This window comes from Vreelandella gomseomensis (assembly GCF_031451645.1).
Lineage (GTDB): Bacteria > Pseudomonadota > Gammaproteobacteria > Pseudomonadales > Halomonadaceae > Vreelandella > Vreelandella gomseomensis.
Genome location: NZ_JARWAI010000012.1, coordinates 57,672 through 149,639, shown reverse-complemented (window position 1 = coordinate 149,639; position 91,968 = coordinate 57,672). Strand labels below are relative to the sequence as shown.

Genomic DNA, 91,968 nt, shown 5'->3' with positions numbered 1-91,968 from the left:
GGCACGTTCTTCAGTGCAGAGTTCAGAATATGACATGGATACAACACCCTACCGGTTTGGTCAGGTGTTGCACTCAGAATTTGCGGCCGAGTTGTTTTCTAGGCGCAATAGTGCTCCCGGCGTGATGAATCGGCAGTGCCAAAGCTACATTAGTAAGTAACGAAATTAATGCCGTTATAGTCCATACACACATGATTGAATATTATTCGATAACATAGGTTAAGTTTAAAACTTTGTTCATAGATTAACAGTTCCTGATTATTGACTGGTTGCAAAGAGTTGGGAGTTTAAATAATTTTGGGTTTTCGCTAAAGTGGCATTTATCTTGGCCGATAAAGTTTTGCGTACAAGATAAAAGATTGTTCTTATAATCCAAGCCATCGGTCAGTCTGCGGCTAGGTTATCAAGATCATCTAAAGTGAATATACCTAGCCAGGAGCAGTACCGCACCATGAATCGTCTACTCAGCAATGTGTCCGTCAAGATGGGGTTAACCCTCGTTCTTGCTGTCTTTTCGTTATTAATTATCGTTATCGGCTTTCTTGGTTATCGAGCGGGCGAAGAGGGTAGCGCTTCGCTTAGAGAGGTTGACCGTGCGGCGGATCAAATGCGCGAGGTTAACCAAGGCCAGTTATCGGTAGCAAACGCACAGCTTTTTTATGTAAACAGTTTTGTCGCGAGTTATGAAGGCGATGCTCGCTCGGCCCGTCAATACCTGGCGGAAGCCCAGGACATGCAGGAAAATGCGCGAGATCATTTTGACCAATTTGAATCGATCGCCGTGCCGGCGCCCCGTGTAGACACCTTGATAGCAAGCTTCGAACGCTTGATCGAAGAGGGGCTGTTGCCCCAGGAAGCGGCGCTGGCCGCCGGTGACGAGGACGCTTTTCGCAACGCAAGAGAAACGGCCAGTGATTTGAATCAGCAGTTCATCGAGGCGAGCAGGGCTTACAACGATTACATGGCGGATCAAAACAAGCTCATGGTCACCGATTATGAAAGTGACATGCAGCTGCTTGGCTACATCGATATCGCCGTGTTGGTACTGGCGGCATTAATGGTGCTGTTCGTTCGCATCGCCATGGTAGGGGCGATTGTCAAACCGCTCAACGAGGCGGTAGAGCACTTCGAGCGCATCGCGCAAAATGATCTTTCCGGCAACGTCACCGCCCGGGGCCGCAATGAAATCGGCAAGCTGTTCAGCGCCATGCAGTACATGCAGGGCAACCTGGCCAAAACCGTCTCTGAGGTACGCGATAGCAGCGGCTCCATTCATATCGGCGCGCGTGAAATCGCCTCCGGGAATGCGGATCTGTCATCGCGAACCGAGCAGCAGGCGGCATCGCTTCAGGAAACCGCCGCCAGCATGGAACAGTTGACCACCACCGTTAAACAGAATGCCGATAACGCCCGCCAGGCGAGCCAGTTGGCGAACGATGCCTCAAGTACCGCAGGGCGTGGCGGCGAGGTGGTCGAAAACGTCATTACCCACATGCACGGGATTTCCGACAGCTCCCAGAAAGTGGCCGATATCATCGGGGTGATCGACTCCATTGCCTTCCAGACCAATATCCTGGCGCTCAATGCGTCGGTGGAGGCAGCACGCGCGGGCGAGCAAGGGCGTGGTTTTGCGGTGGTGGCAAGCGAAGTGCGTAATCTCGCCAGCCGCAGCGCCGACGCCGCTAAGGAGATCAAGACACTGATCGAGGCGTCATCCAGTCAGGTCAAAGAAGGGTCGGCACTGGTCGAAAGCGCGGGTGACACGATGCGTGATGTCGTCTCCTCGGTGCGCCGTGTGACGGACATCATGGATGAAATTTCATCGGCGTCTCAGGAACAGAGCGCGGGGATCGAGCAGGTCAACCAGGCCATTACCCAGATGGACGAGGTGACGCAGCAGAACGCCGCGCTGGTTCAAGAGGCCTCCTCGGCGGCAAGCTCGCTGGAAGAGCAGGCGGCCAAGCTGGAAAGCGTCGTGTCCGCCTTCCGTCTGGCGGAAGGCGAAAGCCGCACCCAGCATGCCCCGCTTACAGCGCCCCAAGCGCAACCGGCGTTAAGGCAGCCTGCCGCCCAAAGTGGCAAAAAGGCGAAGGCCGAGCAAACCGCCGACCAGGACTGGGAAGAGTTTTAAGCTTCGCGGCTGACGCTGGATAACGATAAAGCGGCAACAAAAACGCCACCGCCCTCACTCAGTGGGGGCGGTGGCGTTTTATGGGGCGTTGATCAAGAGGCCGCGCGGAAGGGGTTGCGCGGGTCGTCATCCCAGGCCAGGAAGGGCTTGCCGGTTTCCTGGGGCACCATGGTGATGCAGTTCTCCACCGGGCAGGTGATCTGGCACAGGTTGCAGCCCACGCACTCTTCCTCGATGACTTCGTAGCGGCGCGCGCCGTCCTGTTCGGTGAGCTTGGCAATCGACTGGTGAGAAGTATCCTCGCAGGCGATATAGCAGCGGCCGCACTCGATACACAAGTCCTGGTCGATCTTGGCGATGGTCTTGAAGTTGATATCCAGATGCTTCCAGTCGGTGGTCTGGGGGATCGCCTTGCGCGAGAACGCTTCGATCGAGTCGTAACCTTTTTCCGCCATCCAGCGGGAAAGCCCGTCTTTCATCTCTTCCACAATGCGAAAGCCGTTGAGCATCGCCGCGGTACATACCTGCACACTGCCTGCGCCGAGGGCGATAAACTCCGCCGCATCCCGCCAGGTGGCAATGCCGCCAATGCCAGAGATTGGCAGCGTGGGCGTCGCCGGGTCGCGGGCAATTTCCGCCACCATGTTCATCGCGATGGGTTTGACGGCGCTGCCGCAGTAGCCGCCGTGGGTGCTCTGGTGGCCCACGGTGGGTTTGGCGACCATATTGTCCAGGTCGATACTGGTGATCGAGTTGATGGTGTTGATCAGCGACACCGCATCCGCACCGCCGCGCAGTGCCGCTTGGGCGCCCACACGAATGTCGGTGATATTGGGGGTCAGTTTCACAATGACTGGCTTCGAGTAGTGCTTCTTGCACCAGTAGGTGACCTTCTCGATCAGGTCGGGGTTTTGGCCCACCGCCGCGCCCATGCCGCGTTCGGGCATACCGTGGGGGCAGCCCAGGTTAAGCTCGATGCCATCGGCGCCGGTAGCTTCCACTAACGGCAGAATATAGGCCCAGGCCCCTTCATTGCAGGGCACCATAATGGAAACGATTAATGCCCGGTCGGGCCAGTCCTTCTTCACCTGGGTGATTTCTTCGAGATTGATCTCAAGCGAGCGGTCGGTAATCAGCTCGATATTGTTAAAACCGATCACTTCGCGGTTCTTGCCGTAGTGGGCCGAATAGCGCGACGACACGTTCACTGCGGGCGGCTCTTCGCCGAGGGTTTTCCACACCACGCCGCCCCAGCCCGCTTCATAGGCGCGTACCACGTTGTAGGCCTTGTCGGTGGGCGGGGCGGACGCCAGCCAGAACGGGTTGGGGGCTTTGATGCCGGCGAAATTGACTGATAGATCAACGCCGTTGACCACGCTATCGCCGCTGTCGTGCTTGCCTGGTGGGGTAAAATTGAGGGTGTTCATGCGGCCTCCTGCTTGGCGACGAGCGCCTGATGAATGGCGTGGGCGGCAAGCTTGCCGTGCTGCACGGCCTGAACGGTGAGATCCTGGCCGGGTTTTACACAGTCACCGCCGGCGTAAACGTTGGGCAGCGAGGTGCGCAGCATGTCATCCACCTGAATGCGCTCGCCGTCGCGGGCGAGTTCGGCGGCGGTGGCGTCGCGAAGGCTTGCCCCTTCAAAGCCCTGACCAATCGCCTTGAAGATGGCGTCGGCGGCAATCTCGAAGGTGTCGCCGGTCGCTGTCAGTTGCCCCGCTTGTTCGCGGGTCTTGGCAAAGCGCATGCCGGCCACCCGGCCTTGGCTGTCCAGCAGAATGTCGTCGGGCTGTGCCCAGGTGACCATGCGCACGCCGTTGGCTTTGGCGATCTCCTGTTCGTGGTCGGTGGCGGACATCGCCTCGACGCCGCGACGGTAGACCAGCGTTACCTCGCTGGCGCCCAGGCGGGCCATCTGGGTCGCCATGTCGATGGCGGTATTGCCTGCGCCAATCACGATGCAGCGCTTGGCCACGGCGAGGCTGCCCAGGTCATCGGTTTGGCGCAGGGTCTTGATGTAGTCCACGGCGGGCATCAGGCCGGGTGCTTCATCGCCGGTAAGCCCCAGGGCGCGGCTGGTACCTAGCCCAAGGCCGAGAAATACACTGTCGTACTGCTGATGCAGGGCGGCCAGTTCCAGGTTGTCGCCCAGGCGCTGGCCGTACTGGATGTCGATGCCGCCGATCTCGAGCAGAAACTCGACTTCCTTGCGGGCGAAGTCATCGGTCATCTTGTAGCGGGCGATGCCGTACTCGTTCAGCCCGCCGGGCTTTTGCTCGGCCTCGAAGAGGGTCACCTGATGGCCGAGCATCGCCAGTCGGTGCGCGCAGGAGAGTCCCGCGGGGCCTGCGCCGACCACGGCAATATGCCGACCGGTGGTGGCAGCCCGCTTGAACGGGTGGCCATCGAACTGCATGTTGTCGGTGGCGTGACGCTGAAGCAGGCCGATCAGCACCGGTTGGCACTCGGCGTCGTGGTTGCGCACGCAACTACGCTCGCAGAGGATTTCGGTGGGGCACACCCTGGCGCAGCTGCCGCCCAGGATGTTGGCTTCCAGGATGGTTTCCGCCGCGCCGTTGATGTTGTTTTCGCTGATCTGGCGAATGAAGCTCGGGATGTCGATTTCCGACGGGCAGGCCTCCACGCAGGGCGCATCAAAGCAGTAAAGACAGCGCTGGCTTTCGATCATCGCCTGTCGGTGCGTCAGCGGTGGGTGAAGATCGCTAAAGTTGCTTGCCAGCGTAGCTGGGTCGTAAGTGCCGACCTCTTTGGCGCTGGGTAGATGGTTCAGTTGGCTAGTCACGGTAGAGCCTCCGCTGTTGTTATGGGCACAGCTGTTGGTCTTGGTCGTTCTTTATGGGTCAGCGCTTGACCGCCATCGGCGCATTCAGCTCGGCGCGCTTGGCCAGCAGCTCGAACATGCCGGGGTAGGCGGGGCGCTCCAGGTAACGGCCTGCGCCGCGCTCGGCGCGCAGCTCACCGTCGCGCCATACCCATTTGCCCTGGCTGATGGTGTGGCGGGCGATGCCGCGTACCGTCTTGCCTTCGAAGATATTGAAGTCGACGTTCTGGTGGTGGGTCTTGGCGGAAATCGTCCGCGTGCCATTGGGATCCCACACCACGATATCGGCGTCGGCACCCACCTGAATGGCGCCCTTGCGGGGGTAAAGGTTGAAGATTTTGGCGGTGTTGGTCGACGTCAGCGCGACAAACTCCTGGGGCGACAGCTTGCCGGTGTTGACGCCTTCATCCCACAGCACGGCCAGGCGGTCCTCGACCCCGGCGGTGCCGTTGGGAATCTTGGTGAAGTCGTCTTTGCCTGCGGCTTTTTGATCGGCACAGAAACAGCAGTGGTCGGTGGCGGTGGTCTGCAGGTTGCCGGACTGCAGACCATGCCAAAGCGCTTCCTGATGGCCTTTAGGGCGGAAGGGCGGGCTCATCACGTGGGCGGCGGCGCGGCCCCAGTCGGTATCCTGGTAGACGCTGTCGTCGATCAGCAGGTGGCCGGCCAGGCATTCGCCGTAAACCTGGTGCCCCTGGTCCCGGGCGTAGGCAATTTCGTCCACGGCGTCCTTGGTGGAAACGTGCACCAGATAAATCGGTGCACCCAGGGTGCTGGCGATACGAATGGCGCGGCTGGCCGCCTCGCCTTCTACCTGGGGCGGGCGCGAAAGCGGATGGGCCTCCGGTCCGGTAAGGCCCTGGGCGAGCAGTTTCTGCTGCATGTGGTAGACCAGCTCGCCGTTTTCAGCGTGAACCGTCGGCACCGCGCCCAACTCCAGGCAGCGCGAAAAGCTCTCCACCAGGATGTCATCGGTGGCCATGATGGCACCCTTGTAGGCCATGAAGTGCTTGAAGCTGTTGACCCCGTGCTTCTGCACCAGGGTGCCCATTTCCTCGCGCACGCTATCGTCCCACCAGGTAATCGCCACGTGGAAGGCAAAGTCGGTGGCGGCCTTTTCCGCCCAGCCTTGCCAGGTCTCAAAGGCTTCCAACAGCGACTGTCCGGGCTGGGGGATCACGAAATCGATGATGGACGTGGTGCCGCCCGCCAGCGCGGCCGCGGTGCCGGTATAGAAATCCTCACTGGCCACGGTGCCCATGAAGGGCAGCTGCATGTGGGTATGGGGGTCGATACCGCCGGGCATCACCAGCTGGTCGCTGGCATCGACGACTTCACAACCATCGGGTATGTCTAAATCAGTGCCGATAGCGTGAATCTTACCGTCAACGCAGAGCACGTCGGCGCGGTAGGTATCGGTATTGGTGACGACAGTGCCGCCCTTGATCAATAGGCTCATTGCTCGCTCCTTTGCTTATCAGGTGGCCGGGCTATTCGCCGTCGGTCAGGCGGGTGTAGGTCTCCGGGCGGCGGTCGCGGAAGAACTGCCAGTTGTTGCGTACCTCGCGAACCATGTCCAAATCGATTTCGTGCACCAGCAGTTCGTCTTCTGTTTCGCTGGCCTGGGCCTCGATCTTGCCGCGCGGGTTAACGATATAGCTGGAGCCATAGAAATTGCCGATATTCCAGGGTGCTTCGGTACCCACGCGGTTGATGGCGGCGATAAAGCAGCCGTTGGCCGCGGCCGAGGCGGGCTGCTCCAGCTCCCAAAGGTACTGGGAGAGCCCGGCGACGGTGGCGGAAGGGTTGAAGATCACCTCGGCGCCGTTGAGTGCCAGCGCCCGCCAGCCTTCCGGGAAGTGACGGTCGTAGCAGATATAAACGCCGATCTTGCCAAAGGCGGTATCGAACACCGGCCAGTTGGATTTACCCGGCTTGAAGAAGAATTTCTCCCAGAACCCGGCTACCTGTGGAATATGGGTCTTGTGGTACTTGCCCAGGTAGCTGCCGTCGGCGTCGAATACGGCCGCCGTGTTGTAGTAAACGCCGGTCTCGGTTTCCTCAAAGACGGGTACGATGATGACCATGCGGTGCTTGGCGGCGAGTTTCTGCATCATCTGGCAAGTGGGGCCTTCCGGCACCCGTTCGGCGGCGGCGTACCACTTGGTGTCCTGACTGGGACAGAAGTAGGGCTGGTTGAACACTTCCTGGAAGCAGAGTACCTGCACGCCCTGCTCGGCGGCTTGTTCGACCAGCGGCAGGTGGGCCTCGTTCATGGCATCGCGAATCGCCGCCGGTTCCAGGTCGGTGCTGGTTTTTAGCCCCATTTGGATCAGGCCGATTTTCATCTTCTGCATCAGACACGCCCTCTTAATCAGTATTAGGCCAAAGTATTAGTTTTATTTGATGTTCTGTTTCAGCGAGAAACTTCCAAAGCTGACTGTTTCGACAGCTTTTAAGAAAGTATCGTCAGGTTGTGCGTTTTAGCAAGTGAGTCGGTGGTTTTTTTAAGATGCAGCTTAACTCATTGAGTTAATTTGACTTTTTTATTCAAGCGTTGCGCGCTCCCTAATCTGGTGAGGGCGCGCACTGTTTTGGAGTTTTTAATTAATGATTATTAATCAGTTGGTTAGTGTGTATTATTGAAAATAAAGACAGTTTTTGATGTTTGAAGTTGGTGCAAATATTTTTTTTGATCTAGCCTTTTTTAGTCTGCTGGGTATTCGGTGACTCAGAAGTCGGCAAGATGACGACAACAATAAAATTCTTGTCCTGGAAGACAGTTTTTTGATCAATAAGTTAAGTGACTAGGGTGGCTTAGTCGGCACGCTTATTGCTTGAAACAACCTCAGACCGTGAGGGTTTTCTGGGAAGCGGATGACACTGAGGAGAGACCAATGACGAAAACAACCTCTCAGATGGTAGACCGAGAAGGGCTGATTGAATTGGATGTGGGAGACGATGTTCGCGATAGCTCGCGCTTCAACAAGGACATCGCGCCCACCCAGGCGAGTGAACGAACCTGGACTAAATGGAATATTGCTGCGCTGTGGGTGGGGATGGCGATTTGCGTACCCACCTACACACTTGGGGGTGTGTTGACCGCCTACTTTGGCTTGAGTGTGGGGGAGGCGTTGTTCGCCATATTACTGGCCAACGTGATTGTCTTGATTCCGCTCACGCTCAACGCTTTTCCGGGTACTAAATTCGGGATTCCGTTTCCCGTGGTCCTGCGCTCTTCGTTCGGGATCTTTGGCTCCAACGTGCCGTGTCTGGTTCGGGCGCTCGTCGGCTGTGGCTGGTTCGGGATTCAGACCATGTTCGGCGGACTGGCCATTCACCTGCTGCTTTCCGAATTAATCCCCGCTTGGGCGGCACTGGGCGGCGTCGGTGAAGTCATCGGCTTTTTCGTGTTTGGCGCGATGAATCTTTATGTGGTCATTCGCGGTGCGGAGTCGATCAAGTGGCTGGAAACCCTGGCCGCACCGTTGCTATTGGCGGTGGGTATTGGCTTGATGGTGTGGGCGTGGCCGCACACCTCGATGACCGAGCTGCTGGCGCAGCCGCCGTCGCGTCCCGAAGGTGCGTCAGTGTATGGCTACTTCTTTGCCGGGTTAACCGCCATGGTAGGCTTTTGGGCGACGCTGTCGCTGAATATTCCCGATTTCAGTCGTTTTGCCAAAAGTCAGAAAGATCAGATTGTCGGGCAGGTGATTGGCCTGCCGTTGACAATGTTTTTCTTTGCCTCACTGGGTGTAGTGATGACTGCTGCCTCCGAGACGCTTGTCGGTCAAACCGTGGCTGACCCGGTGCGGTTGATCGGCTATATCGATAGCCCGTTCTGGGTAGTGCTGGCGATGCTGCTGATCATTATCGCCACGATTTCTACCAACACGGCCTCGAATATTGTCTCGCCGACCAATGATTTTCAGAATATTGCGCCCAAAATGATCAATCAGACCCGTGGTGTACTGATGACCGGTGCGGTGGGTGTGTTGCTGATGGGCTATGACCTGCTCCAAAAAGCGGGCATCATCCCGCCAGGGGTATCGCTTGAACAGATGTACTCCAACTGGCTGCTGGGGTATTCCAGCCTGCTTGGCCCGATCGCGGGGATCATGGCGGTGGATTATTTCCTGATCAAGAAGCAGTGCCTGGACGTCCCCAGCCTTTACATGGATAACCATGCTTACCCCGCCGTCAATATCGCCGGCTTTATCGCCTTTGGCGTACCGGTGGCGCTGACCCTGATTGCGCTGACCACGGGGACGATGTACTGGTTCTACGACTACGGCTGGTTTACCGGCTCGGCGCTGGGCGCGATCGTTTATTACATCGCAAGTCAGTTACTGGCCACGGCCCCGATGGCCGGCCCCGCGCCGGTGGCTGACCGGGAGCCCAGCGAACAGCTCCCCTAGGAAGACGCTTGCCTTCCTGAGACACACCCGGCCACGCGCCGGGTGTTGGCGTTTTGGGGCCTAGGGCGACTCGATAAACTGCAGGAAGGCCTCCACCACGCGGTTGGGTCTTCGGTCGCGGCGGGAGATCAGCGCAAAGGGAATGCGATAGTGCTGGCGCGGGCTGTCCAGCGCGCGCATCTTGCCTGCCGAGACCCATTGCGCGGCCACGTGTTCGGGAAGAAACCCTATGAAACGCCCGGTGAGAATAAGAAAGGCCGCGCCTTCACGGTCGGAGGCCGAGGCACGCAGGCTTAGCGCATCGTGGGCTTGGCGCGCCTCCACCGGCAGCGGGTAGCGGGGTGAAATCGCCGGGTAGCGGGCCAGCGCCTCGAGCGTCAGCGCATCACCTGCCCGGTCAAACAGCGGATGCCCGGTGGCGCAATACAGATAGGACGGTTCGTCGTATAGGTGCTGGGTATCCAGGCTGGTGGGCAGGTTTACTGCAGGCACCACGCCGACGTGCAGGTGGCCGTCCATCACGCCGCGAATCACCGCATCCGAGGGCTCCATGTGAATGTGCAGGGTGACCTCGTGCTCCGGCGCGCTCAGCCGGGCCAGCGCATGGGTAACGTGCATGGCGGGCAGGGTCACCAGGTTGTCGGTAATGCCGATATTCAGCTCGCCCTTGATCGTCTGGTGCAGCGCGTTGACGTCGCTTTTGAAGGTTTCCAGCGCCGTCAGCAGCGTCAGTCCCGCCTGGTAGATTTCCTTGCCTTCCTCGGTCAGGCTGAAGCCGCCGCGGCCGCGCTGGCAAAGCGAAAAGCCGAGCCTACCCTCCAGGTCGTTCATGTGCTGGCTGATGGCCGACCGGCTGATTCCCAGCGTGGTCTCCGCCGCCGTAAAGCCACCGCACTCCACGACCGTCTGAAAAATACGGATCAGGCGAATCTCGTAGTCGCTCATTTGACCAAGCGCGGGCATGGCAGGCTCTCATGACGGATCATCAGTGGATTTATTGGTAGGCACGTTGAAAAGGGGCGATATACTTTTCACAAATAGCCCTTCAATATCATGTGTGTTTGGGCTTATGTTAAAACGTTATCGTCATCTTAATGCCACTTTATGACAAGGCGCCTGCGCAATGCCACAACCTGTTATCCCGCTCCCGGCCGATTTGGCGAAAAAATACCGTCAGCAACGCCATGGCGCCTTGACGCTTTACGGGGTGGCATTACTGCTGTTGCTGAGCATTTTTGCGTGGCTGCTTTACGAGCAATATCGTCAGGAAATTCATGTGATTCAGTCGCGCAACGCCGCCAGGGCCGATGTCGCGGCCGAGTGGGCGAAAGGCGTTTTTGCGCAAAGCGACCAGGCATTGATGGGCATTGCTGAGCTGATTGCCTATGAGGGCATGCCCACCCGGGGAGACGCCCAACCGCTACAGCGGGCATTGCTCAACCGCAGCCGCTATGTGGACTGGATCGATGATATCGGGATCATCGACGCCGACGGTATTGTGCGAGCCAGCGTGATCAGCACGGAGCAGGTCGGTCGCGATCTGAGCGGTTCGACGTTCTTTAAATCGTTTCGCGACCAGCAGACGCGCACCAATCTGGTAACGCCGCTGTATTCATCCTCTCAGGACGATCGCTACTTTCTGTATCAGGCGCGACGTTTGACCCTCGACAACGGCGAGTTCAACGGCATCGTGGTGGCGCGGATTTCCCCCCGGGTGTTCGATCGCGCCCTGCAGCGCCTGGGCGTGACCGAGGGTGAGAGCATTGCTCTGGTCGACAGCGAGCTCAAGCTGATCGCGCGCTTGCCCGCGCTGGAGGATCCTCTGCCCTCCGGTTGGCAGATCGACAGTCCCGAAACCCTGGACATGATCGAGCAGGGCGCCGAGGAGTGGATGCTGCAAATGACCTCGCCGCTGGACAGCCGCGAGCGGCTGTTCCAGATGCAGTGGATAGAGGGACTGCCGCTGCTGCTGGTGGTCGGCGAAGATGTTCAGCTTCAACTGGCCAGTTGGCGCCAGCGTGCGGGCATACTGACCGGGGTTGTGGTGCTGATCGCTCTGCTGGGCGCCTGGGGCGTGCGTCATTATCTGAATCGGCTAAGGGTCGAGCATCGCCTCTATCAGAGTGACGCCGAGCTGAGGATTTCCGCCACGGCGTTTCAAACGCACCTGGGCATGCTGATTACCGATGCCAAGGGGCACATCATGAAGGTCAACGATACCTTCACCCGGATCACCGGCTACAGCGAAGACGATGTCGTGGGCAAGCGTACTCGCATGCTCAACTCGGGGCGCCACGACGCCGCCTTCTATCGCAAGATATGGCGTCGTGTGCAGGCCACCGGGAGCTGGGAAGGCGAGGTCTGGAACCGGCGCAAAAACGGCGATGTGTTTCCCGACTGGCTGACCATCAGCGCCGTCTACGACCCGCAAGGCACCCTGACACACTATGTCGCGACAATGAGCGATATCAGCGAACGTAAGGCGGCGGAGCAAGAGATCCACCAGCTGGCGTTTTACGACCCGCTGACCGGGCTCGCCAACCGTCGGCTGTTCATGGATCGTATGGAGGCCGCACTCAAGGAGGCCAACCGTCATTCACGCTGCGGTGCCCTGCTGTTCATCGATATCGATAATTTCAAGCAAGTCAACGATACCCTCGGACACTTTGCCGGCGACCAGCTGCTGCAACACCTGGGTCGCCAGATGGGGCAGGCGCTGCGTGAAACCGATACCCTGGCGCGGCTTGGCGGCGATGAGTTCGCCGTGCTGATCGAAGGGCTCGGTCAACGTCGTGAGCACACCGCCGAGCTTGCCGAAAGCATTGCGCAAAAACTCCAGGATGTCATGCAGCAGCCCATCGCCCTTGAGGAAGATAGCGTCAGCGTCACGGCGAGCATTGGCATTACCGTGGTGAGTGATCCGTCCAGCACGGTCGACGACTACCTGCAGCAGGCCGACATGGCGCTGTTTCAGGCCAAACGCAACGGTCGCTCCTCGCTGAGCTTTTTCGACCCCACCATGCAGGCCGAGCTGCTGTCGCGGGTGCGTCTGGAAAACGAACTGCGCGAGGCGCAGGCCAACGACGAGTGGCGGCTTTACTACCAGCCCCAGGTCGATCAGGCAGGGCGCTGTATCGGCGTGGAGGGGCTGTTGCGCTGGCAGCACCCCGAGCGCGGCCTGGTCTCGCCGGGCGTTTTCATACCGCTGCTCGAAACCACCGAGCTGATCAATCCGGTGGGCGACTGGGTGCTGGAAACGGCCTGCCGGCAGCTGGCGCAGTGGGCCCATCACCCAGCGTTTGCCGAGCTCAGCGTGGCGGTCAACGTCAGCCCGCTGCAGTTCCGGCAGGTGGATTTTGTCGCCAAGGTGGAGGCCATCCTGCAGCGCACCCAGGCGCCGTGCCACAAGCTCAAGCTGGAGGTGACCGAGTCATTATTTCTTGAGGAGCGCGACGATGCCCGCGACAAGATGCTGCGGCTCAAGCAGAAGGGCGTGCGCTTCTCGCTGGATGACTTTGGTACCGGCTATTCATCGCTTGCCTATCTTGCGCACCTGCCGCTGGATCAGCTGAAGATCGATCAGTCCTTTGTCCAGCAGGTCATCCACAGCAAGGCCAACGCGGCGATTGTGGAAAGTACCATCGCGCTGGCGCAAAGCCTGTCGCTTGAGGTAATCGCCGAGGGTGTCGAGCGCGATGATCAGCAGGCCTGGCTGCTGACACATGGCTGCCGCACCTACCAGGGATATCGCTATGGCCGGCCGATGCCGCTGGACGCGCTGGAGGCGATGCTATCGGCCGAGTCGACGATCTAGGCGGTCAGGGTGCGCGCGAAAGTGGCTTTTAGGTTATCGGGAGTAGGTGCCCTGGCTACCGATGTCTCGGGGGCAATCACTTCGACGCGGGAATCCTGTCGCCAGGTGGCCGGCGTGACGCTCAGCGTGCCGCCGGCGCGGTTGAGCTGTCGCCAGCCGCTATCGGTATGGAAGACGCCTTTGACGCGCACGCCCGGGGGCATTTCGCCCAGTTGGGCTGCGAGGCGATCCAGGTCGAACACATCGCTTGGATGCCAGCGCAGTCCGGTGCTCGCGTAGCCAAGCGACGTGCCGGTCTCGCACTGGGGCGCGCCCGGTGCCGGCGGCATGTCGAAAAAGCCGCCCTCAAGGCTTGGCGGCGCGGAGAGCGGCTGGTGGGCCTCCGGAACGTTGCTGTTACCCTGCGCGTGCCCGCCTTCCAGCAGGCGGGCCAGCGGCAGGTTGCCATCCTGGACTTCGTGAACCCACTTGCGTGGTGGCCAGCGCTCGGCAATGAAGGCATGCGCCGCGCTGAGCTGCTGGGCGGTACTTTGATCGCGCATGGTCAGAGCGACCGCGTCGGCAATTTCCAACTGGTCGCGGAAGGTCTCGTGCGCCACCACGCGCGGCTCGTCCAGGCGGCGCGGATCGAGCGTTGCCAGAATATCGCGCACCTCGACGACCCCCTGAAAGGCGTCGCCGCGCAGCAGATCCACCAGGCCGGCGGGGTGACCCAGGCCGGAAGGCTCGATGATCACACGGTCGGGTTGGCTGCGCGCCAGCAAGTTGACCAGTGCGGCCTGCAGCACGAACGCCAGCTGGCAGCACAGGCAGCCACCGGGCAGGCCTTTGACGACGACATCGTGGCGGGTATCGAACATTGCCTGGTCGATACCGATCTGGCCAAACTCGTTGACCAGGATCGCCCATTTTTCATCCACAGGCTTCTGCTCGATCAGGCTGTGGATAAGCGTGGTCTTGCCGCTCCCCAGAAAGCCGGTGACGATATGGACGGGAACGTTCGACAGTGCCGCCATGCTCAGCCGCCGGTCATGTTCATGAAGCGTACCACCTGCACGTCGCCGTCGGTGGTGAAGTGATGGCGCTCGGGCTTGAGCGGCAGGGCGTTGATGATGGCATCTTTCAGCGCCTGCATGTTGCCCGGGTGACGGCGCAGTACGGCGCGCAGATCCACCGAGTGCTCGTTGCCGAGGCATAGCAGCAAGCGCCCTTCGACGGTCACACGCACACGGTTGCAGGTATCGCAGAAATTATGGCTGTGCGGCGAGATGAAACCGACGCGACTGTTGCTGTCGGCCATCCGGAAGTACCGCGACGGGCCGGGCGTGGTTTCCGGGGTGGCGATCAGCGGATAGCGGGTTTCGATCAGCGCCTGGACGTCGTCGCTCGAGTAGAAGGTTTCTGCGCGGGAGTGGTCGGACACGTCGCCCAGCGGCATCTCCTCGATGAAGCTGATATCCAGGCCTTCCCGGCGGGCGAACTCGACCAGGTCGAGCACTTCATCCTCGTTGCGCCCCTTGAGGATGACCGCGTTGAGCTTGATGCGCTCGAAGCCGGCTTCCTTGGCGGCACGGATGCCGTCGATGACTTTATCAAGATCGCCGGTGCGGGTGAGCTGCTTGAAGCGTTCCGCGTCAAGCGAATCCAGGCTGATGTTGAGACGCCGCATGCCGCCAGCGTATAGCTGCTTGGCGTGCTTGCGCAGGCTGGCACCGTTGGTGGTCATGGTGAAGTCGTTGAGGCCCGGCATCGAGCCGATTTCATCCACCAGCTGGGTGATGTCGCGGCGCACCAGTGGCTCGCCGCCGGTGAGGCGAATTTTCTCGACGCCGAGCTCGGTGAAGGCGCGGGCGACCATGGCCAGCTCTTCCAGCGTGAGCACCTGGGCGCGCGGCAGGAAGGTCATTTCTTCGCTCATGCAATAAACGCAGCGAAAGTCACAGCGGTCGGTTACCGAGATACGCACATAACTAATGCGGCGGCCAAAGTTGTCGATCAGTTGCTCGGTCATAGCCATTCCGTTAGTGGTTGTATGCTGACGACCTCGCCTGGTTGCACACCATCTTGGTCATCGGCTAGCTCAATCAAGCAGTTAGCTGCCACCATCGAGGTTAATATGCCCGACCCCTGGGCGCCGGTGCTACGTACGCGTAGCTGTCCCTGTTTGTCACTATGGTAGACCCCACGAAGGAAGTCTGTCCGTTGAAAACGGCTCTTCAATGCGTCGTCGGCAATCGCGTTGAGCCGGCGGGGCGGTGTAACGGGCTGTCCTTGCAGCCGTTGCAGCAACGGCACGACAAACTGCAGAAAGGTTACCATGACCGCAACGGGATTGCCGGGCAAGCCGACGAAAGGCGTGTGCGATGCGCCCAGCCAGCCGCAGGCCATGGGGCGGCCCGGTCGCAAGGCCACCCGCCAGAATGCCAGCCGACCCAGCTTTTCCAGGGCGTCGCGGGTAAAATCGGCGTGGCCTACCGAGACCCCGCCGCTGGAAATCACCAGGTCGCAGTGCGTCGCGGCGTGGGACAAGGTGTCCTTAAGCGCGGTCAGCTCGTCTGGCAGAATGCCCAGGTCGACCACCTCAGCGCCGTGTTCGGTAAGCAGCCCCGACAGCGTAAAACGGTTGGCATCGTAGATGCCGGCGCTGGGCAAGGCTTCACCAGGGGCGGTGACTTCATTACCGGTGGAAAAAATCGCCACCCTGGGGCGCCGGCAAACCGTCACGGCAGCGTATCCCAAGGAGGCGGCAAGGCCCAGCGCGGCGGCGTCCAGTCGCGTGCCTGCAGGCAGGGCGACGCTTCCCGCGGCAATATCCTCTCCCGCCTGGCGGACGTTCTGGCCGCGTTTGACGCGCTCAGGGGCGCCGATCACCACGCCTGTTGCCTGCTCGCTTAGCTGCTCGCGCATGATTACCGTATCGGTTCCCGGCGGCAGCGGTGCGCCGGTGGTGATGCGTATGCACTGCCCGGCGGCAACGCGGCCTGCAAAGGCCTGCCCGGCAAAGGCATCGCCGACCAGGGCCCAGTCGATAGGTGCGTCCTGTGTCCAGGCCAGCGCCACGCCATCCATCGCGGCGTTGGTATTCTGCGGCACGTTGATGGCCGCCGTGATGGGGTCTGCCAGCCGGCGGCCATGGGCCTCGGCCAGCGCCACCTGTTCGCTGCCCACGGATCGTTCGACCAGCGTGGCCAGTGCCGTCCGCGCTTCCTCCACGCTGAGCATCTGTTCGCCGAGTTCAAAGCAGGACAGGGTCATGGCGCGGCCGGTTTTGTCTGGGGGGCTAAAGCGGCTTCCAGGCGGAACTTTTCTTCCTCGGTGTTGAGGTTGGCAAAGGCGTCCGGGCAGTCGGACATATCCACCTTGCACCACGCATGGCGGGCGTACCAACGGTCGATCTTGCGTTCGCCTTCGCCAAGGGTTGCGGCGAGGTCATCGGCAAGCGAGGTGCGCAGCAAGGCCACCACGGGGTGAAGCCGCTCGCCGTCGAAGGCAACGCCGATATCATGTTCGCCAATGCCTGCGATCATACGTGCCACCAGGTCGTCGGGCAGGGCGGGTGAGTCGCAGGGGGCGACCAGCAGCCAGGGCGTTTTGGCGGCGCGCAAGCCGCTGTAGATGCCCATCAGCGGCCCCTTGAAGCCGCCTTCGGCGTCTGCAATGACGCGGTCGGCGAACAGGCCGTAAGCATCAGCGTTGCGGTTGGCGTTGATCAGTAGCTCGGCCACTCGGCCGTCGAAGCGCTGAACCACGTGGCCCACCAGCGGCAGCCCGGCGAAGGGCTCGAGGCCTTTGTCGCGGCCACCCATGCGGCGGCCTTCGCCGCCGGCGAGAATCATGCCGGTAAGATCATGCGTGGGGATCATGAGCGCGCCTCTTGATTGGCCGCGCGAGCGCGGGGCGGGCGCGGCGGAATGGCATCCAGGGAGAGTCGGCCTGCGGCATTGATAGCCTGGAAGTGCTTGCCCTTGGCGCGGGCAATCAGCATGACGCCAAATCGTTCGGCCAGCTCGACACCTTTCTGGGTGACGCCCGAGCGCGAGACCAGCACGCTGATGCCCATCTGGGCGACCTTGAGCACCATTTCCGACGTCAGGCGCCCGGTGGTATAGAAAATATCCGCATCGGCGCTGTCTGCCTGCTGCAGCCACTGGCGACCCGCCAGCGTATCCACGGCGTTATGGCGGCCCACATCTTCCACGAAGTCCAGCACGTCATGCTGGCGGCAGAGCGCGCAGCCGTGCACCGCTCCGGCGCTGCGGTAGGTTTCATTGTAGGCGTTGAGATTTTTCAAGAGCTGGTAGAGCGTTGCCTGGGTCAGGCGCGTGGCGGGCAGCTCGGTCAGATCGGTCTGATCGAGCAGCTTGCCGAACACCGTGCCCTGGCCGCAGCCGGTGGTCACGGTGCGCGTGCTGAGGCGCGCTTCAAGATCCTCGGGCAGGTGACCGGTTACCACCACGGCGGCTTCAACCTCCCAGTCGACCTGAACGACGGACAGGTCGGCGGCGGCGCGCAGCAGGCCCTGATTACGCAAGTAGCCGACCACCAGTGCTTCCGGGTCGTCACCCAGCGTCATGAGCGTGACGATTTCACGCTTGTTGAGATACACGGTCAAGGCCCGCTCGGCGGCGATGGCCTGCCGACGGGTATCGCCAAATTCGTCTACCACGTCAATCTCGGTGGTGGCCGGTAAGCGGGCTCGGCTTAGCTCCAGGGCGGGCATCCGCGATCCTCATGGTACGTACAATGTTTGAGTTGACGATGATGGCGCTCGAAAGGCTTACTTGTCTACCCGAACCTAGCTATCCGGACGGGACTTTTAGAACCACGCAGAAGGGTCTATGCGATGACCGATAATCTCCGCCCGTTAAGCATCTCGCTGGTCGCCGAGAAAAAGCAGGTAAGCCGTTTCAGCGAGACACAGTGGCGCATCAATGAGCTGACGCTGGGCGAGCAGGGCCCGCATGTGCTGTTTTTGCAGCTGTTCATGACCGAACGGGCGGCTTACCGCTTTAACCTGACCGCCGCGACGCCGCGCCTCTTCGTGCGCGCCGGCTTTACCGGCCAGGAACCCGCGCCTGCCGCCATCACCGCCAGCCAGGATGTCGCCGCCGGATGGATGGATGGCGAGCAGCAGGTGCTGGAGGTGGCCATGCCGATGGCGATCCAGATATGGATTGAAAGCTATCTGGCCCGCCATGGCGAGGCGCCGATGGAAATTCGCAAGAAGAAGCACAAAGGAGCCGGGCGCGCTAAAGAAACGCCTACCCAGGAGAAACCGCAATGAGTCGATTAGAACGCTGGTCGCGTATCAAGCGGGGCCTCGAGCCTGACGAACCATCGCCGGACGCAAGTCACGAGGTGCCCGCACCGCACGACGCTCAGCCGCCGCCTTCGGAAGCTCGCTCCTTTGACGACACGCTGGAAAGCGACAGCCGCGACGACGCCAACGAGACCGCCACTCAAGCCAAGGCGCCACCGCCCCCGGGAAGCCTGGATGACACCTTGCCCGACCCGGACACGCTGGCCGCTGGCAGCGATTTCAGCGGCTACATGGTGCCTGGCGTGAGTGCGGCGCTTAGGCGGCGGGCGCTGAAGCGCCTGTGGTCGACCGGTAACTATAACGTGCGTGACGGGCTGGATGACTACGACATGGATTACACTCAGCAGCTCAAGCCCATGGCCACCGACTTGGCCGGCAAGCTGCGCCGCTGGGTCAAGAAAGCCGATGAAAGCCTGGACACGGGTGAAGAAGACGCGTCGATAGATGAGCCGGCCGCATCCACGACCGCTGATAACCAGACCACGCCGTCAGAGGCTGGCGATGACGAGCCAGCGAGCGCGCAGAGATCGACACTAGACGACCAGTCTGATAACGCTCAGACCAAAGCATAAGGTGGGGTGTTAATCTATAAGAAACAAGATGTTGTGATGAAAGCGGGATAACAGCGTTGAAAGTGCCAGGTGCAAAAACCTTGGCAAAGCCTGCTCAGTCACCATACGCTTGAGCAAGGAACGAGCCGGCGATCAAAAGAGGACGGATCGACTGAGCAAGTGCTAGGTATTGGCACAGCCGTTATGCCACAATAGTAAAAAAGTATGATCAACTATTATAAAAAAATGATCCTCTGACCGTGAGAATGCATGAATCAACGAATCCAGCTGGCGTCGATAGACGATCAGCGTAACGCCGAAGCCCGAGAAGCGGTACGCCAGCGTATCTCGTGGCCAGCGAACCTAACGCCCGCCAACGTGACCTATCACAGTCGTGGTCACGCGCTCATCATTGGTGCGAGCGATACTGTCGAAGCGGCTGCCCGCGCCCTGCAGGGCAGCGGGCTCGCGTCGTTGACGCTGCTGACAGTGGGCAGCAACGAAGCAGCCGCGCCGTTGCCCGAGCCAGCATCGTCAGACGCGGCCTCACAGGATGCCTTGCCCCAAGGTCATGCTCAGCCGCTCGTCCGCCATGCCCTGAGCACGGCCCAGCGAGATGCCCTGCGTATCAGCGGCCATCTGGGTGCGTTCGAGGTTCACATCGACGACGGCGGCAATCTGCTCAATCTGGCCCGGGCGTTTATCGACCGTGACCATTTCGACGTAGTGCTGGATCTGAGTGTCTACCCGGTGATGGCGACCGAGCTGCCGCCGCCCGGCTATGTGCTACTCGACTGGACTGACGTCGACCGCCGCCGCGACGCGGTGGATGCGGTGGCTGAGTTGGTCGGTGAGTTCGACAAGCCGCGTTACTTCCAGGTCAACAGCGATCTCTGCGCGCATTCCGCAAGCGGCAACACCGGCTGCACCCGCTGCCTGGACGTGTGTCCCGCTGATGCCATCAGCAGTCATCAGGGGCGTATTGAATCGCAGATCGAGATCGACCCTTACCTGTGCCAGGGCGTCGGCAGCTGCACCAGCGCCTGCCCCACCGGCGCCATTGAATTTCGCCTGCCCGATACGCGCCGCCAGCAGGACACGCTGTCCACCTGGCTGGCCGCCTACCGCGAGGCCGGCGGTCAAGCGCCGGTGCTGCGCTTTATCACCCATGACGCCCAGGACGCTGAACAGGCGGCCGGCATTACCCCCGCCGGGCACGTGCTGGACATCCCTTTGGAAGAGCTCGGGGCGGCCGGTCACGACCAGTGGTTGACGGCCCTGGCCAGCGGTGCCGCCGAAGTGCGTATCCAGGCGCACCCCGAGATGCCTCCCCGCCTGAGCGCCTTCCTGGCGGATCAAGTGAGCCAGGCGCAGACACTGTTGACCGCCCTCGGGCACGACCCAGCCCGCGTGCAGCTGCTGGCCGTTGGCGATGCCGAGGCGCGCGACGCGCTGCCCATGCTGACTCCGTTGACCGATCAGCCGCTGACGCTGAACGAGCCCAATAAGCGCGCCCGCCTGAATATCGTGCTGGCTCGCCTGGCCGAGCTGGGTGCGCCGAGCGGTCAGCGCCACGCCATGCCGCAAGGCGCTGCGTACGGGAGCATTCAGGTCGACAGCGATGCCTGCACGCTGTGTCACGCCTGCGTCAGCAGCTGCCCGACGCCGGCGCTTTCCTCCGGGGGCAAGGTGCCGTCGCTGAACTTCCGCGAGGCGGATTGCGTGCAGTGCGGGCTTTGCGAACAGGCCTGCCCTGAAGATGCCATCACGCTGATGCCGGGCTTTCTGGCCGCCGAGACGCGGGAAACGCGCCAGGTGTGCCATGAAGAAGCGCCCTTCGAATGCATCGGCTGCGGCAAACCCTTCGCCACGGCCAGCACGGTCGCCAATATCAAGGCCAAGCTGGCGGATCACCCCTATTTTGCAGGCGACGCCATGCTGCGTCTGGAAATGTGCGAGGACTGCCGGGTGAAAGACGTCTGGAAAACCATGATTCGTGATCCCGACGCCCAGCTGAGGATATAAGCCATGACGCAATCTGTTCCCGCACTGAACGAAGCCGACGCGTTACGCGCTGATATCTATCGGCTTTTGGCAGCGCTGCTCCGCGAAGCGCCTAGTGACGAGCTGCTCGGCTGGCTGGCCTCGCTGGACATCGAGCAGGATGGCAGCCGCCTGGCCGAGTGCTGGCGCGGGCTTAGCCAGGCCGCTGACAGTGCCGATACGGCGCGTTTGAAGCGCGCGCACTTCGCCCACCTGGTGGGCGTGATTCAGGGCGACATCGTGCCCTATGCCTCCTGGTACCGTAACGGCGAACTGATGGAAGCGGCGCTGGTGGCACTGCGCCGCGATCTTGGCGCGCTGGGCTTCGAGCGCAGCGAGCACACAAAGGATCCCGAGGATCACCTGGCCGCGCTGTGCGAAGTGATGGCCATGCTGATCGACGCGACGAGCACGGATCAGGCGCACTTCTTCATGCACCATCTTGCCCCTTGGGCAAGCGATTGTTTCGACGACTTAGGGCAAGTCGACACGGCTTTTTATGCAGCGCTCGGACAGTTGGGTAGCGCTTACATGGAGAGCGAAGAGGCCCGCCTGGCCATTGAGGCGAGCCATGCCCCGGTAAGAATCGTAGAACCTTGACGTGACGCGCTTACGCGTTGATTCACCGTCGGGTGAGCGCGCGGCAGCCATAGCAAAAGATAAAACGGCCAAAGGCCATGGCAAGAGAGGAGAACACCATGCAACAGTCACACAATCCTGAGCGCCGCCGGTTTATGAAAACCGTGGGGTTGGGAACCGCGGCCGCAGGCGCGGCGGCCGCAGTAGGCCATGTCACCTTGGCGCAAGCCGATACCGCTCCCAGCGACGCTGAAAAACCGACAAAAAATTACCGTGAGACCGACCACGTCCGTGCTTTTTACGCCTCGTTGCGTGACTGACGGCGCAATGCCAGGAGAATTGCCATGCGTTTAACTCGCAAAACAGACACTCCCAAAGCACCCGGCCTGGGTATTTCGCGCCGCCAGTTCATCAAGCGCAGCGGTGCGGCTACCGGCGGTGTTGCCGCACTGGGTTTCATGGGCGCGCCCATGATGCGCCGAGCGGAATCGGCGGATAAGACGCCGGTGCTGGATTCCCCGGTGGAAACCAAGCGCACGATCTGCTCGCACTGTTCGGTGGGCTGTGGCGTCTACGCCGAAGTACAGGAAGGCATCTGGACCAAGCAGGAGCCGGCCTTCGATCACCCGATCAACCGCGGCGCGCACTGCGCCAAAGGCGCTTCGTTGCGCCAGCACGGCCATTCCACCCGTCGCCTGAAGTACCCCATGAAGTTGGTGGGCGGCGAATGGGAGCGCATGAGCTGGGAAGATGCCGTCAACGAGATTGGCGACAAGCTGCTCGAGTTGCGCGACGAACACGGCCCCGACAGCGTTTACTGGCTCGGTTCGGCCAAGTTCAACAACGAGCAAGCGTACCTGATGCGCAAGCTCGCCTCCATGTGGGGCACCAACAACACCGACCACCAGGCGCGTATCTGTCACTCCACGACCGTGGCCGGGGTTGCCAATACCTGGGGTTATGGGGCGATGACCAACTCGCTCAACGACACCCACAACAGTAAGGCGATCCTGTTCATCGGGTCGAACCCCTCCGAGGCGCACCCGGTGGCGATGCAGCACTTCCTGATTGCCAAGGAGCGTAACAACTGCCAGATCATTGTGGCCGACCCGCGCTTCACGCGTACGGCCGCCAAGGCCAACAAATACGTGCGCCTGCGTCCGGGTTCCGACGTTGCCTACGTCTGGGGTCTGCTGTGGCACATCTTTGAAAACGGCTGGGAAGACAGCGAATACATCAACCAGCGCGTTTACGGCATGGACGATGTACGCGCTGAAGTAGCCAACTTCCCGCCGAGCGTCGTCGAGGACATCACTGGCGTCAGCGAACAGGACATGTTCGACGTGGCCAAGACCCTGTCCGAAAACCGTCCGGGGTGTGTCGTCTGGTGCATGGGCGGTACCCAGCACACCACGGGTAACAACAATACCCGCGCTTACTGCATCCTCGAGCTCGCGCTGGGTAACATCGGCGTGGCTGGTGGCGGTGCCAACATCCTGCGCGGTCACGACAACGTGCAGGGGGCGACCGACCTGGGGCTGGGTTCCGATTCGCTGCCAGGGTACTACGGTCTCTCGGAAGGCGCTTGGCAGCACTGGTCCAACGTCTGGAACGTTGACTACGAGTGGCTGCAGGGCCGCTTCGACGATACCGAGTACAACGATGGCAAGCCCATGAACAGCGCCGGTATCACCGTGTCGCGCTGGGTGGACGGCGTGCTGGAGGAAGACGAGAACATCTCCCAGCGGACCTCGCTCAAGGCCATGTTCTACTGGGGCCACGCGGTCAACTCCCAGACCCGCGGCGTCGAAATGCAGCAGGCCATGAAAAAGCTCGAGATGATGGTCATCGTCGACCCGTACCCGACCGTGGCGGCCGTCATGCACGACCGCACCGATGGCGTGTACCTGTTGCCGGCAGCGACCCAGTTCGAAACCACCGGCAGCGTGACGGCGACCAACCGTTCCCTGCAGTGGCGCGACAAGGTCATCGACCCGCTGTTCGAGTCCAAGCCCGACCACGAGATCATGTACCTGTTTGCACGCAAGCTCGGCTTCGGTGACGAGCTGGTCGCCAACTATCAGATGAACGGCGACGAACCGCTGATCGAAGATATCCTGCGCGAAATCAATCAGGGTATGTGGACCGTCGGCTATACCGGTCAGAGCCCCGAACGCCTCAAGGAACACCAGAAAAACTGGCATACCTTCAGCTTCGAGAACCTGCGTGCCCAAGGCGGCCCGGCGGATGGCGACTACTACGGTCTGCCGTGGCCCTGCTGGGGAACCGCCGAGTTCAAGCACCCGGGGTCGCCGAACCTCTACGATCCGAGCGTACCGGTGATGGAAGGCGGTATGGGCTTCCGTGCCCGCTTTGGTATCGAGCGTGATGGCGTCAACCTGCTGGCCGAGGGCTCAGCGCCGGTTAACGGCGATATCGACGACGGCTATCCCGAGTTCAACGACCAGCTGCTCAAAGATCTGGGCTGGTGGAACGACCTTACCGCCGAGGAAAAGCAGGCAGCGGAAGGCAAGAACTGGAAAACCGACTTGTCCGGCGGTATCCAGCGGGTGGCTATCGAGCATGGCTGCGCGCCCTACGGCAACGCCAAGGCGCGTGCGGTGGTCTGGACCTTCCCGGACGCAGTGCCGAAGCACCGTGAGCCGCTCTACTCGACGCGCCGTGACCTGGTCGACAAATACCCGACCTGGGACGACTTCGACTCGATCATGCGCCTGCCGACCATGTACAAGAGCGTGCAGGACGGCGCCCCCTCGGTGGATGACTATCCGATCATCCTCACCTCCGGGCGTCTGGTGGAGTACGAAGGTGGCGGTGAAGAAACGCGCTCCATGTCGTGGCTTGCTGAACTGCAGCAAGAGATGTTTGTTGAGATCAACCCCGCCGATGCCAACGATATCGGCATCAGCGACGGCGATGAGGTGTGGGTTGAAGGCGCCGAAGGGGGCCGCGTGAAAGTCAAGGCGATGGTGACACCGCGCGTTGATCGCAAGGTCGCCTTCATGCCGTTCCACTTTGGCGGCATGTTCCAGGGTGAGAGTCTGGAAGGAGTCTACCCGGAAGGCACCGCGCCTTATGTCATTGGCGAAGCCGCCAATACGGCGACTACCTACGGTTACGACCCGGTGACACTGATGCAGGAAACGAAGTGCACCATCTGCCGCATCGAGCGTGCCTGAGGCCCGCCCAGACCTGACAGCATCAACGGTACGGGAGGCATCCCGTACCGTCATTAGGAGAACACCATGGCTCAAATGAAATTTATGTGTGACGCCGAACGCTGCATCGAATGCAACGGCTGCGTTACCGCCTGTAAAAACGCCAATGATGTCGAATGGGGTATTCAGCGTCGTCGCGTTGTGACCTTGAACGACGGCGAATCTGACGAAATGTCCATTTCGGTCGCCTGCATGCACTGTGACGACGCCCCCTGCATGGCGGTGTGCCCGACCGACTGCTTCTACAAGACCGACGACGGCATCGTGCTGCACGACAAGGATCTGTGCATCGGGTGCGGTTATTGCCTTTATGCCTGCCCGTTCGGCGCCCCGCAGTTCCCGCAGCAGGATGCGTTTGGCGAGCGCGGCAAGATGGACAAGTGTACCTTCTGTGCCGGTGGCCCGGCTGAAAGCAAGGAAGAAGAGTACGAGAAGTACGGCGCCAACCGCATCGCTGAAGGCAAGCTGCCGCTGTGCGCGGAAATGTGCTCCACCAAGGCGCTGCTGGCAGGTGATGCGCAGGACGTTGCCGACATCTTCCGTCAGCGCGTCGTACATCGTGGCCACGAAGACGGTGCCTGGTCCAACAATCCTCAGGCCAGTGCCGACAACCTAGCCTACGATGCTGCCCGTAAAGGGTAAGGAGGCTTTCCATGAACCAGTTGACTGCTCAGGCACCCGGTGGGGTGCCGCACCTGTCCCAATGGCAAGGGGTTTGGCGCTGGCTGCTGTTGGCCTTTGCCCTGGTGTTCAGTCTGGGCGTGGCGCAGGTTGCCCACGCCCAGGAAGCTGACCCCAATCGTGAGATGAGTACAGCGGCGCCGGGTATCGATGCGGATCAGTGGCGGCAGGTGCGCAGCGGCGAGACCGGCCCCAACTACCGTGATTCGCGAGCCGACAGTAACTACAACCTGATCAACGCCAGCGGTGAAACCTGGCGTCAGTGGCGTAACCGCTGGGTGTCACCCTTTGGTTTGATCGTGATTGGCGGCATGATCGGGATCATCGCGCTGTTCTACCTGATCGTGGGGCGCAAGCATCTTGAAGAACCGCGAACGGGACGCAAGCTGTTCCGCTGGCCGCTTTTCATGCGGGCCTTGCACTGGTCGGTAGCGTCGCTGTTTATCGTCCTGGCGCTTACCGGTCTCAATCTGCTGTTTGGCAAGTTTGTCTTTCGGGGGCTGTTTGGTGATGCCTTCTGGGGCTGGATGGTCTCGTCCTCGAAATTGCTGCACAACTATCTGGGGCCGATTTTCAGTGTGCTGTTGATCGTGATGCTGGTCAGCCTGATCAAGGACAACCTGCCCAAGAAGCACGACCTGGAATGGTTCAAGAAGGGCGGTGGCCTTGTCGGTAAAGGCCACGTGGACGCTGGCTTTGCCAACGGCGGTGAAAAAGCCTGGTACTGGCTGCTGGCCTCGGTGGGGCTGCTGGTGGTTGCCAGCGGCCTCGTCCTCGACTTCCCCAACTTCGGGCAGGGTCGCGACACCATGCAGTGGGCCAATCTCGTCCACGCGGTGGGTGCCCTGGGGCTGACGGCCGTGTCGGTGGGTCATATCTACATCGGCACTCTGGGAACGGAAGGGTCGCTGGAAGGCATGACCACCGGCTACGTTGATGAAACCTGGGCCAAAGAGCACCACAACCTGTGGTACGAAGAGGTCAAGGATCAGTCGGTTTCCGAGCAGGAACTGGCCGATAGAAAAGCGTCGAAAGACGCAGGTGAATCACCCGCTCCTCGCTCCTCGTAAGATGCGCTGGAATGTCGCAAAAGACACCGCCTACGGGCGGTGTCTTTTGTTATGCTGGGCTTAATTTCACACCATAGAGGTCGCAGAGATGGATAAGTTTGACGACACCACCCGTAACGAGATCGAGGCGGCGGCATTCCGCCGTCTGTTGCAACATCTCGACGACAACAAAGACGTACAGAATATCGACCTGATGATTCTGGCCGACTTCTGCCGCAACTGCCTCTCCAAGTGGCTGGTCAGCGCCGCGGAGGCGCGAGGCGAAAGCCTGAGCTATGAAGAGGCCCGCGAGTATGTCTACGGCATGCCGTACGATGAGTGGAAAGACCTCTACCAAGGCAAGGCCACGCCGGAACAGCTGGCGGCGCTGGAGGCCCGGCAAGCGCAAAAGCGCGCCAAGGAGTAGACCATGGAGCCGATGATTCCGCTACGTATCGCGGTACTGACGATTTCCGATACGCGCACCGATGAGACCGACCGCAGCGGTCAGGCGTTGGTCGAGCGGCTGACCCAGGCCGGCCATCAACTGGTCGAAAAGCGTATCGTGCCTGACGACGTGTACATCATTCGCGCCGTGGTAGCCCAATGGATTGCCGACCCTGCTGTGCAGGGCGTGATCACCACCGGCGGCACCGGCTTTACCGGCCGCGACTCGACGCCGGAGGCAGTGAGGGTGCTGCTCGACAAGCCAATTGAAGGCTTTGGCGAGCGATTCCGCCAGCTTAGCGGCGAGGAAATCGGCAGCTCCACAATTCAAAGCCGCTGCCTCGGTGGCTTGGCCAATGCCACGGTGATTTTCTGCCTGCCGGGCTCTACCGGTGCCTGCCGCACCGGCTGGGACGGCATTTTGGCCGAGCAGCTCGACAGCCGCCACAAGCCGTGCAACTTCGCCAACCTGGTGATCCCCGAGCGTGGTCAGCATGGCTGAGTTGCACACCATTGACGAGGCGCTGGCCGCGCTGCTGGCGGATGTCCGGCCGCTCGGGGTCGAGCACGTGGCGCTTGGCGCAGCGGCCGGGCGGGTGCTGGGCGAGGCGGTCAGCGCCACGCTTGACGTGCCGCCGTACACCAACAGCGCCATGGATGGCTACGCGCTTCGCGCTGCCGATGCCGGTCAGCGCCTTGACGTCAGCCAGCGTATCGCGGCGGGCACGCCTGCCTTGCCGCTGGCACCCGGCAGTTGCGCGCGTATTTTCACCGGCGGCGAAATCCCCCCTGGGGCTGACTGCGTGGTCATGCAGGAGCGCATCGAGGTGGATGGCGATGTTGCGATCATTCCGGCCGATATTCCCGCCGGGGATAACGTGCGCCTTCAAGGGCGCGACGTGCGACAGGGCGACGTGCTGTTAAATGCCGGCGAGCGCCTTGAGGCGGCGGCACTGGGCCACCTGGCGGGGCAGGGCGTCACCCAGGTGGCCGTCCGCCGACGGCCGCGCGTTGCGCTGTTGTCCACCGGTGACGAAGTGATCAATCCGGGGACGCCGCTCAAGCCCGGCCAGCTGTATAACTCCAATCGACCCATGCTCACGCGGCTGCTGGAAAACTTTGGCGCCGAAGTGGTCAGCCAGGTCAGCGTCCCCGACGATGCTGAGCGCACCTGTGAACTGCTCGCTGAGGCGGCGGAAAACGCCGACGTGGTGGTCAGCACTGGCGGCGTCAGCGTCGGCGAGGAAGACCATGTGAAAACCGCGCTGACGGCGCTAGGCGAGCTGTCGATGTGGAAACTCGCCATTCGTCCGGGCAAGCCGCTGGCCCTGGGGCGTTTGCCCCGGCAGGGGATTGGGCAGGCGCGGTTTGTCGGGCTGCCGGGGAATCCCGTTTCCGGCTTTGTCGGCGCCTGGCTGTTTCTGCGCCCGCTGATGGGAGCGCTGCTGGGCTGCCCGGCGCTTGCGTCGCTGCCCTGTGTGACCGCGCGCGCCGATTTCTCGACCTCGACCGGCCCCCGCCAGCATTACATGCGCGTGATGCTGACGTTTGACACCCAGGGCGCGCAGGCTCACGCCTTTGACGATCAGAACTCCAGCGTGCTGTCGTCGTGTATACAGGCCAATGCCCTGGCGGTGATCCCGCCCCACGCTGAGGTGGCGAAAGGCCAATCGGTGCAATGCTTGTGGCTGGTCGGCTAATCACCCAACGCTGACAGGCCGCATTGTCCCCCATCGGCGTCTCCCTGACGCCGGTGTTGTTCTATGCTTACGAGTAATCGCTTGCCTTGGTGGATTGCCGTTGCATCTTTCAAATGTCTGATATTTAGAATTTTTTGTTAATAAAACATGAAATTAGCGGCCAGTATTCGACTAAAGGCCAATAGTAGAATCGAGTCACCCCTCTACAATCCTCCGCCACTCGGTAAAATTACCTAAATTCACAGCGCTGGCATGGCGTGCTTTTCAGCACCGCATGCGCGACCGCCCCGAAGGATGTTCTTATGCATGCCCTCACCCTGGCGTCATTTCTATTCTTCACTTGTCTAGTGGCCTTCATGACCTGGCGGATTACGCGCCGGGATGATCACAGCAGTACCAGCGGTTATTTCCTGGCGGGGCGAACGCTCACGTTCCCGTTGATCGCCGGCTCGCTATTGATGACCAACCTGTCCACCGAGCAGATGGTGGGGCTCAACGGCGCGGCTTTCAGCGATGGCCTGAGCGTCATGGCCTGGGAAGTCGTCGCGGTCATTGCCCTGGTGGCCCTGGCGCTGTTCTTCCTGCCGCGTTTTCTGAAAAGCGGTATTGCCACCCTGCCGCAGCTGTTGCTGATTCGTTTTGATAAAGGCACCCAGCTGATTGCGAACGTGATCTTCCTGATCGCCTATGCGGTCATTCTGCTGCCGATCATTCTGTACTCCGGCGCAGTGGGTCTTCAGGGGATGCTGGATCTCCCTGCGCTGACGGGTATCAGCTCGCCGACGACGCTGCTGTGGTTGACCGTCTGGGTGGTGGGCATCGTGGGGGCGATCTATGCGCTGTTCGGTGGCCTGCGCACGGTGGCGGTGTCCGACACGCTTAACGGGGTTGGCCTGCTGATTGGTGGCTTCGTGATCGTGTACTTCGGCCTGCAAGCCGTCAGCGATGGCAACGGCATCGTGGAAGGCTGGAACACCCTGAAAACCAGCAATCCCGACAAGCTGAACTCCATCGGCGGTGACGACCAGCAGGTGCCGTTCTTCACACTGTTTACTGGGGTCTTCCTGATCAACCTGTTCTACTGGACGACCAACCAGCAGATCATTCAGCGTACCTTTGCGGCCAAGAACCTGGCAGAGGGCCAGAAGGGCGTGCTGCTGACCGGCTTGTTCAAGCTGCTGGGCCCGCTTTATCTGGTGCTGCCGGGCATCATCGCCTATCACCTGTACGCCGCTGACGGCATCCGCGCCGACGAGGCTTACGGCCATCTGGTGTTCAACGTGCTGCCGCCATATCTCACCGGGTTCTTTGCCGCGGTGATGGTCGGTGCGATCCTGTCGTCGTTCAACTCCGCGCTAAACAGCACGACGACCATTTTCAGCCTGGGCATTTATAAGCAGGTGCTCAACAAGAACGCCACCGAAGACCAGGTCGTCAAATCGGGCAAGGTGTTTGGTTGGGTCATGGCGATCATCACCATGATCATCGCGCCGTTGCTGGCGGGCCAGGATAGCCTGTTCGGCTACCTGCAGAAGATGAACGCTATCTACTTTATTCCCATTCTGGCCGTGGTACTGGTCGGGCTCTTGACCAAGCGTGTGCCGCCGATGGCTGCCAAAGTAGGTCTGGTGGGCGGCTGCCTGCTTATCGCGGCGGGGTATTTCGTGCCGCCTTTCAACAAGCTGCCGGTCATCATGCACGAGTTCCACTTTGTCGCGGCGGTGTTCGTGCTGCTGGTGGCGATGATGCTGGTGATCGGCAAGCTGCGCCCCCGCGAGACCGACTGGGTTCAGGAGCACTCGGGCGACGTTGATCTCACCCCGTGGAAGGGAGCCGTACCCGCCGGTATCGTGCTGGTGGTACTGGTGGTCATCATGTACGCAGCGTTTGCCGGATAAGCGCACCTTGCCTGCCGGCTAGACGTAAAAACGCCCCGCCCTGCTAACACAGGGCGGGGCGTCTGGTTTGGGCGTTAAACCGGCTGGTAGGTGTTCTGGAAGCGTTTGCGCAGCTCGTTCTTTTGCACCTTGCCCATGGTGTTGCGCGGCAGGGTATCGATAAAGAACACGCGCTTGGGCTGCTTGTACTTGGCAAGCCTTCCCTGCAGGTGGTTGATAATCGTAGCCTCGTCAAGGTCGGCTCCTGGCAGGGGCACCACGGTGGCGGTCACGCCTTCGCCAAAGTCGGGGTGGGGCAGGCCGATCACCGCCGACTCGGACACCCCGTCAAGCTCGTCGATGACCTGCTCGATTTCCTTGGGATAGACGTTATAGCCCCCGGAAATCACCAGGTCTTTATCCCGCCCGACGATATGCACATAGCCCTGTTCGTCGACCATGGCCAGGTCACCGGTAATGAAAAAGCCATCCTCCAGCAGTTCTTCGCGGGTCTTTTCCGGCATCCGCCAATAGCCGATGAACACGTTGGGTCCGCGAATCTGCAGCATGCCGATCTCGCCGGGAGCGACGTCATCGCCGGTTTCCCGGTCGGTGATGCGCATCTCCACTCCGGGCAGGGGCATGCCTACGGTGCCCGCACGACGCGCACCGTTATACGGGTTGGAGATATTCATGTTGGTTTCGGTCATGCCGTAACGCTCGAGAATGGCATGCCCGGTCTTGGCCTCGAAGGCCTCGTGGGTTTCGGCGGTCAGCGGGGCCGAGCCCGACACGAACAGGCGCATATTGGCCGTGACCTCCGGGGTCAGACGAGCGTCCTGCACAAGGCGGGTATAGAAGGTCGGTACGCCCATCATCACGCTGCCTCGGGGCAGCTCCTCGAAAATCACGTCGGCGTCAAACTTGGGCAGAAACAGCATGCTGGCACCGGCCATCAGGGTGACGTTGCATGCCACAAACAGCCCGTGAGTATGGAAAATCGGCAGGGCATGAATAAGGCGATCCTCGGCGCTGAAGTGCCATGCCTTGACCAGGGTGTCGGCATTGGAGGCCAGGTTCTGGTGGGTCAGCATAGCCCCCTTGGAGCGCCCGGTGGTGCCCGAGGTGTATAGAATTGCCGCCAGGTCGCGGTGAGCAAGCTCGGCGATAGCGTCATGGGGCGTGGCGTTTTCGGCTTCGTCCATCAGGCTGCCGTCTGCCGCGCTGCCCAGCGTCACGACGGCGGGGCAGCCGGTATCGGCGGCGATCCGACGGGCCTCGTCGGCCACCGCAGGGCGACAGACAAACAGCGCCGGTTCGGCATCCCCCAGAAAATAGCGAATTTCATCGCCGGTGTAACCGGTGTTGAGGGGCAAATAGACACCGCCCATCCGCAGGCAGGCCAGGTATAGCAGAATGGCTTCGGGGCTTTTGTCCACCTGAACCGCCACACGATCGCCTTGACGCACACCAAGCGCTATCAGCGCACCGGCAAGCTGGGCGCTCTGGACAAGCGCATCGGCGTGGGAATAGCGGCGCCCCTCGCGGGTAGTAATGAAATCGGCCTCGCCGCGTTTGTGCATTTGCGTGGCAAAGGTGGCAAACAGATTGTGGTTCATTTGGCGAGTTCTCCCTTGGCCAGCTTGCGCGCCCGTTTGGCGAGGTCACGCACGTCGCTTGAGCAGGCAATGGTGCCGTTGGCGGTATAATTTTCGTGGTTGCGCTCGATGTCGTCGAGCACATAGAGGTAGTTGACCATCAGGCCGGCGGCCTGCTTGAGGCCCTTGTCGGAAATATCGCCCAGCCAGTTGATACGTTGAAGCTTGGCGCCGTTGCCCAGATGAAAGCGGGCGACGGGGTTGAGCGGCAGACCGTGGCGGTTTTTTTCATCCACCAGGTAGTGCGCAGCAAGCGGCTGGATGATCGCCTTGAGCCGCTCCTGGCGCTGCTTGTCCTGGTGCCATCCAGACGTGTCCAGCTCGGCGAGCGCATCGCGTACGCTGGACGGCCATTGCTCGTCCCCGCGCTGCTCGGCAAGCCACTGGGCAAACCCCGGTACCGGCGAGAGCGTCACAAAGTACTTGAGTTGCGGCAGTTCCTGGGAAAGCTCCTGCACCACCTGCTTGATCAAGAAGTTGCCGAACGAGATGCCGCGCAGGCCGGTCTGGCAGTTGCTGATACCGAAGAAGGCGGCGCTGTCGGCGTCTTCGGGGTCTTCAATGCCGCCTTCCGCACCGGACAGGATCGGCTGGATGCGGCTGGGCAGGCCCTTGTGCAGCGCCACCTCAACGAAAATCAGCGGCTCATCGCCAATCGCCGGGTGGAAAAAGGCAAAGCAGCGGCGATCGCGGGCATCCAGACGGCGGCGCAGGTCGTCCCAATCCTGAATTTCATGCACCGCTTCGTAGCGGATGATCTTCTCGAGAATCGACGCGGGCGTATTCCAGTCGATGCGCTTGAGCATCAAAAAGCCGCGGTTGAACCAGGAGCCGAACAGGTGCGCAAAGTCGTCATCGATGGGTGCGAGGTCGGGCTGCTCACGCAGCAGGCCAAGCAGATCCTGTCGCATATTGACCAGTTCGTAGGTGCCGTCGCTGGCGAAGTTGAGCCGTCTGAAAAGCTCCTGGCGAAGCGGTTCGCAGGCTTCGAACAGCGTCTGCAGGGAGCGATTGTCCCGGGCCTTGCGGTAGGCGGCGTAGGCGCTGTCAATCTGCTCGGGCTCGGCGGCGAAGTCTTCGGCGAGGCGTTTGAAGAAACGCTTTTTCTCTTCTTCGGAAAGGCGCCGATAGATCGCCAGGGCGCGGCTGGCCAGGGCAATGCTGGACGCTTCGCCGTCGCTCTCCAGTAGCGCCTGGCAGGCCTTGACCAGATGCGTGTGATCCACCGCCGAGGCGACAGTCTGACGCCGCCGCAACAGCGCATCGCGCTGGGTAATGTTGTTGAACAGTTCCTGTAGAAACGTCATGTTCATGGTAATTCTCCCTTAGCCCATGATCAGATTGGGTAGCCATAGGGCAATGCCGGGGAACAGGCACAGCAGCAGGATGGCGAGCACCATGCACAGCGCATACGGCAGGCTGCCCAGCAGGATGTCGCGCAGCGAAATGTCCGGTGCAATGCCTTTGATGATGAACAGGTTGAGCCCCACCGGCGGCGTGATGAGGCCGATTTCCAGGTTGATGGTGAGCACCACCGCGAACCAGTAAGGATCAAAGTTTGCCGCCAGGATGATCGGTAACAGAATCGGCGCGGTCATGACGATCACCGCCACCGGCGGCAGGAAGAAGCCGGCGACCAGCAGAAAGACGTTGATGACGCCCATCAGTACCCAGCGGTTGACGTCCATATCGGCAATGGCGGCCGCCACGGTCTGGGTAATGAACATTGACGATAACGCGTAGGCGAATACCTCGGCGCAGGCGATGACCAGCATGATCATCACGCTCTCGCGCAGGGAGTCGCGCATGATCAGCTTGAGCGGCCCGATCTGCCACATGCGGTAGATCAGGATGGCCAGCATCAGACACAGGAAGGCGCCGACGCCCGCCGCCTCGGACGGCGTCGCGACGCCACCGTACAGCGCGAATAGAATGCCCGCGACCACCCCGAGGAAGGGCAGGACGCGCACCACGGCTTTCATGTTGCTGTCGACGTTCTGCTGAACGGTGTTCTTGAGTTTTTCCGCAGAGGCTGCCACTGGGTTGGCGTAGCCGCCCGCCAGCTTGCAGGCGATGATGGTCCAGATCATGAACAGCCCCGCGAGCATGAAGCCCGGTACCACGCCGGCGATAAACAGACGGCCGATGGACGTTTCGGTGGAAATTCCGTAGATGATCATGGTTACGGATGGCGGAATCAGTATCCCCAGGGTGCCGCCCGCAGCAATACAGCCGGCGGCGACGCCGTCAGGATAGCCCCGCGTGCGCATTTCCGGAATACCCATCTTGCCGATGGCCGCACAGGTGGCGGGGGAGGAGCCGGACAGCGCGGCAAAAATCGAGCAGGCGCCGATATTGGATACTGCAAGCCCCGCCGGTAGCCGTCCCATCCACAAATCCAGCGAGCGATACAGATCGCGCCCGGTGGGCGAGGACGCCACGGCCGCCCCCATCAGAATGAACATGGGGATCGCCACAAAGCCGAATTCGGCAATACGGTCGAAAAACGTTTCCCCGAAGTAAGTCAGTTCGGGCAGACCGCGGTCATAGAGCAGCGCCATCAGCGAGACACCGCCCAGGGCAAAGGCAATCGGCGTGCCGATGGCCATCAGCACGATCAGGCCCACGGCCACGATAATACCCAGCGTAATCGGATCCATGGTCAGCCCTCCCCGCGCAGAATGTCGGCGACGTACTGTAACGCCAGCAAGGTCGTACCGACTGCCACAGGAAGCAGCGCCGGCCAAAGCGGCGGGTTCCACACCGAGCCGGTTGTCCATTCGCCGTGGAGCGCTTCGAAGAGGTAGACCCAACTGGCGTAGGCAAGCGCGGCGCAGAACGCGAAGCCAAACAGCGAGGCGATGGTAAGCATGATCTTGCGGCCCAAGCCGCCAATGGCATCGGGTAAGATGGTGATGGCCACGTGACCGCCGGTCATGAGCACGTAAGGGCTACCCATCAGCATCGCCCCTGTCACAGAGAAAATCGTGAATTCGGTTTGCCAACTGGTGCTCCAGCCGAGCACGTAGCGCGTGAACACCATCTGGCAGATGACCAGCACCCCGGCAATAAACAGGGCGCTGGCGATGTAGGCCGACAGGCGTGAAAGCTTGTCCATTGCCCGTATATAGCCCCCGATCAGGCCGCTACGCGCTGGCGGAGTATGCGTTGTTGTCGTCGCCATATGTCCCTCGTCAAGCTGTTGTCATCACATCGGATGCCTCTGATCGGGCAAGCCGTGAGCGATGCCGACCACCCTGCAAGGTGGCCGGCATGCAAGCAAAACCAGCTGCTTACTCGACGGCTAGCGCCGCATCGATGATGGCTTGGCCGTTAGGGACGTTTTCGGCGAAGTTTTTATAGGAGGTTTCACGGGCGATCTCGAGCCAGGCGTTGTAATCCTCTTCGCTCATGCTGACCACCTCAACGCCGTTTTCCTCGTAGACGTCGACCATCTGCTGGTCAATGGCGGCGGCTTCCTCGGCAAAGAACGCCTCGGCCTTATCGCCGGCGTCCATCAGGGCAGCCTGCTGCTCGTCGCTAAGGCCCTGCCAGACTTGCTCGGAAATCAGGATCGGTTCGTACATGAACCACAGGGCAAAATCGCCGGGTTGGGTCAGGCAATCCACCTGTTCGTGAAGGCGGTAGGACACGAACGACATCGACGAGGTGTTGGCGGCATCCAGCACGCCGGTTTGCATGGCGGTGTAGATTTCCGATGACGGCATCGAGGCGATGGACGCCCCGGCGGCCTCGAGCATTTCCTCGAAGGCCGGACCTGCAGCACGGAAAACCTGACCGTCCACGGTATCGGGCGAGGTAATGCACCGCTCGCTGGAGGCAAAGCCGCCGGACAGCCAGGCATCCGCCAGGACGCGCGCTCCGCCTTCCTGAATGACGTCCTTGATCATGTCCATGTACTCGGAGTCGTTAAGGCGCTGGGCGTGCTCGTGATTGCGCACGAGGCCGGGCATCAGCGTGGCGGAAAACTCCGGGTGACGGCCGCTGGCATAGTCGAGCGGCAGTGAGGTGATATCCAGCCGCCCCCGCGCCAGCGCGCCCCATTGCTCGCGCGCCTTGAACAGTGATTGGCCAGGGTAGACTTCTATTTCAAGGCCGACGTCAGCGTTGGCCACTTCCTCGGCCATCATCTGGACCATTTCGTCGCGCACATCGCCCTGGCCACCAGGAAACTGGTGGGATGCGCGCAGTACGGTATTGGCTGAGGCGTGCGAAGCGGCGATTGCCAGTCCTAAAGCGGCGGCAGTGACTAGGTGGTTACGTTGCATGTGGCGTCTCCAACGGTTGTTGTTGTGGTCTTGGATTGGCTTTTATGTATTCATCAGACGAGCTGATATATACATCAATAGGCGCTACGTATGCTAATGTCAACTTTATGACATATTCTTTCTGTACAATTTAGCGCTGCCAATAAAGGGGGTGACGCATGCCAGGCTCGAAACGCTCCAACGCCCAGCGGCTCAAGGATTCACTGGAAGACGACATCATTAACGGACGCCGTTCGCCCGGCGAGCGGCTTGATCCTGAAACCCTGGGGGCGGAGTTCAACGTCTCACGCACCCCGGTCCGGGAGGCGATCCAGCAGCTGGTGGCCAGCGGCCTGGTCACGGTGTCGCCGAAGCGGGGAACCTTTGTCGCCAAGGTGGGCATTGACCAGCTGATCGAAATGTTCGAGGTGATGGCCGAGCTGGAAGGTATGTGCGGTCGGCTGGCCGCCCGGCGCATCACCGAACAGGAGCTTTCCGCCCTGCGCGAGGCGCATCAACGCTGCGAGGCAGCAGCGCTGGCGGGGGACACCGACGAGTATTACTACGAGAACGAAGGTTTTCACGACTGTATCTACACGGCGAGCCACAACACCTTTCTCGCCAGCGAGGCACGCCAGCTCAAGCAGCGCCTGAAGCCGTATCGACGGTTGCAACTGCAGGTTCGCCAGCGCGTGCACAACTCGCTCAGCGAGCACCAGGCTATTTTCGATGCCATCGAATGCGGCGATGCGGTACGTGCCCAGCAGGCGCTCAGCGATCACGTATTGATCCAGGGCGAGCGCTTCAGCGACTTTGTGTCCAGCGTGCGCCGGATGGAAGGCGCGCCCGTCAGCCAAACGGGCTAATCGGCCAATGTCTTAATCGGTGGGGTAATCGTCCTTGCCGACATTCTGCCATAACGGTGACACTCTCTTCTATCTGCTGAAGGGAGAACCACCATGTCCCGCCATATTGCGCTAATCGCTTATCCCGACTGCCAACTGCTCGATGTGAGCGGCCCCTGGCAGGTATTTGCCACTGCCAATGAGCTGAGCCAACGTCCGCTCTATCAGCTAACCCTTGCGGCCAGTGTGCCCGGCAAGCTGATGACCAACGGCGGTTTGGCGCTTGATGCCAGTCATTCCCTCGACCAGTTGGCGTCGCTAGCGCCGCTGGATACCCTACTGGTGGCGGGCGGCAGCGGCGTGTCCCGTCAATGCGAGACGCCCGAGATGCTGGCGACGCTGCGCGCGCTCGCCCCGCAGGTACGCCGCCTGGGATCCATCTGCAGCGGCGCTTTTTTGCTGGCGGCGGCTGGGCTTCTGGACGGCCTGCGCGTGACCACCCATTGGCGATACGCCGACGCGCTGGCCAACGCCTACCCGTCACTCAAGGTAGCGCCGGACGCACTCTACGTTGAAAGCGGCGGACGCTACACCAGTGCTGGCGTAACGGCGGGGATCGATCTGGCACTCTCATTGTTGGAAGCCGATCACGGCGCCGAGCTTGCCGGGCGCGTGGCCCGCGAGCTGGTGGTGTTCTTGCATCGCCCTGGCGGGCAATCCCAGTTCAGCGAGATACTGCGCGGCCAGCAATCCGCGGGCCCGCTGCGCCGCCTGCTCGACCGTCTGCACGCCGATCCCGCCGCCGAGCATTCCGTGACCGGGATGGCGGACTTCATGGCCGTAACGCCGCGCCATCTGTCACGGCTGTTCAGGCGGCATCTGAACACCACGCCAGGGGCTTACCTTACTCAACTGCGGCTTGAGCAGGCGCGCCTTGCCTTGCTCGACGGGCACACGCCGGTAGCGCTGGAGCGGCTTGCCAAGCGCTGGCGGCTGGGCGGTGCCGAGCAGCTGCGCCGACAGTTCCAGCGCTACTACGGGGTATCCCCCTCCGTCTATCGCCAACGCTTTGCGTCTTCCCATGCGGATTCCACCCTGGAGCATCACTCATGCCGTTAACCGTCACTCTGTTATCGCTCTGCCAGGCGCTGCTGGTCACCGGTAATGTCCTGCTGATTGCCGTTTCGCCGTTGATCGGGGCCTCTCTGGCGCCCAGCGCGTCATTGTCCACTGCACCGGTTGCCACCCAGTGGCTGGGATTGATGTGCGCCACCGTTCCCGCCTCGCTGATCATGGCCAGGCTGGGCCGCAAGCGCGGGTTCATGCTGGGCAACATAGTGGGATTGGTGGGCGCGCTGGTGGCCGTTCAGGCGTTGATGAGCGAACGTTTTGGGCTGTTCTTGCTGGCGACCTGGTTGATCGGCATCGGCATTGGCTTTGGTCAGCTGTATCGCTTTGCCGCCGTGGAGGCGGCGCCTGCGCACCTGCGTGATCGGGCGATTGGCTTGGTGATGGGCGGCGGTGTCCTGGCCGCGTTTGCCGGGCCGTGGCTGGCAAGAGTCAGCCGGGAACTGGGTGAGGTGCCGTTTCTGGGCAGCTTTGCCGGTCTGGCTGCCATCTACGCCCTGGCGTTGGTGGTGCTGATCCTGACGCAATTACCGCCCGCTTCGCGCACCCACGGTGAAGGCACCGCCTTGCCGATGGGCAGGATAGTCCGCCAGCCCGGGTTTATTGTGGCGGTGAGCGCGGCGATGGTCGGTTACGGCGTGATGAATCTGGCCATGACCGCAACGCCGCTCGCCATGGCGGGAGCGGGGCACGACTTCAACCACGTCTCGATGACCATTCAGTGGCACGTGGTGGCCATGTTCTTGCCTTCGTTCTTTACGGGTCACTTGGCCACTCGCTTCGGTGCCAAAGGAATCATCGTGGTAGGCTGCCTGCTATTGGTGGCAAGCGCACTGGTCGCTCAGTTGGGTATCAGTCTCGCCGGTTTCAACGTGGCGCTGATGCTGCTGGGCCTGGGGTGGAACTTTACGTTCCTGCCCGCCACCGGGCTGCTCACCGAAAGCTACCGGCCGGTGGATAAAGCCCGCACCCAGGCCGCCAACGAGTTTTTCGTGTTTGGGACAGCCGCCACCACGGCGCTGCTCGCGGGGCCCCTGGTCAGCGGTTTGGGCTGGGGCATGCTCAACCTGGTATTGATCCCCGTGGCACTGGTGCCGATGCTCGCCATCGCCTGGCAGCGCCACCGGCAGCAACATGCTAGCCTGGAGGCTCCACCTCGCCCCTAGGAGCTCCGCCGTTATGCTTGATACATTCAGCCACAGCACCCTGGCCGGTCAGTTCTTTGGCCTGGTTGCCCTGGTGATTTGCCTGGTGGCGTTTGCAAGCAAGCACGATGATCGACTGCTGGTGCTGTTGATCTCGGCCAATGTGGCCTTTGCGCTGCAGTTTGTGTTCTTCGCGAGCTGGACCGCCGCTGCGCTGACGGTGCTGGTGATCGTACGCATCGTGCTGGCTCGGCGCTTTCTGGGCAGCAAGCCGGTCATGGCGGGAGTACTGGCGGTCAGCGGTATCGCGGCATGGCTCACCTGGCAGAGCTGGATCGACGTCTTGCCCCTGACGGCCATGGTGCTGGGCACGCTGGGCATGTTCCTGCTGCGCGGCATTGCCATGCGCGTCTTCCTGGGGCTGGCGGCCCTGGCGTGGATGCTCAACAACCTGCTGATCGGCACGATTGGCGGCACGCTTGCCGAAGCCCTGATCGTGATCACCAATATCATTACCATCATTCGGCTGGCGCGCGCCAAGCGCAAATACCCCGAGGTGTTCGAGGACGTCGAGTAACACGACCCGTCCGCCTAGCTGCTATGCTGAAAGAGGTTTCACCTTAGCGAGGAGCGCGATCATGGCCGGAGGATGGGCAAAAGACGGCGCTGAACAAGCACAGATAGATAGCACCCTGGAAGACGCGGTGCAGCGCGCCCGTAGCCAATTGCCCCGGGGCGAAAGCCTGGACACCTGCGAAGAATGTGGCGAGCCGATCCCCGAGCCTCGCCGCAAGGCGATTCCCGGGGTTCGGCTGTGCGTGGACTGCCAGGCGGCCGTGGACAAGACGCAGTCAAGCGTCAGCGGCTATAACCGTCGAGGTAGCAAGGATAGCCAGCTGCGCTGAGCGGCCTGCTAGGCATCGTGATTGGTGTCCGGCAGCCGCTTGAAGTAGATATAACGATGCAGGCGAATCGCCGGGCGTAACAACAGCTGTACGCTACCAATCACGAAGAGCCACACGCCCAGCGTTTTGAGGCTGCCTTCGTAGAAAAAGCAGATGCTGCCGATGGTGAACCAGACCCCCAGCATGAAATCATTCAGAATGCTCAGCGCTTCATAGCGTTGGTGCACCACCAGTTCACGGTGTCCCAGCGTGAACGTCCAATCGCGTGTCTCGGGATCCTGCTCGCGCTGCATGCCGGTTCTCCTTATCCGATAGTGGCTGCTTGACCGAGTGAAGTGAGGGCGACCGCCTTCACTAGAACGTCAAAGCCTTGCTCACACAAAAGTGTGATCTTTCGTTTAATCAGCAACGACGTATTCATCATAACTTGATGCTATCGTGGCATTACAAGGCCGTCTTCAAAGTACAGCATTATGCCCACGAATGTGGCACTTAGGCGATGGGTGAGCTGGTTGAGCCATAGGGGTGGGAGCATGGTGAATGACGTATTGCTCAAAGACGTCGAAGACGCGCTTGGCAGAGGCCCCTGGCGGTTGCGCTTTGCCGGTCACATAGAAACGCAGTTCGAGGCGGATACGCAGCGGCAGCGCAGCCGTAACATGGTGGCGGCCGGTCTGATATCGGCGTTCATCTATAACCTCTTTCTAATCAATGATTTCAGCTTTCGCCCCGATGCGTTCACCATGGCGGTAGCGTTGCGGGCAGGGGTGATGTTGCCCGTCGGGCTGGCCATCCTTTGGCAGGTGCATCGCGGGGTGTCGCCACCGGCGCGCGAATTCCTGATGGCCTGTACGGTGGTGTGTGCCACGGTGATCTCCTGCGTGATTCTAGCCTCGTCCACCGCGTTCTACTCCTATCTGGACGTGTTCTCTTTCGGGCTCATCCTGGTGGTGGGCAATATCGTGTATTCGCTGCGTTTCCGCTACGCGCTGGCGTCTTCGGTGCTCAGTATTGTGATCGCCTCGGCGTTTGTGGTGACCTACGACCCGATGCCGACAGACGCCAAGCGGCTGGCTATTTTTACCCTCCTCGCCAATGCGGTTTTCACGCTGGTGGCCAACTACCGTCTCGAACGTAGTGAGCGACTTTCATATCTGCACGTACTGCGGGAAAAGCTGCGCGCCGGCCATTACCTAAAAGACAACGAAGTGCTATCCCAGCTGTCGCTGACCGACCCGCTGACGAACCTTGCCAACCGTCGACAGTTCGACGCTGAACTTGCCACACGCTGGCGCGAGGCTGTTGAGAAAGATGCCTGGATCGGACTGATGGTGATCGATATCGACCACTTCAAGGCCTATAACGATCACTACGGGCATCCCCAGGGCGACGACTGTTTGCGCCAGGTAGCCAGGGCCATGCAGCTGAATAGCCGCACCGCCGACCTGGTGGTGCGGTTTGGCGGCGAGGAATTCGTGGTGCTCATGGCAGAGGCGTCGCCGGAGGCCGCCGATCTGGAGGCCGAACGCATCCGTCGCAGCGTCGAAGCCCTGGAGATACCCAATGCCGGCCTCTCGCCCCGGGCGGTCGTCACCGTCAGCGTGGGCGTGGCGGTGCTGCCTCCGGCGGACAGCATGACCGCTGAGGATATACTTTGTCACGCCGATCAGGCGCTTTACCAAGCCAAGCGCCGGGGCCGCAATCGTGTCTGGGTGGCTAATCCGGATGACGTGCCCATCGGCGATGACCCTGCTGGTAACGTAGGTAGATCAGCCCGGTAGCGCCTATCAGCAATGCTATGGTGCTAATGCCTGAGGGCGAGCTGGTTCAGCCGCTTTGTTCGGTTGCCTGATGCGCCAGGATGACGTCCAGAAAACCCTCGCCGTAGTCCGCCAGCTTGCGTGCGCCGATGCCTGAGATCGCGCCCATGGCATCCAGGCTCTGGGGCTTCTGCTCGACCATGTCAGCCAGGGTGGCGTCGTGGAAGATCACATAGGCAGGTACGCCCTGGGTCTCGGCCAGTTCCCGGCGGTGCTGGCGCAGAGCCTCCCACAGCGGGCCGTGGCCCTGGGGGGCTGAGGCGCCTTTGCTGCCCCGTCGAGCGGTTTTGGCTTTGCTGGGTTTGTTGCTTGGCTTGCGCAGCGTTAGATTCTGCTCGCCGCGCAGCACCGGTTTGGCATTGGCGGTGAGCTTGATGCCGCCGTGCCCCTCCATATCCACGCTTAAAAAGCCGCTGGCAATCAACTGGCGAAAGAGCGCTTTCCATTCGCTGGCCGCGAGGTCTTTACCAATGCCGAAGGTGCTTAGGCGGTCGTGGCCAAAGCGGGTGATCCGCTCGTTATGTTTACCGAGTAACACATCCACCAGATAGGTCACGCCGAAGCGCTGTTCGGTGCGGTAGACGCAGGAGAGCGCCTTTTGCGCCGCCACGGTGGCTTCCCAGGTCTCGGGTGGGGTCAGGCAGTTATCGCAGTTGCCGCAGGGGGCGTCCAGGTGATCGCCAAAATAGTGCAACAGCGCCTGGCGACGGCAGCTGATGATTTCACACAGCCCCAGCATGGCGTCGAGCTTCTGCTGTTCGATGCGCTTTTGATGGTCGGCGGCGCTGGAGTCCTGCTGCATCTGGCGCAGGGTGATCACATCCTGAAGTCCATAGGCCATCCAGGCATCGGCGGGCAGGCCGTCACGCCCGGCGCGGCCGGTCTCCTGGTAGTAGGCTTCGATGCTCTTGGGCAGGTTAAGGTGGGCCACAAAACGCACGTCCGGCTTGTCGATGCCCATGCCAAAGGCGATGGTGGCCACGACGACCACACCCTCTTCACGTAGAAAGCGGGTCTGGTGGTGCTGGCGCTGCTCCGGGGGAAGCCCCGCGTGGTAGGGCAGTGCCGTCAGCCCCTGGCGCTCCAGCCAGGCGGCGGTCTCCTCCACTTTGCGCCGGGAAAGGCAGTAGACGATACCCGCCTCGCCGTCGTGGTGCTCGCGAATAAAGCGCAGCAGCTGTTCCTTGGCGTTACCCTGATTCTCGGCGATATGGTAGCGAATGTTGGGCCGGTCAAAGCCGCTGTTGTAAAGCGCTGCCTCCTGGAGCTGCAGATGCTCCATGATATCGCCCCGGGTGGGCACATCGGCAGTGGCGGTCAGGGCGATGCGCGGCACCTGGGGAAAACGCTGATGAAGCTGGGAAAGCTGGCGATACTCCGGACGAAAATCGTGGCCCCACTGGGAGACGCAGTGGGCTTCATCAATGGCGAACAGCGCAATCCGGGTCTGTTCCAGCAGCATCTGCATTCGCGCCGTGGCCAGCCGCTCGGGCGCGACATACAAAAGATCCAGTTCTCCCGAGCGCAGGCGGTTCTCTACTTCGACTGCCTCGTGATAATCAAGGCTGGAGTTCAGGTAAGCCGCCCTGACCCCGTTCTGCTCAAGCGCCGCCACCTGATCCTGCATCAGCGCGATCAGCGGCGAGACCACAATGGCAGTGCCTTCGCGCAGCAGTGCAGGGATCTGATAGCACAGCGACTTGCCGCCGCCAGTGGGCATCAGCACCAGCGCATCGCCACCGGCGATCACATGCCTAATGATGGCCTGCTGCGGGCCGCGAAAGCTGTCGTAGCCAAATACCTCCTGCAGCACCTTTAGGGCTTCCGGGTGGGTGTCGCCGTGCATCAATGCGCTCCTTGTCTCGTGCCTGAGGGAGAATTGTCGCACGAAAATTCAAGGAAGTTTGCCTAGCGAATCCCCGCCCGTAAAAACGACTGCACGAACTGGCGCTGGAACAGCAGGAAAGCGACCAGCAGTGGAGCAATGCTTAGCAGCGTGGCGGCGCTGACGGTGGCCCAATTGACCCCGGTTTCCGGTGCCGAGAAGACCCCCAGGCCGACGGTCAACGGACGGCTCTCTACCGAGTTGGTCACCACCAGCGGCCACAGGAAGTTGTTCCAGTGGTGGCTGATGGACACCAGGCCGTAGGCAAGGTAGGTGGGCTTGGCCAGCGGTACATAGACTTTCCACAAAATTTCCAGCCAGTTGCAGCCTTCGATACGCGCGGCGTCCTCAAGCTCCCGGGGGATGGTCTTGAACGTCTGGCGCAGCAGGAAAATCCCAAAGGCGCTGGCCACGTAGGGCAGGCCGATCCCGGTGATGGTGTCGATCAATCCCAGCCCGCTGGCGATGCGGTAGTTCTCGACGATCAGTACTTCGGGGAACACAAACAGCTGAATCAGCACCAGCATGAACAACACATTCTTACCGGGTACGGGAAAACGTGCGAAGGCAAACGCCGCCAGGGTGCAGACCACAAACTGGGCGAACACCACGCCGGTCACCAGCGCGAAGGTATTCAGGTAGTAGCGGGCGAAGGGCGCCTGCGTCCAGGCATCGGCAAAGTTTTCCAGCGTTAGCGGGGCGAAGAGCTCAAAATTCACCATGAATTCGCTGGGGTGAAAGGCGGCCCAGAACGCATACAGCAGCGGAAAGACCCATATAACCGCCAGCAGCCATGCAGCCACCATTTCAAGCGACGGAACGGAGACGTAACGAGAGTGGGGCGCAGTGGTTGTTGTGGTGTTCATTGATAGTGCGTCCTGCGATCAAGAATCGTGAACTTAAGCGTGGCCACCACGGCCAGCACCAGCAGAATGACCACCGTGATGGTCGCCGCTGTGGTGCGGTCGAAGAACGAGAAGGCATTTTCGTAGACGTAATAAAGCAGCAGGTTGGTGGCGTTGTTGGGCCCGCCTTTGGTCAGGATAAACAGGTGATCCACCACGCGTACCGCGTTGATCAGCGCATTGATCAATACAAAGAGTGTGGTGGGCATCAGCAGCGGAAAGGTAACCCGCCAGAAGAAGCTCCAGCGGCCAGTCCCTTCAAGGTCGGAGGCTTCCTTGAGTTCCGGTGGAATACTCTGCAGCGCGGCCAGGTAGAAAATCATGAAAAAGCCTGCTTCCTTCCACACCGACATGACAATCACCGAGCCGAGGGCGACGCTTGGGTCGCCGAGCCAGTTAACGCCGGAAAATCCCAATGTTTCCAGCAGGCTATTGAACAGGCCGATCTGGGGCGCGTAGAAAAACATCCAGATATTGGCGGCGGCGATCATGGGCAGGATGGTCGGTGTGAAATACGCCATGCGCACGAAGCCGCGACCCGGCAGCTTGCCGTTGACGAACAGCGCCATGCCCAGCGCCAGGGCGATGGAGGTAGGAATGGTGCCCAGCGCATAGAGCAGGTTATTACGCGCTACCTGCCAGAAGGTTGGGTCGTCGAACAGCACCTGATAGTTCTCGACTCCGACAAACGCCGCGGGCTCGCCGCGAAAGCCGGGAAGAAAAAGACTGTTGATGACGGTCATGATGGTAGGCAAGTAGGCAAAGGCAGCCAGGAGTACGGCAGCGGGCAGTAACAGCAGCGCGCCGTACAGCTGTAATTTACCGTGGGCGGTTAGGGTCATGGCGGATCACCGCGAGTCGGAAAAGCCGGGGCGCACCCCGGCGAACATGGAAGCGTTCTGTTTTCTTCTAATGCGCCTTAGCGGGCGTAGCGGCGTAGCACTGCTTCGGCTTCCTGCTGCGCCTGGGTAAGGGCTTCTTCAGGGCTCATCTGTCCGGTCAGGGCGGCTTGCACGGCGTTGTCCAGGGCGCGGCGCACGCGGCCACCCTGGTAAGTGGAGAGCTCCGCCGTGCTGTGCTCCAGCTGATCCCGGGCGACGGCGGCGGGGGCGAAGTCTTTAACATAATCGCGCAGCGCCTCGGTCTCGTAGGCAGCGGGGCTGACGCCCATGTAGCCGGTCTCGATCGACCAGGCAGCGGCGCGTTCAGGGGCGGTCATCCAGCGGATGAAGGTCATGGCCGCGCGCTGTTCTTCTTCCGTCGTATCCTTGAAGACGTAGAAGTTGCCACCGCCGGTGGGGCTGCCGCGCTGGGTTTTCATGGGCAGCATGGCGACGCCGAAATCAAAATCGGCGTCGCTACGCACGGCGCTCAGGTTGCCGGTGGTGTGCCACATCATCGCGGTGGACTCTTCGATAAAGTTCTGGCGCAGCGTGCCCCATTCAATGGTGTCGTCAGGCATGGCATCGTGCTCATCGGCCAGCGATACCCAGTATTCAAGCGCTTCAATGGCGGCAGGGTCATCAAAATAGACCTCGGTACCGTCTTCGCTCATCAGCCGGTGGCCGTTCTGGAAGGCGAAGGCCTGGAACATCCAATAGGGATAACCGGTGGAGGGCACCATGACGCCCCACTGTTCGCCATCGGAAGCCTCGCGCACGGTGGCGGCCATTTCGGCCATCTGTTCCCAGTTTTCGGGGGGCGTCTCAGGGTCGAGTCCGGCGGCTTCAAAGGCGTCCTTGTTCCAGAACAGCACGATGGTGGAGCGCTGGAAGGGAATGCCGTAGGTCTTGCCGTCCAGTCGGCCGTTTTCCATCAGGCCGGGGTAGAAGCTGTTGAGCCATTCGCGTTCTGCGTCGCTTTCGACAAGGTCGTCGAAGGCCACAATGGCATCTTGCTCCAGCAGTTCGTAGAGGTCGATGGAGAACATCACCGACAACTGCGGCGTATCACCCGCTTCCATCGCCGACATCGCCCTCACGCGGGTGTCGTCGTAGTTGCCGGCGTAGATGGCTTCCACGTCGATATCAGGATGCTCATTTTCGAAATCTGCTACCAAGTCGTCGACCACATCGGTTAACGCACCGCCGACGGCGACCGGGTAGTACATGGTCAATTCGACCGGGTCGTTGGCGGCGACCTGACCGGCGCTGAGCAGGCCAGCGGTTAGGGCAGAAAGAGCAAAGGGGATACGGGCACGCATGGGGAACACCTCAACGTTGGGATTGGAGCTGGGAGTGGCGGGTTTCGTCTTGCGATGAACCGATGGGTAACTCGCTTTCCGGCGGAGCAGTGGGCATTAGTGAGTAAGCGGTCAGGTCGTCACGACGCAGGCCGTCCTCGGCGAAGAGGTGCGCGGCGGACGCAGGCCAGCCGATCCGGCAGTGCTGGCCGGTAATCGCATGGCGGCCGCGCAGTCGGATCCGCAGGGTATGGTCGCCGACCGCCAGGTGGGCGATGGTATCGGCGCCCAGATATTCGTCGCTCAGCACCTTTGCCGGTACCCCGGAGGCTGATGCAGGGCGTAGCTCGATATCTTCCGGGCGGATGCCCAACTGACCGTTGGCGGCTTCCAGCGGGGCTACCGTTGTGTCGGGTTCGCTTTCAATCACGGCACCATGTTCGCCTGGCACAAGCGGCAGCAGGTTCATGGCCGGGCTGCCGATAAAGCTGGCGGCGAAGGCGCTGGCCGGGCGGTTGTAAAGCTCGTCAGGGGTGCCGTCCTGCACGATCTTGCCGTGCTGCATCAGAATCACACGGTCGCCCATGCTCATGGCCTCGACCTGGTCATGGGTGACGTAGATCACCGTCATGTTCAGACGGCTTTGCAACGCCTTGATTTCCCTGCGCATATCGCTGCGCAGCCGGGCATCAAGGTTGGATAGCGGCTCGTCCATCAGGCAGATCGGATGTTCGGAGATCACCGAGCGCGCCAGCGCCACGCGCTGGCGCTGGCCACCGGAAAGCTGGGCCGGTTTGCGGTTCAGATAGTCGGTGAGGTCAACGAGTTCGGCGACCTTGGCCAGCCGCTCGCGCTGCTCGGCCTTGGGCACCTTGCGGCTGCGCAGACCAAACACGATGTTGTCAGCCACGCTCAGGTGCGGGAATAGTGCGTAGGACTGAAACACCATGCTCAGCCCACGATCCCCAGGCGGCAACCGGGTAACGTCGCGATCACCGATATGAATACGCCCGTCGCTGGCCTCTTCAAGGCCAGCAATCATGCGCAATGTGGTCGATTTTCCACAGCCCGACGGCCCCAGCAAAATGACGAATTGCCCGGGCGTGACATCGAAGGAAATACGATCGACAGCGGGTATCGCGTCCCAACGTTTGGTAACGCGTTCCAGGCGGATACGCGATTGGTCCATAACACTCATCACCGGCTGTTGGTTGTTATTGATCCAGCTTGTGTTGAAGGTGTTGCAATTGCGTGACACTTACATGGATGGGGTATTACGTTCGCTGTGTCAAGCGATAAATCATTTGGCGACTTTGATGCCGTAGCGGTGCAGCCGCCGGACGACGCTTGACTGGCTGATGCCCAGCCGTTCGGCGATGGCGTAGGTGCTGGGCAGCGAGGTGCTTAGCTGCAATAGCGTTTCGCGTTCCAGCCGTTCGAGATACTGCTTGAGGCTTTCCTGAGGGGCTATCGGTAAGCTTGCCGGTGATGAGTGAACGCTCGGCATGCTGGCGGCGTCCTGTTCGGCGTGGGGCTGAAAGGCGGGCGCTTCGATCTGGTCGGTGGGGCTCGAGAGCCAGGCTCTTTCCAGCCAGTTTTCCAGCTCGCGCACGTTACCGGGCCATTCGCTGCCCATCAGCGTCGACCATACCTGGTTGCCCAGAATCTTATGTCGCCCGTAGCGCTGGTTTAGCCGCTCCAGGCAGGCATCGACCAGGTCGGGAATGTCTTCGCGTCGATCCCTCAACGGCGGTAACGTGATGGGAATCACGTTCAAACGGTAATAAAGATCCAGACGAAACCGGCCGGCTTCCACCTGTTTGCCGAGATCCTGATTGGTGGCGACCACCAGGCGGAAATCGACGCGACGCGCGCGCGTATCGCCCAGGCGGGTCAGGCTGCCATCCTGGATCACCTTGAGCAGTTTGGTTTGCATCAACAGCGGCAGCTCGCCGACTTCATCCAGAAACAGCGTGCCCCCTTCGGCCTGCTCCAACAGCCCCGCCTTGCCCTGCCGCGCGGCACCGCTGAAAGCGCCGGGCTGGTAGCCAAACATCTCGGACTCAAACAGATTTTCGGGGATCGCCCCACAGTTGACGTCGATAAAGGGGCCGTCACAGCGCTGGCTCCAGCGGTGTAGCTGCTTGGCAAAGGCGGTTTTCCCCACCCCTGACTCCCCGAGCATCAGTACGTTGGCGTCCGAGGGCGCGACGCGCTTGAGCAGCAAGGCAACCTCGCGCATCACATGGCTTCTTACCCGAAGATCATCCAGTGCGTCGTCCAGTGCCTGTTCCTCGGCATCCGGCGCTGCCTGGCTGCGCTTCAGGTGGTCGCTGAAGCGTTTCTGCAGCAGCGCATATTCGTCCTGAAGCAGTTGTAGGTCGGTTAAGTCCCGTGACCGGCTGATGATGCGCTCAAGCTTGCCTTCCACAAAGACAGGATAGGCCTCGGCAATCACCCGACGACCCGTTCCAGTCACCTGCATCAGCTGGGCCGGGCGGCGGGTGCGCATCACCTCCAGGGTGATCGACGGCCTGAGAACGCCCACCTGCTGAAGCTGCTGAACGGTGCTGGACAGCAGCTCTTCACGGGAAACGCCATAAACGGCCTCGGCACCGGGGCTGACATCCAGCACCCGGCCGTCGCCTCCGACGATGAAAAAGTGGTCGTTGGCGGTTTCCACAATGGTTTCCAGTACGCGCCTGTCTATTTCGCTCATGGCCTGTCACCCATCGCCAGCGGCGTTCGGTCAGTGATTCATAAGTGAATTGCTGATTCATTTATGAATTGATTGCGGGGTTTTTTGAGTCATTTTTGCATCAAATGGCCGGCGCGACCACTGATTTATCGGCATCGGCGACTTGGCATGGTCTATGCAACACCGTTACGAGACGAGTAAGAAAACAAATCCAAGGAGATGACGATGTCGCAGTTTAACCAGCCGCTGGGCGGCAACTCCATGCCGCGCTTTGCCGGCCCCGCGACCATGATGCGCCTGCCCACCCAGGATACCGCCGAGGGCCTGGATGCGGCCTTTATCGGCATTCCCATGGATATTGGCACGTCAAACCGCCCGGGCACACGCCTTGGGCCGCGCCAGATCCGCGATGAGTCGCGCATGCTGCGCCCCTATAACATGGCGACCCGCGCCGCGCCCTTCGAAAGCCTGCAGGTGGCGGACATTGGCGATGTCCCCATCAATACGTTTCATCTGCCAAAAAGCGTCGACATCATTACCGCGTTTTACGACGAGGTGCTCAAGCATGACTGTATTCCGCTATCGCTCGGCGGCGAACATACGCTCACTCTGCCGATACTGCGGTCCATCGCCAAGAAACATGGCCCGGTAGGGCTGATCCACGTCGATGCCCACGCCGATGTGAACGAGCACATGTTTGGCGAGCCGATTGCCCATGGCACGCCGTTTCGTCGTGCCCAGGAAGAGGGGCTGCTGGCCGCCAACAAGGTTGTGCAGATAGGCCTGCGGGGGACGGGATACGCCGCGGAAGATTTCGACTGGTGTCGTGAGCAGGGCTTTCGTGTCGTTCAGGCGGAGGATTGCTGGTACCGCTCGCTGGCGCCGTTGATGAAGGAAGTGCGCGAGCAGATGGGCGATATCCCGGTGTACATCAGCTTTGATATCGACGCCCTGGATCCCTCGGTTGCCCCCGGTACGGGCACGGTGGAAATGGGCGGCCTGACGTCTTCCCAGGGCCTGGAAATCGTTCGTGGTGCGGCAGGCCTGAACATTGTCGGCGGCGATCTGGTGGAAGTGTCGCCACCCTACGACCCCAGCGGCAACACCGCGCTAATGGGGGCCACGTTGTTGTATGAAATGCTCTGTGTACTGCCGGGCGTGAAACGCGGCAGTTAATCAGATGATGGCATTACAAAGCGCCGGTGTAACAAGGCGCGATCCATAAATAGACAAGGTAAGAAGCGGTGCTGGCCGCCGCTTCAGAAATCGCCAGCTCACCTCCAATAAACCTTCAATACAGGTGAACCCATGTCCTCGCATGTGCAGCTAGACGAGCCAAGCGCCGATGAGCCGATCCAACGGCGTCATCTCATCAAATTCTTAATTCCCTCCTTGATCGGGGTGCTGTTGTTCTTGGTGCCCTTTCAAGTGGGCGACACCATTAACATCGGCATGGGCCTGATGGCCGATGGATTGCAAACCCTGCTGGGTGCGGCCTTGCCTGCGATCGCTACGGTGGTTTTGTGCTTCTCGGTCGTGGCCACGCTTTATGCCAAGCTGGCCAACCCCCGGTGGGCAGAGTCGGGCGTGCTGTATGAAATGTTTCACGTCGGGCCGGTATGGTTGGGTATGCGCATTCTGGGCGCACTGTTTGCCTTGATGACGTTTTTTCAGGTGGGCCCCGAATTCGTCACCGCATCGTTTACCGGTGGGGTGATGCTCAACGACCTGGCGCCGGTGCTGCTGACCTTCTTCTTTTTTGCCGCGCTGCTACTGCCGTTTCTGGTGGAATTCGGCTTTATGGAGTTTATCGGCAGCCTGGTGCGCAAGCCGTTCCGGGTGATCTTTAATCTGCCGGGACGCAGCGCCATCGATGCCACCGCGTCGTGGATGGGGTCGGGTACCGTCGGCGTACTGATTACCACGCAACAGTATGAGCAGGGCTACTATAACGGCCGCGAAGCCTCGGTGATTGCCTCCAACTTTTCGGTGGTCTCGATTGCCTTTGCGCTGCTCGTGACCAGCTTTGTGGATATTAACCACCTGTTTGTGCAGTTTTATTTCACGGTGGTCGTGGCGGGGTTGATAGCCGCGGTGATCGTGCCGCGTTTGCCGCCACTGTCGCGCAAAGCCAATGACTACTATGAGCCGGTAGGGTGCCAGATCAGCGAAAAACCCACCGCTAAAATAGGTCTGTTGCGTTACAGCTTGCTGCAAGCCACGCGTCGCGCCGCCGGTGCGCCGGGGCCAAGGGAGCTGGCAAAGCTGGCGCTGCTGAACGTCATGGATATTTTCCTCGCCCTGCTGCCACTGGTGTTTGCCATTGGCACGGTCGCGCTGATTCTCGCCGAATTTACCCCGCTATTTACATGGCTTTCCTATCCCATGGTCCCGGTGCTGGAGCTGCTGCGAATTCCCGAGGCGGAAGCGGCAGCGCCCGCGACGCTGGTGGGCTTTGCCGACATGTTTCTGCCGGCGGTACTGGCGACCAATATCGAAAGCGAGCTCACCCGCTTTGTGATTGCCTGCCTGTCGCTCACTCAGTTGATCTATATGTCGGAAATCGGCGCGCTGCTGCTCAAGTCGAAGATCCCGATCAAGCTCTGGGAACTGGTGGCGATCTTCCTGCTGCGGACCGCCATTACGCTGCCGATCATTGCCTTTATGGCCCATACGTTTTTCTTCTAAGGGGCCTGCAATGAACACTAGCGTAACGAGCAATCAATCCACCTATCCAGCACCCCTGACCTGTGCCGAGCTGCTGATCCGTTTGCTGCGCGATACCTACGGTGTCAGCACACTGTTCGGCATTCCCGGCGTGCATACCGTGGAGCTGTATCGCGGGCTGGAAGGCAGCGATGTACAGCATGTCACACCGCGCCATGAGCAGGGGGCGGGGTTTATGGCCGACGGCTATGCCCGGGCCAGCGGCCAGCCGGGGGTGTGCCTGATTATCACCGGGCCAGGAATGACCAATATGGCCACCGCCATGGGCCAAGCCCTGGCGGACTCGATCCCCATGCTGGTGATCTCCAGCGTGAACCGTCGCGATACCCTGGGTATGGGCCAAGGGCGGCTCCACGAGCTGCCCAGCCAGCAGCAGATGATCAGCGGCGTTGCGCGGTTCAGCCATACGCTGCTGGACGCCAATACGCTACCCGAGGTGCTGGCCCGCGCCTTTGCCGTGTTCAACGGCGCGCGGCCGGGCCCGGTGCACATCGAAATCCCCATCGACCTGTTTAATGCGCCGGTAAATGAACCGGCCAGTTGGCAGGCACCTACGCTCTATCGTGCTGCTCCCGACCCGGAAGGGCTTGCCGAAGCCGCCCGTTTGTTGCATGCAGCGAAGCAACCCTTGGTACTGTTGGGCGGTGGCTGCGTGGCAGCGCCAGAGGCGGCGCGAGCACTGGTAGAACAGCTGGATGCGCCCACGGTCACGACCATCAATGCCAAAGGCCTGCTGGGCCGTGACCATCCGCTGGATCTGGGTGCTAACGCCGCGCTACCCGCGGTGCGTGAACTGGCGGTCAATGCGGATGTGGTTCTGGCCGTCGGCACCGAGCTTGGCGAGACCGACTACGACGTTGTGTTTGATGGTGGCTTTCATCTCAGTGGCACGCTGATTCGTATTGATCTCGACCCAGAGCAGCTGGTGCGCAACCAGCGCGTAACGTTGGGACTGGTGGGCGATGCCGGGCGTAGCCTTGAACTGCTGCTTAAGCACTTCCCCGAGCCACTAAACCGCCACGGCAAGGCGCGAACCGCGTCCGCATTGAGGGCGCTAAACCTTCACAACGACCCGGCCTTCAGCGACTTTGTGCCGCTGTATGCAACGCTTGCCGAGCATCTGCCCGAGGCCATTCTGGTGGGCGACTCCACCGCGCCGGTGTATGCCGGTAACCACCTGGTCAGCCAGCCCGCGCCCAGGCGTTACTTCAATGCCTCGACGGGTTACGGCACCTTGGGTTATGGGCTGCCGGCGGCGCTGGGCGCACAGCTGGCGCGAGCGGATCTACCGGTGGTAGCGCTGGTAGGCGATGGAGGAGTGATGTTTACGCTCTCGGAAATCGCCACCGCCGTAGAAGCGCGTCTGCCGGTGGTGATTGTGCTCTGGCACAACGCCGGTTTTGAGGAGATTCGCCGCTATATGGATGCCAACGGTGTGGCGCGCCTGGGCGTGGATATTCAGGCGCCCAACTTCCTCACCCTAGCCGAAAGCTTTGGCTGCCCTGGCGCCTTGGTGGAAAGCCCCGCCGAACTCGCCAGCGCGCTCGCCAACCGCGAAGCGACCGGACCAGTACTGATCGAAATTGATGCCGCTGCCTGGCAGAAAAGCCTGATATCAACAGGAGATAACAATGAAGAATAATCAAGTGCTCGGCCAGGACACCCTGTCTGCCGACGACGTTGAACACAGCCTTGGGCTGCCGGGAACCTTTGCCCTGTGGCTCGGCGCCAACGTGGTGGTCACCACCATCCTGACCGGCATGTTTTTAGTCCCTGACCTGACCTTCCAACATGCCATGCTGCTGATCTTGATTGGTTCGGCGATCGGCATCATCCCGCTGGTATTGATCGGGGTGATGGGCCAGCAAACCGGCATGACCACCATGGTGCTGGCGCGGGGCACCTTTGGTAGAAAAGGCGCTAATTTCCCCGCCTGGGTGAATCTATTGGCGCTGATAGCGTGGAGCTGGATCCAGGCGCTGCTCGCCGGCATGAGTCTGGACTACGCCGTGGAAAGCCTGACCGGTTACTCCAATGTCGCGCTCTTCACGGTTATCTGTGAATCCCTGGTGGTGCTGATTGCCCTGCGTGGTCACCTGGGGATCGAGAAAGTCGAGAAGATAGCGGCCTTGCTGATGTTAGGGCTCTCGGCGGTGGTGCTGTTCGCGCTCAATCGCCATTATGACCTGCCGAGCATCACCCAGTTGGAGCCCGAAGGCGTTCTGGGTGGCGGCGTGGTGTTCGATATCGTGGTCGCGACGGCGTTTTCCTGGATTCCATTGGCGGCGGATTACAACCGCCACTGCCGCTCGCTAAAAGCCGCTGTGGTGGGCACTTGGGGCGGCTACGTGGTGGCAACGCTGGTAGCGATGGGGCTGGGCGCCACGGTATCAGCGCTGTCGATCAGCGTGGGTATGGCGCCAACCTACGACCCGACGACCCTGCTTAGCGGCTTCGGTTTCGGCCTGCCCGCCGCTCTGGTGATTTTCTTCTCGGTACTGACCACCAACGTGATGTGCGTCTATAGCGCCACGCTTTCGTTCATGAGCGTGCGCCCGAAGGTGCCGTTCTGGAAACCGGCGTTGATTATTGGCGTCATGTCCGTGATCGGTGCGCTCATCCCCGGCATTCTCGATCAGTTCCAGACCTTTCTACTAATCATTGGCAGCGTCTTTATTCCCGCCTTTTCACTGATGATCGTCGATTACTACCTGCTGGGCCGCCAGCGCTATACCTCGGCACAGCTGATCCAGGCGGAACATAGCCTTCCCGCCTTCAACTGGCTGGCGCTGGGCAGTTACGCGGTCGGGGCGTTACTGGCTTACTACTGGAACTGGGTCGCACCGCTTGATTTTGGCGCGTCGCTGCCGGTTTTCGTGATTACCGGTGCGCTCTATTTTGTGGTCAGCAAGGTTGCCCTCGCCAAGCGGGTGCCCGCATGAGCCTTGAGCGCATCAATGCACAGCAGTGGTACCGTACCGCCCCCAAGGCGGACGGTATCACCCTGATCGACGAGCCGTGGATCAAGCCGTTTTATCGCTGCAATATCTGGCATGTCCAGGGCAGCAAGCGGGGCATGGTCGTGGACTTTGGCCTGGGCGCGGTGCCGCTACGTCAGCACGTAGCGCAACTTGCCGAGCGTGACCTGCTGGCGGTGGCCAGCCACACGCACTTTGACCATATCGGCGCCGCCCACGAGTTTGGCTGTTGCCATGTGCATGCCGCTGAGGCGGACATCCTGGCCTCACCCGACAACACGCGCACCCTGGCCGACCAGTTTCTCAGCGATGACATGTTTGAGGCGCTCCCTGCCAAGCCTTATTCGCACAGCCGCTACCGCATCACGGCACCGCAGCAGGTGTGCCCGCTGGCGGATGGCGAAATACTGGACTTGGGGAACCGGCAGTGGGAGGTGATCCATACGCCGGGCCACTCCCCCGGCGGCATCGCCCTGTGGGAGGCGGCCACCCAGACGCTGATCTCGGGCGATCTGATTTACGATGGCCCGCTTATTGAAGACCTCTGGCACAGCGATCTTAGCGACTACGCTGCCAGCATGCGGCGGCTGCGCAAGCTGCCCGTCCGCACCGTCCACGGCGGCCATTTCCCCAGCTTTAGCGGCCAGCATCTCACAACGCTCATCGATGATTGGCTTCGCCAACACGACCTCTAAAGGAGCCTCGACAATGCCCATGACCTCCCAGACCGATTACCCTTCGGTTGTTGACCACCAATTCATCAACAACCAATGGGTGCCCTCGGCGAGCACCCGCCTGCTCGACGTGATGAACCCCTACCGCGAAGAGCGGATTGCCCAGGTTACGGCAGGTGACGCCGCGGATGTCGACGCCGCCGTCAACGCCGCAAAGCTGGCGCAGCCCGTCTGGCAGGCGCTGGGCGGAACCGCACGGGCAAAATACCTTGACGGGTTTGCCGATGCACTGGAAGCCCGTCGGGAAGCGCTCATGGCGCTTTCGGCCACCAACAACGGTAAGCCGCTGGCAGAAGCGGGGATCGATCTTGACGACGCCATTGCCTGCTATCGCTACTACGCCGGGCAGGCCAGGGCGCTGGATGCCCGCCAGGGCGAGTTGGTCAGCGTGGAAATGGAGGGTGTTGAAGCCCGCTGTTACCACGACCCTGTCGGCGTGGTAGGGCTGATTGCCCCGTGGAACTTCCCGCTGGTGACCAGCGCCTGGAAGCTGGCCCCCGCGTTGGCCGCGGGCTGTACCGCCGTGCTCAAACCGTCGGAAGTCACGCCGCTCCCCGAGCGGGTGCAGGCAGAGATTGCCCTTGAGATCGGTCTGCCTGCGGGCGTGCTGAATCTTCTCAATGGCGACGGCGAAGGCATCGGCGCGCCGCTAACCCGCCATCCCGGTGTGGATAAAGTCTCCTTTACGGGCAGTAATCAGGTGGGCGAAGCGGTGATGAAAGCCGCAGCCAACCGCTCTGCTAACGTATCGCTGGAACTGGGCGGTAAATCCCCCATTTTAGTGATGGAAGACGCCGACCCCGCTCAGGCCGCCGACTGGGTGATGGCGGGTATCTACTTCAACGCCGGGCAAATCTGTTCCGCGACCTCGCGTTTATTGGTGCACGAAGATATAGCGGAAGCACTCTACGCTGCCCTTGCCGAATGTATGGATGCGCTGACATTGGGCGACCCGCTGGCGGAAGGCATCGACTTAGGCCCGATGACCAGCGCCAAGCAGCGCGACGCGGTTCAGGGCTATCTGAATCTGGCCGAACAGGAAGGCCTGAAGGCAGTACGCGACGGGCGGCACCGCACGCTGCCAGCGAAGGGCTACTTCCTGGCGCCAACCCTCTACCGCGATGTGCCGGTGGATAGTTGCCTGTGGAAAGAAGAAATTTTTGGCCCTGTACTCTGTGCACGTAGCGTGGCAAACGAAGCTGAAGCCATCCAACTTGCCAACGACAGCGACTACGGCCTGGCGGCCACCGTCATCAGCGGCGACCCCGAGCGCGCCAAACGCATCGGCCGCAAGCTCAAAGCCGGTAGCATCTGGTACAACAGCGAGCAGTTGGTGCTCCCCGAAACCGGCTGGGGCGGCTTCAAGCGCAGCGGCATCGGCCGCGAACTCGGCCCCTGGGGGCTCAGTGCGTACCTGGAAGTGAAGCATGTGGTGGGGCCTGCCTAGCTCTTACCTAAAGTGCCCGCTGACAATGTCAGGCGGGCCGCTTGCTAGTCACCTGCCGGCAAAATCCTGCCTGGGTTCATCAATCCCTTGGGGTCGAACAAAGTTTTAACGCCCTGGACCAACTCCCGCTCAAGTGGCGATAAGCGCGCCAGATAGGGCGCTTGCTTGGTTCGACCAATGCCGTGTTCGGCGCTGATGCTGCCATGGAAGTCGTCGAGCACGTCAAACAGTCGTTCTTCAAGGTCGTGGAGGTGGGCTTTTTTCTCACTGTCGGCCATGGCCATGGGCGGCAGGATATTGAAGTGCAGGTTGCCGTCGCCGACATGCCCGTAGGCAATGATCTCGCACTCGGGCGAAGCGGCCATCACGGTTTCGCTCGCCTGGGTAACGAAGTCGGGAAGTGCCGAGATGGGCACGGAAATATCGGTGCGCAGGTGCTCACCGCGCCGTCGCTGGCCTTCCAGCATGCTCTCGCGGAACTGCCAGAGCTGGGCGGATTGGGTATCGCTAGATGCCAGGGCGCCATCAAGTACCCACTCCCGCTCCATGCCTTTTTCAAGCAGCTGTTCAAGCATAGCGCTCAGGTCTATCGGGCCTGTGGCGGCGACTTCCATCAACACATACCAGGGATAGGCGCTTTCCAGTGGGTCGCGCAGCTCAGGTGTGGCTTCGATGGCCAGCTCGATGCAGCGGCGGGGGATCAGCTCGAAGGCGGTCAGCAGGTCGCAACAGTCGCGACGCGCCAGACCGTACAGATCGATCACCGCCTGTACCGATGGCAGGCCGAGCAGCGCGGTGCGGTTTTGGGTAAGGCGTGGGGAGAGTTTAAGCACCGCGCCGGTGACGATACCCAGCGTGCCCTCGCTACCCAGAAACAGCTGTTGAAGGTCGTAACCGCGGTTGTCCTTATGTAGGGCGTCAAGGCCTTCCCAGACGCGGCCGTCGGGGAGTACCACTTCAAGCCCGAGCACCAGCTCGCGCATCATGCCGTAACGCAGCACGTTAAGGCCGCCGGCATTGGTGGCGATATTGCCACCAATCTGACAGCTGCCCTGGGCGCCCAGTGAGAGCGGGAAGTCGCAGTCATGTTCCGCGGCGGCAAGTTTGACGTTCTCAAGAATGCAGCCTGCGTCTACGGTGATGGTGAAGTTGACCGGGTCAATGGCGCGCACGCTATTCAAACGCTCAAGGCTGATCACCAGCTCCTGGCCGCTTGCGGCAGGCAGGGCGCCTGCCACCAGGCCGCTATGGCCGCCCTGGGGCGTCATGGCGATGTCCTGTTCATAGCAGCGTTTTGCGACCTCGGCGACGTCCGCAGTAGTTGCCGGGCGGGCCACCGCCAGAGGCATACCCAGCGAATCCCCCGCCCAGTCGCTTGTGTAGCGCGCCATGGCCTCGGGCTCACGGACTAACCCGCGCTCGCCGAGCAGGTGGGTCAGGTCATTGAGAAGGGTAGTGGTGTCTGTCATCGGGTGACCTCAGGGGAAGCGCCGCTGGAGGTGGCGCATCAGTTCGCGAATACCGTAGGTCCATGGCGGTAATTGATCGCTTCTGCCCACCGGGTTGACCAGCGCGCCGAGCGCTGGCGTCGCAATGATGACGCGGTCACCCAGGTGGTGGGTGAAGCCTTGACCTTCGCCGTCACGATCCTGAATCGGCGAAAACATGGTGCCCAGGAACAGCATGAAGCCATCGGGGTATTGGTGATGGTCGCCGATGGTCTGGTTGACCAGGTCCAACGGGTCGCGGCTGATTTCGCGCATATCGCTCTCGCCCTGGAGCAGGAAGTCGTCATCCTCACCCTCAATGCGCAGTGATACCTGGCAGCTGCGCACGCTGTCGATATCGAAGTGGTCATCGAACAGCCGAATGAAGGGGCCCATGGAGCAGGAGGCGTTGTTGTCTTTTGCCTTGCCGAGCAGCAGGGCGCTACGCCCTTCCACGTCGCGCAGGTTGACGTCGTTGCCCAGGGTGGCGCCGCGCACCTGACCACGGCTGTCCACCGCCAGGACAATTTCCGGCTCGGGGTTATTCCACTGCGAGGACGGGTGCAGGCCCACCGGGGTGCCGAAGCCTACCGATGAGAGCGGCTGGGCCTTGGTAAATACCTCCGCATCCGGGCCGATCCCGACTTCCATGTACTGAGACCAGCCGCCGCGCGCCTGCAGGGCTTTTTTAAGCGACATCGCCTCGTCAGAGCCCGGCTTTATCTTGGAAAGATCTTTGCCGATTAGCGCCTGCAAGTCGTCGCGCAGCTCGGCCGCCCGGGCCGAATCGCCGCCTGCCTGCTCCTCGATGACCCGTTCCAGCAGGCTGACGGCAAAGGTAACGCCGCAGGCTTTAACGGCCTGCACATCGCAAGGGGCCAGCAGGTAGGGCGCTGGGTGCTTGGGGTGCTGGGAGTTTGCCAGCAGCGTTTCGATGCTGCCCAGCGTGGGGCCTTCCGCCCGACGCACGACATCCTGGGCGTCGTCGCGCTCCAGCAGGTCTGCCATGGTGGGGCCAAACGCGGTAATGTCGATGACCTGGCCGTTTTTCACCGTCACCAGCGACGGCCCCGTCGCATCTTGCCAAACGCGGCCGACAAGCAAGGCGTTATCTGGTTCAGGAAGAAGAGCGTGGTGGGGAAGCGCGTCCGTCGAGGATAGAGGTTGCGTGGGGGGGTTCATAGCATTTGCGCTCTCGCCAGGTGCCGGTCGGCGAGAAGGTGAAAGCACCTTCCCGGCGGGGCTCGGCGTGGTTTATGTAAAGTGTCGGCACCCTAGCCGTTCGCTAAATGTCTAACGCTTTGCAAGTATGTTCAACATATACTTTTGTATGTGTCGACGACGCGATCAAGACAGCGTACCTTCGTGGTAATTTTCTTTTAACCGTGTTTTAAGGGTGGAGCGACACCATGGCCAAGTTCAGGCGAATAGCGCCAGACCAGCTGCGATCACGCTACTGGTTCGATAACCCCGACCACCCGGGCACCACGGCGCTGTGCATCGAGCGCTACCTTAATTACGGGATCACGCTGGATGAGCTGACCAGCGGCAAGCCGATTATCGGCATCTGCCAGTCGGGCTCCGACTTGACCCCCTGCAACCGCCACCACATCGACTTGGTCATGCGTGTAAAAGACGGTATTCGTGCGGCGGGCGGCGTGCCCTTTGAATTCCCCATGCACCCGATTCACGAGAACGTGCGGCGTCCTACCGCCGCGCTGGATCGTAATCTCGCGTATCTAGGCATCGTTGAAGTGCTGCACGGCTATCCGTTGGATGGCGTGGTACTCACCACCGGCTGCGACAAGACCACCCCCGCCGCGCTAATGGCGGCGGCAACGGTGAATATTCCTGCCATCGTGCTGTCCGGCGGGCCGATGCTCAACGGCTGGCGCGGCGCCGAGCGGGTAGGCTCGGGCACCATCATCTGGGAGCTGCGCAAGCGCCTGGCGGCGGGAGATATCGACTACGCGGAGTTTCTCTCCCGCGCCAGCGATTCTGCGCCGTCGATTGGTCACTGCAATACCATGGGCACGGCGTCCACAATGAACTCCATGGCCGAAGTGCTGGGCATGAGCCTGCCGGGTTCAGCGGTGATACCCGCGCCCTATAAAGAGCGCGCGATGGTGGCTTTTGATACCGGCACGCGGATTGTCGATATGGTCTGGGAAGACCTGCGCCCGCTGGATATCCTGACCCGGGAGGCGTTTGAGAACGCCATTGTGGCGTGCTCGGCCTTGGGTGGTTCCTCCAACGCGCCGGTACATATCAATGCGATTGCCCGCCATGCGGGCATTGAGCTGGATAACGACGACTGGCAGCGGCTGGGCCATGAAATCCCGCTGCTGGCCAACGTCATGCCGGCGGGGGCCTTCCTGTGCGAAGAGTTCTACCGTGCTGGAGGCGTGCCCGCGATTCTCCACGAGCTACAAACAGCGGGTAAGCTGCACGGCGATGCGCTGACGGTCAATGGCCGCTCGATGGGCGAGAATGTACAGGGCCGTGAAATCCAGGACGTCGATGTGATCTGTCGTTACAGCGATCCATTGGTGAACCACGCGGGCTTTCTCAATCTCAAGGGCAACCTGTTCGACTCGGCGCTGATGAAAACCAGCGTGATCTCCCGGGACTTCCGCGAGCGCTTCCTGAATGACCCCAACGACCCGGACGCCTTTGAAGGCAAAGTGGTGGTATTCGATGGTTCGGAGGATTATCACGCACGTATCGACGACCCGGCATTGAGCATCGACGCGCGCACCATTCTGGTAATGCGCGGGGCCGGGCCGGTAGGCCACCCTGGCGGTGCCGAAGTGGTCAATATGCAACCCCCGGAGGCGCTGATCAAGCAGGGCATCGAGTCGCTGCCATGCCTGGGCGATGGCCGTCAGTCGGGTACTTCCGGCTCGCCGTCGATTCTTAATGCCTCCCCGGAAGCCGCCACCGGTGGCGGCTTGGCGCTGTTGGAAAGTGGCGACTGGCTACGCGTTGACCTCAAGCGTGGCGAGGTGCAGCTTCTGATCGAAACGAGTGAGCTGGAAGCGCGCCGCGAGCGGTTTGCCCAGCAGGGCGGCTACCGCTACCCCGGCCACCAGACGCCCTGGCAGGAGATCCAGCGCAGTATGGTCGAGCCACTGGATCGCGGCATGACCCTGGCGCCCGCCGTCAAGTACCGCAATGTGGCCCGCCAGCATCCGCCCAGGGATAACCATTAAATGAGTCGATGGCACGCCTTGTCGCATCGTCAGCAGGGGCTGCTGTTGACCGCCGGCGGCGCGCTGATCATGGCGCCGGATGCCCTGTTGATCAAGGTGGCCGATCTGCCCGATGCGGAAATCCTGATGTGGCGTGGTTATCTATCCGGCTTGGGTTTTCTGCTCATCGCCCTGCTGCGCTATGGACGCGGCACCCTGGCGGCCTATCGTCGCTGCGGCTGGACGGGCATCGCCGTGGCGCTGCTGTTCAGCCTGACCACCTGTGGTTTCGTGCTGGGCAATCAGTACACCAAGGCAGGCAACGTGTTGATGATACTCGCCAGCTCACCGCTGATCGCTGCCGTGCTCTCCTGGATCATCCTCAAGGAGCGTTTGCCCAGGCGCACCTGGCTGGCGATCTGTCTGTGTATGGCGGGCATTGCGATGATCGCGCTAGACGATGCAGGCGAAGGCTCCTGGTTGGGTAACGCCTTTGCCTTGATGGCGGCGACCACACTGGCGATTAATTTTACCCTCTGCCGTACGCGCCCCGGCGTGGATATGAGCCCCATGCTGGTGTTTAACGGCCTGGTGGTGGGCAGCGTCGCCGGGCTTTTCTGGCTGGCGGGGAGCGAGCCGTCCCTGCCCGCCATCAATCAGCTTGCCGTGGTGGTGGTGCTCTGCCTGATCATCGTGCCCTGTGGCGTGACGCTGCTGCAGCGTGGGCCGCTATACCTGCCGTCCGCTGAGGTGGGGCTGCTGATACTGCTGGAAGTGGTGGTGGGCACGCTGCTGGCCTGGTGGATTCTTGGTGAACAGCCCGCGCCCGTGGCCTTGCTGGGCGGTGGCCTGGTGCTGGGCACGCTGCTGGCCAAGGGGCTTTATGAACGGCGCCTGGAGCTGCGGCAGCGGGCACTGCTCGGCGCGCCGCCGCCGGTAACAGTAGACCGGTCAAATACGTTATGATTGACAGGAATCGACATAGGGTCTTCTCGCAGTGACGTCATCTCCCAGCAAGCCAGTAGCTCGCCCCAGTATCGCCGAACATCTCGCCGAGGAAATCTTCGGCGGGCGTTATCACCCCGGCGATCTCGTGCCCCGTGAAATGGATCTATGCGAACGCTTTGCCATCAATCGCTCTGCGGTGCGCAGCGACCTGCGCCAGTTGGTCGATGCCGGGATTATCGAGCGGATTTCCGGCCATGGTTCCAAGGTGCGTGAATACTCCGAATGGCATATTCTCGACGCCCAGGTGACCGACTGGTTGACCCGTTATGCGGCGCCCAACCCGGATATTCAACGCGAAATTCTTGCCTTTCGCCTGGACGTCGAGCCCTATGTAGCGATGACCGCGGCCAAGCGGGCCAAGGCACGGGATCTGGTCGCCATCGAAGAGGCATTCGAAGGCCTGGGGCAGAATCTGCGCAACGCCACCTGCGAAGAGGAACGGCGGCTGCACAGCGAGTGCGATGTCGCCTTTCACGAAGCGATTTTCAAGGCAACCCACAATATTGTCTGGGCGCAGCTATCGCATATCCTGCGGCCCTCCATCTATATGCTGATCTCCATGTCCAACGAGAACGCCCCGGATCCTGAAGAGAGCCTTGAGCGCCACCGCCAGCTGATGGAGAGCATTCGGCTACGTCGCCCTCGGGAGGCGTTTTTAGCGTCCCAAGCGGTTTTGGCGGGCACCGCCGCCGCGTTGGGGCTTGAGCACAGCGTCAGTTCACTAGGGCGCGGCGTCGAACTGCCCCACAGCGACCTCTGAACCCTGTTTTCAATGGCAAATAACAAAGGCAAGCGTATGTCTGACTTCAACCTTGGCCTGGTAGGCGTGGGCAAGATTGTCCGCGACCAGCACCTCCCGGCCATCGCCGCCACACCGAGCTGCGCGCTTACCGCCACGGCGGATCCCTTCGCCTCGCTGCCGGACCTGCCCGCTTATCAGGGCCTGGAGGCGATGCTTGATGCCTACCCTGAGATCACTGCGGTATCGATCTGCACGCCGACGCACCTGCGTTACGCCCAGGCGCGGGCGGCACTGCTGCGCGGCAAGCACGTGCTGCTGGAAAAGCCGCCGGGGGCGACGCTGAGCGAAGTGGAGGACTTGATTGCCTGTGCCAACGAGCAGGGCGTCAGCCTGTTTGCCGCCTGGCACTCGCGGTTTGCTCCCGGCGTGGCCAAGGCCCAGCAGTGGCTAGCCGAGCGGCAGGTTCAGCGGGTAGAGATTGAATGGAAAGAGGACGTGCGGGTATGGCATCCAGGGCAGGCGTGGATCTGGCAGCCCGGTGGGATGGGCGTTTTCGATCCGGGTATTAACGCGCTGTCGATTGCGACCGCCATTCTGCCGCAGCCGTTTTTCCTGCAACAGGCGCGGCTGTTGGTGCCAAGCAATGCGCAAACGCCGATTGCCGCCGAGCTATCGTTCACCGATCCCGAGGGCGCGGCGATCGAGGCTGATTTCGACTTTCGTCAGAGCGGGCCGCCCACCTGGGATATGTATATCGACAGCGATGGCAGCCGTCTGCGTCTCACTCAGGGTGGCTGTCGTTTGATGATCGATGACGACCTGATCATTGAAGAGGAAGAGCGCGAATATCAAGGGTTGTATGCGCGCTTTGCCGAGTTGATCGCAAACCAGCGCAGCGAGGTGGATGTTGCCCCGCTGCGCCAGGTCGCCGATGCGTTTCTATACGGTCATCGCGAAACCACCGACGCCTTTATCGAGTAGCGCGGGTTTACTCGCGCTTGCCATCGACCAGGCGTGATACGCCACAAGGGTTGCCGTCGCGAATGGCCTCGGGCAGCAGCCCTTCCGGCAGCGCCTGGTAGCACACCGGGCGCAGGAAGCGGAAAATCGCCGCGCTGCCCACCGAGGTCGTGCGCGAATCCGACGTCGCCGGGTAGGGGCCGCCATGCACCATGGCATGGCAGACTTCCACGCCGGTGGGCCAGCCGTTAGCCAGAATTCGCCCCGCCTTGCGTTCCAGCGTGGGCAGCAGCTGTTTGGCCGTCGCCAAGTCACCGTCGTCCATCTGCAGGGTAATGGTTAGCTGGCCTTCGATCTGGGCGGCGACACGCTGCATCTCGTCGACATCGGCGCATTCGATGACCAGCGAGCTGGCGCCGAACACTTCAGCTTGCAGGGCCTCATCGGCCAGGAAGTCGGCCGCGCTTGCGACGAACAGCCCCGCTTGGCAAGGGTTGGCCGACTCACCTGTCTGGCCGCGCGCGACCTCGGTGACCTTGGCATGGCTGGCCAGCCGATCAACGCCCTGCTGGTAGGCGTCGTGAATGCCCGGGGTGAGCATGGTCTGGGCAGCGCTGCCCTTGACCCCTTCACCGGCTGCTTCAACAAAGGCATCCAGTTCGGCGCCCTTCAGCCCAATGACCAAGCCGGGATTGGTGCAAAACTGCCCGGCCCCCATGTTGAGCGAGCCGACAAATCCCTCGGCGATCGCCTTGCCGCGTGCCTTGAGGGCTTCCGGCAACAGAAACACCGGGTTGATGGAGCTCATCTCGGCATACACCGGGATCGGCTGCGGCCGCGCCTGGGCGGTGGCCATGAGCGCCGTACCGCCGCTGCGCGAGCCGGTGAAGCCCACCGCCTGGATGCGCGGGTCGGCGACCAGCGCCTGGCCGATTTCCTTGCCGGAACCAAACAGCAGCGAAAAGACCCCTTCGGGCAGCTTGCACTTGGCGACGGCACGCTGAATAGCGCGACCCACCAGCTCAGAGGTGCCGGGATGGGCGGAGTGTCCCTTGACGACCACCGGGCAGCCAGCGGCCAGCGCTGAAGCGGTATCGCCACCGGCCACGCTAAAGGCCAGTGGGAAGTTGCTGGCGCCAAACACCGCCACCGGGCCCAGGGCGATATGCCGTTGGCGCAGGTCGACACGCGGCATCGGTTCGCGGTCGGGTAGCGCGGGGTCAATGCGCACATCGAGCCACTCGCCGGCGCGAACCACTTTGGCGAACAGCCGAAGCTGGCCGCAGGTGCGCCCCCGCTCGCCCTGCAGGCGAGCTTCGGGCAGGCCGGTTTCGGCAACGCCGCGCGCGGTCAGCTCATCGCCAATCCCATCAATCTCGCTGGCGATGGTTTCGAGGAACACGGCCCGCTCTTCGAGCGAGGTTTCGCGGTAGCTGGCGTAAGCCGCTTCGGCGAGTTCGCAGGCGCGCTCTACCTCGGCCTTGCCGCCGCCGGTGTAGATGGGGTCGAGGGTTTCGCCGGTGGCGGGGTTGACGGCTTGAATGTCAGCCTGTTGACCGCTGACGGCCTGCTGACCAATCAGTAGTTTACCTTCCAGAGTCATACATCCTCCTGCTGGGTGGGTGCGATTACGTTAAAGCGTTTTGACGCTGATAGCCGGCTCGTTTGCTTCCACCCTTAGCGGGTTGCGCAGCGCGCGGCCAAACTCGTTGATACGGATCTCAAAGCAATCCCCTTCGCGGATCTTGATGCTGTCGGCAAAGCTCAGCGTTGCGGTGCCGAAAAAATGCACATGCACGTCGCCGGGGCGACGGAAGCCCGGGTATTTAAAGTGGTGATATTCCAGGTTGGCCAGGCTGTGAGCCATGTTGGCCTCGCCGGTGAGAAACGGCTTCTTCCATAGCGTTTCGCCGCCGCGCTGAATGGCGCTGATCCCCTCTAAATGCGCCGGCAGTTCGCCAATCAACAGTTCGGGCCCAAAACTGCAGGCGCGCAGCTTGGAGTGGGCAAGCCACAGGTAGTTGAAGCGCTCAGTGACGTGGTCAGAAAACTCGTTGCCCAGGGCGTAGCCGACGCGCCAGGGCTGGCCGTCGTCGCCAATCACGTACAGGCCAGCGAGCTCGGGCTCCTCGCCCGCATCTTCGGCAAAGGCGGGCGAGGGGATGTCTGCTTCCGGTGCGACCACGCACTCGCCATCGCCCTTGTAGAACCACTCGGGCTGCGCGCCTACCTTGCCAGCATCAGGTTTGCCACCTTCCACGCCCAGCTTGAACATGCGCATGGAATCGGTCATGTCCTCCTCTGTGGCCTGGGCTTTGGCATGCATGGCCGAGCGGGTGTCGGCACTGCCTAAATGCGTCAGGCCAGTGCCCGTCACCAGGCAGTGGGCCGGATCGGTGTGGGTCAATGGAGGCAGCAAGCGCTTGTCGTCCACCAACTGTTGATAATCGAGACGCGTGTCGGTTAGCGCGTCCGTCAGCATGTCGCCGAGGGGGGTTCCGGCGCTAATGGCTCGGTTGGCCAGAGTATAGGTATCGCAGTCGAGCAGTCTGACCTGCTCTTCGCTCTCGACCAGGGCGGCGCGAACCTGGCCTTGATGGGTACATTGAATCAGGCGCATGGGCTATTCCTAGAGATATTTGTTATGAAAAGCGTGGTGAACAAAGCGTTAAGGGACGTCCATAGGGTAGCTAATGTTGAACATTGGTAGCAATTGTTCAACATATACTTTTGTATGGTTTATTAATGCGTGCGAATAGGGAGGGACTGAAGGCCTGAGGCGGTTAGCGGCCTTGCGCGATAATGTCGCGCAAGGCGCTCATCAAGGTGGCGGCGCCGGGTGACAGCCGCTGGTGGCGTAAGCTGACTAACCCGTAGGGCTGCACGCTGAGGGTTTCGCTGAACGGCAACAGGTGAAAGCGTTGCGGCGAGCAAAGCAAATCGGCCGCTTCGCGAGTGGTCACCGTGATGGTGTCGGATTTATCGACCAGGGCCAGCGAAAGCAGCAGATCCGCAGTATCGACAATCTGGCGGGGCGGCGTGACTTGATGATGCAGAAACAGGCTGTCCACACGCTGGCGCATCAGGGCGCCGGTAGGCTGCAGCGACCACGGATAGGCCGACATATCCGAAAGGCTCAGCGGTGTCTTGTCGGCTAGCGGATGGCCTTTGCGGCACACGAAACATAGCTCCTCCTCGCCAATCTCCTCGAACACAAACCATTCGGCATCCACGCCTGCCGGGATGCGGGTAATCGCAAAATCCAGCTCACCTTCGAGCAAGCGCGGTACCAGCACCTTGCTGACGTCCACGTCCACGCTGATCTTCAGCCCTGGCTGATCGCGATGCACCTGCTCGATCGCACTGGTGAGTATCGTGACCGCCGGCGCCATTACCGTGCCAACTGCTACAGTGCCCGCGTTGCCTTCGCGTAACGCATTCAACTCTTCGCCCGTGTGGTGCAGCGCCGAGAGGACGCTGTGCGCGTGGCGAATGACGACTTCGCCGTACCAGTTGGGGGTAAGCCCGCGAGGGTGGCGGTCAAACAGTCGAATCCCCAGATTGGCTTCCAGGTCACCAAGCAGTTTTGAGGCCGCAGGCTGGCTCATATTGAGCTGTTCAGCGGCTCGGTGCAGGTTGCGTTGCTCGTCCAGTGCCAAGAATAACTGAAAATGACGCAACTTTAGTCGTGCGTCGAGAAACCAGTTGTCGTCGAGAACGCCCATGGGATAAGCCTCGCAGTGTTATTAATAACCATAAGCATATCAAGATTGGCGGTTTTGTGTATTGGATGGTTATGAGAGATATGGCTACTGTAGTCACTGTATCGGCGACGGTAGTGCCGAACGCAGAGCCACTTAATAACAACAATGATGTCCTCAAGGAGGAAGCCCATGCCACTCATGTCCAGCCAACGATTAACGCATGCGTCGCCAATGCTGTTAAGTACGCTTGCCGCGATGATGCTGATGACCCCGGTGCACGCCCAGGACGACGCTGCAGCCAGCGCGAGCAGCAATGGAAGCGTCGAGGCGTCGACGTTTGGCCGCTTGCCGGATGGCCGCCAGGTCGACGTCTATCGGTTGATCAATGCCAACGGCATCGAGCTGCAGGTGACCAACTACGGCGGCATCATCCTGTCATTGAAGACGCCCGATGTAGACGGTGAGTTCGATGATATCGCGCTGGGTTTCGACTCGCTTGATGCCTATCTCTCCGACACTTACCGCCAGGCCAATCCCTATTTCGGCGCCATCATTGGGCGTTACGGCAACCGCATCGCGGGGGGGCAGTTCTCGCTCAATGGCGACACCTACTCACTGGCCACCAACGATGGCAACAATCATCTACACGGCGGCGATAAAGGCTTCGATAAGGTGCTGTGGCAGGCTGAACCATTCGAGAATGAGGCGGGTATCGGGCTCGTGCTGCGCTACACCAGTGCGGATGGTGAAGAAGGCTACCCCGGCAGGCTTGAGACTCAAGTCACCTACACGTTGACCGATGATGACGAGCTGATGGTCGATTATCGAGCGGTGACCGACAAGGCCACGCCCGTCAACCTGACCCAGCACAGCTACTTCAACCTCAAGGGGGAAGGTAGCGACACCATTCTCGACCACCAGTTGATGATCAACGCCCCCAAATTTACCCCGGTGAACGATTCGCTGATTCCCACCGGCGAGCGTCGCGCCGTGGAAGGCACACCGTTCGACTTCACTCAGGCGACGCCTATCGGTGAACGGATCGAGCAGAACAATGAGCAGCTCGAATTCGGCGGCGGCTACGACCACAACTTTGTGCTGGCCCGCGATAGCGCCGAGGCGGATGAGCTTGTGGTGGCCGCCAGGGTGTGGGAGCCGCAAAGCGGTCGCATGGTGGAAATTGCCACCACCGAGCCGGGCATTCAGTTCTATTCGGGCAATTTTCTCAACGGCGACCTGACCGGCAAGCAGGGCGAGGCCTACGAACACCGCTCCGGCTTTGCCCTGGAAACCCAGCACTTTCCCGACTCCCCCAATCAGGAGGCGTTTCCCAGCACTATTCTTGAGCCGGGCGACACCTATCGCTCACGCACCGTCTACCGCTTTTCCGCTCAGAAAGCGTTGGATTTATAGCAAAACGGGTAAAAACACTTCGTAACAACAACAACCGCCAACACGGCAGGAGTACAACCATGCAACTCACAGCGACTTTCAATCGTTTAGCCCTCGGTAGCGCCATCATGCTGGCGTCATTGGGATCCGCCCAGGCGCAGGAAGACGAGGTCAAGATTGGCTTTATCGTCAAAAAACCCGAGCAGGCGTGGTTTATCAATGAGCAAAAAGCGGCGACCGAGGTGGGCGAGGAGCTTGGCTTCGATGTCGTGCGGCTAGGTGGCGAAGACGGCCAGCAAGTGCTCAGCGCCATCGATAACCTGTATTCACAGGGGGCAGAAGGGTTTGTGATTTGCCCGCCTGACGTGCGCCTGGGCCCCGCGATCATGAATCGCGCCGAGCAGTACGGCATGAAAGTGGTCACCGTGGACGATCAGTTCGTGGACTCAAGCGGTGAGCCCATGGAAGGTGTCCCGCACCTCGGTATGTCCGGCTACAAGATCGGCCAGCAGGTAGGCGATGCCATTGCCGACGAAATGGAAGCCCGCGGCTGGGACCCGGAAGAGGTGGCCGCGCTGCGCATTACCAACAATGAGCTGCCGACCGCCGTTGAGCGTACCGACGGTGCGACCGCTGCCCTGCTTGACGCTGGCTTCCCCGAGGACAACATCTTCGATGCGCCCCAGCAGAACAGCGACACCGCCAGCGCCTTCTCGGCCGCATCGCCAGTGCTTTCCCAGCACGGTGATTATGAGCACTGGGTGATCTACGCCCTCAACGAGGAGAGCGTGCTGGGGGGCGTCCGGGCTACCGAGCAGTACGGCCTGGAAGCCGACGATGTCATTGGCGTGGGTATCAACGGCTCCGGCGCCGCCTTTGCCGAGTTCTCCCGCGATAACCCCACCGGCTTTCACGGCACGGTGGCGGTGAGTTCCACCATGCACGGTCGTCAGACCGCCGAAGACCTCTACCGCTGGATTACCGAAGACAAAGAGCCCCCGGCCAATACCGAAACCTCCGGCACGCTGATGACGCGGGACAACTGGCAGGAAGTGCGCGAAGACCTGGGGCTGTAAAGCCGCTGGCTTGCAAAACAGCTGGCCTGTCGCGGGCCAGCGATCACGAACTGCTTGTTACGAACTATCTGCGGAGTGCTCTCGCATGCCTGATCCATATCTACGTTTCGACGCCATCAGCGTCGTCTTCCCTGGGGTGCGCGCGCTGGATGGGGTGAGCTTTAACGCCCACGCCGGCCAGGTGCATGCCCTCATGGGCGAGAACGGCGCGGGCAAATCCACTCTGCTCAAGGTACTTAGCGGCGTCAACCGCGTGGCGGAAGGTGCGCTGTGGATCGAAGGCCAACGCCACGTGTTCAGCAACGCCCGGGAAGCGCTGCGCGAAGGGATCGCCATCATTTACCAGGAGCTGACGCTCTCGCCCAATATGTCGGTGGCGGAAAACCTGCTGCTGGGGCAACTGCCCACGCAACGGGGATTTATTAACCGCCGCCAGCTACGCGAAAAGGCGTTGGCAATCCTGGCCGACCTCGGTGAGGGGGATATTCACCCCTCGACCAAGGTGCGCGATCTCTCCATCGGCCAGCAGCAGATGATCGAAATTGGCCGCGCCTTGCTGCGCGACGCCAAGGTCATCGCTTTCGATGAGCCGACCAGCAGTCTCTCCATTCAGGAAACGCGCCAGCTTAAGCGCATCGTCAAACGCTTGCGCGACGAGGGCCGCGTGGTGCTCTACGTGACCCACCGCATGGAAGAAGTGTTCGAGATGTGCGACGCGGTCACCATCTTCCGTGACGGTCAGCATATTCGCACCCATGAAGATATGTCGACGCTCAACCACGACATCCTGGTGAGTGAGATGGTGGGCCGGGATATCAACGACGTATACGGCTATCGTCCCCGTGAGCATGGTGACTTGATCCTGAACGTCGAGGAAATACAGGGACGCGGCCTCAATGCGCCGGTGAGCTTTTCCGTCAAGCGCGGTGAAGTGTTCGGGCTGTTTGGCCTGGTCGGCGCCGGGCGTAGTGAATTGCTGCGGCTGGTCTGCGGGGTCGAAGCTCCCAAGGCCGGCAGCGTGCAGTTCAACGGCGAATCGCGACGTTTCAAAAGCCCGCAAGATGCCATTCGGGCCGGTATTGCCATGTGCCCGGAAGACCGTAAATCCCAGGGTATCTTCCCGGTGGCGAGCGTGGCCGACAACCTCAATATCAGCTGTCGGCGCTTTTTCAAACGCTGGGGCATGTTCCGACACCCCGGCCGTGAACGGCGCAATGCCGAGTCGTACATCCAGCAACTCAGCGTCAAGACGCCGGGGCCGCGTACGCCTATTGGCAAGCTATCCGGCGGCAATCAGCAAAAGGTGATTCTGGCCCGCTGGCTCGCCGAAGAGATCGATCTGTTCGTGATGGACGAGCCAACCCGAGGGATCGACGTCGGCGCGCGGCGAGAGATTTACTCGCTGCTCTACGACCTGGCCGAACAGGGCAAAAGCGTGGTGGTGATCTCCAGTGACCTGGCGGAAGTCAGCTCGATTTGCGACCGCATCGCCGTGATGCGCGACGGCGAACTGGTGGACATCGTGCCACGGGAATCGGCCACGCCGGAACGCCTGCTGGGGCTGGCGCTCCCCGCCTAAGCGGTTTTTAAAGACGCCGGTGCTTTCACAGCCATCGATTTTTCAGAACACACGTTCAGGACAACAACCATGACAACCGACAATGTAACCCAAGAGGCGTCCCCCGCGCGTCCAGCAGGTCGCCAAGGGTTGATCAAGCCGCTACGCACGCTGCTGGATACCTCGGGACTGATTGCCATTTTCCTGCTGCTGTTTGTGGCGCTGGCGGTGCTCATCCCCGACTTTCTCACCGGCCGCAACATGGTCGGGCTACTCCTCTCGATCACCCTGATCGGCAGTTTGGCAACCACCATGATGCTGGTCTTGGCGCTGGGCGAGGTGGACCTTTCGGTGGCCTCCACCGTGGCCTTCGCGGGGGTCGTGGCGGCGGTCGTGACTTCCAGTACCGGTAGCGTTTTCATGGGCGTGATCGGGGGCGTTGTTGCCGGGGGCGCGGTAGGCGCGTTTAACGGGCTGGTGATTGCCAAGTTTGGCATCAACTCCTTGATTGCCACCCTGGCGGCGATGGAGTTTGTGCGTGGCCTGGCCTACATCACCTCCGGCGGCGACGCGGTGATGATTACCGTGCCGGCCTTTTTTGACCTGGGCAGTGCCTCGTTTCTCGGCCTGACACTCCCGGTGTGGACCATGCTAGCCTGCTTCGTGATCTTCGGCGTGGTACTCAATATGACCAGCTTTGGGCGTAACGTGCTGGCCACCGGCGGTAACTCGGAAGCCGCCGCGCTTGCCGGGGTTAACGTGCGTCGACTCAAGATTATTGTCTTCGGTCTCCAGGGCGTGGTGGCAGGCGTTGTCGGCGTGCTGCTGGCATCGCGCATGGGGCTGGGCGATCCCAATACCTCCATGGGGCTCGAGCTGGCGGTGATCTCCGCCTGTGTGCTGGGCGGCGTGGCGCTGTCGGGCGGCGTGGCGACGATTACCGGCGTGGTGGTCGGCGTGCTGATCATGGGCTGCGTTCAGAACGCTATGGGCCTGCTCAACGTTCCCACCTTTTACCAGTACCTGGTGCGCGGCGCGATCCTGCTGCTGGCGGTGATGTTCGACCGCTGGAAACAGACCCGCCGTCAGCGGGGCTGACGCTCAAGCCTTATTTTATTCACATTTTTCCCGGTTTTACGGAGACTTATTATGTCCCAGCGCCAGCGCCCCTTACGTTCCGCCGAGTGGTTCGGCACCGCCGACAAGAACGGCTTCATGTACCGCAGTTGGATGAAGAACCAGGGCATTCCCGACCATGAATTTCAGGGCAAGCCGATTATCGGGATCTGCAACACCTGGTCGGAGCTGACGCCGTGCAACGCTCACTTCCGCAAGCTGGCGGAGCACGTCAAGCAGGGCATCCTGGAAGCGGGCGGCTACCCGGTGGAGTTTCCGGTGTTCTCCAACGGTGAGTCCAACCTGCGCCCCACGGCCATGTTCACCCGCAACCTGGCCAGCATGGACGTGGAAGAAGCCATTCGCGGCAACCCCATGGACGGCGTGGTGCTGCTGGTGGGCTGCGACAAGACCACCCCGGCGCTGCTGATGGGCGCAGCGAGCTGCGATATTCCCACCATCGTGGTTACCGGCGGGCCGATGCTCAACGGCAAGCACAAGGGCAAGGATATTGGCTCGGGCACCGTGGTGTGGCAGCTCTCCGAGCAGGTCAAGGCCGGTGACATATCGATGCACGACTTTATGGCCGCGGAAGCCGGCATGTCGCGCTCGGCGGGCACCTGCAACACCATGGGCACCGCCTCCACCATGGCCTGCATGGCCGAGTCGCTGGGCACCTCGCTGCCTCATAACGCCGCGATCCCGGCAGTGGACTCCCGCCGCTACGTGCTCGCCCACCTTTCGGGTAATCGCATCGTCGAGATGGTCAACGAAGACCTCAAACTCTCCAAGATCCTCACCAAAGAAGCCTTCGACAACGCCATTCGCACCAACGCCGCCATCGGCGGATCTACCAATGCGGTAATCCACCTCAAGGCGATTGCCGGGCGCATTGGCGTGGATCTCACCATGGACGACTGGAGCCGGGTGGGGCGCGGCACGCCCACGGTGGTCGACCTGCAGCCCTCGGGGCGCTTTCTGATGGAGGAGTTCTACTACGCCGGTGGCCTACCTGCGGTGCTCAGACGTCTGGGCGAGGCCGACCGCCTGCCCTTCAAGGACGCCCTCACCGTCAGCGGCAAAACCTTGTGGGAGAACGTCCAGGATGCCCCGCTGTATAACGACGAGGTCATCCGCCCGCTGGACAACCCGCTTACCGCAGACGGCGGTATCTGCGTCGTGCGCGGTAACCTCGCGCCCAACGGCGCGGTGCTCAAGCCCTCGGCGGCGAAAGCCGAACTCATGCAGCACCGCGGCCGCGCGGTGGTTTTCGAAGACTTCGACGACTACAAGGCGCGCATCAACGACCCGGACCTGGACGTCGAAGCCAACGACATCCTGGTCATGAAGCACTGCGGCCCGCGGGGCTACCACGGCATGGCCGAGGTAGGCAATATGGGCCTGCCGCCCAAGATCCTCGCCCAGGGGATTACCGATATGGTGCGCATCTCCGACGCCCGCATGAGCGGCACCGCCTACGGCACCGTGGTGCTGCACGTTGCTCCGGAAGCCGCGGCGGGCGGCCCGCTGGCTGCCGTGCGCAACGGCGACTGGATCGAACTCGACTGCGCCAGTGGCCGACTGCACCTGGACATCAGCGACGAAGCGCTGGCCGCGCGCCTGGCCGAAAGCGACCCCACCGCCGCCTCGACGCTCATCGCCAGGCAGGGCGGCTACCGCCAGCTGTATATCGAGCGGGTGCTCCAGGCCGACGAAGGCTGCGACTTCGACTTCCTGGTCGGCTGCCGGGGGGCTGAGGTGCCGCGTCATTCGCATTGATTAACTAAAACGAAAGGTGATGATCACCAGGCTGGCCGCTAAGCACATTTTAGTGACGGTCGCGGCCACCGGCCTTGGCCTTGCTATCGTTAGCGTTCGCGAAGGTGGGCGTGCCTTTTGTTAACCCCCGCAAGCGACACCTGTTGGACACAGTTTATCGCTAGCAACATGGGCAATCGGACGCATGTGCCACCGATAAACAGCTAATAGGGCCTCTGGCGGGACAGTGCCGCGCGGGATGGGTGCGGCACTTTTATTATAAGTTATTGATTTTAATTGGTTGAATGTTTTTTGAAAAAATCCTGGCATGTCAGCTGCACTTACAGGGTAAGAACGGACAGGTAAGACGACCTAACGTTCTTACCCAGAAAGTGAAGCCAAACAGGAGGCAGTATCATGATGAAAACGGAATCTCTCAAGAAGCTAGGCATCCTCGGTGTATCTTTCGGTCTGATGGCCAGCCCGCTAGCCTTTGCTGACATGCATGAAGAAGACGAGCAAAACCCTGCCCCGCAGGAAGAAACGATGGAGGATGAAGGTCAAGGTTCAATGAACTCCTTCGATTCTGAAGAGGAAGGTCAAGACACCACCACTTATGAGGAAGAGGAAGAAGAGCAGGAAGATTGGGAAACAACAGAAGAGGAGGACGCTGGTTCCGATTCTGAAGAAGATTCTGAAGAAGATTCTGACTGGTAATCCCTTTATGCCAGTTGCTTAATGCCTCAAATTCAATGCTGAGTTTCAAGTGCCCCGCCTCTGGTGGGGCATTGCGCATGTGCGATGAGTCATCGCGCCGGGCACACTGCATCCGAAAGCGTTGAACCTGCAAGTAAGCACTGGGTTCATAATCGCCCCCAAATGCGGTATCAACTTATTGACTGAAAAGGATCAACACAGGAAATAAGGACATGCCGATGGCGATTGCCTGGAACGAAACGCCCCATCTACCCAAAGCGGACGGCCGCATTGACGCGATTGATCTAGCCCGTGGTATCGCGATCGGACTGATGATCGTCAGTCACACCGTCAGTGGATTAGTGGGCATCCGCAATGTGCCTGAATGGGGCATGGTGCCGATTCACTTTCTCACCAAGTTTTCCTCGTCGCTGTTTATTCTGGTGTTTGGCGTTGCCCTGGCCGTGGCGTTTCTCTCCCATGTTAATCGGGAAGACTGGCCCAAACGCCGCCTGAAACTCTGGCTGCGCGCGGTGGAAGTCTGGTTCTGGTACAAGGCGCTGTTGATCATTGAAATGCTGCCGTTCAACACGCCGAGCGAGATCGTCGATGCGCTGCTCTACGGTCGCTTTGGTATCTGGGTGGAAATTCTCGGCTTCTATGCTATCGCCTTGCTCTGGGTGCCGTTGATCCTGCCGTTGTGGGCGCGCGCCCCGCTGTGGGGTCGGCTGGCTGTCATCGCGCTGCTCGCCGCCCTGGCCGCCTGGCTGCAAGGGGTTTCATTCGGTGGCAGTGACATCCTCAAGGCACTGCTGGTGGACCATGAAGACCATTACGCCTGGGGCCAGCTCAGCCGCGCGCCGCTGATTCTACTAGGGCTGCTATTGGGCGAAGCGCTGCTGCGCTGTTCGGGCGACCAATTGCTGAAACGTCGCCTCACGCTCGCCTTGCTGGGTATGGGCGCGGTCATGATCGCCGGATTTTATGGCCTGGCGCTAGCTGGTGGTGACGTTTACGCTGCCATGTTGGCGGTCGCCAATAACGAGGGTAAGCATCCCCCTGGCTTGGCCTTTATGCTGTTTAGCCTGGGCGGTGCGCTGTTGATATTCGCCCTGGCCCTGGCGGGTGGCGCCCGGGCGGCCCGGGCGCTGATACCGTTTACCCTGGTCGGCTCAGATGCGCTAAAGGCATTTATTTTCCATATCGTGATGATTTTCCTGGTGCTGCGCTTCCTGTTGGAAGGCGAGGGCGACTACAGCTATCCACAGGCGCTTGGTGTTGGCGGGCTGTTGATTCTTGGCACGGCGGCGTGGATTTGGCTGACCCGCTGGATGGCTCAGCATCGTTAAACGCCAAGAAAACGGGGAGAAATGGTTTGCGACACTGGATGCAGCACGGACTTGTGGCGGTAGCGCTGCTGTTTGTACAACCCGCTCAAGCGGCAGCATACGACGCGCATTGGTACCATGAGGTGGATAAACGTAGCGGCTGGCAAAGCGACCTTGATGCGCGCATGAGCGTATTGGAAGAACGTTTCGCCGGTGATATTGGTGTCTACGTGCAAGACCTTGCCAGCGGTGAGGCCTACCGCTGGCAGGCTGATCAGCCCTGGTACCTCGCGTCACTGATCAAGATTCCGGTCGCGGCGGAAGTCTTGGGTGAGCGGATATCGACCCGCGAACGTCTCACACTGAACCAAAGCGATTACGTGGATGGCGCTGGGCCCACCAACTGGCACGACCCCGGCACGCCCATTTCGGTGGGGTACTTGCTAGAGCACATGATTACCGTGAGCGATAATACCGCCACGGACATGCTGATTGACCGCGTTGGCCTGGATAACGTCAATCATCGCGCCCAGTCCATGGTGGCGGCCAACGGTGGTGACCCCGACGCGCTGGGGCCAATCTCCAAGCTGGTGAGCGTGCGTCAGGGTGTCTACGGTGAGCTCCATCCCGGGGCGCGTAAGCTTGGCGGCATGGATTTTATAAACCTCCGTCAGTCACCCGTGAGTCAGCGCCCTCGCGCCCTGGCGCAGCGACTTGGCGTAGAGCCTCATGCCCTCAATCAGCCTGACTACCATCACGCCTTTGACGCCTACCACGCCAGCGGCGAAAACGTCGGCACCTTGCGCGCCGTTGGCGACATACTGGCAACACTTTACCTTGGCGCCATGCCCGACCTCCAGGGTACGCCCCGCGATGAGTTGCTTGCCCTGATGGCCAATACCAGCTCCGGGGAAGAACGGTTAAAACAAGGGTTGGGTGAGGCGGTGAGCTTTGCCCACAAGACGGGCACCCAGGACCGGCGCAGCTGCGATGCCGGGCTGGTGGAGAGAGATGACATGCCCAATGCCGCCTGGGCAGTGGTTGCCTGCACCCAGGGGCCCGACGCGGTCAGTGAACACGAGCGCGCGCTAGCAAGCGTCGGATTAGCCCTGCGACGCAGCGGTGCATTGGGCACACCCTGGTAGCCAGCCGTTTGTTTACTGCCCGTGCTAAACTATTGCCCGCGCCATTCGCTATCAGCGGCTCACTTCAGCCGCTTTGTCAGGAGCCTGCCTTGAACGATGCCATTATCGAAATCCGAGGTCTGAACAAAACCTACCGGGGCGGTTTTCAAGCGCTCAGCCGTGTCGATTTACAGATCCAGCGCGGCGAGATTTTTGCCCTGCTGGGCCCCAATGGGGCAGGCAAAACCACGCTGATCAGTGTGGTATGTGGGTTGGTCAACCCCAGCGAAGGCCAGGTGCTGGTGGACGGCTTCGACAACGTCGCCGACTACCGCCAAGCCCGCGAGCGTATCGGCCTGGTGCCCCAGGAATTGACCAACGAAGCGTTTGAGACGGTGTGGAACACGGTCAGCTTCAGCCGGGGGCTGTTCGGCAAGGCGCCTAACCCGGCGCATATCGAAAGCGTGCTCAAATCGCTGGCGCTGTGGGATAAGCGCAATAACCGCCTCATCACACTGTCCGGCGGCATGAAACGCCGCGTGCTGATCGCCAAGGCGCTGTCCCATGAGCCACGTATCCTGTTCCTCGACGAGCCGACAGCTGGTGTCGACGTCGAGCTGCGCCGCGAGATGTGGCAGGTGGTGCGCGAGCTGCGCGATAACGGTGTGACCATCATTTTGACCACCCATTATATTGAAGAAGCCGAAGAAATGGCCGACCGCATCGGGGTCATCAACAACGGTGAAATCGTGCTGGTGGAAGACAAGGATGCGCTGATGAGCAAGCTGGGCAGCAAGCAGCTGACGCTGTACCTCAACGAGCCGCTGGACAGCTTGCCGTCCTCGCTTGACCACCATGCGCTGAATCTATCCACGGATGGCGACGCGCTGGTCTACACCTACGACGGCCACCAGGAGGAAGACGGGCACGGTATCCCCGCGCTGCTTACCGTCCTCGAGCGTGAAGGCATTACCTTCAAGGATCTGCACACCCGGCAAAGTTCGCTCGAGGATATTTTTGTCGACCTAGTCAAGGAACGCACATGAACCTTTATCCTGTTCGCGCCATTTACATGGCCGAAATGGCGCGCACCCGCCGCACTTTGCTGCAAAGCATCGTCTCGCCGGTGATATCCACGTCGCTCTATTTTGTCGTGTTCGGCGCGGCGATTGGCTCGCGCATCAGCGAAGTGGACGGCGTCAGCTACGGTGCCTTTATCGTGCCTGGCCTGATCATGCTGATGCTGCTCACCCAGAGCGTGTCGAACGCCTCGTTCGGGATTTTCTTTCCCAAGTTCTCCGGTAGCATTTACGAATTGCTCTCGGCGCCCATCTCGTATCTGGAAATTGTTCTGGGCTACGTGGGAGCGGCGGCGTCCAAGTCGATACTGCTGGGGCTGATCATCCTCGCCACCTCCGGGTTTTTTGTGCCCCTGGAAGTCGCGCATCCGTTCTGGATGCTGACCTTTCTGGTGCTGACCGCGATAACCTTCAGCCTGCTGGGCTTTATCATCGGCATCTGGGCGGAGGGCTTTGACCGGCTGCAGCTGGTGCCGCTGCTGGTGATTACCCCGCTGACCTTCCTCGGCGGCAGTTTCTATTCCATCGATATGCTACCGCCGTTTTGGCAGGGCGTTACGCTGCTCAACCCGGTGGTGTACCTGGTCAGCGGCTTCCGCTGGAGCTTCTACGGCATCAGCGACGTCAGCCTGGGGGCCAGCGTCGCCATGATCTGCCTGTTCCTCGCCGCCTGCCTGGCGACCATCGGTTGGATCTTCCGCACCGGTTACCGCCTTAAACCTTGATTACGGAGCGCCGCACGTTTTATGCCGCTACTGCACAGCATCGTTCACCATCTGGCGCCGACCCTCGACGGCGAGCGCCTTACGCTGACCGCCGCCCCGGCCGAGGCCGACAGCGGCGAGCCGTCGATGGAATCACTCGTCAGCGCCTTAAGCGACACCTACAACACCAAGCCCAAGGGCTGGGGCCGGTTTGCCGCCGAGGGCGTTCAGGCCGGGCCCCTGTCGGTGTGGCTGCGCGACTATCTGGCCGGTGAGCAGAGCTTTGCCGAGCTGTCCACTGCCCTGGCCGAACGGCTTGTCAGCCAGCTGCAGGAACAGCTGTCAGTGAGTGGTTACTTAGTGATCAGCCACCAGCGTCAGGGGGATACCGAAACGCTTTTCATGGCGCTGGTCCATCAACGCGAGGGCATCGGCATCAATGTCGACCATCAGGCCGTGCCTGCCGCTCAGCTCAACACTCGCCAGCTGACCCTTGCCGCACGCATCAACCTTACCCAGTGGCAGGCTGATGCGCCCACCGCCCAGTACCTGTCGTTCCTCAAGGACCGTGGCGGCAAGAAGCTCGGCGAAGGCATGGTGCAGCTGCTGGGCATGGAAGAAGGCATCGACGCGCCGACGGAAACCCGCACGCTGCTCAAGGCATTCAGCGACTACGTCGAAAAAGAAGATTTTGACGACGACGCGAGCCGTGAAAAAACCGACAGCCTGGTGGATTACGCCAACGACCAACTGCGCCGTGGGGAACCCATGACCCTCGAGGCACTCTCAGAACTGGTCGACGAGCAGCAGCCCAAGGCGTTTTACGAGCATATTCGCAACGCCGATTACGGCCTGGCGCCGGAGATTCCCCCGGACAAGCGCACCCTGAATCAATTCCGGCGCTTTACCGGACGTGCCGGGGGCGTCTCGATCAGCTTCGACTCGCACCTGCTGGGGTCCAGCATCGAGTACGACGCCACCCAGGATCGCCTGATCATCAAGCAGGTGCCCAAGCAGCTCAAAGACCAGTTAACCCGGGATGCGTAACCCCGTGTTCATATCCGTCATCCAACATCAGGAGAGCCGCCATGCTGCAGGCGATTAGCCAATTCTTCCAGAGCACGCTTGCGCAACCCGAGCAGCGCGACAACCAGACCCTGACGCTTGAGCTGGCCTCGGCGGCGTTGCTGTTTGAAATCGCCCGCGCCGACCACGACACCAGCGACGCCGAGCTCGAGGCCCTGCGCCGCATGCTGCTTAAGCGCTACCAGCTCAGCGAAAGCGACGTTGACGAGCTGATGACGCTGGCGCGGGACGAAGTGGAAGACGCGGTCGACCATTACCAGTTCGTCAGTCTGATCAAGGAGCACTACGGCTACGACCAGCGCTGCGAGCTGGTCGCGCTGATGTGGCAGCTGGCCTGGGCGGACGGCAGCGTCGATGCGCTCGAAGAGCATCGCATTCGCCGCCTGGCCGACCTGCTGCACGTCAGTCACAGTGACTTTATTCGCACCAAACTCATCACCGAGGAGCGCGTTAACCAGGATGGATGATTCCAACAAAGGCTCGACGTTGATGGATTTGATTGCGTCATTGGAGCGCATGGAGCAGGAAGCTCAGCGAGTCAGCGTTGACGATGTCGTCCATGCCATCGGGCGGCGCTCATTTGGCCCGCTGCTGTTGGTCGCCGGGCTGATCACCCTGGCGCCGATCATCGGCGATATCCCCGGCATGCCCACGCTGATGGCCGCCCTGGTGTTGCTGGTCTCGGTGCAGCTGCTGGCCGGGCGGGAAACCTTCTGGCTGCCCGGCTGGATGCTCAAGCGCTCCATTTCCCGTAACAAGTTCGATAAAGGCATTTATTATTTGAAAAAGCCCGCCCGCTGGGTGGATGGGCTATTGCGGGTACGCTTGCCGTGGCTGACCGGCTATATTGGCATCCGCGTTACGGCGGTAGTGTGCCTGCTGATTGCCTTGGCCATGCCGCCGATGGAGTTCATTCCTTTCTCGGCCAACGGAGCCGGGCTGGCGCTGGCGCTGTTGGGCCTGGGTCTTGTCGCGAGGGACGGGCTCGTGCTGCTGCTCGGCTTTGCGCTACTGGGCGCGACCTGCGCGCTGATTCTCGTGAACGTGCTTTGACGCCAGTGTTGATAAGGAGCCTGACATGACTGATATACCGCCCAAACCACCCGAAGAGCAGGGCCGCTGGGAGCGCCGGGTGGAAACCGCGCTCTGGAACTCACGGTTTCTGGTCATGCTGGCCGTGGTGCCGAGCCTGATAGGCTCGGTGCTGCTGTTCCTGGTGGGGACGGTGGATATCGCCAAGGTCGTGTTACGCACGCTGCATTACTACTTCGTGGATAGCCGCGTCGACATTCACGAAAGCCTGGTGCCCGACATCATCATCGCCGTGGATATCTACCTGATCGCCATTGTGCTGATGATTTTCGGGCTGGGCATCTACCGGCTGTTTGTGTCGCGTATCGACCAGGCCGAAGCGCGGTACCCGCACCATCCGTTCAACGTCGCCTCGCTGGATCAGCTCAAGGATAAAATCGCCCGGGTGGTGATTCTGGCGGTGATTATCGAGTTCTTCCGCGCGGTGGTGGATATCCGCTTTGCCACGCCGCTCGAGGCGATCTACCTGGCGCTGTCGGTGCTCGCGCTGGCCGCCGCGCTTTACTTGATGAGCTTTGGGCACAAAAAAGAATAGCCCTGGCGGGCGTCATGAACGCTAGGGTGAATCATGCGTGATCAGCTTCGCTACCATCGCATTCAAACGCTCCTGAAACTGCCCGCCGGGCGAGGGCGGTCTGGGATTTGCGGTGATCACCACGGTCAACGCGCGCTTAGGCACCACGAATAGCGCCTGACCACCGTATCCCCGCCCATAATAGGCATCCTCACCGCCCAGCCGGGTGATGAACCAGCCGTAGCCGTAACCGTCGCCGGTCCAGCGCGACGTTCCCCGCGGCGTCCAGGATTGCTCGACCCAGCCCTCCGGCAACACCCGCTCAACGTTGCCGTTACTATCTTCCACGACGCCACCGTTGCGGTACAGCTCGCCTATTTCCACTAGCCCTCGCGGGGATAGCTGCATGTCGTTGCCGCCGAAATAGATGCCCTGAGGGTCCTGTAGCCAAGGGGGGATCGCAATATCCAGTGGCTCGGCCAGCAGGCGCTGGGCCAGGACATAGGTCGATTCACCGCTGGCCTCGGTCAGCGCAGCGGAAAGCAGATGGCTCGAACCGGTGGAATACAGCATGCGTCCGCCTGGTTCATCGACGAAGGGTCGCGTCAGGGCGTATTCGATCCAGTTAGGGCTTGCCACCCAGGCGCCGTAGTTCTGCCCGGAGGTGCGCTCGAGCCCCGCTTGCAGCGACAGCAGGTGACTCACGGTAATCTCGGCCACCTCGGGGTCTGCCGCCTGGGGCACGCGATCCCCCAGTAGAGAGACCAGCGTTTGATCGGTGGACGCGACAATATCCGCCTCGATAGCGGCACCCACCAGCGCAGCGAGCACGGTCTTGGATAGCGACTTGATATTGGCCGGTGCATCAACGCCGGGCCCGCCCTGGTGGTGCTCGTGCACTATCTCGCCCTGGTGGGCAACCACGATGCTATGCAGGCGCGGATGGCCTAGCGCATCATCGCTCAGCGTCTGCAGCGCGGCAGCGCTGGGGGCGTCGGGTGTTGCCTGGGCAAACAGGGAGGAAGAGAACGGCGTGGCGGCGAGAACACTAATGCAGGCGACGGAAAACAGCGAGCGCATGGCAAACCCTCAGCGGATAGGAACCTCTTTGAGCCCACTGGACGGCTGGGGTTCCTGGCGCGGGGGCATCGCAGGACAACGGGGCATGCCGAATACGCAAAGCCCGTCAAGGGCTGCTAGGCTTTAAACGCAACCAGGCAATTGCCTGCCAATCGCACAACGCGCAAGGAGCGCTGTCATGAACAATATTATCTACATCATCGGGCTGGTCGTGGTGGTGCTGTTTATCCTGTCGATTCTCGGCCTGCGTTGATCCGTTTCAGGCTGGATCTCAGGCGCAGTCCGCTGCACCTTCCCCAAACATATCAAACATCAGCTCGCGGCCCATGGCCGTGAGGATCAGTCGTCCCTGCTCATTCCGGGTGGCGGCTTGGCTGGTTTCCAGCACCTGCTGGCAGGTTACCCAGGCAGGGGCATTCTGGCTGAGCGACTGCAATTCCCTGCGGCTGAGGCCACGACGCGCCAGCGTAATCGTCTCCAGCACATGGCCATTCTCGTATAGCAGTTCGGCCACCACGGCCAAACACTGGCGTAAGCTGCGCTGAACGTGATTGGCAGTGGACATGTCGCTGGGCATTTCCTTCTCCTGATACGTTAGCTCGGCACGCTCTGGCGGTTGAAACCGTTTATTCAGCGCCTGTATTGCAGTGCATTATAAACGAAAGTCGATATTAGACCAACGTCTAGGCTTTATTTTCCCCAGGCGGCTCGTCATCAAACGCCGTGCGACGTGATAAGCTCGCTTTTACTTTCGCCACCCGTATTGATGAGTGAGTTAACGCGGCATGCATATCAGTGTTTTTGGTACCGGTTACGTAGGGTTGGTCGCAGGCGCCTGCCTGGCCGACGTAGGCCATCAAGTCACCTGTATGGACGTCAACGCCGAGCGGATCGACCGACTTAACGCCGGTGAAGTGCCCATCTTCGAGCCGGGGCTTAGCACGATCGTCGCCCACAACGTCGACGCCGGGCGGCTGAGCTTCACCACCGACGCCAAGCAAGCCGTCCACGATGGAGAATTGCTGTTCATTGCCGTGGGGACGCCGCCTGATGAAGACGGCAGCGCCGATTTGCGCTACGTGCTGGAGGTCGCTCGCACCATTGCCGAGCACATGAACGATTATAAACTGGTGATCGACAAGTCCACCGTGCCGGTGGGTACCGCCGAAAAAGTCCACGCCGCCATGGCGGAAACGCTGGCCGCGCGCGGCGCCGATATCCCCTTCGACGTGTGTTCCAACCCGGAATTCATGAAGGAAGGCGCGGCGATCGAGGACTTCACACGAGGCGCGCGGATTATCGTCGGCACCGACAGCGAGCATGTAAAAGCGCGCATGCACGAATGCTACGCGCCGTACAACCGCAACCACGACAAGCTGATGTTCATGAGCATCCGCGCGGCGGAGCTCACCAAGTACGCCGCCAACGCCATGCTGGCCACCAAGATCAGCTTCATGAACGAAATGGCCAACCTGGCCGAACGCCTCGATGTGGACATCGAAGACGTGCGACGCGGCATCGGCAGCGATCCGCGCATTGGCTACCATTTTATTTACCCCGGCTGCGGCTATGGCGGCTCTTGCTTTCCCAAGGATGTGCAGGCGCTCGAACGCACCGCCCGCCAGCTCGGCTACACGCCTGCGTTGTTGAGCGCGGTGGAAACCGTGAACCTGCAGCAAAAACAAACCTTGTTCACCAAACTGCAAACAGCGCTGGGTAATCTTGAAAACAAGACCATTGCAGTATGGGGGCTGGCGTTCAAGCCCAACACCGACGACATGCGCGAAGCACCCAGCCGTACACTGATGGAAGCGCTATGGCAGGCAGGCGCTAAGGTGCAGGCCTTCGACCCCGAAGCCATGGCCGAATGCCGCCGGATTTATGGTGAGCGCGACGACCTGATGCTCGCCGGCGACCGCATTCAAGCGGTAAAAGGGGCGGATGCCCTGGTGATCTGCACCGAATGGAAGGCATTTCGCAGCGTCGACCTGGCCTGGCTTGCCGATCAGCTCAATGACCGTGTGGTCGTCGACGGCCGCAACCTGTATGCCCCCGAGGCCGTGCGGGAAGCGGGGCTGATGTATCTTGGGGTAGGGCGCTAGCGTGTAGCGATTCACCATCGCTTACATTTTAAAACAGGAAAGTTGGCTAGAATGTTCAAGGTTGTTGGCTGTAAGTCGAAATATTAAATAATCAGTAACTTTATAAATAAATTTGACGTTGGCAACCCGGCGGTCTGGCTAGCAATATTTAGCGATCAGGCGCCGTTGAAAAAGGAATAAGGTTGCTTCATTCGTTTCAAAAAAGGCGGTTAGCGTATGGGTTCTATATCATCTCTCGGTATCGGGTCAGGGTTAGACCTGAATGGCTTGCTCGATCAGCTTGAAAGCGCTGAGCGGGAGAAACTCGCCCCGATTGAGCGGCAAGCGGAAGCCGAGCAAACTAAAATATCGGCCTACGGTCAGTTGGAGAGCGACCTTTCAACGTTCCAAGATGCTGCCAGTGCACTAAGCGATGGATCGCTCTTCGAAAGCCTGTCGACCAACACAAGCGGCGAAGCCGTGAGTGCGTCCGCTGACGAAACCGCCATGCCCGGCAGCTACAATATTACGGTCGATACGCTAGCCACGCGAGGGACGCTGGCCTCTGACGGGGTGGCGGAAGGCACGCTTACCACCGCCGACCAAAACATGACGTTTACCTTTGGTGATAGTAGTGAAACCACTGTCGCCATTGCGGCCGACAGTTCGCTCGAAGACATTCGAGATGCCATCAATGCAGATGAAAACGCCGGCGTTAATGCCACCATCATTAACGATGGCACTCAGGATCGCCTAGCGGTCAGCTCGCGTGAAAGTGGTGCCGATGCTTCCATCAGCAACTTTACCTTTGATGGTGATGCGCCGTTTGCTGCGGATACCGACAATACCTTGCAGGCGGGTACCGACGCCGCGCTTAACGTCAACGGCATTGATATCACCAGTCCAACCAATCAGGTCGAAGGCGCGATCCAGGGCGTTACCCTCAACCTACAAAGTGAAGGTACCGGCACGGTAGCTGTAGAGCAGGATACCCGGGCCGTTCGTGAAGCCGTCACGTCGTTTGTCGATTCGTATAACGCGCTGAAAGAGACAACAAGCGAGCTTACCAACTTTGACCCAGAGACCGGCGAAGCTGGTCCATTAAATGGTGACAGCGCCGTGCGCACGGCAGAATCGAGTTTGCGCAGCGTGTTGAGCGGTGGCGTCGCGTCAGGTGGCGATGGCATTTCAATGCTCAGTCAAGTGGGTATCTCGCTGGAGGTTGATGGCACGCTTTCCCTTGATGAAGATAAGTTAAGTGACGTGGTCGCCAACGACCAGCAGGCGCTAGCTGACTTCTTCGTGGGAACTGAAAATAATCCTGGAATGGCAAGCCAAGTAGACACCCGCGTTGAGCAGTTACTTGGCAGCAGCGGTGCCGTTCAGGGGGCTATCACCAGCAGTGAAAATATCGTCGACTCTCTAGGTGATCGCTATACCCGTATGGAGCAAGACATCGGCCGAACCATTGAGCGCTACCGCACCCAGTTTGGCCAGCTAGACGGCATGATCGCCGAGATGAACCAGACCAGCAGCTACCTCACCCAGCAGTTTGCATCCTTGGATGCCCAGCTTGGCCGCTAGCATACGTTAATTCGCCCAGCCCACTTAAAAATGCCTGCCCTTGCGCAGGCATTTTTGTGCTCACATCGCCTGAACAGGGTAAGCTAACCAAATGAACTAATAAAAAAGCGTTAAAGCTAGCGCCTTTTTGGCCGATTACTCTAACCATCAAAGATAGAAAGGTGCTGAGGTGGGCCGATGTCCGCTCCCAGCCCAGTGGGTTTAGCCTTACAATCGAGGAACCTGGTATGGCGACGATTACCTCTCTTGGGATTGGCTCCGGCCTTGACCTGAACGGCTTGTTGGATCAGTTGAAAGATGCCGAACGCGGCAAGCTTGCACCGATTACCCGTCAGCAAGCGCAGCAGGAAGCCAAAATCTCTGCTTACGGCAAAATTCAGACGTCGATGGACGCGCTGCAGGATGCGGTAGGCGCGCTTAGCGACCCCAAGCTTTATCAAAGCCTGTCGGCCAACGTGCGCGGCGATGAGATTTCCGCAACAACTGATGCCGATGCGTTACCTGGCAGTTACCGGGTTGAGGTGACTGACCTGGCGACGGCGGGTACTCTGGCTTCACAGCGCTTGGTGGGCACAGAAAGCGATGCTGCCCTCGACATGGGCGGCGCCACCCAGTTACGGCTCGACTTTGCTGGCTTGGATAGCGTTAATATCGACGTGGCGGCGGACAGCAGCCTGGAAGATATTCGCGACGCGATCAATGCCAACGACGCTGCAGGTGTCAGCGCCAGCGTTATTTTCGATGGCGAGGGCTACCGCCTGGCGCTTAGCTCAAAAGAAACCGGACTTGATGCGTCGGTTACCGGATTCAGCTTTGTGGATGCTGCTGGCGCAGCCGTGGCCACGCCTCCCTTTGCCAGCGACACCCAGGTAAGTGGTCAAGATGCCGCGCTGACCGTCAATGGCATCGCTATTACTAGTGCCAGCAACACGATAGAAGACGCCATCCAGGGAGTGACCCTGGATCTGGGTGAGCTAAACCTGGGTACAGGTGAAACTGCCAGCAGCACAGTGAACGTCGAACGTAACACTTTAAAAGTACGCGAAGCCATTGGTGATTTTGTCGAGGCCTTTAACGATGTAAAGAACACCATTGGCACCGTGACAAAATTCGATAGCGAGACGGGCGAGGCGGCTGAACTGGTCGGCGACAGCTCCGTGCGTACCATTGAAAACCGGCTGCGCTCTGTACTTAGCGGCGGTGTGGCAGGCGGCGAGTTCTCCACGTTAACCCAGCTCGGCATCACCCTGCAGCGCGACGGCACGCTGGAAATGGACGATGACACCATCAGCGGCTTGGCCAAGAATAGCCCCGATGCGCTGAGCGACTTTTTCACCGGCGTGGAGGGTGATGAAAACTCGGTGGGGCTGGCGAGCATCCTTAGTACCACGCTTGAACAGCTGATGAGCAAAAACGGTACTCTGGGCAACGCCATCAGCGGTGCGGAAAACCGCATCGATAGCCTCGGTGAGCGCTATGAGCGCATGGAAAACACCATCGAACGCACCATCTCCCGCTACCGCACCCAGTTCGGCCAGTTGGATGCCATGATCGCGCAGATGAACAGCACAAGCTCCTACCTCACCAAGCAGTTTGAGGCCATGGATGCTCAGCTAGGCCGCGATTAACCACCGTAAGTCAGTAGAAAACGAGTAGTTAATCACAGGGCCTTTTGGCCCTGTGTTGGCTTCTACGCAACCTTTTCAGTGCATCAGCATATTTCTACCTCTCTTTTGCAATTTTTTAGCATCCAGCCCTAAAGGTTTTCCTCGCCGAGCCGTTAGTAAATATAACGGCACACAAGGTGGCCGAAAGCAGGCCTCAGGGCCAGTGTCCAAAGCAAGGAGAATCACACCATGTCAGTGATCAATACCAACATTACCTCGATGATCGGTCAGCAGAACCTGAACCAATCTTCGAATGCTCTGCAGACTTCCATGGAGCGTTTGAGTTCTGGCCTGCGTATCAACAGTGCCAAGGACGATGCGGCTGGTCAGGCTATTGCCAACCGTATGAGCGCGCAAATCACCGGTTTGGGCCAGGCTCAGCGTAACGCCAACGATGGTATCTCCATCGCACAAACCGCTGAGGGTGGTTTGAACCAGGTTAACGATAACCTGCAGCGTGTACGTGAGCTGACCGTCCAGGCCGCTAACGGCACCAACAGCCAGGACGACTTGAACTCTATCCAGGCAGAAATTGATCAGCGCCTGACAGAGATTAACCGTATTTCTGACGAGACTGATTTCAATGGCACGCTGGTGCTCTCTGAAGATCAGCAAGTTTCCATCCAAGTAGGTTCTGAGGACGGTCAAACCATCAGCGTCAACCTGGAAGAAATCAACGCCGAAACACTGGGCCTTGATAGCTTTAATGTTAACGGCGCTCAGGGTACGGTAGCCGCTGCGACAGCTTCTAATTTTGAAGATGCTTACGGCGATTCCACTGGTATTGTTGACTCTGAGGTTAGCGATTTTGGTGCTGATCTCGCGACTAATTTGGGCGTTGCCGCTGGCTCTGTTACTGCAACTACTGCTGATGCTTTCGTTGATGAGGGTGGTAACTGGTACGCACAGGTTCAGGTTAGTGCCGCATCTGAAGCCGAGTCTCGTACTCTCGCTGCGCAGGGCATCAACATTGCCAGTGGTGCTTCGGTAACCTTCAATGTTGCGCTTGATCCGCAAGATGCCGATGTAACAACCAACACCACAGCTTCATTTACGGTTGACGGTACTGAGCTCACCGCTGCAAGCCTGCTGACGGGTGCTACCAACAACCCGCTTGGCGAGCTTGATTCCGCGCTGTCACAGGTGGATAACCTGCGCTCTGACCTTGGTGCGATTCAGAACCGCTTTGAGTCTGCCATCACCAACCTCAGTACGAATGAGACCAACCTGTCTGCTGCGCGCTCACGCATCGAAGATGCTGATTACGCAACAGAAGTGGCGGACATGACCAAGAATCAGATCCTCCAGCAGGCAGGTACATCCGTACTGGCCCAGGCTAATCAGCTGCCGCAGAACGTACTGTCGCTGCTGGGCTAAATGTAGCCACATCGTAAGAGTGCTAGACTATATAAGGCTGCCGATTGGCAGCCTTTTTACTGGTTGAGATTTGAGTGGGTGATAGGTCTATGAGCAAACAAGCGGCAAAACGCTTCGAGAAGCAGATTAAAGAGGCTCAGAAGCTGGTGGCCAAGCAGCCTCAAAGCGCTCGATATCGAAGAAGTCTTGGCGTTCTGCTCACAGACAAGGGAGAGCTTGAGAAGGCAAAAGTCGAGCTGGAAAAAGCGATTAGTCTAGAAAGCAGTGACTTCGAATCTTATTCCGTACTGGGTAAGGTGCTGTATAACCTTGGTGATTATAACGCTGCGATCGATTGCCTTAAAAAGTCTCTTTCCATCAAGCCCGGCTTTCATAAGTCAGCGCATTATTTGGCTTATCTGCTTTACAATAGCAATAAGCCCAAAGAGGCGTTGGAGTATATAGAAGAAGCCTGTAAAAATCAGCCAAGAAATGCTGGCTACTTGATAAGTTATGGTAATATTCTAGAAGCTCTGCATCGCTATGAAGAAGCGGCAGAGAAGTTTAAA

79 protein-coding genes (1 of these 79 cut by a window edge) are annotated in these 91,968 nt (G+C 60.6%); 50 read left to right on the top strand and 29 right to left on the bottom strand.

What is annotated here, in order from left to right; genetic code table 11:
• Positions 1 to 451 precede the first annotated feature (451 nt).
• On the top strand, positions 452 to 2,131 hold the full coding sequence (locus QC815_RS15255) for a methyl-accepting chemotaxis protein (RefSeq protein ID WP_310540732.1): 1,680 nt from the start codon (positions 452 to 454) through the stop codon (positions 2,129 to 2,131).
• Between the two features lie 92 nt (positions 2,132 to 2,223).
• On the opposite strand, the gene preA is transcribed toward QC815_RS15255, so the two are convergent.
• The 4 genes from preA to QC815_RS15235 are packed head-to-tail and all read right to left on the bottom strand — an operon-like array spanning position 2,224 to position 7,330.
• The gene (preA, locus tag QC815_RS15250; protein ID WP_310540730.1) at positions 2,224 to 3,558 is read right to left on the bottom strand and encodes an NAD-dependent dihydropyrimidine dehydrogenase subunit PreA; all 1,335 of its coding nucleotides are present in this window, start codon (positions 3,556 to 3,558) and stop codon (positions 2,224 to 2,226) included.
• Entirely contained in the window at positions 3,555 to 4,934 is a 1,380-nt protein-coding gene (locus tag QC815_RS15245) for an NAD(P)-dependent oxidoreductase (RefSeq protein WP_310540729.1), read from the bottom strand. Before QC815_RS15245 ends, preA begins: the two co-directional genes overlap by 4 nt.
• 58 nt (positions 4,935 to 4,992) lie before the next feature.
• Entirely contained in the window at positions 4,993 to 6,432 is a 1,440-nt protein-coding gene (hydA, locus tag QC815_RS15240; RefSeq protein WP_230445837.1) for a dihydropyrimidinase, read from the bottom strand.
• A gap of 31 nt (positions 6,433 to 6,463) precedes the next feature.
• Positions 6,464 to 7,330 (bottom strand): nitrilase-related carbon-nitrogen hydrolase, encoded by an 867-nt coding sequence (locus QC815_RS15235; RefSeq protein WP_310540728.1) that lies wholly within the window; start codon positions 7,328 to 7,330, stop codon positions 6,464 to 6,466.
• 540 nt (positions 7,331 to 7,870) lie between these two features.
• Between QC815_RS15235 and QC815_RS15230 the strand changes: the two genes are divergently transcribed.
• Positions 7,871 to 9,391 (top strand): NCS1 family nucleobase:cation symporter-1, encoded by a 1,521-nt coding sequence (locus QC815_RS15230; protein ID WP_310540727.1) that lies wholly within the window; start codon positions 7,871 to 7,873, stop codon positions 9,389 to 9,391.
• 60 nt (positions 9,392 to 9,451) lie between these two features.
• Here QC815_RS15230 and QC815_RS15225 read toward each other — a convergent pair whose 3' ends face one another.
• Positions 9,452 to 10,354 (bottom strand): LysR family transcriptional regulator, encoded by a 903-nt coding sequence (locus tag QC815_RS15225; protein ID WP_230445840.1) that lies wholly within the window; start codon positions 10,352 to 10,354, stop codon positions 9,452 to 9,454.
• 160 nt (positions 10,355 to 10,514) lie between these two features.
• Between QC815_RS15225 and QC815_RS15220 the strand changes: the two genes are divergently transcribed.
• On the top strand, positions 10,515 to 13,205 hold the full coding sequence (locus QC815_RS15220) for a bifunctional diguanylate cyclase/phosphodiesterase (RefSeq protein ID WP_230445841.1): 2,691 nt from the start codon (positions 10,515 to 10,517) through the stop codon (positions 13,203 to 13,205).
• Here the strand turns inward: QC815_RS15220 and QC815_RS15215 are convergent.
• From QC815_RS15215 to QC815_RS15195, 5 genes are read right to left on the bottom strand one after another with little or no spacing between them, the layout of a single operon-like run.
• Entirely contained in the window at positions 13,202 to 14,221 is a 1,020-nt protein-coding gene (locus QC815_RS15215) for a CobW family GTP-binding protein (protein ID WP_310540724.1), read from the bottom strand. The two genes, QC815_RS15220 and QC815_RS15215, sit on opposite strands and share 4 nt — an antisense overlap.
• A 2-nt stretch (positions 14,222 to 14,223) precedes the next feature.
• The gene (gene moaA / locus QC815_RS15210; RefSeq protein WP_230445843.1) at positions 14,224 to 15,216 is read right to left on the bottom strand and encodes a GTP 3',8-cyclase MoaA; all 993 of its coding nucleotides are present in this window, start codon (positions 15,214 to 15,216) and stop codon (positions 14,224 to 14,226) included.
• On the bottom strand, positions 15,213 to 16,460 hold the full coding sequence (moeA, locus tag QC815_RS15205; RefSeq protein ID WP_310540722.1) for a molybdopterin molybdotransferase MoeA: 1,248 nt from the start codon (positions 16,458 to 16,460) through the stop codon (positions 15,213 to 15,215). The genes moaA and moeA overlap by 4 nt, the downstream gene beginning before the upstream one ends.
• On the bottom strand, positions 16,457 to 17,068 hold the full coding sequence (mobA, locus tag QC815_RS15200; RefSeq protein WP_310540720.1) for a molybdenum cofactor guanylyltransferase MobA: 612 nt from the start codon (positions 17,066 to 17,068) through the stop codon (positions 16,457 to 16,459). Before mobA ends, moeA begins: the two co-directional genes overlap by 4 nt.
• A complete protein-coding gene (locus QC815_RS15195) occupies positions 17,065 to 17,925 on the bottom strand; it encodes a formate dehydrogenase accessory sulfurtransferase FdhD (RefSeq protein WP_230445846.1) in 861 nt (286 codons plus the stop codon). Before QC815_RS15195 ends, mobA begins: the two co-directional genes overlap by 4 nt.
• Before the next feature lie 123 nt (positions 17,926 to 18,048).
• Between QC815_RS15195 and QC815_RS15190 the strand changes: the two genes are divergently transcribed.
• From QC815_RS15190 to QC815_RS15135, 12 genes are all read left to right on the top strand, one after another.
• Positions 18,049 to 18,489, top strand: coding sequence for a DUF3305 domain-containing protein (locus QC815_RS15190; protein WP_230445847.1), 441 nt, complete (start codon positions 18,049 to 18,051; stop codon positions 18,487 to 18,489).
• Entirely contained in the window at positions 18,486 to 19,097 is a 612-nt protein-coding gene (locus tag QC815_RS15185) for a DUF3306 domain-containing protein (RefSeq protein WP_310540718.1), read from the top strand. The genes QC815_RS15190 and QC815_RS15185 overlap by 4 nt, the downstream gene beginning before the upstream one ends.
• A 249-nt stretch (positions 19,098 to 19,346) precedes the next feature.
• Entirely contained in the window at positions 19,347 to 21,101 is a 1,755-nt protein-coding gene (locus QC815_RS15180; protein WP_310540716.1) for a 4Fe-4S binding protein, read from the top strand.
• A 3-nt stretch (positions 21,102 to 21,104) separates the two neighbouring features.
• Complete coding sequence (locus tag QC815_RS15175; protein WP_230445850.1) at positions 21,105 to 21,719, top strand: TorD/DmsD family molecular chaperone; 615 nt, start codon at positions 21,105 to 21,107, stop codon at positions 21,717 to 21,719.
• Between the two features lie 98 nt (positions 21,720 to 21,817).
• Positions 21,818 to 22,018 carry a twin-arginine translocation signal domain-containing protein gene (locus QC815_RS15170; RefSeq protein ID WP_230445851.1) on the top strand — a complete coding sequence of 67 codons (201 nt, stop codon included), beginning with the start codon at positions 21,818 to 21,820 and terminating at the stop codon, positions 22,016 to 22,018.
• Positions 22,019 to 22,042: 24 nt separating this feature from the next.
• Positions 22,043 to 24,898: a molybdopterin-dependent oxidoreductase gene (locus QC815_RS15165; RefSeq protein WP_230445852.1), complete on the top strand. Its 2,856-nt coding sequence runs from the start codon at positions 22,043 to 22,045 to the stop codon at positions 24,896 to 24,898.
• 66 nt (positions 24,899 to 24,964) lie between these two features.
• The gene (fdh3B, locus tag QC815_RS15160; protein ID WP_027336932.1) at positions 24,965 to 25,579 is read left to right on the top strand and encodes a formate dehydrogenase FDH3 subunit beta; all 615 of its coding nucleotides are present in this window, start codon (positions 24,965 to 24,967) and stop codon (positions 25,577 to 25,579) included.
• An 11-nt stretch (positions 25,580 to 25,590) separates the two neighbouring features.
• Entirely contained in the window at positions 25,591 to 26,688 is a 1,098-nt protein-coding gene (locus QC815_RS15155) for a formate dehydrogenase subunit gamma (RefSeq protein WP_230445853.1), read from the top strand.
• An 88-nt stretch (positions 26,689 to 26,776) separates the two neighbouring features.
• Positions 26,777 to 27,094 carry a DUF1244 domain-containing protein gene (locus tag QC815_RS15150; protein WP_310540711.1) on the top strand — a complete coding sequence of 106 codons (318 nt, stop codon included), beginning with the start codon at positions 26,777 to 26,779 and terminating at the stop codon, positions 27,092 to 27,094.
• 3 nt (positions 27,095 to 27,097) lie between these two features.
• Positions 27,098 to 27,616: a molybdenum cofactor biosynthesis protein B gene (moaB, locus tag QC815_RS15145; protein WP_230445855.1), complete on the top strand. Its 519-nt coding sequence runs from the start codon at positions 27,098 to 27,100 to the stop codon at positions 27,614 to 27,616.
• Complete coding sequence (locus QC815_RS15140) at positions 27,609 to 28,814, top strand: molybdopterin molybdotransferase MoeA (protein ID WP_310540710.1); 1,206 nt, start codon at positions 27,609 to 27,611, stop codon at positions 28,812 to 28,814. Before moaB ends, QC815_RS15140 begins: the two co-directional genes overlap by 8 nt.
• A gap of 302 nt (positions 28,815 to 29,116) precedes the next feature.
• Positions 29,117 to 30,712 (top strand): solute:sodium symporter family transporter, encoded by a 1,596-nt coding sequence (locus QC815_RS15135; protein ID WP_230445857.1) that lies wholly within the window; start codon positions 29,117 to 29,119, stop codon positions 30,710 to 30,712.
• A gap of 74 nt (positions 30,713 to 30,786) precedes the next feature.
• Here QC815_RS15135 and QC815_RS15130 read toward each other — a convergent pair whose 3' ends face one another.
• From QC815_RS15130 to dctP, 5 genes are all read right to left on the bottom strand, one after another.
• Positions 30,787 to 32,310, bottom strand: a complete 1,524-nt coding sequence (locus QC815_RS15130; protein ID WP_310540708.1) for a malonate--CoA ligase — start codon at positions 32,308 to 32,310, stop codon at positions 30,787 to 30,789.
• Positions 32,307 to 33,662 (bottom strand): malonyl-CoA decarboxylase, encoded by a 1,356-nt coding sequence (locus QC815_RS15125; protein ID WP_230445859.1) that lies wholly within the window; start codon positions 33,660 to 33,662, stop codon positions 32,307 to 32,309. Before QC815_RS15125 ends, QC815_RS15130 begins: the two co-directional genes overlap by 4 nt.
• Positions 33,663 to 33,674: 12 nt before the next feature.
• A complete protein-coding gene (locus QC815_RS15120; RefSeq protein WP_230445860.1) occupies positions 33,675 to 35,009 on the bottom strand; it encodes a TRAP transporter large permease in 1,335 nt (444 codons plus the stop codon).
• A gap of 2 nt (positions 35,010 to 35,011) precedes the next feature.
• Positions 35,012 to 35,533 carry a TRAP transporter small permease subunit gene (locus tag QC815_RS15115; RefSeq protein WP_230445861.1) on the bottom strand — a complete coding sequence of 174 codons (522 nt, stop codon included), beginning with the start codon at positions 35,531 to 35,533 and terminating at the stop codon, positions 35,012 to 35,014.
• 109 nt (positions 35,534 to 35,642) lie between these two features.
• Positions 35,643 to 36,638, bottom strand: a complete 996-nt coding sequence (gene dctP / locus QC815_RS15110) for a TRAP transporter substrate-binding protein DctP (protein ID WP_230445862.1) — start codon at positions 36,636 to 36,638, stop codon at positions 35,643 to 35,645.
• A gap of 158 nt (positions 36,639 to 36,796) precedes the next feature.
• Here dctP and QC815_RS15105 point away from each other — a divergent pair, with 158 nt between their 5' ends.
• The 5 genes from QC815_RS15105 to QC815_RS15085 all read left to right on the top strand — a co-directional run bounded on the left by QC815_RS15105 (position 36,797) and on the right by QC815_RS15085 (position 40,640).
• Positions 36,797 to 37,483 carry a GntR family transcriptional regulator gene (locus QC815_RS15105; protein WP_230445863.1) on the top strand — a complete coding sequence of 229 codons (687 nt, stop codon included), beginning with the start codon at positions 36,797 to 36,799 and terminating at the stop codon, positions 37,481 to 37,483.
• 93 nt (positions 37,484 to 37,576) lie between these two features.
• Entirely contained in the window at positions 37,577 to 38,581 is a 1,005-nt protein-coding gene (locus tag QC815_RS15100; protein WP_230445864.1) for a GlxA family transcriptional regulator, read from the top strand.
• Entirely contained in the window at positions 38,572 to 39,756 is a 1,185-nt protein-coding gene (locus QC815_RS15095; RefSeq protein WP_310540707.1) for an MFS transporter, read from the top strand. The genes QC815_RS15100 and QC815_RS15095 overlap by 10 nt, the downstream gene beginning before the upstream one ends.
• A gap of 13 nt (positions 39,757 to 39,769) precedes the next feature.
• Positions 39,770 to 40,312: a YgjV family protein gene (locus tag QC815_RS15090; protein ID WP_230445866.1), complete on the top strand. Its 543-nt coding sequence runs from the start codon at positions 39,770 to 39,772 to the stop codon at positions 40,310 to 40,312.
• A gap of 61 nt (positions 40,313 to 40,373) precedes the next feature.
• Entirely contained in the window at positions 40,374 to 40,640 is a 267-nt protein-coding gene (locus QC815_RS15085) for a DksA/TraR family C4-type zinc finger protein (RefSeq protein ID WP_230445867.1), read from the top strand.
• Positions 40,641 to 40,648: 8 nt separating this feature from the next.
• On the opposite strand, the gene QC815_RS15080 is transcribed toward QC815_RS15085, so the two are convergent.
• Entirely contained in the window at positions 40,649 to 40,933 is a 285-nt protein-coding gene (locus tag QC815_RS15080) for a YrhK family protein (protein ID WP_230445868.1), read from the bottom strand.
• Positions 40,934 to 41,173: 240 nt separating this feature from the next.
• Between QC815_RS15080 and QC815_RS15075 the strand changes: the two genes are divergently transcribed.
• Positions 41,174 to 42,421 (top strand): GGDEF domain-containing protein, encoded by a 1,248-nt coding sequence (locus QC815_RS15075; RefSeq protein ID WP_230445869.1) that lies wholly within the window; start codon positions 41,174 to 41,176, stop codon positions 42,419 to 42,421.
• Between the two features lie 46 nt (positions 42,422 to 42,467).
• On the opposite strand, the gene recQ is transcribed toward QC815_RS15075, so the two are convergent.
• The 6 genes from recQ to QC815_RS15045 form a co-directional block, all read right to left on the bottom strand.
• Positions 42,468 to 44,306, bottom strand: coding sequence for a DNA helicase RecQ (gene recQ / locus QC815_RS15070; RefSeq protein WP_310540704.1), 1,839 nt, complete (start codon positions 44,304 to 44,306; stop codon positions 42,468 to 42,470).
• Between the two features lie 62 nt (positions 44,307 to 44,368).
• The gene (locus tag QC815_RS15065) at positions 44,369 to 45,211 is read right to left on the bottom strand and encodes a carbohydrate ABC transporter permease (protein ID WP_310540702.1); all 843 of its coding nucleotides are present in this window, start codon (positions 45,209 to 45,211) and stop codon (positions 44,369 to 44,371) included.
• Positions 45,208 to 46,092, bottom strand: a complete 885-nt coding sequence (locus tag QC815_RS15060) for a carbohydrate ABC transporter permease (RefSeq protein WP_230445872.1) — start codon at positions 46,090 to 46,092, stop codon at positions 45,208 to 45,210. The genes QC815_RS15065 and QC815_RS15060 overlap by 4 nt, the downstream gene beginning before the upstream one ends.
• 77 nt (positions 46,093 to 46,169) lie before the next feature.
• Complete coding sequence (locus QC815_RS15055; protein ID WP_310540700.1) at positions 46,170 to 47,453, bottom strand: ABC transporter substrate-binding protein; 1,284 nt, start codon at positions 47,451 to 47,453, stop codon at positions 46,170 to 46,172.
• Positions 47,454 to 47,463: 10 nt separating this feature from the next.
• Positions 47,464 to 48,621, bottom strand: coding sequence for an ABC transporter ATP-binding protein (locus QC815_RS15050; RefSeq protein ID WP_230445874.1), 1,158 nt, complete (start codon positions 48,619 to 48,621; stop codon positions 47,464 to 47,466).
• A 111-nt stretch (positions 48,622 to 48,732) separates the two neighbouring features.
• Positions 48,733 to 50,151: a sigma-54 interaction domain-containing protein gene (locus QC815_RS15045; protein ID WP_230445875.1), complete on the bottom strand. Its 1,419-nt coding sequence runs from the start codon at positions 50,149 to 50,151 to the stop codon at positions 48,733 to 48,735.
• 204 nt (positions 50,152 to 50,355) lie between these two features.
• On the opposite strand from QC815_RS15045, the gene speB reads away from it, so the two are divergent.
• The 6 genes from speB to QC815_RS15015 all read left to right on the top strand — a co-directional run bounded on the left by speB (position 50,356) and on the right by QC815_RS15015 (position 58,016).
• Positions 50,356 to 51,306 carry an agmatinase gene (gene speB / locus QC815_RS15040; RefSeq protein ID WP_310540696.1) on the top strand — a complete coding sequence of 317 codons (951 nt, stop codon included), beginning with the start codon at positions 50,356 to 50,358 and terminating at the stop codon, positions 51,304 to 51,306.
• A gap of 132 nt (positions 51,307 to 51,438) precedes the next feature.
• The gene (locus tag QC815_RS15035; protein ID WP_310540694.1) at positions 51,439 to 52,818 is read left to right on the top strand and encodes a YjiH family protein; all 1,380 of its coding nucleotides are present in this window, start codon (positions 51,439 to 51,441) and stop codon (positions 52,816 to 52,818) included.
• A gap of 10 nt (positions 52,819 to 52,828) precedes the next feature.
• Entirely contained in the window at positions 52,829 to 54,499 is a 1,671-nt protein-coding gene (locus QC815_RS15030; RefSeq protein WP_310540692.1) for a 5-guanidino-2-oxopentanoate decarboxylase, read from the top strand.
• A complete protein-coding gene (locus tag QC815_RS15025; RefSeq protein ID WP_310540690.1) occupies positions 54,489 to 55,799 on the top strand; it encodes a purine-cytosine permease family protein in 1,311 nt (436 codons plus the stop codon). The genes QC815_RS15030 and QC815_RS15025 overlap by 11 nt, the downstream gene beginning before the upstream one ends.
• Positions 55,796 to 56,530 carry an MBL fold metallo-hydrolase gene (locus QC815_RS15020; RefSeq protein ID WP_310540688.1) on the top strand — a complete coding sequence of 245 codons (735 nt, stop codon included), beginning with the start codon at positions 55,796 to 55,798 and terminating at the stop codon, positions 56,528 to 56,530. Before QC815_RS15025 ends, QC815_RS15020 begins: the two co-directional genes overlap by 4 nt.
• A 13-nt stretch (positions 56,531 to 56,543) precedes the next feature.
• Complete coding sequence (locus QC815_RS15015; protein WP_310540686.1) at positions 56,544 to 58,016, top strand: aldehyde dehydrogenase family protein; 1,473 nt, start codon at positions 56,544 to 56,546, stop codon at positions 58,014 to 58,016.
• Between the two features lie 44 nt (positions 58,017 to 58,060).
• Here the strand turns inward: QC815_RS15015 and QC815_RS15010 are convergent, their stop codons facing one another.
• Together QC815_RS15010 and QC815_RS15005 are read right to left on the bottom strand one after the other, a co-directional pair.
• Positions 58,061 to 59,485: an FAD-binding oxidoreductase gene (locus tag QC815_RS15010; protein ID WP_310540684.1), complete on the bottom strand. Its 1,425-nt coding sequence runs from the start codon at positions 59,483 to 59,485 to the stop codon at positions 58,061 to 58,063.
• A gap of 9 nt (positions 59,486 to 59,494) precedes the next feature.
• Positions 59,495 to 60,685 carry a fumarylacetoacetate hydrolase family protein gene (locus tag QC815_RS15005; protein ID WP_310540681.1) on the bottom strand — a complete coding sequence of 397 codons (1,191 nt, stop codon included), beginning with the start codon at positions 60,683 to 60,685 and terminating at the stop codon, positions 59,495 to 59,497.
• 227 nt (positions 60,686 to 60,912) lie between these two features.
• On the opposite strand from QC815_RS15005, the gene QC815_RS15000 reads away from it, so the two are divergent.
• The 4 genes from QC815_RS15000 to QC815_RS14985 are packed head-to-tail and all read left to right on the top strand — an operon-like array spanning position 60,913 to position 65,425.
• A complete protein-coding gene (locus QC815_RS15000; protein ID WP_230445883.1) occupies positions 60,913 to 62,715 on the top strand; it encodes an IlvD/Edd family dehydratase in 1,803 nt (600 codons plus the stop codon).
• On the top strand, positions 62,716 to 63,660 hold the full coding sequence (locus tag QC815_RS14995; RefSeq protein ID WP_310540680.1) for a DMT family transporter: 945 nt from the start codon (positions 62,716 to 62,718) through the stop codon (positions 63,658 to 63,660).
• A gap of 31 nt (positions 63,661 to 63,691) precedes the next feature.
• Positions 63,692 to 64,462, top strand: coding sequence for a FadR/GntR family transcriptional regulator (locus QC815_RS14990; protein ID WP_230445885.1), 771 nt, complete (start codon positions 63,692 to 63,694; stop codon positions 64,460 to 64,462).
• 36 nt (positions 64,463 to 64,498) lie between these two features.
• Positions 64,499 to 65,425, top strand: a complete 927-nt coding sequence (locus tag QC815_RS14985) for a Gfo/Idh/MocA family protein (protein ID WP_230445886.1) — start codon at positions 64,499 to 64,501, stop codon at positions 65,423 to 65,425.
• A 7-nt stretch (positions 65,426 to 65,432) separates the two neighbouring features.
• Here QC815_RS14985 and QC815_RS14980 read toward each other — a convergent pair whose 3' ends face one another.
• From QC815_RS14980 to QC815_RS14970, 3 genes are all read right to left on the bottom strand, one after another.
• Positions 65,433 to 67,007, bottom strand: a complete 1,575-nt coding sequence (locus tag QC815_RS14980) for an aldehyde dehydrogenase (NADP(+)) (RefSeq protein WP_310540677.1) — start codon at positions 67,005 to 67,007, stop codon at positions 65,433 to 65,435.
• Positions 67,008 to 67,037: 30 nt separating this feature from the next.
• The gene (araD1, locus tag QC815_RS14975; RefSeq protein ID WP_310540675.1) at positions 67,038 to 68,024 is read right to left on the bottom strand and encodes an AraD1 family protein; all 987 of its coding nucleotides are present in this window, start codon (positions 68,022 to 68,024) and stop codon (positions 67,038 to 67,040) included.
• A 163-nt stretch (positions 68,025 to 68,187) separates the two neighbouring features.
• Entirely contained in the window at positions 68,188 to 69,129 is a 942-nt protein-coding gene (locus tag QC815_RS14970; RefSeq protein ID WP_230445889.1) for a LysR substrate-binding domain-containing protein, read from the bottom strand.
• 243 nt (positions 69,130 to 69,372) lie between these two features.
• Between QC815_RS14970 and QC815_RS14965 the strand changes: the two genes are divergently transcribed.
• The 14 genes from QC815_RS14965 (at position 69,373) to QC815_RS14900 (ending at position 83,652) form a co-directional block, all read left to right on the top strand.
• Positions 69,373 to 70,521, top strand: a complete 1,149-nt coding sequence (locus QC815_RS14965; protein ID WP_422828727.1) for an aldose epimerase family protein — start codon at positions 69,373 to 69,375, stop codon at positions 70,519 to 70,521.
• A gap of 59 nt (positions 70,522 to 70,580) precedes the next feature.
• On the top strand, positions 70,581 to 71,576 hold the full coding sequence (locus QC815_RS14960; protein ID WP_230445891.1) for an arabinose ABC transporter substrate-binding protein: 996 nt from the start codon (positions 70,581 to 70,583) through the stop codon (positions 71,574 to 71,576).
• Between the two features lie 85 nt (positions 71,577 to 71,661).
• Positions 71,662 to 73,155, top strand: a complete 1,494-nt coding sequence (araG, locus tag QC815_RS14955) for an L-arabinose ABC transporter ATP-binding protein AraG (protein ID WP_230445892.1) — start codon at positions 71,662 to 71,664, stop codon at positions 73,153 to 73,155.
• A 69-nt stretch (positions 73,156 to 73,224) separates the two neighbouring features.
• Positions 73,225 to 74,232, top strand: coding sequence for an L-arabinose ABC transporter permease AraH (araH, locus tag QC815_RS14950; RefSeq protein ID WP_230445893.1), 1,008 nt, complete (start codon positions 73,225 to 73,227; stop codon positions 74,230 to 74,232).
• 51 nt (positions 74,233 to 74,283) lie between these two features.
• The gene (locus QC815_RS14945; RefSeq protein ID WP_230445894.1) at positions 74,284 to 76,029 is read left to right on the top strand and encodes an IlvD/Edd family dehydratase; all 1,746 of its coding nucleotides are present in this window, start codon (positions 74,284 to 74,286) and stop codon (positions 76,027 to 76,029) included.
• Between the two features lie 396 nt (positions 76,030 to 76,425).
• On the top strand, positions 76,426 to 76,725 hold the full coding sequence (locus tag QC815_RS14940) for a hypothetical protein (protein ID WP_310540670.1): 300 nt from the start codon (positions 76,426 to 76,428) through the stop codon (positions 76,723 to 76,725).
• Positions 76,726 to 76,937: 212 nt separating this feature from the next.
• Positions 76,938 to 78,053, top strand: a complete 1,116-nt coding sequence (gene opgC, locus QC815_RS14935; RefSeq protein ID WP_310540668.1) for an OpgC domain-containing protein — start codon at positions 76,938 to 76,940, stop codon at positions 78,051 to 78,053.
• A gap of 38 nt (positions 78,054 to 78,091) precedes the next feature.
• Positions 78,092 to 79,177 carry a serine hydrolase gene (locus QC815_RS14930; RefSeq protein ID WP_310540666.1) on the top strand — a complete coding sequence of 362 codons (1,086 nt, stop codon included), beginning with the start codon at positions 78,092 to 78,094 and terminating at the stop codon, positions 79,175 to 79,177.
• A gap of 89 nt (positions 79,178 to 79,266) precedes the next feature.
• Positions 79,267 to 80,202 carry an ABC transporter ATP-binding protein gene (locus QC815_RS14925; protein ID WP_310540664.1) on the top strand — a complete coding sequence of 312 codons (936 nt, stop codon included), beginning with the start codon at positions 79,267 to 79,269 and terminating at the stop codon, positions 80,200 to 80,202.
• Positions 80,199 to 80,960, top strand: coding sequence for an ABC transporter permease (locus tag QC815_RS14920; RefSeq protein WP_230445898.1), 762 nt, complete (start codon positions 80,199 to 80,201; stop codon positions 80,958 to 80,960). Before QC815_RS14925 ends, QC815_RS14920 begins: the two co-directional genes overlap by 4 nt.
• Positions 80,961 to 80,981: 21 nt before the next feature.
• Positions 80,982 to 81,986 carry a nucleoid-associated protein gene (locus QC815_RS14915; RefSeq protein ID WP_230445899.1) on the top strand — a complete coding sequence of 335 codons (1,005 nt, stop codon included), beginning with the start codon at positions 80,982 to 80,984 and terminating at the stop codon, positions 81,984 to 81,986.
• Positions 81,987 to 82,027: 41 nt separating this feature from the next.
• Entirely contained in the window at positions 82,028 to 82,492 is a 465-nt protein-coding gene (locus tag QC815_RS14910) for a tellurite resistance TerB family protein (protein ID WP_230445900.1), read from the top strand.
• Positions 82,485 to 83,078, top strand: a complete 594-nt coding sequence (locus QC815_RS14905; protein ID WP_230445901.1) for an exopolysaccharide biosynthesis protein — start codon at positions 82,485 to 82,487, stop codon at positions 83,076 to 83,078. The genes QC815_RS14910 and QC815_RS14905 overlap by 8 nt, the downstream gene beginning before the upstream one ends.
• A gap of 25 nt (positions 83,079 to 83,103) precedes the next feature.
• Positions 83,104 to 83,652, top strand: a complete 549-nt coding sequence (locus tag QC815_RS14900; protein WP_310540660.1) for a YqhA family protein — start codon at positions 83,104 to 83,106, stop codon at positions 83,650 to 83,652.
• Positions 83,653 to 83,673: 21 nt separating this feature from the next.
• Here the strand turns inward: QC815_RS14900 and QC815_RS14895 are convergent, their stop codons facing one another.
• Complete coding sequence (locus QC815_RS14895; RefSeq protein ID WP_230445903.1) at positions 83,674 to 84,711, bottom strand: serine hydrolase domain-containing protein; 1,038 nt, start codon at positions 84,709 to 84,711, stop codon at positions 83,674 to 83,676.
• A 271-nt stretch (positions 84,712 to 84,982) separates the two neighbouring features.
• On the bottom strand, positions 84,983 to 85,276 hold the full coding sequence (locus tag QC815_RS14890) for a hypothetical protein (protein ID WP_230445904.1): 294 nt from the start codon (positions 85,274 to 85,276) through the stop codon (positions 84,983 to 84,985).
• Between the two features lie 220 nt (positions 85,277 to 85,496).
• Here QC815_RS14890 and QC815_RS14885 point away from each other — a divergent pair, with 220 nt between their 5' ends.
• The 5 genes from QC815_RS14885 to QC815_RS14865 all read left to right on the top strand — a co-directional run.
• Complete coding sequence (locus tag QC815_RS14885) at positions 85,497 to 86,813, top strand: UDP-glucose dehydrogenase family protein (RefSeq protein ID WP_230445905.1); 1,317 nt, start codon at positions 85,497 to 85,499, stop codon at positions 86,811 to 86,813.
• A 216-nt stretch (positions 86,814 to 87,029) separates the two neighbouring features.
• Positions 87,030 to 88,376, top strand: coding sequence for a flagellar filament capping protein FliD (fliD, locus tag QC815_RS14880; protein WP_230445906.1), 1,347 nt, complete (start codon positions 87,030 to 87,032; stop codon positions 88,374 to 88,376).
• Between the two features lie 227 nt (positions 88,377 to 88,603).
• Positions 88,604 to 90,004, top strand: a complete 1,401-nt coding sequence (gene fliD, locus QC815_RS14875; protein WP_310540655.1) for a flagellar filament capping protein FliD — start codon at positions 88,604 to 88,606, stop codon at positions 90,002 to 90,004.
• 228 nt (positions 90,005 to 90,232) lie between these two features.
• Entirely contained in the window at positions 90,233 to 91,420 is a 1,188-nt protein-coding gene (locus tag QC815_RS14870; RefSeq protein ID WP_230445908.1) for a FliC/FljB family flagellin, read from the top strand.
• Positions 91,421 to 91,509: 89 nt separating this feature from the next.
• Positions 91,510 to 91,968: the 5' end (the start) of an O-linked N-acetylglucosamine transferase family protein gene (locus QC815_RS14865; protein WP_230445909.1), read on the top strand. The gene runs 3,501 nt beyond the window's last position; 459 of the gene's 3,960 nt are visible here — the first part of the coding sequence; its start codon is at positions 91,510 to 91,512; its stop codon lies off the right edge, out of view.

Excerpts from the sequence above, each read along its gene's own strand:
- QC815_RS15255 (WP_310540732.1), top strand. The coding sequence starts at position 452 with ATGAATCGTCTACTCAGCAATGTGTCCGTCAAGATGGGGTTAACCCTC.
- preA (WP_310540730.1), bottom strand. The coding sequence starts at position 3,558 with ATGAACACCCTCAATTTTACCCCACCAGGCAAGCACGACAGCGGCGAT.
- hydA (WP_230445837.1), bottom strand. The coding sequence starts at position 6,432 with ATGAGCCTATTGATCAAGGGCGGCACTGTCGTCACCAATACCGATACC.
- QC815_RS15235 (WP_310540728.1), bottom strand. The coding sequence starts at position 7,330 with ATGCAGAAGATGAAAATCGGCCTGATCCAAATGGGGCTAAAAACCAGC.
- QC815_RS15230 (WP_310540727.1), top strand. The coding sequence starts at position 7,871 with ATGACGAAAACAACCTCTCAGATGGTAGACCGAGAAGGGCTGATTGAA.
- QC815_RS15225 (WP_230445840.1), bottom strand. The coding sequence starts at position 10,354 with ATGCCCGCGCTTGGTCAAATGAGCGACTACGAGATTCGCCTGATCCGT.
- QC815_RS15220 (WP_230445841.1), top strand. The coding sequence starts at position 10,515 with ATGCCACAACCTGTTATCCCGCTCCCGGCCGATTTGGCGAAAAAATAC.
- QC815_RS15215 (WP_310540724.1), bottom strand. The coding sequence starts at position 14,221 with ATGGCGGCACTGTCGAACGTTCCCGTCCATATCGTCACCGGCTTTCTG.
- moaA (WP_230445843.1), bottom strand. The coding sequence starts at position 15,216 with ATGACCGAGCAACTGATCGACAACTTTGGCCGCCGCATTAGTTATGTG.
- moeA (WP_310540722.1), bottom strand. The coding sequence starts at position 16,460 with ATGACCCTGTCCTGCTTTGAACTCGGCGAACAGATGCTCAGCGTGGAG.
- mobA (WP_310540720.1), bottom strand. The coding sequence starts at position 17,068 with ATGATCCCCACGCATGATCTTACCGGCATGATTCTCGCCGGCGGCGAA.
- QC815_RS15195 (WP_230445846.1), bottom strand. The coding sequence starts at position 17,925 with ATGCCCGCCCTGGAGCTAAGCCGAGCCCGCTTACCGGCCACCACCGAG.
- QC815_RS15190 (WP_230445847.1), top strand. The coding sequence starts at position 18,049 with ATGACCGATAATCTCCGCCCGTTAAGCATCTCGCTGGTCGCCGAGAAA.
- QC815_RS15185 (WP_310540718.1), top strand. The coding sequence starts at position 18,486 with ATGAGTCGATTAGAACGCTGGTCGCGTATCAAGCGGGGCCTCGAGCCT.
- QC815_RS15180 (WP_310540716.1), top strand. The coding sequence starts at position 19,347 with ATGAATCAACGAATCCAGCTGGCGTCGATAGACGATCAGCGTAACGCC.
- QC815_RS15175 (WP_230445850.1), top strand. The coding sequence starts at position 21,105 with ATGACGCAATCTGTTCCCGCACTGAACGAAGCCGACGCGTTACGCGCT.
- QC815_RS15170 (WP_230445851.1), top strand. The coding sequence starts at position 21,818 with ATGCAACAGTCACACAATCCTGAGCGCCGCCGGTTTATGAAAACCGTG.
- QC815_RS15165 (WP_230445852.1), top strand. The coding sequence starts at position 22,043 with ATGCGTTTAACTCGCAAAACAGACACTCCCAAAGCACCCGGCCTGGGT.
- fdh3B (WP_027336932.1), top strand. The coding sequence starts at position 24,965 with ATGGCTCAAATGAAATTTATGTGTGACGCCGAACGCTGCATCGAATGC.
- QC815_RS15155 (WP_230445853.1), top strand. The coding sequence starts at position 25,591 with ATGAACCAGTTGACTGCTCAGGCACCCGGTGGGGTGCCGCACCTGTCC.
- QC815_RS15150 (WP_310540711.1), top strand. The coding sequence starts at position 26,777 with ATGGATAAGTTTGACGACACCACCCGTAACGAGATCGAGGCGGCGGCA.
- moaB (WP_230445855.1), top strand. The coding sequence starts at position 27,098 with ATGGAGCCGATGATTCCGCTACGTATCGCGGTACTGACGATTTCCGAT.
- QC815_RS15140 (WP_310540710.1), top strand. The coding sequence starts at position 27,609 with ATGGCTGAGTTGCACACCATTGACGAGGCGCTGGCCGCGCTGCTGGCG.
- QC815_RS15135 (WP_230445857.1), top strand. The coding sequence starts at position 29,117 with ATGCATGCCCTCACCCTGGCGTCATTTCTATTCTTCACTTGTCTAGTG.
- QC815_RS15130 (WP_310540708.1), bottom strand. The coding sequence starts at position 32,310 with ATGAACCACAATCTGTTTGCCACCTTTGCCACGCAAATGCACAAACGC.
- QC815_RS15125 (WP_230445859.1), bottom strand. The coding sequence starts at position 33,662 with ATGAACATGACGTTTCTACAGGAACTGTTCAACAACATTACCCAGCGC.
- QC815_RS15120 (WP_230445860.1), bottom strand. The coding sequence starts at position 35,009 with ATGGATCCGATTACGCTGGGTATTATCGTGGCCGTGGGCCTGATCGTG.
- QC815_RS15115 (WP_230445861.1), bottom strand. The coding sequence starts at position 35,533 with ATGGCGACGACAACAACGCATACTCCGCCAGCGCGTAGCGGCCTGATC.
- dctP (WP_230445862.1), bottom strand. The coding sequence starts at position 36,638 with ATGCAACGTAACCACCTAGTCACTGCCGCCGCTTTAGGACTGGCAATC.
- QC815_RS15105 (WP_230445863.1), top strand. The coding sequence starts at position 36,797 with ATGCCAGGCTCGAAACGCTCCAACGCCCAGCGGCTCAAGGATTCACTG.
- QC815_RS15100 (WP_230445864.1), top strand. The coding sequence starts at position 37,577 with ATGTCCCGCCATATTGCGCTAATCGCTTATCCCGACTGCCAACTGCTC.
- QC815_RS15095 (WP_310540707.1), top strand. The coding sequence starts at position 38,572 with ATGCCGTTAACCGTCACTCTGTTATCGCTCTGCCAGGCGCTGCTGGTC.
- QC815_RS15090 (WP_230445866.1), top strand. The coding sequence starts at position 39,770 with ATGCTTGATACATTCAGCCACAGCACCCTGGCCGGTCAGTTCTTTGGC.
- QC815_RS15085 (WP_230445867.1), top strand. The coding sequence starts at position 40,374 with ATGGCCGGAGGATGGGCAAAAGACGGCGCTGAACAAGCACAGATAGAT.
- QC815_RS15080 (WP_230445868.1), bottom strand. The coding sequence starts at position 40,933 with ATGCAGCGCGAGCAGGATCCCGAGACACGCGATTGGACGTTCACGCTG.
- QC815_RS15075 (WP_230445869.1), top strand. The coding sequence starts at position 41,174 with ATGGTGAATGACGTATTGCTCAAAGACGTCGAAGACGCGCTTGGCAGA.
- recQ (WP_310540704.1), bottom strand. The coding sequence starts at position 44,306 with ATGCACGGCGACACCCACCCGGAAGCCCTAAAGGTGCTGCAGGAGGTA.
- QC815_RS15065 (WP_310540702.1), bottom strand. The coding sequence starts at position 45,211 with ATGAACACCACAACAACCACTGCGCCCCACTCTCGTTACGTCTCCGTT.
- QC815_RS15060 (WP_230445872.1), bottom strand. The coding sequence starts at position 46,092 with ATGACCCTAACCGCCCACGGTAAATTACAGCTGTACGGCGCGCTGCTG.
- QC815_RS15055 (WP_310540700.1), bottom strand. The coding sequence starts at position 47,453 with ATGCGTGCCCGTATCCCCTTTGCTCTTTCTGCCCTAACCGCTGGCCTG.
- QC815_RS15050 (WP_230445874.1), bottom strand. The coding sequence starts at position 48,621 with ATGGACCAATCGCGTATCCGCCTGGAACGCGTTACCAAACGTTGGGAC.
- QC815_RS15045 (WP_230445875.1), bottom strand. The coding sequence starts at position 50,151 with ATGAGCGAAATAGACAGGCGCGTACTGGAAACCATTGTGGAAACCGCC.
- speB (WP_310540696.1), top strand. The coding sequence starts at position 50,356 with ATGTCGCAGTTTAACCAGCCGCTGGGCGGCAACTCCATGCCGCGCTTT.
- QC815_RS15035 (WP_310540694.1), top strand. The coding sequence starts at position 51,439 with ATGTCCTCGCATGTGCAGCTAGACGAGCCAAGCGCCGATGAGCCGATC.
- QC815_RS15030 (WP_310540692.1), top strand. The coding sequence starts at position 52,829 with ATGAACACTAGCGTAACGAGCAATCAATCCACCTATCCAGCACCCCTG.
- QC815_RS15025 (WP_310540690.1), top strand. The coding sequence starts at position 54,489 with ATGAAGAATAATCAAGTGCTCGGCCAGGACACCCTGTCTGCCGACGAC.
- QC815_RS15020 (WP_310540688.1), top strand. The coding sequence starts at position 55,796 with ATGAGCCTTGAGCGCATCAATGCACAGCAGTGGTACCGTACCGCCCCC.
- QC815_RS15015 (WP_310540686.1), top strand. The coding sequence starts at position 56,544 with ATGCCCATGACCTCCCAGACCGATTACCCTTCGGTTGTTGACCACCAA.
- QC815_RS15010 (WP_310540684.1), bottom strand. The coding sequence starts at position 59,485 with ATGACAGACACCACTACCCTTCTCAATGACCTGACCCACCTGCTCGGC.
- QC815_RS15005 (WP_310540681.1), bottom strand. The coding sequence starts at position 60,685 with ATGAACCCCCCCACGCAACCTCTATCCTCGACGGACGCGCTTCCCCAC.
- QC815_RS15000 (WP_230445883.1), top strand. The coding sequence starts at position 60,913 with ATGGCCAAGTTCAGGCGAATAGCGCCAGACCAGCTGCGATCACGCTAC.
- QC815_RS14995 (WP_310540680.1), top strand. The coding sequence starts at position 62,716 with ATGAGTCGATGGCACGCCTTGTCGCATCGTCAGCAGGGGCTGCTGTTG.
- QC815_RS14985 (WP_230445886.1), top strand. The coding sequence starts at position 64,499 with ATGTCTGACTTCAACCTTGGCCTGGTAGGCGTGGGCAAGATTGTCCGC.
- QC815_RS14980 (WP_310540677.1), bottom strand. The coding sequence starts at position 67,007 with ATGACTCTGGAAGGTAAACTACTGATTGGTCAGCAGGCCGTCAGCGGT.
- araD1 (WP_310540675.1), bottom strand. The coding sequence starts at position 68,024 with ATGCGCCTGATTCAATGTACCCATCAAGGCCAGGTTCGCGCCGCCCTG.
- QC815_RS14970 (WP_230445889.1), bottom strand. The coding sequence starts at position 69,129 with ATGGGCGTTCTCGACGACAACTGGTTTCTCGACGCACGACTAAAGTTG.
- QC815_RS14965 (WP_422828727.1), top strand. The coding sequence starts at position 69,373 with ATGACCCCGGTGCACGCCCAGGACGACGCTGCAGCCAGCGCGAGCAGC.
- QC815_RS14960 (WP_230445891.1), top strand. The coding sequence starts at position 70,581 with ATGCAACTCACAGCGACTTTCAATCGTTTAGCCCTCGGTAGCGCCATC.
- araG (WP_230445892.1), top strand. The coding sequence starts at position 71,662 with ATGCCTGATCCATATCTACGTTTCGACGCCATCAGCGTCGTCTTCCCT.
- araH (WP_230445893.1), top strand. The coding sequence starts at position 73,225 with ATGACAACCGACAATGTAACCCAAGAGGCGTCCCCCGCGCGTCCAGCA.
- QC815_RS14945 (WP_230445894.1), top strand. The coding sequence starts at position 74,284 with ATGTCCCAGCGCCAGCGCCCCTTACGTTCCGCCGAGTGGTTCGGCACC.
- QC815_RS14940 (WP_310540670.1), top strand. The coding sequence starts at position 76,426 with ATGATGAAAACGGAATCTCTCAAGAAGCTAGGCATCCTCGGTGTATCT.
- opgC (WP_310540668.1), top strand. The coding sequence starts at position 76,938 with ATGCCGATGGCGATTGCCTGGAACGAAACGCCCCATCTACCCAAAGCG.
- QC815_RS14930 (WP_310540666.1), top strand. The coding sequence starts at position 78,092 with ATGCAGCACGGACTTGTGGCGGTAGCGCTGCTGTTTGTACAACCCGCT.
- QC815_RS14920 (WP_230445898.1), top strand. The coding sequence starts at position 80,199 with ATGAACCTTTATCCTGTTCGCGCCATTTACATGGCCGAAATGGCGCGC.
- QC815_RS14915 (WP_230445899.1), top strand. The coding sequence starts at position 80,982 with ATGCCGCTACTGCACAGCATCGTTCACCATCTGGCGCCGACCCTCGAC.
- QC815_RS14910 (WP_230445900.1), top strand. The coding sequence starts at position 82,028 with ATGCTGCAGGCGATTAGCCAATTCTTCCAGAGCACGCTTGCGCAACCC.
- QC815_RS14905 (WP_230445901.1), top strand. The coding sequence starts at position 82,485 with ATGGATGATTCCAACAAAGGCTCGACGTTGATGGATTTGATTGCGTCA.
- QC815_RS14900 (WP_310540660.1), top strand. The coding sequence starts at position 83,104 with ATGACTGATATACCGCCCAAACCACCCGAAGAGCAGGGCCGCTGGGAG.
- QC815_RS14895 (WP_230445903.1), bottom strand. The coding sequence starts at position 84,711 with ATGCGCTCGCTGTTTTCCGTCGCCTGCATTAGTGTTCTCGCCGCCACG.
- QC815_RS14890 (WP_230445904.1), bottom strand. The coding sequence starts at position 85,276 with ATGTCCACTGCCAATCACGTTCAGCGCAGCTTACGCCAGTGTTTGGCC.
- QC815_RS14885 (WP_230445905.1), top strand. The coding sequence starts at position 85,497 with ATGCATATCAGTGTTTTTGGTACCGGTTACGTAGGGTTGGTCGCAGGC.
- fliD (WP_230445906.1), top strand. The coding sequence starts at position 87,030 with ATGGGTTCTATATCATCTCTCGGTATCGGGTCAGGGTTAGACCTGAAT.
- fliD (WP_310540655.1), top strand. The coding sequence starts at position 88,604 with ATGGCGACGATTACCTCTCTTGGGATTGGCTCCGGCCTTGACCTGAAC.
- QC815_RS14870 (WP_230445908.1), top strand. The coding sequence starts at position 90,233 with ATGTCAGTGATCAATACCAACATTACCTCGATGATCGGTCAGCAGAAC.